Source organism: Stenotrophomonas sp. STK17_22, assembly GCF_051983905.1.
Lineage (GTDB): Bacteria > Pseudomonadota > Gammaproteobacteria > Xanthomonadales > Xanthomonadaceae > Stenotrophomonas > Stenotrophomonas maltophilia_A.
The window spans coordinates 1-115,343 of record NZ_CP197010.1 but is presented as its reverse complement, the minus strand read 5'-3'; the positions used below and the strand labels follow the sequence as shown (position 1 = coordinate 115,343).

Genomic DNA, 115,343 nt, shown 5'->3' with positions numbered 1-115,343 from the left:
CCGGACATGCAGTTCCCCGCCGCCGACATCGTGGCCGGCGTGCGCGTGGCGCTGGGCGGCCAGGAGCCGTTGCTGCTGGATGCCACCCAGCTGGCCACCGCGCTGCTGGGCGATGCGATCGCCGCCAACCTGTTCATCCTCGGCTATGCGTGGCAGCAGGGGCTGGTGCCGCTGTCGTTCGAGTCGCTGATGCGCGCCATCGAGCTCAACGGTGCGGCCGTGGCGATGAACCAGCAGGCCTTCGCCTGGGGCCGCCTGGCCGTGGTCGACCCGCAGGCCGTGCAGCAGGCCGCCGGCCTGGTACGCAACCGCCACACCGATACCGAATCCACCCCGGGCCCGCTGCATCCGCTGCCGCCGGGCGAGTGGGAGGGCAACGAATGGGGTGCCACCGCCGCACCGCGCAACACCGGCGACGAACGCGAACTGCGTAGCCTGCCCTCGCACGGTGGCGACGTGGCATTCCTGCCGCTGGACGACGCACGCCTGTCGCGTTCGCTGGACGAAATGATCGAGCGTCGCGCCGCCTTCCTGGTCGATTACCAGGACGCTGCCTATGCCAACCGCTACCGTGATCTGGTGGCACGCGTGCGCGCCACCGAGGCCGAGCGCATCGGCGGTTCCACCGCGTTGACCGAGACGGTAGCCCGCTACCTGTTCAAGCTGATGGCCTACAAGGACGAGTACGAAGTGGCCCGCCTGTATACCAGCGGCGACTTCCAGCGCCGCCTGCAGCAGCAGTTCGAGGGCGATTACCAGCTGCGCTTCCACCTGGCACCGCCGCTGTTCGCCAAGAAGGACGAGCAGGGCCGGTTGCTGAAGAAGGAATACGGCCCGTGGATGTTCAAGGCCTTCGGCCTGCTGGCCAAGCTGAAGTTCCTTCGCGGCGGCCGGCTTGATGTGTTCGGTCGCACCGAGGAACGCCGCATGGAGCGCAAGCTGATCGGCGATTACGAGGCCACCGTGCAGCTGCTGCTGGACGGCCTGGATGACGACCGCCTGGCGCTGGCGGTGGAGATCGCCAGCGTGCCCGAGCACATCCGCGGCTTCGGCCACGTCAAGGAAGCGCATTTCGAGCAGGCCAAGGCGCGCGAAGCCGCCCTGCTGGCGCAGTGGTGGAACCCGAAGGCGCTGCATATCGTGCAGGTGGCTTGAGCACCGCTGACGGCACGAAAGCAACCTATTGATTGCATATTGAAATAGCAATCGATAGGTTGCCTCCAGCGAAGGAAAGAGATAGGTTGCTTGTGGTAATGCAACCTATCCTTTGCGTACACGTTCGCGTACGGTCACTTTCTAGGGGACTGCCGATATGGACAGGCCGCTGCACACGGTGAGGACACCTCAACAACTGGCACCGCTGATGCGTGCGTTCAGGCGCCAGGCGGGCCTGAGCCAGGCGCAGTTGGCGGCACAGCTCGGCATAAGCCGCCAGGCAGTAGGCGCATTGGAGCGCGACCCGGCATCGGCAAGCTTCGAACGGCTGATGCGGGTCTGGGCAGTGCTGGGTCTGGAAGTCAGATTGCAGCAGCGAAGCCCCCCGGAGACAACGTCAACGTTGGAGTGGTGAGCCATGGGTACGCTGCGGGTCTGGATGAATGGTGTCGAGGTCGCGCTCTGGGATGATGTCCGGAGCGGCTCTTCCCGGCTTTCGTACGTCGACTCGTGGATCAGCTCCGCCCAGTCCCGGCCGTTGTCACTCTCACTGCCCCTGCTCCCGGAGGGTGAGAGCCATCGGGGCGATGTCGTCAACAACTACTTCGACAACCTTCTTCCCGACAACGCCGTCATCCGCAACCGGATCCGCGACAGGTTCTCCACGCGCAGCAGCGACACATTCGATCTTCTCGAAGCCATTGGCCGGGATTGCGTCGGCGCAGTGCAACTGCTGCCGCTTTCGCATACACCGGGGGACATCCAGCAGATTACGTGCGAAGCGTTGGACGAATCAGGCGTCGCTGCGATCCTGCGTCAGGTGACGGCAGGGAATCTACCTGGCGCACCCACCAGTGATGATGCGTTCCGCATATCCATCGCCGGTGCGCAGGAGAAGACGGGACTTCTGCTGCATGCTGGCCAGTGGTGCATTCCTACCGGCAGTACCCCATCCACCCATATCTTCAAGCTGCCGCTTGGCATTGTGGGCAACATGCGGGCGGACATGCACCAATCCGTCGAGAACGAATGGCTGTGCATGCAACTGCTTTCCGCCTTTGGAATCCCCGTTGCGAATACGCAGATGGGACGCTTCAAGGACGAACGCGCGCTTATTGTGGAGCGATTCGACCGCCGCCTTTCTGCGGATCGCCGGTGGTGGCTGCGGCTGCCGCAGGAAGACATGTGCCAGGTCTTCGGTCTGCCCGCTGCCAGGAAGTATGAATCCGATGGCGGCCCAGGCATCGTGACCATCATGGATCTGCTTCGACAATCCGAGCATTTCGAGGATCGGGCGACCTTCTTCAAGACGCAGATTCTTTTCTGGATGTTGGCTGCAACCGATGGACATGCCAAGAACTTCAGTGTTTACCTCGAAGCCGGTGGACGCTTCCGCCTGACACCCGTCTACGACGTATTGTCGGTGCATCCCATCCTGGGTAGGGGGCCAAACCAGCTCGACCCGCGGAATGCACAGCTCGCCATGTCCGTCCAGGGCAAGAATCGCCACCGGAAGCTGCACCTTGTGCGACGACGCCATTGGAACGAAACCGCACGCGCCTGTGGTGTCGCTGATGGTGCGGAGCCGTGGATCGAAGCGCTGATCGCAGCCGTCGAACCCGCCATCGAGCAGGTCACGCGTCAGCTCCCAAGTGATTTCCCCGTAAACGTGTCCGAACCCATTTTCAACGGGCTGCGCGCTGCGGCGGCACGCCTTTCCAGCATGTCGCCGGACGCCTGATCACCCCAGCCGCCACAGCAGCAGGCGGTTGTTGGCCGGCATCGCCACATCACCCAGGCGGGTGAAGCCGTTGTCCGCCGCCAGCGCCTGCACCGCTTCCCCATCGCGGATGCCGCTGCGTGGATCACGCGCCTTCAGCCAGGCATCGAACTGCGCGTTGCTGTCGCTGGTGTAGCGGCCGCCGTAGTTGAACGGGCCGTATACCGCCAGCAGCGCACCATGCCGCAGCACCGACGGCAACGCGGCGAACAGCGCCTGCACATGCTCCCAACCCATGATGTGCAACGTGTTGGCGCTGAATGCGGCATCGAACGTGCTGCCCTCGGGCAACGACAGGCCCGGCGCCGGGGGGAGTTCCACCTGCAGTGCCACCGGCGGCAGCAGATTCAGCAACGCCGCCTCCGCACGCCAGGCCTCGATGCCGGGCAGATGGTCCGGATGATCGCTGGGCTGCCAGCGCAGCCAGGGCCAGCGCTCGGCGAAGAACGCCGCGTGCTGGCCGGTGCCACTGCCGATCTCCAGCAGCCGATGGCGGTCGCCCATCCACGGGTCGAGTGCGGTGGCGATGGGTTCGCGGTTGCGCTCGCAGGCTTCTGAATACGGCTTGCTCGACATCAGGGACGGTGTCCAGGCGGGGTCGGCCCCATTGTGCACGAGGGGGTGTTGCTCGGCAGGGCTTGCAGCCCTGCACCTGCTTCAGGCCAGGACAACGTCAACGTCAGAAGCGGGCATTCCGTGGGATGGCGGGGCGGTGTGGGTGGTCAGGACACGCCGTAAACCCATCCATGAAGTGACCCCCGGGAGTTGGACGCTAGATCCAACCCCGAGGGATACATGAACAAATACGACGCGCGTTTCAAACTGCAGGTCGCCAAAGAGGCCTGCAAGACCTCCACATCGGTCAAAGCCATTGCCCGTCGCCACGGCCTGGAGTTCTCCACGGTCAGGCGCTGGGTGGCGACCTATCGGCTGCATGGTTGGCGGGGATTTCATCGCCAGGCCCGGTCCTATGACCTCCCGTTCAAGCTGGCTGTCCTGGAGAAGATGAGCCAGGACGGCCTGTCCGGGCGCGAGGCCACCACCTACTTTCAAATTGGCGATGCCGGCGCGGTGGGGCGATGGCGGCGCCTGTATGCTCAAGGCGGTGCCCAAGCGTTGGCACCCCCTCCGCCGCCGCCCCGAAAGCCGATGAAGAAGACCCGTTCGTCCAAGCCGCCTGAAGATATGAGCCGCGATGAGCTGCTCAAGGAAGTCGCCTATCTGCGTGCGGAGACCGACTACCTAAAAAAACTCGATGCCTTGATCCGGGAAGAGCAGGCGGCGCAGGACGCAAAGCGCAAGCCGTCCAAGGATTGAGGCAGGTTCATACGCTGTCGCTTCTGCTCGAAGCAGCTGAGCTGTCACGCAGTACGTTCTATTACCAGAACCATGTCCTGGCCCATCCGGATCAGGATGAGGCAGCCCTGTGCGAGCGCATCCGTGCAATCTACGATCAAAGCCAAGGGCGCTATGGCTATCGCACGGTGACGCTGGAATTAGCCAATCAGGGCCATCGGACCAATCACAAGCGGGTTCAGCGCCTGATGGGGGAGATGGGGCTGAAATCGCGGGTGCGTGTGAAGCGCTACCAGGCCTTCAAGGGGGCGGCCAATGTTGTGGTTGGCAATGACCTCAATCGCCAGTTCCATGCAGAGCGGCCCAACCAGAAGTGGGTGACTGACGTGACCGAGTTCAAGGTGCAGGGTATGAAGCTGTACCTGTCGCCGATCATGGACCTCTACAACGGCGAAATCGTGGCTTATCAGATCAAGCGTCGGCCCGTATTTGATCTGGTGGGTCAAATGCTGGAGGAGGCCATCAAGAAGCTTTCCCCGGATGAGCGCCCCATGATCCACTCCGACCAGGGCTGGCAGTACCAGCATGAAAACTACCGGCACATGCTGGAAAAGCACTCGTTGAAGCAAAGCATGTCCCGGCGCGGCAACTGCCTGGACAATGCGGCGATGGAGAGCTTCTTTGGAACGCTGAAGTCGGAGTTCTTCTACCTGAACAGCTTTGACAGCCTCGAGAGTCTGGAGGCTGGGCTGGTGGAATACATCCAGTACTACAACGAAGAACGCATCAAACTGAAACTGAAAGGTCTGAGCCCGGTAAAGTACCGGGAGCAGGCCCAATCGGCCGCCTGACCCCGTCCAAGTCTCGGGGGTCACTTCACCATGGGGGCTCGATGGCGCCATCCATGGCGCCAACGGTCCTGCCCACCCACACCGCCCCGCCTCTGACAGATTTCGTGTGCTGTTGGTAGGTGTCGACCGTTGGTCGACACAACTGTCAGATATCAATTTTTAAGACGTGATCCGACCGCGTGCCGACCAACGGTCGGCACCCACCAACAGCAGCAGGTTCCAACAGCTCGCAGGAAACCGTCGAAGGCGGGGTGGGTCCGGTTGCGGGGGCGTGAGCGCCATGGATGGCGCGACCGAGCCTCCATGGACGGATTTACGGCGTCCCCCGCAACCGGACCCACCCCGCCAACCCACGGATGGCCAGCTTTCGACGTTGACCTTGACGTTGCCTTGGCTTGTAGCCTCTGCGGGTGCAGGGCTGCAAGCCCTGCCGAAACCCACCCAACCATGACTGCAGTCACTTGCCCGGACGCGCCGCGCTGGCGAAAGTCGAGGAGTTGACGTGATCGGTCCGGCCCGTTGCCAACCGCACGCAAGCGAGAGAGAAACGCTGTGCAACGACGTGAGTTCCTGGCTTTTTCCGGTCTGGGCCTGGCGGGCCTGCTGCTGCCGCATTCCCGTGCCATCGCCGCCGAGCAGCTGCTCGCCCCGGTCGATACCGCCCAGCGCAGACGCCTGGCGGACGTTGCGCTCGCCGCCGCACGCACAGCCAAGGCCAGCTACTGCGACGTGCGCATCGGCCGCTATCTCAACCAGTCGGTCATCACGCGCGAGCACCAGGTCGGCAATGTGACCAACCGCGAATCGTCCGGTATCGGCGTGCGGGTGATCGTCAACGGCGCCTGGGGCTTTGCCGCTACCCACCAGCAGACCGAGGCTGCCGTGCGCGCGGCGGTCGAGCAGGCCGCAGCGATCGCCCGCGCCAACGCCGGCATCCAGACCCGGCCGGTGCAGCTGGCACCGACGCCGTCGGTGGGCGAGGTGCGCTGGCAGACCCCGGTGCGCAGGAACGCGATGGCGGTGCCGATCCAGGACAAGGTCGAGCTGTTGCTGGCGCTCAACGCCGCCGCGCTGAATGCGGGCGCCGACTACATCAATTCCACCCTGTTCCTGGTCAATGAACAGAAGTACTTCGCCTCCAGCGACGGCTCGTTCATCGACCAGGACATCCATCGCATCTGGCTGCCGTTCACTGCCACCGCCATCGACAAGGCCAGCGGCAGGTTCCGCACTCGTGCCGGCCTGTCCTCGCCGATGGGCATGGGCTACGAGTTCCTCGATGGCGATGCGCGCGGCAAGGTGCAGCTGCCCGGTGGCATCACCGCCTACCGCGATTCCTACGACCCGGTCGAGGACGCCATCGCCGCCGCCCGCCACGCGCGCGAGAAACTGAAGGCGCCGTCGGTGAAGCCGGGCAAGTACGACCTGGTGCTGGACCCGTCCAACCTGTTCCTGACCATCCACGAGAACGTTGGCCACCCGTTGGAGCTGGACCGCGTGCTCGGCTACGAAGCCAACTACGCCGGCACCAGCTTCGCCACGCTGGACAAGCGCGATGCCGGTTTCCGCTGGGGCAGCGACATCGTCACCTTCTTCGCCGACAAGACCCAACCGGGCAGCCTCGGTGCGGTCGGCTACGACGACGAAGGCGTCAAGACCCAGCGCTGGGACCTGGTGCGCGACGGCATCCTGGTCGATTACCAGGCCACCCGCGATGAGGCCCACATCCTCGGCCGCGATGCATCGCATGGCTGCAGCTATGCCGATTCCTGGTCCAGTGTGCAGTTCCAGCGCATGGCCAATGTCTCGCTGGCGCCGGGCAAAAAGCCGCTCAGCGTCGAAGACATGATCAAGGACGTGGAGAACGGCATCTACATCCACGGCCGCGGGTCGTATTCGATCGATCAGCAGCGCTACAACGCGCAGTTCGGTGGTCAGCTGTATTACCAGATCAAGGACGGAAAGATCGCCGGCATGGTCGAGGATGCGGCCTACCAGATCCGTACGCCGGAGTTCTGGAACGCGTGCACCGCGATCTGCGATGAGCGTGACTTCCGCCTGGGTGGTTCGTTCTTCGACGGCAAGGGCCAGCCCGGCCAGGTCTCGGCGGTCTCGCACGGTTCGTCCACCACCCGCTTCAACGGCATCAACATCATCAACACCGCGCGCAGTCTCGGCGCTTGAGCCACCCATCCTTCGACATGGAGAGCAGCCTTGCAAAGACGTGACTTCCTGGCCCTGACCGGGCTTACCGCGGGCGGGCTGATCGTGCCCTCCTTCTTCGGCAAGGCGATTGCCGCTGAACAACTGCAGAGCACGCTGGACCTGGGGCTGAAGAAGCGCCTGGCCGATGCGGCGCTGGCCGCTGCCCGCCAGGCTGGTGCCACCTACTGCGACGTGCGCATCGGCCGCTACCTGCGGCAGTTCGTGATCACCCGCGAGGACAAGGTGCAGAACGTGGTGAACACCGAGTCCACCGGCGTGGGCATCCGCGTGATCGTCAACGGTGCGTGGGGCTTCGCCGCCACCAATGCGCTGGGTACGGCCGATGTAGCCAAGGCCGCGCAGCAGGCCGCAGCAATCGCCAAGGCCAATGCCGGCGTGCAGACCGCACCGGTACAGCTGGCCAAGGCGCCGGGCGTGGGTGAGGTGAGCTGGCGCACGCCTATCCGCAAGAATGCGATGGAAGTGCCGATCAAGGACAAGGTCGGCCTGCTGCTGGACGTCAACGCTGCGGCGATGGGCGCCGGTGCCAGCTTCGTCAACTCGATGCTGTTCCTGGTGAACGAGCAGAAGTACTTCGCCTCCACCGATGGCTCTTACATCGACCAGGACGTGCACCGCATCTGGGCCCCGATGACGATCACCGCCATCGACAAGGCCAGTGGCAAGTTCCGTACCCGCGAAGGCCTGTCCTCGCCGATGGGCCTGGGCTACGAGTATCTGGACGGTGCGGCTGCCGGCAAGGTGATCAGCCCGAATGGCGTGGTCAACTACAGCTCTTCCTACAACATGAAGGAAGACGCGATCGCCGCCGCCAAGCAGGCGCAGGAGAAGCTGAAGGCTCCGTCGGTGAAGCCAGGCAAGTACGACCTGGTGCTCGATCCGTCGCACACCTGGCTGACCATCCACGAGTCGATCGGCCACCCGCTGGAGCTGGACCGCGTGCTCGGCTACGAAGCCAACTACGCCGGCACCAGCTTCGCCACCCTGGACAAGCGCGAACAGCATTTCCAGTACGGCAGCGAGCTGGTCAACATCTTCGCCGACAAGACCCAGCCGGGCAGCCTCGGGGCGGTGGCGTACGACGATGAAGGCGTGAAGTGCAAGCGCTGGGACCTGATCAGCAACGGCAAGCTGGTGGACTACCAGACCATCCGCGACCAGGCCCACATCCTCGGCAAGACCGAGTCCGACGGCTGCTGCTACGCCGATTCGTGGTCCAGCGTGCAGTTCCAGCGCATGGCCAACGTATCGATGGCACCGGGCAAGAAGCCGCTGAGCGTGCCGGACCTGATCAAGGACGTGGAGAACGGCATCTACATCATCGGTGACGGTTCGTTCTCGATCGACCAGCAGCGCTACAACGCGCAGTTCGGCGGCCAGCTGTTCTACGAGATCAAGAACGGCCAGATCACCCGCATGCTGGAAGACGTGGCCTACCAGATCCGCACACCGGAGTTCTGGAACGCCTGCACCGCCGTCGCCGACGAGAGTGACTACCGCCTGGGCGGTTCGTTCTTCGACGGCAAGGGCCAGCCGGGCCAGGTCTCGGCGGTCTCGCACGGTTCGTCGACCGCGCGCTTCAACGGCATCAACGTCATCAACACCGCACGCAGCCTCGGCTGATCGGTCAGGAGCCCTTACACCATGAGTATCTTCACCGAAGCCCAGGCCAAGGCCATCCTCGACAAGGTCATCGCCCTGTCCAAGGCCGACGAATGCACCGCCGTGCTGGCCGGCGCGATCAGCGGCAACATCCGTTTCGCGCTGAACAATGTCTCCACCAGCGGCATCGTCGACAACACCGAACTGGCGGTCACCGTCGCCTTCGGCAAGCGCGTCGGCACGGCCTCGATCAATGAGTTCGACGATGCCGCGCTGGAACGCGTGGTACGCCGCGCCGAAGACCTGGCGCGCCTGGCGCCGGAGAACCCGGAGTTCATGCCGGCCATCGGCAAGCAGAGCTACCGCGCCAGCCCGACCTTCAGCGAATCCACTGCAGCGATCGATCCGGCCTTCCGCGCCAAGGTCGCCGCCGATTCGATCGCCCCGTGCCGTGGCCACGGCCTGATCGCCGCCGGCTTCCTCGAAGACGGCCAGGGCTTCCAGGCCACCGCCAACAGCAACGGCAACTTCGCCTACCAGCGCACCACCAACTTCGACTACACCTGCACCGTGCGTACCGAAGACGGCCGCGGTTCAGGCTGGGTCGGCCGCAACCTGAAGGATGCCGCCGACTTCAAGGCCGACCAGGACATCCGCATCGCCATGCGCAAGGCCACCGAATCGGCCGAAGCCAAGGCGCTGGAGCCGGGCAAGTACACGGTGATCCTGGAACCGGCCGCGGCCGCGGGCCTGATCAGCTTCATGATGAACTTCTTCAGCGCACGCTCGGCCGATGAAGGCCGCAGCTTCCTGTCGAAGAAGGGCGGTGGCAACAAACTGGGCGAGCAGGTCTACGACCCGCGCGTGACCATGATTGCCGATCCGTGGCATCCGGACGCACCGGTGCTGCCGTGGGACGGCGAAGGCATGCCACGCGAGCGCATGGCCATCATCGAGAACGGCAAGATCGCCAACCTGGACTACTCGCGCTTCTGGGCGCAGAAGCAGGGCAAGACCGCCAAGGCAACGCCGGGCAACCTGCTGATGAGTGGTGGCGACAAGAGCACCGCCGAGCTGGTGCGCGGCACCCAGAAGGGCATCCTGGTCACCCGTACCTGGTACATCCGCATGGTCGATCCGCAGACCGTGCTGCTGACCGGCCTCACCCGCGACGGCACCTTCTACATCGAGAACGGCCAGATCAAGCACCCGGTGAAGAACTTCCGCTTCAACGAATCGCCGGTGATCATGCTCAACAACATCGAAGAGCTGGGCAAGCCGGTGCGCGTGGCCGGTGATGAATCCAGCTACGTGATGATGATCCCGCCGATGAAGCTGCGCGATTTCACCTTCACCTCGCTGTCCGACGCGGTCTGATGGATCGCCGGGCCTGCCTGCGCTGGTTGGCCGCTGCCGCTTCGGCGGCGGCGCTGCCAGCCTGGGCGCAGTCAGGCCCGCGCAGTTCGCGCTACGACTTCTGGTTCACCCGCCTGCAGTACGACTCCGGCGATTGGGACGTGGACGCGCGCATGCCGTCCAACCTGATCACATCGCTGATCGACTACACCTCATTGCGGGTGGATCCGCAGGAGCATGTTGTCGCACTGGCCGACCCACGCATGCTGGGAGCGCCGTTCTGCTACCTGGCCGGACACACCTTGGTGGAGTTCAACGCCGCCGAGCGGCAGAACTTTGTGCGCTACGTGCGCAATGGCGGCTTCGTCTTCGTCGACGACTGCAACCACGATATCGACGGCCTGTTCGCCACCTCGTTCGAGGCGCAGATGGGTCGCCTGTTCGGTCCAAAGGCACTGCAGAAGCTGCCCAACAGCCATCCGCTGTACCGCAGTTTCTTCCGCTTCCCCGATGGCCCGCCCGCCACCAGCTTCGAACTCAACGGCTGGGGCGACGACCTGGTGCACGACTACCTGAAGGGCATCGAGGTCGATGGCCGCCTGGGCCTGCTCTACAGCAACAAGGACTACGGCTGCGAGTGGGACTACGACTGGCGCAACAAGCGTTTCCTGGCCGAAGACAACACCCGCTTCGGCGTCAACATCGTGATGTACGCGTTGAACAATTGATAGGACCTGCACGCCCATGACCTCCCCCGACCTCGATTCCCTGCTGCCGCGCCTGCACGATCTGCGCGCCGCGCTTGCACGCGCAGTGGTGGGCCAGCACACCGTGGTCGAGCAGCTGCTGATCGGCCTGCTGGCCGGCGGCCACTGCCTGCTGGAAGGCGCGCCCGGGCTCGGCAAGACCCTGCTGGTGCGCTCGTTGGGCCAGGCACTGGAGCTGCAGTTCCGGCGCGTGCAGTTCACCCCGGACCTGATGCCCAGCGACATCCTCGGCACCGAGCTGCTGGAGGAAGACCACGGCACCGGCCATCGCCACTTCCGCTTCCAGCAGGGCCCGATCTTCACCCACCTGCTGCTGGCCGACGAACTCAACCGCACCCCACCCAAGACCCAGGCCGCGCTGCTGGAAGCGATGCAGGAGCGCACGGTCAGTTACGCCGGCACCACCTACGCATTGCCCGCGCCGTTCTTCGTGCTGGCGACGCAGAACCCGATCGAGCAGGCCGGTACCTACCCGCTGCCGGAGGCACAGCTCGACCGCTTCCTGCTGCACGTGCTGGTGGATTACCCCAGCGAAGACGAGGAACGGCAGATCCTGGAACAGACCACCGGCGGTGCCACCGACGCGGTGCCGAAGGTGATGGATGCCGAAGCGGTGATCGCGCTGCAGGCCGCAGTACGCCAGGTGCATGTCAGCCCTGATGTGCTGGCCTGGATCACCCGCCTGGTGCGCGCCAGCCGTCCCGGCGAAGGCGCACCGGCGGCGATCAACCAGTGGGTGAAATGGGGTGCCGGCCCGCGCGCCGGGCAGTCGCTGGTGCTGGCGGCGAAGGCACGCGCATTGCTGCAGGGCCGCTTCGCCGCCACCCGCGAGGATGTTCAGGCACTGGCCGCACCGGTGATGCGCCATCGCCTGCTGCTGTCGTTCGCCGCCGAGGCCGAGCAGAAGCGTGCCGACGACGTAGTCGCCGCCCTGCTGCAGGCCGTGCCGTTCCCGGGTTGAGCCACGCGTGAACGCAGGTGCCCCGCTGACGTTGCCACCGGAACTGCGTGCGCGCCTGCGCACGTTGCGGTTGCGGCCGCGCCTGGCCAGCGGCGCAAGCGGCATCGGCCAGCACGCCAGCCGCAGCCGCGGTGCCGGTCTCGAATTCGCCCAGTACCGTGCCTACGAGCCGGGCGACGAACTGCGCCAGATCGACTGGAAGCTGTACGCCCGCTCGGATCGTTTCTTCGTGCGCGAATCCGAACGCGAAAGCCCGATCACGGTCTGGCTGCTGCTCGATGCCACCGCCTCGGCCGGCCAGGCCGATCGCGCGGCACCACAGCGCACGCGCCTGGACCACATGTGCGGCGTGGCCGCGTGCGTGGTGGAGCTGGCCCTGCAGCAGGGCGACCGTTTCGGCCTGCTGGCGATCAATGGCGATGGCCTGCAGCTGGTGCCCGCAGCGAACGGCGCACGCCAGCGTGACCGCGTGCATCTGCAACTGCATGCCCTGCAGGCACGCGGCGGCTGGCCGTCGGCGGATCGACTACGCCCGCTGTGGGAACGCGTACGCCCCGGCGACATGCTGCTGGCCATTGGCGATGGCTTTGATGAAGCCGGCATCGCGCTGCTGGAACAACTGGCCAGCGCGCGCCGCGAAGTGGCCCTGCTGCAGATCCTGACTGCCGACGAACGCGACTTCCCGTTCGACGCCGGCCATCGCTTCCGCGATCCGGAGACCGGCGAGGAACTGCTGGGCGATGGCGCGGCGATCCGCACCGACTACCTGCAGCGCTTTGCTGACGCACGCAGCGCATTGCAGTCGCGCCTGCAGGCCAGCGGCATCGCCAGTGCCACCGGCTGGCTCGACCAGCCGCTGGACCAGGCACTGCAGGCGCTGTTTGGCCGTGGGGGCGGTGCATGACCCTGCTGTTCCCATTGGGTCTGGCCGCGCTCGCCGCATGGCTGCTGCCGCTGCTGATCCACCTCGCCCGCCGCCATCCGTACACACCGCTGGATTTCGCCGCGCTGCGCTGGCTGCGCGCACAGATCCGGCCACGCCAGCGCATCCGCTTCGATGACTGGCCATTGCTGCTGGTGCGCCTGCTGTTGCTGGCCGCGCTGGCTTTGCTGCTGGCACGGCCTGCGTTGACCGGGCCTGCACCAGCCCCCACTGCGTGGACGGTCGTTGCTCCAGGGCTGGACGCGACCGCTCTGCGCGGCACCGCCGAAGCAGGCAACTGGCATTGGCTGGCGCCGGGCTTCCCGGCCATTGATCAAGTGCCACCTGCGTCCACGGCCTCCCTGCCCAGCCTGCTGCGCGAACTGGACGCGCAGCTGCCCGTTGGCACCGCATTGACCGTGCACGTTCCCGATCCCCTGCCCGGCCTTGATGGCGCCCGCCTGCAGCTGTCGCGCGAGGTGCAGTGGCGCCCGCAGCCGATGCCGGTCACTGCGCAACCGCGTGCCGCAACGTCGCCGCGCCTGCGCGTGCACAGCGATGCTGCGGCCGCTGCCCAGCACTGGTTGAATGCACTGCAGCGCGCGTGGGGCGTGCAGGCGCCGCTCGCTCCTCTGGTGGCGGATGCCCTGCCCGAACGCGGCGAGATCGGCGTATGGAGCCGCAACGACGCACTGCCGGCGAACTGGCAGGCCTGGCTGCGCGACGGCGGCAGTGTGCTGATCGCCACCAAGCCCGCCACGGAAGCCCAGGTCCTGCTGCGCAGCGCCGAAGGCGTGCCGCTGTTGTGGCAGCAACGTGTCGGCCTTGGCCGCCTGCTGTCACTACCGGGTGATTGGGATGCCGCCAGCAACACCGCGCTGCGCGATCCACAGCTGCCGCGTTCCCTGCTGCTGGCCCTGCAGCCGCCGCCGTCGCCACGCGTGGGCGATGCACAGGACCAGGCGCCGCGCCAGATTGCACTGCCCGCCGCAGCATCGCCGGTGCGTGAGCCCACGGCGTGGCTTCTGCTGGCAATCGTGCTGCTGTTCGCACTGGAACGCTGGATGGCCAGCAGCGCGCGGCGCAGGGCGATCGCATGAAGACGCTGCAGCATGCCTGGCAACGTGCGCGTCGTCGCCGCGCCGCCATCACCCTGCTGCTGGGCCTGCCGTGGGCGCTGGCTGCGACGGCGCTCGCACTGCGGCTGTCCGGTTTCGATATCGCCTGCGTGGTCGCCACGGTCAGCCTGCTCGCCTGCGCGGCCTTCGCCACTGCACGTGCCCGCCAGCTGGACCGCCAGTGGCTGCAGCGCCAACTCGATAGCAGTGGTGCCAGCGAGGACAGTGCCGATCTGCTGTTCTCCGATACGCTCACCCTCAATCCGCTGCAGCAGCGCCAGCGCGCACATGTGCTGGCCACGCTGGAACGCGCGATGCCGGAACTGCGTCCGCGCTGGCCGCGTGGGGCATTGGCACTGTGCTGGATCGCAGGCCTGGCCATCGTTGCGCTGGCACTCGGCTGGCCGCGTTCGAATCCCGGTTCCGCGCCTGCTCGCACGTCGGCGCCAGGCAGTACGGCTGCCGCGGGCCCACTGCACCTGCAGTCCACCCGCCTGCGCATCGACGCACCGGCTTATACCGGCCAGTCCACGCTCACCCAGAACGCACTGGATGCCAAGGTCGCCGCCGACAGCCGGCTGTCGTGGTCCCTGCGCTTCGACCGCGCACCGGACAAGGCATGGCTGCAGTTCCACGATGGTCGCCGGTTGCCACTGAGCGAGCACGATGGACAGTGGCAGGCGCAGGATGTGGCACGCACGCCGGTGCTGTACCGCGTGGTGAGCGAACCGGCACTGGCAGAGACCCGCCTGTATCGGCTGGATGTAGTGGCCGACCGCGCGCCCAGCGTGCGCGTGCTGGAGCCCGCCGCCAGCCTGGTGCTGGGCACGCCCGGGCAACGGCAATGGGCGCTGCGCTTCGAGGCCAGCGACGATTACGGTGTCGCGGCGCAGGCAACACTGTCGATCACCACCACCCAGGGCAGCGGTGAGAACATCACCTTCGCGAAGCGCAGCGTCACGCTTGCCGGCAGCGGCGAAGCCACCGCGCGGCGTTTCGCCCATACCCTTGATCTTGCTGCGCTGGGCGCACAGCCCGGCAACGATGTCATCGCCCAGCTGGAAGTGCGCGACAACCATGCGCCCACGCCGCAGACCGGACGCAGCAGCAGCGTGATCCTGCGCCTGCCCAGCGCCGAAGTCGCACTCGGTGCAGAGCTGGAAGGCCGCATCAAGAAGACCCTGCCGGCCTACTTCCGCAGCCAGCGACAGATCATCATTGATGCCGAAGCGCTGATCCGGCAGCGCCGCACTCTCGCCGCCGAGGACTTCGTGAAGCGCAGCGATGCGATCGGCGTCGACCAGCGCATCCTGCGCCTGCGCTACGGCCAGTTCCTGGGTGAGGAAAGCGAAGGTGCGCCGAAGCCACCGCCGACCAGCGACCTGCCCACCAGCGATACGCCCGCCGCAGACGACCACGATCACGACGACGATCACGATCACGACCATGGCGCCGAGGCCGGAGCGCACGATGAGCATGGCCACGATCACGGCGGCAACGCGTCCAATGCCGATACGCCACCGGTGTTCGGCAGCGCCACCGACGTGCTCTCGGAATACGGACACACCCATGACCACGCCGAGGCGGCCACCCTGCTCGATCCGCAGACCCGCGCCACGTTGAAGGCCGCGCTGGACCAGATGTGGTCGGCCGAAGGCGAGCTGCGTCAGGGCCGTCCGGAGCAGGCATTGCCCTTCGCCTACAAGGCATTGGGCTTCATCAAGCAGGTGCAGCAGGCCGAGCGCATCTATCTGGCCCGTGTCGGACCGGAGCTGCCACCGATCGATGAAGGCCGCCGCCTCGGCGGTGACCGTGCCGGGCTGGCCAGTCGTGAACTGCCGCTGGCCGCCCGCACCCCGCCCGATCCGGCCATCGTCGAAGCCTGGCAGCGTCTCGGCGACGACACCGGCGCGCCGGATCTGGACGCGCTCGCGACCTGGCAGCAGCGCAACGCGGCCTACCTGCCCGATGCACTCGATCTGGCTGCGGCCATCGAGCAGCTGCGCATCGAGCCCGGTTGCCAAGACTGTCGCCAGCGCCTGCGCGCACAGTTGTGGCGGGCGCTGCAGCGTCCGCTGCCGCAGGCGATGCGGCGCAGTGCCGCCGATGCGATGGGCCAGCGCTACCTCGACGCGCTGGAGGCGCAGCCATGAACGCCTCCGCTGTGAACCTGTGGATTGCGCTGGCACTCGCCCTGATCGTGGTCATCGCCAGCGTGCGCCAGCTGCGTGGAAACACCGCGCACCCTGGCCGCCGGTGGATCGTGATCGCACTGCAGATCATCGTCGCCGCGCTGCTGTATTTCTGCCTGGTGCCGCCCACCCGCCAGCAACCCGCAGGCGGGCTGGTGGTGCTCGGAACCGATGCCGGCAAGGCCGGCGCGCTCCCGGCCAGCGAAGGCCCGCTGTTGCTTTTGCCCGAAGCTGCCGACATTCCCGGCGCACAGCGCGTTCCTGACCTGGCCACCGCGCTGCGCCAGCATCCGGCGTCCACACTGACACTGGTCGGTGCGGGCCTCGCCGCACGCGATCGCGACGCGGTGTTGCCGCCGGATGTACGTTGGCAGGCCGCACCGGAGCCGCGCGGCTGGATCGCGCTGCAGCCACCGGCCGATGTCGCTCCCGGTGCTCGTTTTGACGTCCAGGCACAGGCGCGTGGCGCGGCCAAAGCGAAAGCAGAGCTGCTTGACCCCGCCGACAGCGTGGTTGATCGCATGGACGTTGCCGAGGACGGGCGCGTGAAGCTCAGCGGCATCGCCCGCGCCGAAGGCCGCAGCGTGTTCCAGCTGCGCCTGCTCGATGCCGACGGCCATGTGGTGGACAGCGTACCGGTGCCGCAGCAGACCCTGCCGGCCGCACCGCTGCGCCTGCTGGTGCGCGCCAGTGCGCCGGGTCCAGAGCTGAAGTACCTGCGGCGTTGGGCGGCCGATGCCGGCATCCGCGTGCAGGTGCAGGCCGATACCGGGGCGGGTGTCAGCGTGGGAGATGGCGCGGTCGCGCTGGATGCGGCGTCACTCGCGCGCAGCGATCTGCTGTTGCTGGACGAGCGCAGCCTGGCCGCATTGAGTGCCGGCCAGCTGGCTGCCGTGCGGCAGGCGTTGCGCGAGGGACTGGGCGTGCTGGTACGCAGTGCGGGCGCACCTTCGGCCAGCGCGCGCCAGCGCCTCCGCGATCTGGGCCTGCCGGTGCAGGGCGATGGCAGCAGCCACGCCCTCGAACTTCCCGGCGACGGCGACAGCGCGGTCCTCGCCGCACGGCGTGGCCCGCTCGCCGCGGGTACGCTGCCGACCGGCTACGGCGAAGAGGCTGACCGCAGCTCGCACAATGCTCCCCTGCCTGCGCTGGAAGCACTCGCGCTGCAGGCACCGGGCAGCACCGCCCTGCTGCAGGATGGCACGGGCAAGGCTGTCGGTGGCTGGCGCGCTGCCGGCAAGGGCCGCATCGGCCTGCTGCCGCTGACCGACAGCTGGCGCTGGGTACTGGCCGGGCGCGACGACCGCCACGGCGAACTGTGGAGCGGCGTGGTGGCCACGCTGGCACGCGCGCAGGGCAGCGCTGATGCGCTGTGGTCACCGCAACCGATCAGCTGGGCAGGCGAACGACAAGCGCTGTGCGGTGTGCAGGCGCCGCTGCAGGTCTTCAACAAGCGTGGCGACGATGTACCCCTGATCGTCGATGGCGCGACGTCGGCGCTGCGCTGCGTCGGCTGGTGGCCCCGTGAGGCAGGCTGGCAGCGCCTGCAGCATGGCGGCAGCGTTGTCTGGCGCTATGTGTTCGATCCGAACGATGCGCCGACGCTGCATCGGCAGGCGATGATCGATGCGACCACGCGTGCACTGGCTGCCAGCACCCCGGCGGGCGCGTCAGTGATGCAATCCGTGGCAGGCCCACGCTGGCCGTGGTGGCTGGCGTTCGTGTTGTGCGCATCGCTGCTGTGGTGGCTGGAACGGCGACGCTGAGCCCATCGATTGGATCACGGACAGCATCCACGCATGGCGTGGATCTACTGGCCGGTTGCCCTGGTAGATGCCAACCTTGGTTGGCGCCTTTCCGCGGGGTCAACGCGAACCGGCGCGCCGGTACACGCCGTTGAAGCGCACGTTCATGCCACCGCATTCGCTGTTGTCGGCCACGATCAGCACCTCCCCCAGCGAATGCACGCGCACCTTGCAGGTGTCCTCTACAAACTCGACATCGGCACCACGCGGCGCCGCGCGCGCTTCCACCTGGCCCATGTTCGGCCCGTAGGGACGCTGCTCCGGCGTGGGGTTGGCGGAGGGCCAGTAGGCGTCACCCTCCACATGCAGCTGCCCGCCCTGCACGGTGATGCGCAGGCCGTTGTCGCCGTCCTTCCAGTGGCCCGCCCAATCCTGCAGCGACGGCACGCCCACCGGCAACGCCTGCAGCTTGCTGCGGTCCACCCAGCCAGCACTGCCACCCACCTTGTTCGGGAAGAACGCGCAGCGGTAGCGGCCAAGATCACGCCCGGTCACCACGGTATCGCCATTGACCACATAGCTGCGCTGTCGGCAGGCCGGTTCGCCCTTCGCCGGGCAGCCGTCCATGTCGCCAAGCAGGTACAGACGGGGCGCATCGACCACCCGCGCCAGAGCGAACCGGCTCTGTTCAGAGGGAAACGCGCCATTGCGGCAGGCGCCATCATCGGCGATGCCATCGGCGAAGGCGGACGCCGGCAGCAATGCGGCCAGCAGGCAGATCGAACGCAGGAACATGGCAGCACTAGCGGTGGGGAGCCGGCAGGATATACCGGCCTACTTCACCGGCGGTGCATCGCCGGCATCCTGCTCCTGGGAGAACCGCAGCGCACGCTGCTGCTGTTCGGCACTGAGCTCCGGCGGTGGCCGCGCCACGGCGGCCTGGATCTGCGCCGGTCCGCCGGTGAGTTTGTTGATCCCCTTGGCCGCCGCCATCACACCCTTGACCACGCCCATCATGATGTAGCCACCGCCCATGCTGACCTGCTCCGGCGACGGCGGTTCGCTCCAGTCGCGACTGAAGCGGTTGTCGCCGAACTTCACCGGGTTCTTGAAACGGTACAGATCCAGCGGCTCGTCTTCGGGCTTGAGCGCACGCACTTCGCCAAGGGTGGTGACGTTGTCCTGCGGCAGGGTGGTGGAGATCGGCGCGGTGGTTGCCGCCGGCGCATCTGCAGGAGGTTCGGGCGCTGGGTCGGGCACCGCTACCGGCGTGGCCTGCTGCGCCTGCGCGATACCGGCCAGCAGCATGCTGGCCAGGACGGCTCCCTGCGTTCCACGTCGTGCCACAGCCATCCACCCTGTTGGTTGCGTCCAGCACCCAAGGATACGGATGCCGGCTTCAGATTTCGTTGCTGCACTGGCAGCTGTTCAGCCAGGGGAGATGCGGCGACGCCACGGGACGCGAGCACTGAACGGTTCATGCCCTTGGTGTGCGGTGTCTCACATCCTGAGACGTGAGTGTGGTGCCATGTGACCCCTCGCAATCCGTCCCGGCTCCACTTTCCATGGCTTACGAACTCGCCAAGCGCACCGCCGATGCCGAGCAGAAGCTCGCCACCCGCGATGGCCTGCCCGCCCGCGACGGCGCGCTGCTCAGCGCGCGCCTGCAGCGCCGCTACCAGGACCGCATCACCGGCAGCTTTGCCATTCCCGGCCGCGAAGGCCGCTATGCGCCCATTCCCGATTCGGTTCCGCCGGCCCTGGCTGCCGCCCTGAAGGCGCGTGGCATCGAACAGCTCTACAGCCACCAGGCCGAGGCCTGGAACGCCAGCCAGCGCGGCGAGCACGTGGCCATCGTCACCCCCACCGCCAGCGGCAAGTCGCTGTGCTACACCCTGCCGGTGGTCAGCGCGGCGATGCAGGACAAGGCCAAGGCGCTGTACCTGTTCCCGACCAAGGCACTGGCCCAGGACCAGGTGGCCGAGCTGCTGGAACTCAACCGCGCCGGCGACCTCGGGGTGAAGGCCTTCACCTTCGATGGCGACACTCCCGGCGATGCGCGCCAGGCCATCCGCCTGCACGGCGACATCGTGGTGTCCAACCCGGACATGCTGCACCAGGCGATCCTGCCGCATCACACCAAGTGGGCGCAGTTCTTCGAGAACCTGCGCTACATCGTCATCGACGAGGTGCACACCTATCGCGGCGTATTCGGCAGTCACGTCACCAACGTGCTGCGCCGGCTCAAGCGCATCTGCGCGTTCTACGGCGTGCAACCGCAGTTCATCCTGTGCTCGGCCACCATCGGCAACCCGCAGGCCCATGCCGAGGCGCTGATCGAGGCACCGGTCACCGCCATCACCGAATCCGGCGCGCCCAGCGGGCCCAAGCAGGTGCTGCTGTGGAACCCGCCGGTGATCAATCCGGACCTGGGCCTGCGCGCCTCGGCACGCTCGCAGAGCAACCGCATCGCACGCATTGCGATCAAGTCCGGGCTGAAGACCCTGGTGTTCGCGCAGACCCGCTTGATGGTCGAGGTGCTGACCAAGTACCTGAAGGACATCTTCGACCACGACCCGCGCAAGCCGCCGCGCATCCGCGCCTACCGTGGCGGCTACCTGCCCACCGAGCGCCGCGAGACCGAGCGTGCGATGCGTGCCGGCAACATCGACGGCATCGTCAGCACCTCGGCACTGGAGCTGGGCGTGGATATCGGCAGCCTGGACGTGGTCATCCTCAATGGCTACCCTGGCAGCGTGGCCGCCACCTGGCAGCGCTTCGGCCGTGCCGGCCGCCGTCAGCAGCCGGCGCTTGGGGTGATGGTGGCCAGTTCGCAGCCGCTGGACCAGTACGTGGTGCGGCATCCGGACTTCTTCGCCGAGGCCTCGCCCGAGCACGCGCGCATCGCGCCGGACCAGCCGCTGATCCTGTTCGACCACATCCGCTGCGCAGCTTTCGAGCTGCCGTTCCGGGTCGGCGATGGCTTCGGCCCGATCGACCCGGAAGTGTTCCTGGAAGCGCTGGCTGAAACCGAGGTGATCCACCGCGAGGGCGAACGCTGGGAATGGATCGCCGACAGTTACCCGGCCAACGCGGTCAGCCTGCGTGCGGTGGCCGATGGCAACTTCGTGGTGGTCGATCGCAGCGATGGCCGCCAGCAGATCATCGCCGAGGTCGACTATTCCGCTGCCGCACTCACCCTGTATGAAGGTGCCATCCACATGGTGCAGTCCACGCCCTACCAGGTGGAGACGCTCGACTGGGACGGCCGCAAGGCCTATGTCACCCGCACGCATGTGGATTACTACACCGACAGCATCGACTTCACCAAGCTCAAGGTGCTGGACCGCTTCGACGGCGGCGTGGCCGGCCGGGGTGATTCGCATCATGGCGAGGTGCACGTGGTGCGCCGCGTGGCCGGCTACAAGAAGATCCGCTACTACACCCACGAGAACATCGGCTACGGCCCGGTGAACCTGCCCGACCAGGAACTGCACACCACTGCGGTGTGGTGGCAGCTACCGCAGGCACTGCTGCTGCGCGCGTTCGCCAGCAAGCAGGATGCGCTGGATGGCTTCCTCGGCGCCGCGTATGCGCTGCACATCGTCGCCACCGTAGCGGTGATGGCCGATGCGCGTGACCTGCAGAAGTCGGTGGGCAACGGCGATGGTTCCTGGTTCGCGATTGCCGACCAGAGCGGCCGTGGCCAGCTGCGCGGCAGCGAGGGCGATCCCGGTGTGGTGGAACTGCTGCAGGAGTTCGTGCCCACCGTGTATCTGTACGACAACTTCCCCGGCGGCGTCGGCCTCAGCGAACCGCTGTGGCAGCGCCAGGCCGAGCTGGTGCAGCGCGCGCGCGAACTGGTGCAGCGCTGCGACTGCAAGGCCGGCTGCCCGGCCTGTGTCGGCCCGGTGCTGGCCGCGCAGGAAGAGGATGACACCTCGCCGCGCGCGCTGGCGCTGCGTGTGCTGGACCTGTTCGATGCCGAGGCCTGCCAGCACGTGCCCGACGTGGTGGTGACCACCCGCGACCCGATGGAGCTGCTGGCCCCGTGAGCCTGAGCCTGGACAAGCTGCGCCTGCTGCGGAAGCAGGCCGGTGACCCGAAGGCAGTCACGCCGGCTGCGCCCGAGCCGCCGCCCGCAGCACCTGCGGCACCGGTTGCCGCCAACGATGCGCGGCAACCACCGGCCGAGCGTTCGGTGTTCGCCTGGGTCGAACAGGAAATCCGCCACAAGCCGACCGGTGCAGCGGCCTCCACACCGGCACCCGCACCGCTGCGTCGGCCGGAAGTGGGCAGCCTGCATCGCCTGCTCGGCCTGCGTTCGCGGGGTGGAGCCGCGCCGGCACGCGCCAGCGCGCAGGATCGCCAGCTGCCCGGTGAGGAGATCGCACCGGGCCTGTTCCTGATCGAATCGCTGCAGCCGCAGCCCATTCCGGCGCAGCCGCTGTCACTGGATTTCGCCCGCCGCGAAGGCGAACACGTATCCCCGCTCGACCTGCTGTTCTTCGATACCGAGACCACCGGCCTGGCCGGCGGCACCGGCACCCGCGCCTTCATGATCGGGGCCGCCGACTGGCATGTGTGCCCGCAACGCGGCGAAGGCCTGCGCATCCGCCAATTGTTGATGGCGACGATGGCCGCCGAGGATGCGATGCTGGCCACCTTCGCCCGCTGGCTGCAGCCGTCCACCGTGTTCTGCAGCTACAACGGCCGCAGCTACGATGCGCCGCTGCTGAAGGCGCGCTACCGGTTGGCCCGCCAGCGTTGCCCGATCAGCGCGCTGGATCACGTCGACCTGCTCTATCCGACCCGTCGCCGCTATCGCGGCACGTGGGAGAACTGCAAGCTGTCCACCATCGAGCGCCAGCTGCTGCGCGTGGTGCGCGAGGACGACCTGCCCGGTTCTGAAGCGCCGGGCGCATGGCTGCGCTTCCTGCGCGGCGGCGACGCGGTGAACCTGCGCCGGGTGGCCGACCACAACCACCAGGACGTGGTGACCTTGGCCCTGCTGCTGCAGCGGCTGGTACGGGAAGAACAACGTGAGCGCGAAACCCTGGCGCTGGTCGGGCAGTAGGCGTTGACGCAGCCTGACGGTGGCAGCGGTGACACTGCCGCCACCATCCACGCCTGGAGACCGACGATGCGCCTCAGCCCCCTGGTCCTGCTCGCCATCCTGCCCTTGGCCGCCTGCAGTCACGCCGGCAGCAGCACCACCCACGATCCCGCGCCGGCGCCCGTGGCCGATACCGCGCACGAATGCAGGCCGGAGGCGCTGGAAGCCTTCACCGGCAAGACCGCCGACGAAGCCACGATCAAGAAACTGGTGGCTGACAGCGGCGCGCGCGGTGCACGGGTGGTCAAGCCGGGCATGGCGGTGACCATGGACTTCCGCCAGGACCGCGTGACCGTGCAGGTGGATGCGCAGAACCGCATCGAGCGCGCCAGCTGCGGTTGATGTTCCCAGGGAAGTGCCGACCGCTGGCCGGCACCCCACATTGCCGGCCAGCGGCCGGCACTACCGCTCAGAGTCGCTCGGCCTTGCCGCTGGCCAGTGCGCGCGCGATCACCTGCTGTGCCTGCTGCGATGCCTGCGCATGCACGCGTGCCTGACGCTCGCCCAACGCGGCCTGTTGGCTGCCCAGTGCCGCCTGTCGGCTGGCCAGTTCAGACTGCTGGCTGGCCAGGCGCTGCATGTCACGGGTGCGGCCGGATTGCGCGGCCTCGCTGCGGGCTTCCTGCATTGCACGACGTGCCTCAGCGGCGGCCTCACGTGCAGCCTCACGTGCAACGGCCATATCGCTGGTCGCACCACGCGCCGCCTTCGCGGCTTCTGCGGCGGCCTCACGGTTGATGTCGTGGGCGGCCATCGCGCTGCGCGCTACTTCAGCGGCGGCCAGCGCAAGGCGGCGTGACTCCTCGCCCTGCAGGCGGCCCATCTCACCCATCTGCCTGCCGAGTTCGCCCTGCTCGCGACCCAGCACACTCTGCTGGCGGCCCAGTTCGCTCTGCTGGCGACCGAGGTCTGCGGCGCCGCTGTAGGCGCGCTGCAGGGTCTGGATCAGCATCGGGTCGCGTACCACATAGCGCTTGTCGCCCTGGCGGAACCACAGCGCCGGCCCCTTGCCGAGCTGCCTGCGGGCCACCGTTACATCGTCGATGCCGCCATTGGCGAAGGTCGAATCACCATCGACCAGCACGTAGGCCTGCAACGGCGACTTGCCGAGATCCAGGCGCCCGTAGGTGGTGATGGAGGTGGTGTGGGAAGTCGAATGTTCACTGTGCATGTCGGTATCCACATCGACATCCACGTCGACCGCCACATCGGCATCGTCCGGGCCTGACAGCGCCTCGACATCGGCCGGCTCGGCAGGCGGCGCGGGCGCCACCGGCACGGCCGGAACGCGCGCGGCCGAAGGCGGTGCGGGCGGCGCGTTCGGAGCCTTCGGCGGTGGCGGCACCACGGCCTTCGGTGCGGCCGGCGGCGCGGGCGGTGCCGGTGGCACTGGCGCAGCGACCAGCCGCATCGGTGCCACGCCCACCAGCACCACGACGGCGGTCAGTGCCATCGCCAGAATGCGCGGGCAGGCCCGGCGCGGCTGCAGCGAGAGCAGGCGACGCTTGAGGCTGGTGGTGTTCGGCGCGGCGCTGGCCACGCCCAGGTGTGGCTGCGGTGCCACGCCCAGCTGCAATAGCAGGCGGCCATAGGCCTGACGGCTCGCGCCATGCTGGCCAACCACGGCCGCATCCACCGCTTCTTCGCGGGCCTGTGCGTATTCGCGCACCGACAGGCGCAGCAGCGGGTGGAAGAAGAACAGGTGCTGGGCCAGTGCGGGCAGCAGGCCCCACTGCAGGTCACGCCGCTGCAGGTGTTGCAGTTCGTGAGTCAGTGCCAGGTCCAGCGCATCACCCTGCAGGGCGTTGTCGCCGGCCGGCAGCAGCAGCACCGGGCGGAACGGCCCGACCAGCTGCGGTGCGTCCACCTGCGTGCTCATCCACAACCGCGGCGCAGGACGCACGCCGTGCGCATCGGAGGCCAGTTGCAGGGCCTGCACCAGCGCTTCGTCCTCGCAGGGATAGGCGGCGGCCAGCAGCGCGCGGCAGCGGCGCCATTCACCAAAGGTGCGCAGGGCCATCAGCAGCACACCGGATGCCCACAGCGCAGCCAGTGCAACGGCCCACCACGCCACTGCCGGCACGTCCGCTGCAGGCACCGGCATCGTCGCCAGCAGCTGCGCCGAGGCTTCCGGCGCCAGCGGGTAGACCAGATCTGCGGCAACGTCGGTGGCGGTCATCGCCACCGCCTGCGGTGCCGGCAACCAGGCCAGCTGCAGCGGTTGGCTCCAGAACAGGCCGAGCACGGCCTGCAGCGACACCAGCCACCACAGGCGGCAGCGGGTGGCCGCCGACAGCGACGGCAGTGCGCGGCACACGCCGTACACCAGGGCCACCAGCAGCACGGTCTGCAGGCTGGTCCAGCCCAGCCGTTCCAACAACGGGATCAGCATCGTGGTGTCCATGGCTCAGCCCTCGTGGCGGCGCGATTGGAGTTCGGCGACCAGCGCTTCCAGCTCGGCCAGCTCGTTGTCGCTGACCTGCTGGCGCTGCGACAGGTAGGCCACGAACGGCGACACCGAGCCCTGCAGGGTGTTGTCGACGAACTGGGCCACTGCACCCTGCAGCACACTTTCCGGGCCACGCGTGGCCTGGTAGCGGTAGACGCCGTCCTGCTGCTGGCGACGAAGATACCCCTTCGCCCGCAGCCGCTCCATCATCGTCAGCACGGTGGACCGGGCCAGGCCACGGGCCTCGCCGTAGCCACTGGCGACCTCGCCGACGCTGGCCGGCGCATGTTCATCGATGTACTGCAGCAGGGCCAGTTCCTGGTCCCCGATCGTCTTGCCACGCATGACACCACTCCCTTGACTACACGTGTCGCCACTTTCAGTGTGACGACAACTGTAGTCAACCCCCCGGAAGTCATGGGCCGACGAACGGTAGGGGGGCGTGCCCCTCAGTACTCCACCCGATACCCGATCGAGAAGGTCCGCCCTGCCGCCGGCAGACTGGACATCTTCCCGTAGGTCGCCTCGGCCTGCTGGCCATAGACCGTGCGGTAGTCACGATCAGCCAGGTTGTAGATGCCGACACTGAAGCGGCCGCCTGCCAGCGGCAGCTCGCCGATCAGGTCGAACACCGCATAGCCGTGGATCTTCGCCGCCGGGGTAGCGCGGATGCTGGGACTGATCGCTGCGAGTGGTGCATCGCGCCAGGCACGATCGGTCCCGCCCACCACTTGTCCCTGCAGGCGCAGCAGGCTGTCATTGGCGAAGCGCCACTGCCCATGCACACCCGCCTTCAAGGGTGAAACGCGGAACGCATTGAGCTCACGCCAACGTCCGGCAGCATCGCGGTACTGGCCCCGGGTGCTGGCAAGGCTTGCGCCCAGCTCCAGCTGCGCCGTCGGCGTGTAGCGCAGGTTGGCCTCCACACCCCACACGCGCTCATCGGTGTCGGCCACCGACACGCTGTAGTCGCGGTTGAACTGCACGGTCTTGTCCGAGCGGTTGTAGAACGCGGTCACCGCGCTCTGCAGTGATGCATCGCTGCGGCGCCAGCCCAGCTCATAGCTGTCGACCTTGATCGGGCCGACGTTGCGGCTGTCGATGACGAAGCTTGCCGGTACATCGCGCAGCATGCGCTGGGTGTCGGGCAGGCTGAAGCCCTGCGAGACGTTGGCGAACAGCTGTTGCGATGCATCCATCCGGTACACCACGCCGGCATTGAACAGGGTCTGCGAGTGGCGCACGCGGCCGCCCCGCAGCAGGTGCGGCTGATACCCGGCAACGGCATCGGCGGTGATCGCTTCGGTGTAGGGAAGCGAGTCTTCTACGCGGTTGCGCAGGATCTGGTGGCGCACGCCGGCCTGCACGCTGAAGCGCTCACTCAGCGAATGGTCGGCCTGCAGGAACAGGCCGGTGGTATCCACGCGCACGTCCGGCCCCATCGCGTACTGCGCGGTGGGCTGGTAATCGAGACCGTTGCTGGCGATGAAGCGGTTGATGTCATACATCTGCCCGCGCTGGCTGTCCTGCTCGCGCTCGTGGTCCACGCCGTACGACAGCTGCAGGCTGCGGCCCGCCACGTCGAAACCCTTGTGCAGCGCTGTGCGCAGGCCCCACACATCGATATCGGTATTGGACTGCATCGCCACATAGGCGAAGCCACCGCGCAGTGCCGGGTGCACCAGCGTCGACACCGACGGGAACCAGCGCCCCTGCTCGTTGCGGTAATAGGCTTCCACGCTCAGTTCCTGCCCGCCCAGTACATCGCGGTTGCGGTACTGCGCATTCACTCCCTGGTGCCGGGTACGTGGCTGCGCCTCCAGCTGCAGGCCGGGCAGCGCCTGGTGGCTGGGCGTGAATGCTGGGTTGAACAGCGCAGCCAGGCGCGGGCCATAGTCGGGGCCATGATCACTGTCCTGCTGATCGTCGAACCAGCGCACGCCCACGCTCAACTGCTGGCTGTCCGTCGGGGTCCAGTCGAAGCGCGCATTGAGTTCGCGGGTCTCGGTGTCCTGCCGATCAGTCTGCGCGATCTCCGGGCCGATACGGCGGCCATGCGCATCCAGCGATGCGCCCTGCCGGCCATAGGCGATGCCGAACGCGCCACTGAACTGATCGCCGCGCACGGTCATGGTCTGCGCGGCGTTCCAGGCCAGCGTGTCATTGGACAGATGCGAGGGACTGCGCAGGCCGAACTGGCTGGCCAGCTGCACCGGCTGCTCACCGGGCTGCAGGGTGATGATGTTGATGATGCCGCCACTGGCACCGGCGCCATACAGCGCGGTGGCGCCGGAGATCACCTCGATGCGCTCGATCATGGTCGGCGAGATGCTGTTGAGCTGGCGCGACCCATCGCGTGCGCCGGTCAATGGCACGCCATCGATCATCACCTGCACGCTGCGGCCACGCATGGTCATGCCGTAGTTGCTGGTGGTCCCGCTGGCCGGCGCCAGCGACGGCACCAACTGGCCGAGGATGTCGGCGGTGCTGCGCCCGGCGGTGATCTGCTGGGCAATCTGCTCGCGCTCGATGGCATACACGGTGCCGGCGATCTCGGCCACGCTGCGTGCGCCTCGCACGGCGGTGACACTCACCGCATCCAGTTGCCGGGTGCCAGCCGTAGCGGACGTATTCTGCGCCGCCAGCTGGCCACTGATGGCCAACGCCAGCATCGCCAGCGGAAGGGTTGCTGCGGTATGCCGCATGGTGTCCTCGTTGCGTATCAGGGGGAGTTCGTGGGTGCTGCGAAGCGGCGCATCAGCGGCCGGCACAGCAGCAACCCGAGCGCCGAAACTGCCGCCAGCGCGATGTAGTAGATGGGGTAGCCCAGGCCCTTGGCGAGGAAGCCAGACAACGCGCCGCCGATGAAATTGACCAGCAGCTCGAAGCACACCAGCAGGGTGAAGTCAGTGCCGGCCTGGGCACGCGAACTGACCCGCATGAACAGGGCATACAGGCTGGTCATCGCCACATAGCGCAGCGCCAGCAGCGCGATCACCAGCGCGCCCAGACCCCACCGTGACGACGCCATCGCACCGCTGTAAAGCATCAACGCCAGCAGTACATACAACACGGTGCGCCACCAGCCAGCGTGCATCAGCAACTGCTCGGCCCGGCGCTGCTTGAGCAGCCAGGCGGCGGCCACCGCAGCCAGCATGCCGGTACCGGCACCGCCCACCGAGATCAGCAACCCGATCTCGGTCAGGCTGAACTGCTGGTCGACCAGCAGCGGGTTGATCATCGCCATGGCCGGCGCTTCCACCAGCCGGTACAGCACGATCAGCAGCAGCGCCCAGCGCAGTTCGCGGCGCCGCAGCGCACGCAGGATGCTCGGCCGCGGCGCGTCGGGCCTGGCCGGCGTTTCATTGATCTGCTGAACTGCCAGCAGGGTCAGTGCGCTCATTGCCGCCAGGCTCAGCAGGGCCACGCTCCAGCCGCGGGTTTCATACAGCCACAGCACACCGGCACCACCGATCATGCTGCCCAGGGCCACGCCCACGCTCTGCGCCATGCTGCCCAGCCGGTGCTCGGCCGGCGCCAGCGCCTCCACGGTATAGCCGTCGATGGCGATGTCCTGGGTGGCGGCAATGGTCGAGATCCACATGCCGACCAGCACGAACACGACCAGGCCATGATCCAGGCCGGTGAACGCCAGCACCAGGATCCCGGCCAGCAGCAACAGCTGGGTCAGCCACAGCCAGCTGCGGCGGCGGCCGAGGGCGGGCAGGTGCCAGCGGTCGACCAGCGGCGCCCACAGGAACTTCAGCGCCCACGGCAGGTACAGCAGCGACAACATGCCGATCCAGCGCAGATCCACGCCCTGGCTGCGCAGGATGGCCGGTACCGCCACGTTGTAGAAATACAGGGGCAAGGCATGCGCCATGTACAGCGCGACGATCACCCCCAGGCCGAACGGCGATGCGGCGGCGCGCTCAGTGCGCATCGGCCTGCTCCAGGTGCTCACCAATCCAGCGCATGCCCGCGCCGGCATCGGTGGTGACGAAGTAAGGCACGGCCCAGGCCGCGTGCAGCGCCGGGGTGTCCAGCCGCTGCCGCTCGGCGGCATCGCTGGCGATGCGTACCAGGCCCCGGCAGTACTGCCGGAAGGCGGCCTTGTACTGCTTGTACCAGACCGCCTGCAGGGCACGGTAATCGTCGCAGAAGGTGGCACCGGGCGCGGTGCTGGCAATGAAGTAGAAGGGACGGTGGGCCTCGATCAGCGCCTGCACGCGTTCCAGCCAGTACCGGATCTGGTCCGCATCCACCGCGCCATGGAAGACGGCACGCAGCACCACCGCCTCGTTGATCACCAGACCCATTGCCATCGACCTTCTTGCTGAACAGGGGAAAGGGGCAGTGGCCCAGCCCCGCAAATGAGAATAATTTGCAATACGATTGCAAGTTTAGGCGCGACGAAAGAAAATTTAGGCACGACAGCATTCGTGGGTGCCTTGCATGCAGGTCTATTCCTGCGCCGAACTGATGAGCGCCGCCCACGCGCTGGGCGGCCGGGTCGACTTTGAATCGGGCCTTCCCGATGCGCTGCCGGTGCTGGCCGGCTGGCAGCAGGTGCAGTCGATGGACAGCGGCCTGGTGCTCTACCTCAGCCGCAGCCAGGACATGGTCGGCGGCCGCAGCCAGAACTGCCTGCCTGCGGGTATCACCGCCAGTTTCCTGCTGCAGGGGCAGGCCGAAGTGGTCATCGCCAACCAGCGCTTGCAGATGGACAGCCGCCGGGACGGGAGCCCGGCGATGCTGGTCCACCTTCGTGAGGAGGAAGCGTTCCAGCGCCATTGGCAGGCGGGTCGTGAGGAAACCAAGGTCAGCCTGCACCTCGGCCGGGACTGGTTGTCGCGCCAGCTCGATGGCATTGCATCGGCCGGACTCACCCGCCTGCGACTGAGCCACGCACGCAACCAGGCGTGGCAACCGCCTGCGCCACTGCTGCGGCGGGCCGCAGCGTTGTTCGGGGCGGAAACGGCGGAGCCGCCTCTGCTGGCCAGCCTGCAACGCGAGAGCTTTGCGCTGGAAGTCGCGGCCAGCGTGGTTCGATCCGTGATCGCCGAACGCGAGGCGCCTGCCCCCAGCGCGCATCTGCGGCGTTGCGTGGACCAGTTGCAACAGTGGCTGCAGAGCGGCGAGGCCGATGGCCTGACCATCAACCAGATGGCGCGCAGGCTGGGTACGAACGCCGTCGACCTGCAAAGCACCTTCCAGCAGCTGCACGGCAGCAGCATCGCCGCCTGGCTGCGTGCTCTGCGCTTGCAACGGGCACACGATGCCCTGCTGCAACGACGGGTGTCAGTGGACGTGGCGGCCAGCCTGGCCGGGTACGCCCATACCAGCAGCTTCAGTGCCGCGTTCAAGCGACAGTTCGGAACGTCCCCCTCCCGGATCCGCTAGCAGCGTGCCCGCCTGCCGAACCGGAACCTGCGCTCGCCGCGCGTACAGCACTTAAACCTTCTCCACGTTCCCTGCATCCGATCCTCGACGCCCCGCCGGAATCCCGCATGTTCCGCCCAACGCTTCGAGTCATGCTCATGCTCATCACTGCCCTGCCCTTCGCCGCCATCTCCGCCAGCCAGGACCAGGCCAACGACCAGACCCGCCGCCTGATCCGCCAGATCATGCTGGAGCAGCGCATTCCCGGGCTGCAGGTCGCGGTGATCAAAGACGGGCAGATCGTGTTGTCCGAAGCCTACGGCCTGGCCAATGTCGAGAACGGTGTGCTCGCCTCGCGCGACACCCGCTTTCCGCTCAATTCGGCCACCAAGGCGTTCACCGGCGTGGCTGCCGCGCAGCTGGCCCAGCAGGGGCAGCTGGATCTGGACGCGCCGGCCTCGCGTTACCTGGATGATCTTCCGGCAGCGTGGAGAGACGTACGCGTACGCCAGTTGCTTGCGCATACCTCAGGCCTTCCGGACATCCTTGATGCGAATGGGCTGTTGGGCGGTGGCTCCGAAGCGCAGGCGTGGACAGCCGTCACTGCGCGGCCGGTCGAAGCCGTACCCGGGCAGCGCTTCGCCTACAACCAGACTAACTACGTACTGCTGGCACGGATCATCGCGCAGCAATCCGGCATGTCCTACGAACGCTTCCTCGCCACCCGCCAGTTCAGCAGCGCGCGCATGGCGCGCACCACCTTCGGCGACAGCTACGACCTGATCCCGGATGTGGCGACGATGTACAGCCTGGCCCCGCGTGCCACCGACGCAGCCGATGCACCGCCGCGCCTGTCGCACTGGTTCTACGACATACCGCCTTCACTGTGGGCCGGTGGTGGCATCCTCACCACCGCCGATGACACCGCGCGCTGGCTGGTCGCGTTGACCGACGGGCGCCTGCTTCAGGATGCAGCTCGGAAGAGGATGTGGACCGCAGAGCGCCTCACCGATGGCCGTGCCGGCCCATGGGCGGGCGGCTGGCCGGTGCTGCGCGCATCGCCCGACCTGCAGGTGGCCGGCATCGGTGGCGCGCGATCGGCCTTCATCGTCTACCCCGACCGCGGCGTGGCGGTGGTGGTGCTGACCAATCTGGTCGGTGCCAATCCACAGCAGTTCATTCCGCGCATTGCCGATCTCCATGCGCCTGCGGTGACCGTGCCCTGAGGCTGCCGGCCAGCGGCCGGCACTACCGAAGCATCGGCCGCGCCGACGGCCATTTCCGGCAGAATCGGTGCGTCAGCCGTGCGGCCCGCCCATCACCGGCAGGATCACCCCACTGATGTAGCTGGCACAGACCGGCGAGGCCAGGAATACATAGGCCGGCGACAGTTCTTCAGGCTGTGCGGGCCGCCCCATGTCGCTGTCCTTGCCGAACTCCGCCACGTCCTCCGCCGGCTTGTCGGCCGGGTTCAGCGGCGTCCACACCGGTCCCGGCGCCACACAGTTGACCCGGATGCCGCGCGGCAGCAGCTGGCTGGCCAGCGATTTGGTGAACGCGTGGATCGCGCCCTTGGTCGCCGAGTAATCGATCAGCGCCTTGCTGCCGAAGATTCCCGTTTCCGATCCTGTGTTGATGATGCTGGCACCCTCGCCCAGATGCGGCAGTACCGCGCGCGCCATCTGTATGTAACCGCCGATGTTGGTCTGCAGGGTTTCCTGCAGATGCGCGTCTTCCAGGTCTTCCAGCCGCTCGCAATGCAGCTGGAACGCGGCATTGTTGACCAGGATGTCGATGCCGCCGAACGCCTTGGCCACCTGCTTGACCGCCTTGTTGCAGAAGCGCGGATCGCGCACGTCGCCGGCGATCACCACGCAGCGGCCGCCTTCGCGCTCCACGTGCTGGCGGGTGATGTCCGCGTCCTCGGCCTCGTCCAGGTGCAGTACCGCCACATCGGCGCCTTCGCGTGCGAACAGCACCGCCACTGCACGGCCAATGCCGGAATCACCACCGGTGACGATCGCACGCATGCCCTGCAGCTTGCCGCTGCCGGTGTAGTCCGGTGCAAGGAAACGCGGCGCCAGCTCCAGTTCGTGTTCGTGCCCTGGCTTGGCCAGCTGCTGCGCCGGCATCGCCTCCGGCTGACGGCGTGCGCCTGCCTGGGTCGCGGTCTTCTTTGTCGCCTTCTTTGCCGCGCGCACATCCTTGGACTTTTCCTGGTCCTGCAGGCGCCGCTGCCGGGCCGCAACGCGCGCTGCCCGCGGATCGCTGGCAGCCGCCTTGCGGGTTGCGGTCTTCACCACGCGCGGGCGATCGGGGTCGGCGACGGTCTTGGTTGCGGTGCTGCCTTTGCGCACCTTCGGCGATGCCTTGCGGCGGGCGGGGGTCTTCTTGGCGGTGGCCATGCAGGTCTCCTCGGGGGGAATGGGGTTGCCGGCCAGCGGCCGGCACTACCCGGGGCGGCATCCGCCGCGCCTGCAGTGTCTCCACCTATGCTGTTGGCGGCAGTGAGCGCACCGTGTCCACGATGTGCACGGTATTCATTCCGCCACCACGTGCGACGTCGCACGCTGCACGCAACCACACAAGGAACGCCACCATGAAACATGCCATCGCCACCACCGCCGTCTGCTTCGCCCTCGCCGCCTGCAGCAGCACGCCGATGGCCCAGGTACAGCCGATCGACGGCGTCATTTCCGGGCAGTGCCACAGCGACATGGTGCGCGGCGCACTGGGCCTGGCCGCTTCGGACGCCACCGTGGCCCGCGCCCGCGTGGACAGCGACAGCCTGCACGTGCGGGTGCTGCGCCACGACGGTCCGCGGGTGCCGCCGGCCAGCGAGGGCGGCGATCGCCTGACCATCGAGAAGGGCCGCACCAACAACATCACCGCGATCTACTGCGGCTGAGCCTGCGCGCCCTGCGCAGCACGCGCAGGGTGGCCTGTTCCCACTGGCGCGGCCCACGCAGACCGGCCAGCTTGGCCAGTTCACCGCGCTCCCAGCCGGCGAACACGCACGGGTCGATGTAGGCCTTGCGGCACACCGCCGGAGTGTTGCCCAGCAGCGATGCCACTTCGCACACCACCGCGCGCTGCGCCTGCGCCAGCGCGCGCTGACTGGCCGGTTCCGGCAGTTCGGTGGCGGCAAACGCCTGCACCGCCGCCACCGTGCCGCCCCAGGTGCGGAAATCCTTGGCAGTGAAGTCCTCGCCCATCACCTCGCGCAGGTAGTCGTTCACTGCACTGGAATCCACCGGCTGCAGCACACCTTCATCATCGCGATACTGGAACAGCGCCTGCCCCGGCAGCTGCTGCAGGCGCCGCACCAGCAGCCCCAGCTTGCGGTCGCCCACGGTCACCTCCTGCAGCTGCCCGGACTTGCCGCGGAAGCGCATGCGCACCCGGCCGCCGCGCAGCAGCTCCAGATGGCGGTTGCGCAGTGTGGTCAGTCCGAACGAACGGTTCTGTTGTGCATAGGTTTCATTGCCAACCCGAACCAGGGTGTCCGCCAACAGCGCCACCACCATGGCCAGCACTTTTTCCTTCGGGAACCCCGGCCGTTTCAGATCCCGCGACAACCGCCGCCGCAGCGTGGGCAAGGCCTCGCCAAAGGCGATGATGCGGTCGAACTTGCCGGCATCGCGCTCCTTCGCCCAGTCGGCGTGGTAGCGGTACTGCTTGCGCCCGCGTGCATCGCGGCCGGTGGCCTGCAGGTGGCCGTTGGCGTGGGCGCAGATCCATACGGCGGTATACGCCGGCGGAATCGCCAGCGCCCGGATGCGTTGCAGGGTGGTGGCGTCGCGTATCGCGTGGCCATCGGCATCGCGGTAGCTGAAACCCTTGCCGGCGCGGCGCCGGCTGATGCCCGGCTGGGTGTCATCGACATAGCGCAGGCCGGCCGCGCGCGCGGCCTGTCGTTCGGGGGTGGAGGGGGTTGGCATGTCGGTAGTGTCGCCGTCGCCATGCCGCGATCCTGTCGATAACACAAGACAAACACGTGAGGGCCGGTTCGCCGCTATGCTCGGGTCTTCACAACCCCTTCCGGAGTCATGATGTCGTTCCCGATTCGCGCCCGTTCGCTCTCCGCCCTGTTGCTGCCGGCCGTGCTGGCCCTGACCGCCTGCCAGGCACCGGCGCTGGATGAACAGGATTCGGCCACGGCCCATGCCCAGCAGGCTGCCGAAGCCGCCAAGGCACCGGCCGACGAAGCCGGCAAGGCCACCGAGGCTCCGCCGGTCGGCACCTGCGATGCCAGCCAGGTGCAGAGCCTGGTCGGCCAGACCTACACCGACGCGCTGGGCAAGCAGGCGCAGGAAGATGCCGGCGCCAACCAGGTGCGCGTGCTCAAGCCCAACGACGTGGCCACGATGGAGTTCCTCGGCGACCGCCTGAACATCGAAGTGGACGCCAAGGGCGCCGTCAGCGGCGCGCGCTGCGGCTGAGTCCGGCCCCGCGCCGGCACTGGGTTGCCGGCGCGTTCTGTTGCACCTGCAACCGTGTATTGCGGCGTTGCAGCAACCTGTGATCTAGTCGAGGCATCCGGTGGCCTCACGATGCGCTCCAGGGATTGAGCGGGCTTGAGTGTCCCCGTTCAATTCATTCCGCATCGAGGTAGAGATGGCCCCCCGCAACCGCCAAGGGCTTTACGACCCGCGCTCCGAGCGCGATGCCTGTGGATTTGGCATGGTCGCCCAGCTCGACGATCAACCATCGCGCCTGTTGGTTGATACCGCCATCGCCGCGCTTTCGCGCATGACCCACCGTGGCGGTGTCGCCGCCGATGGCCTGACCGGCGATGGCTGCGGCCTGCTGCTGCGCCGCCCCGATGCGTTCCTGAAACTGCTGGCCAGCGAAGCCGGCATCGCGGTCTCCGCACGCTTCGCCGCCGGCCTGGTGTTCCTGCCGCACGACGCCGACGCGGCGCAGGCCTGCCGCGCGCAGCTGCAGGCGCAGGTGGAAGCGGTGGGCTGCAAGGTCGCCGGCTGGCGCGAGGTGCCCACCGATGACAGCGTCTGCGGCCAGCTGGCGCGCGACACGTTGCCGCGCATCGAGCAGGTGTTCGTCGACGCCGGCATCGGCCAGGACGATGCCGGCTTCGCGCTGGCGCTGTTCCTGGCCCGTCGCCGCAGCGAACAGCAGCTGCGCGAACACGCCGACTTCTACGTCACCACCCTCACCCCGGATGCGATCAGCTACAAGGGCATGGTGCTGCCGGACAAGCTCAGCCGCTTCTTCCCGGACCTGCAGCGCCGCGAGCTGGCCTCCAGCGCGATCGTGTTCCACCAGCGCTTCTCCACCAACACGCTGCCGCGCTGGCCGCTGGCGCACCCGTTCCGCATGCTCGCCCACAACGGCGAGATCAACACCATTGAAGGCAACCGGCGTTGGGCGCAGGCGCGCAGCAAGGTGTGGAAGACACCGCGCTTCGACATCGGTGAATTCGACCCGGTCATCTCCATGCACGGCTCCGATTCGCAGAGCCTGGACAACATGCTGGAGCTGATGGTCGCCGGTGGCATGGAGCTGATCCAGGCGCTGCGCATCCTGGTGCCGCCGGCTACGCAGTCGCTGGAATTCAAGGACCCGGACCTGGCGGCCTTCTACGAGTTCCACGGCCTGAACAGCGAGCCGTGGGATGGCCCGGCCGGCATCGTCGCCTGCGACAGCCGCTATGCGGTGTGCACCTTGGACCGTAACGGCCTGCGCCCGGCGCGCTGGATGCTGACCGCCGACCGCCACTTCCTGGTTGCCTCCGAAGCGGGTGTGTGGGAGGTGCCGACCGAGCGCGTGGTGCGCAAGGGCAAGCTCGGCCCCGGCGAAATGGTGGCCATCGATCTCAAGCGCGGTGACCTGCTCGACTCCGATGCGGTGGATCGCATCAACCGCGGTCGCGCGCCGTACAAGCAATGGCTGCAGCAGGGCGTGACCTACCTGCAGACCGAACTGATCGATCCCTCGCTGGTGGAGGAACCCTTCGACGAAGGCACGCTGCGCAGCTACCACAAGCTCTACCAGCTCAGCAGCGAGGAAGTGGAGCAGGTGCTGCGACCGCTGGCCGAGACCGAGCAGGAAGCCACTGGCTCGATGGGCGACGACACGCCGATGGCGGTGCTGAGCCAGCGCAGCCGCCCGCTGTACGACTACTTCCGCCAGGCGTTCGCGCAGGTCACCAACCCGCCGATCGATCCGCTGCGCGAAGACTGCGCGATGTCACTGTCCACCCAGCTCGGCAAGGAGACCAACATCTTCCACGCCGGCCCGGAGACGGTGAACCACGTCATCCTCAACTCGCCGGTACTGAGCCAGCGCAAGCTGCGCCAGCTGCTGAAGATGGACCAGTACGTGCAGGCCAACCGCCTGCTGGACCTGTCCTACAGCGAAGACGAGGGCCTGCGCGCCGGCATCGAGCGCATCTGCGCCGAGGCCGAACAGGCCGCGCGCGAGGGTATGGTGATGCTGCTGCTGTCCGACCGCTACCCGGTGGCCGGGCGGCCGATGGTGCATGCCCTGCTCGCCACCAGCGCCATCCACCACCACCTCTCGCGGCTGGGCCTGCGCTGCGACGTGAATCTCATCGTCGAGACCGGCACCGCGCGCGACCCGCACCACATGGCCTGCCTGCTCGGCTTCGGCGCTACCGCGGTGTACCCGTACCTGGCCTACCAGACCCTGTTCGACCTGGGCCGACGCGGCATCCTCAAGCTCAGCAAGGGCGGTGAGCAGTCGCAGATCGGCCGCCGCTACCGCAAGGGCGTCTACAAGGGCCTGTCGAAGATCATCTCGAAGATGGGCATCTGTACCGTGGCCAGCTACCGCGGCGCGCAGCTGTTCGAGATCATCGGCCTGGAACCGGAAGTCGTGGACCTGTGCTTCCCGGATACCGCTTCGCGCATCGGTGGTGCCGGTTTCGCGCGCCTGGATGCCGACGCACGCGAGCTGTGCGCGCAGGCCTGGGATGCGCAGCAGGACGTGGATGTCGGCGGCCTGCTGAAGTACGTGCACGGCGGCGAGTACCACATGTACAACCCGGACGTGGTGACCACCCTGCAGCGCGCGGCGCGCAGCGGCGATCCGCGTGCCTGGCAGCAGTACTGCGATGCCGTGCACGCGCGTCCGCCGTCGGCACTGCGCGACCTGCTGCAGCTGGTGCCGGCCGCTGCGCCGACACCACTCGATGACGTGGCGCCGGCCAGCGAACTGTTCCCGCGCTTCGATACCGCGGCGATCAGCCTGGGTGCACTGTCACCTGAGGCACACGAGGCGCTGGCGATTGCGATGAACCGCCTCGGTGGTCGCAGCAATTCCGGCGAAGGCGGCGAAGATCCCGCACGCTATGGCACCGCCAAGCGCAGCAAGATCAAGCAGGTGGCCTCGGGCCGCTTCGGCGTCACCGCCGAATACCTGGTCAATGCCGAAGTGCTGCAGATCAAGGTCGCGCAGGGCGCCAAGCCCGGCGAAGGCGGCCAGCTGCCTGGGCACAAGGTCAACGAGCTGATCGCGCGGCTGCGCTACGCGCGTCCAGGCATCGGCCTGATCTCGCCGCCGCCGCACCATGACATCTATTCGATCGAAGACCTGGCGCAGCTGATCTACGACCTCAAGCAGGTCAACCCGACCGCGCTGGTGTCGGTGAAGCTGGTCAGCCATGCCGGCGTCGGCACGATTGCCGCCGGCGTGGTCAAGGCCGGTGCGGACCTGATCACCATTTCCGGCCATGACGGCGGCACCGGCGCCTCGCCGGTCAGCTCGATCCGCTATGCCGGCGTACCGTGGGAACTGGGCGTGGCCGAAGCGCACCAGGCGCTGCTGGCCAACGACCTGCGCGGGCGCACCCTGCTGCAGACCGACGGCGGCCTGAAGACCGGTCTGGACGTGGTCAAGGCCGCGCTGCTGGGTGCGGACAGTTTCGGCTTCGGCACCGCGCCGATGATCGTGCTGGGCTGCAAGTACCTGCGCATCTGCCACCTCAACAACTGCGCCACCGGCGTGGCCACCCAGGACGAGCGCCTGCGCGAGAACCACTTCACCGGCCAGCCCGAGCGCGTAGAGAATTTCTTCCGCCTGCTGGCCGAGGAAGTGCGTGGCTGGCTGTCGTACCTGGGTGTGCGTTCGCTGGAAGAAATCGTAGGCCGCACCGACCTGCTGCGGCAGATCGAGGCGGCGCCGCGCGACGGCGTGCGCGTGGACCTGTCACGCCTGCTGGCCGACAGCCGCTATGAGGGCAGCCACTGTGCCGCGCAGCGCCTGTACGAATCGCCGGACAGCCTGGCCACGCAGATGGACGGCCTGCTGGCCCCGGCCATCGAACACAAGCGCGGTGGCGAACACCGCTTCCTGATCCACAACACCGACCGCAGCATCGGCACCCGCCTGGCCGGTGCGGTGGCGCGCGCACACGGCAACCAGGGCATGGCCGAGGCGCCGCTGGAACTGCGTTTCCGCGGCAGTGCCGGGCAGAGCTTCGGCGCGTTCAACGTCGGTGGCCTGCACCTGGAAGTGGAAGGCGAAGCCAACGACTACGTCGGCAAGGGCATGGCTGGCGGCCGCCTGGTGGTGCGTCCGCCGCGCGGCGCCCGCTTCGAGGCACGCAGCACCGCGATCATCGGCAACACCTGCCTGTACGGTGCCACCGGCGGTGAACTGTTCGCTGCCGGTCGTGCCGGCGAACGTTTCGCCGTGCGCAATTCCGGCGCGCTGGCGGTGGTGGAAGGCGCCGGTGACCACTGCTGCGAGTACATGACTGATGGCGTGGTGCTGGTACTGGGCAAGGTCGGCCTGAACTTCGGTGCGGGTTTCACCGGCGGGCTGGCCTACGTGCTGGACGTCGACCGCGATTTCGTCGACCGCTACAACCACGAACTGATCGACATCCATCGCGTCTCCGCCGAAGGCTTCGAGAACTACCGCCAGCACCTGCACCGCCTGATCGGCCGCCATCGCGAGCTGACCGGCAGCATCTGGGCGCAGCAGATCCTGGACGAGTTCCGCGACTACATCGGCAAGTTCTGGCTGGTCAAACCGAAGGCCGCCAGCATCGAGTCACTGACCGAAACCCTGCGACGCGCCGCGTAACGGTAGTGCCGGCCGCTGGCCGGCATCCCAGGATCACGTAGTGCCGGCCGCTGGCCGGCAACGTTCCCCCCGCATTCCAGAGCCCGCCATGAGCCGCAAGCACGCCTTCCAGTTCCTCGACCTGCCTCGCACCATGCCGCAGCGCATTCCAGTGGAACTGCGTACGTCCGGCGACTGGGGCGAGCTGTATGGCAAGTTCGGCAAGGAGGACGCCCAGTACCAGGCCGGCCGTTGCCTGGACTGCGGCAACCCCTACTGCAGCTGGAAGTGCCCGGTGCACAACGCCATTCCGCAGTGGCTGCAGCTGGTGCAGGAGAACCGCATCCACGAAGCCGCCACGCTGTGCCACAGCACCAACCCGTTGCCGGAGGTGTGCGGCCGGGTCTGCCCGCAGGATCGCCTGTGCGAGGGCAGCTGCACGCTGGAGGAATTCGGTGCGGTCACCATCGGTGCGGTGGAGAAGTACATCGTCGATACCGCGCTGGCCAGCGGCTGGCGCCCTGACCTGGGCGCGGTGCAGCCCAGCGGCCACAGCGTGGCGGTGATCGGCGCCGGTCCGGCCGGCCTGGCCTGCGCTGATCGCCTCGCCCGCGCTGGCATTGCCGCCGTGGTCTACGACCGCTATGAGCAGATCGGCGGCCTGCTGCAGTTCGGCATTCCCAGCTTCAAGCTGGACAAGGACGTGATCCACCGCCGCCGCGAAGTGCTGGAGGGCATGGGCGTGCAGTTCCGCCTCGGCGTGGAGATCGGCCGTGACCTGAGCGTGCAGCAGCTGCTGGACAGCCACGACGCGGTGTTCGTCGGCACCGGCGCCTACCGCTACACCGATGGTGGCCTCGACGGCCAGGACCTGAAGGGCGTGCTGCCGGCCCTGCCGTTCCTGGTGCAGAACAGCCGCATCGTTGGCGGCGATGATCCGAAGGGCCGGCCGATTGCCGGCTGGGAAGACACCATTGCCCTGCCCGACCTCAACGGCAAGCGCGTGGTGGTGCTCGGTGGCGGCGATACCGGCATGGACTGCGTGCGCAGCGCGGTGCGGCTGGGCGCGGCCAAGGTCACCTGTGCCTATCGCCGCGACGAAGCCAACATGCCCGGCAGCGCGCGCGAAGTGGCCAATGCCCGCGAAGAAGGCGTGCGCTTCCTGTTCAACCGGCAGCCGCTGTCGATCGAAGCCGGCGCCGACGATGAAGTGATCGGCGTGACCGTGGTGGAAACCCGGCTGGGCGAGCCCGATGCCAACGGCCGCCAGAACGCCGTGCCGATCGAAGGCAGTGAATCGCTGCTGGAAGCGGACGTGGTGATCATCGCCTTCGGCTTCTCGCCGAGCGTGCCGGCGTGGCTGGCCGAGCTGGGCGTGGAAGGCCAGTCCAACGGCCGCATCGTGGCCGGCGGCAAGGACCGCCTGCCGTTCCAGACCGCGCATCCACGCCTGTTCGCCGGTGGCGACGCGGTACGCGGTGCAGACCTGGTGGTGACCGCCGTGGCCGAAGGCCGCGATGCCGCCGCCAGCATCGTGCGGCTACTGGCCCACTGAGTCCGGTACCAGCAGTGCCGCCAGCAGTGCCCGCAGTGCGTGCGGCTCTACGGGCTTGGCCAGGAAGTGGTCGATGCCAGCCGCACGACAGGCTTCGCGGGTGCTTTCCATCACGCTGGCGGTGAGCGCGATGATCGGCACCTGCGCACGCGCCGGGCAGGCATCGGCACGGATCGCCCGTGCCAGCGCGAAGCCATCCATGCCCGGCATGTGGCAGTCGGTGATGACCAGGTCGAACGGCTGCGCCTGCCATGCTTCAAGCGCCGACCGTCCATCGGTACAGGCGTGGACCTGCAGCCCGAGCGCACACAGGTGCTGCTCCAGCAGATGCAGGTTGGTGGGATGGTCTTCAGCCATCAGCACGCGCGCCGCCGGCAATGGACGCTCGTCCGCAACCGCCGGCGCGGGCGCGGCCACGGGTGCCTCACAGGCATCCAGGTCCAGATCCAGCCACACCGTGGTGCCCTTCCCGGGTGAGCTGCGCAGCTGCAGCTCCGCCCCCATCGAGATCGCCAGCTCACGGCAGATCGCCAGGCCCAGCCCACTGCCGCCGAAGCGCCGCGTGGTCGAGCGCTCCGCCTGGGTATAGGCAGCGAACACCGCCTGCTGGCGCTCCTCGCTGATGCCCACGCCGCTGTCGCTTACCTGCAGGCGCAGTCGCTGGCCCCAGTCGCGTTGCTGCAGTACCTGCACCTGCAGTTCCACGTGGCCGTGCCGGGTGAACTTCAACGCGTTGCCGGCCAGGTTGAACAGGATCTGGCGCAGGCGCAGGCCATCGGCCAGCGATCCCGGCTGCATCTCCGGATCAAGCACCACCTGCAGGTGCAGGCCTCGGCTGGCGGCCACCGGCATCAGCAGCTGCTGCACCGCGCGCACCAGTGCCGCCAGGTCGGTGGGCCGCAGCTGCAGTGGTGCGCCCTCCAGGCGTTGGCTGTGCAGTACATCGTCGAGGATCTGCCGCAGCATCCACGCGGCATCATCGACGGTGGCCAGCACCTGCTGCTGGCGTGGCTCCAGCCTGCTGCCCGCCAGCCGTTCGAGCATGCCCAGCAGCGTGCTCATCGGGGTGCGGATCTCGTGGCTCATCGTTGCCAGGAAGTGCGCCTTGGCCTGTGCCGCCTGCTCGGCCTCGCGGCGCGCTTCGGCCAGCGCGCGGGTACGTGACTGCACCTCACTGACGTCGATCCAGTAGCCGCTCCACTCGACGTCGCTGTCGTCGCAGGACAACGGCCGCCCATGCGAGCGCACCCATCGCCAGCCCTGTGGCGAGCGGGTGCGGAAGGTGACGTCGATCGGGCCACGCGCCAATGCAGCCATCTCGACGCAGGCCATCACCTGGTTGCGGTCATCCGGGTGGACCGCGGCCAACAATCGCTGGTGATCGATCCGCGCGGTCTCCACGCTGATTCCGAACAGAGCCTGCACGTCCCCGGCGATCTGCGGAAAGCTGTAGTTGCCGCCCGCCGAACGACGCGCCTGGTAGACCACCGCCGGCAGGTTCGCGGTCACCTCCTGCAGGCGCTGCTCCACCCCTCGGCGGCGCACGCTCTCGCGATGGACCCGCCAGTAGCCGAAGGCATGGACCAGCGCCAGGGCGAGCAGGATCAGCGAGGCCGGCACCAGCCAGCGCAGGGGCGACGATGACGGAGCGTTGCGCGGCCGGTCCGGCAGCCAGGCCGCGCGGATCTGATCGCGCTCGGTATCGGTCAGCTGCGACAGCGCCTGTTCGAAGCCGGCGATGACATCGGCGCAGGCGGGCGTGGTCGCCAGCACCAGGGCATCATCGAAACCGGCCGGCGCGGCGATCAGCAGTGCATCGCCCTGGTAGCGGCGCAACGCCGCCTCGACGTCGCCGAGGTTGGCGACCACCGCATCGATCAATCCGGTACCCAGCAGCGGGAGTGCATCGTCCAGCGCTGCCGGTGGCAGCAGCTGCGCACCCGCTGCCTGCTCGGCCAGCAGCCCCTGCAGCGGCACCCGGCTGGGGCTGGCCACAATGCGTCCACGTAGATCTTCCAGGCCCAGCACCGGCGGCGCATCCTCCCGGCGCACGATCACCTGTGGCAGCTGCAGGTAGGGCGTGCTGACCACCCATCCGGCAGGCAGTTGCGAGCGTGGCCATCCCAGCAGCGCCTGGGTGCCGGCCGGCAGCTCGTCCCGGTCCACGCTGGTGGCCGGCACGGGCAACAGCTGCAGTGGCCGTTGCCCGCCCAGCAGCTTCAGGTACGCCGCGCCGAGCCCCCGGGCTTCGCCCTGTTCGCTGGACGACAAAGGAGCACGGTCGGACGGCCAGGCGATGCGCAGCGGTGTGCTGCAGCCCGTGGCGGAGGCCGCGGCAGGCAGCAGCAGGCTGGCCATGACAGCAATGGCTGCCGGGAAGCCGGCGACATTCACGGTAGGCATCCTCATCTCGCGGGCGGAAGGAACGGCCGCGCTGCGGTACCGCTGCCTGCCACGCTATCGACGCGCGGGCCGACGGCAATGAAGAAAGTTGTAAAAGCATCCAGATGGGGGAATGCCGACATACACTGCCGCCTTCACCCGTACCTGCAGAGCGTTCGATGCGCATCGGCCTGGCTGCCAACCGTCTTCATCACCACGACGCGCGCGCTGCGCTGTTCCGTTGGCTGCGCAGCAGCGAGGCCGGCCTGCGCGAGCTGGGCGTGTCGCTGCATGCGGTCGGCCGCACCCATGACGCGATCGAACGGCAGGGCTTCCTGACCGGGTACGCGGGCCTGCACCGTTATCCCTACGGACGCGAGGGTGGCCTGATGAAGCTGGTCGCCGAAGTCGTTGGCATGGGTCCGGATCGGACACTGGATGGCGCGATCTACCTGATCGACCCGGTCGATCCATCCTCGGTGTTTCCGGAAGCAACCGCGCTCAAGCGGCAGTGCGTGATCCACGGCAAGCCGTTCATTTCGACCGTGGCCACCGCACGCGACTGGGTGGAGGTGGAGCGCGTCCACGCCGGGCTGGCAGCCGATGCCGGCGCCGACGACCTGCATGCGTTCGAAGGCCAGACGCTGGCGCTGATCGCGCACGATGCGATGAAGCCGGCGATGCTGGCCTTCGCCGATGAGCACTTCGATGTGCTGGCCCGGTTCGGTGAGCGGGTGGCCACCGGGACCACCGGCCAGCGTTTGAACGAGCTGGCCTGGAGCCGGGGCTGGCCGCGTGATACGCCGTGGGTGACGCGCTACCAGAGCGGTCCGATGGGCGGTGATGCGCAGATTGCCGACCGGGTGCTGGAGGGGCGTTGCCAGCGCGCGATCTTCTTCGAGGATCCGCATGTGGCGCGCCAGCATGAGGCGGATATCCAGCTGCTGGAGCGCGCGGTGACGACGGTGACCGATCAGGCGGTGTGCATTACGGCGCCGCGGGTGGCGGCGCGGTGGGCGGCGGCGGCGGCGTTGCGGGCGGGGTGAGGGTTTCGGCCAACGGCTGAGCCCCTCGTGGCTGGCGGTATCTGAAGGTAAAGCCGTGCTTGGCCGGGCGGGTGAGCCATGCAGGGGACGCTGCAAGTCCCCCTCCGGGGCCCGGCCCAGCCGCTGGCGGCTGTGCGTTCAGGCGCTTGCGAAGCAGTGCTTCGCAAGCAAAGCGCCTTCACCCCTGTAAGCTCGATGGCGCCATCCATGGCGCCAACGCCCCTGCATGGCTCACCCGCCCGGCCACGGACAGATTCCGTGCGTGTCCAGCCACGGAAGAGAGAAAGCAGAGCAAGAGCGGAAGCGGGTCGCGCGCTGTGTGCGCTTCTGTAGAGTCGAGCTTGCTCGACTGCTCAGCACGCGGTCTTGAGTGAAGCCCCTTCTGTTGAAGGGGCGCGCCGAAGGCGGGGGTAGAGGAAGAATGCGTGGGCAACTGCTGTAGCGCGGGCGCTACAGCAGTTGCCGGAGCATGGCCTTCAGGCGTCGCCCTTCCAGCTGGAAGTAGTCGCGCTGTTCGCGCCAGGCGGGGAAGCGTTGTTCCACTTCATGCCAGAACGCGGGTGAGTGATTCGGCTGGATCAGGTGGCAGAGTTCGTGCACCAGCACGTACTCGAACGCGGCCGAGCGGCCGAGCACGAGTGCCAGGTCCAGTGCCATGCTGCCATCCGGGGCCAGCGATCCCCATTGCGAGGACATCACCTTCAGGCGCAGGCGGCTGGGTGCGCGCGGCAGGGTGGGCAGGTACTTCGGCAGCCAGCGGCCGACGTCGGCGCGGGTCTGGGCTTCGTAGAACTCGCGCAGCAGGCGGCGCAGGGTGGCATCACCGCCGCGGGTCGGCCACTGCACGCAGGCGCCGTGCGCGTCGATCTCCAGGCGCGCGTAGCGGCCTTCCTGCCAGCGCAGCGGCAGCAGTTCGCCACGCAGGGGCAGCACGCCGTCTTCGCCGGGCTGCAGCGGTGCCGGCAGGCCCTGGCCTTGGTACTGGCGCAGCTGCAGCGCCAGCCAGTCGCGATGCTGTTCCAGGAAGCGTTCGCCCATCACCAGGCTTGCGCGCGGCGGCAGGGTCAAGCGTGCGCCGCGCTCGTCCACGCTCAGCTTGATGCGGCGCGCACGTGGATCGCGCACGCGCAGCACCTCGATCTCGGCATCCTCCAGGCGCAGGCGAACGGTGTCGCGCTGTACGGTGGCGGGCGGGGTCGGGCTGATCAGGCGGCGCAGCAGACGGCTCATGCGCCCAGCATAGCGCCGCTTCGGGCCGCCGGATGACCGGCGGCCGTCGGGCTGCCTGTTCAGTCAGCCTTGCTGAGCTTGAAGGCTTCTTCCAGCAACAGGAACAGGCGGCGGATCTCGGCGCTCTGCAGGGCGAAGCGGGCGTCGAACTCGGCGCGGCGGCCGTCTTCGTCGGCATGCTCCAGCTGGTCCAGGGCGCCATCGAGGAACTTCAGCTTGCGCACGATCAGGTCGTCGCCGATCACGAAGGACAGGTTGTCTTCGAAGATCAGCGCCAGCTTGGTCACCTGTTTGCCGGCGTCCAGGTGCTTGTCGATCTCGTCGCAGCGCAGTTCCTGGTGCTGGCACTTGACCACCGCGCCACCTTCCACCGGGTCCTTCATCTCGCACTCTTCGCCCAGGCTCAGCCCGGTCGGCAGCGGCTCGCCGGCGATCCAGCCGGTCAGGATCGAGCGCGGCGCGACTTCGGCATTCAGCGGCATCGCCGGGAAGCTGCCGAGCAGGCCGCGGATGTCGGACATGAAGTACTCACCGGTCTTGCGGCTGGAGGTATCCACCGCCACGTAGCCGTGCTGCAGGTCGATGAAGGCGTCGTTGCGCGAGGACTTCACGAAGGCGCGCGGCAGCAGTTCATGCAGCAGGTCGTCCTTCATGCGCTTGCGCTCGCGGCCACCCGGGCGGCGGCCTTCCTTCTCCTCGATCTCCTCCAGCTTGCGCTCGAGCAGGTCGTTGACCACCGCCGCCGGCAGGATCTTGTCCTCGCCGCCCACGGTCAGCCACAGATGTTCGGCGATGCGGTGGGAGAGCAGTTCCTTCTCCTCGCGGCCGAACGGCGAGATGAAGCCGCGCGAATTCATTTCCAGCGCGCCGACCGGCTTCAGCAGCGCGTGCGGCAGCAGGGTATCGACTTCGGAAAAATCGGTGGTGGTCGGGAAACGGAAGAACGTCAGGTTGCGAAAGAACATGGAATTCCGGATGGCAAAGAGGAAGGGCGACCGACCTTAAACGGTGGGCGTCTCGGGATCTGCGTCGGCGTCGGCCGGGGAGCCGGCCAGCCAGGCATGGGCGTCGGGCAGCGTCGCTTCGTCGCGACGGCCCAGCGCCATGAAGTCGAACAGGGTGGTGTCGGCCAGCTGCGAGGGCCGGACTTCACCCATGGCACGCGCGATCTGCTCGATGCGGCCCGGGTGGTCCTTTTCCCACTGCTTCAGCATCAGGCCGACCTGGCGGCGCTGCAGGTTCTCCTGGCTGCCGCACAGGTTGCAGGGAATGATCGGGAACTGGCGTGCCTGTGCGTACTCGACGATGTCGCTTTCGCGCACATAGGCCAGCGGCCGGATCACCACGTGCCTGCCGTCATCGCTGCGCAGCTTCGGCGGCATGCCCGACAGCTTGGCGTGGTGGAACAGGTTCATGAAGAACGTGGCCACCATGTCGTCGCGGTGGTGGCCCAGCGCGATCTTGGTGAAGCCATGGAGTTCGGCGTAGTTGTACAGCGCGCCACGACGCAGCCGCGAGCACAGCGAACACATGGTCTTGCCTTCCGGGATGACCCGGCTGACCACCGAATAGGTGTCCTGCTCGATGATGTGGTACGGCACGCCCAGCCCGGCCAGGTACTCCGGCAGCACGTGCTCGGGGAAGTCCGGCTGCTTCTGGTCCAGGTTCACCGCCACCAGCTCGAACGGCACCGGCGCCTTCTTCTGCAGCTGCAGCAGCACGTCCAGCAGGGTGTAGCTGTCCTTGCCGCCGGACAGGCAGACCATGACCTTGTCGCCGGCCTCGATCATGCCGAAGTCGGCAATCGCCTCGCCGACCTGGCGGCGCAGGCGCTTGGCCAGCTTGTGCTGCTCGCGCTCGGCCACGCGCGGATCACGGGCGATGCGCGGCTGGGGATCGGGAAGGGAAATCACGGCACTCATGGGTTCCATTCTAACGGCTCGGAGCGGCCACGGCCGGGGGTCGGGATTCCCCTCTCCCGGCAGTCATCATCGCTGTGTATGCTCGGAGGCTGTGGACACCTACAGCCCCGCCGAGATCGTCGAGCACCTCGCCGCCCTGCGCGCCGAGCACCGCCTGCTGGATGAACAGATCACCCGCATGGCCGCCAACGGCGAGGACGAGCTGGAAGCCAAGCGCCTGAAGCGGCGCAAGCTGCAGCTGAAGGACTGCATCGCCAAGCTGGAAAGCCTGCAGATTCCCGACGAACCGGCCTGAGCGGTGGCACATCCACGCATGGCGTGGATCTACTGCTTCGCCCCGGTAGATGCCAACCTTGGTTGGCATGCCGTTCGCCGGGCATCGCCCGGCGCTGCCTTCAATCCTGCGGCGCAGGCTCGTCCGGGCGGGCCGCTTCCGGGCTGACCCGCTCGATGGTGTGGCGCAATTCGCGGCCGAGGATGAACTTGGCATCCTTGGCCCAGGCGTCCAGGCGTTCGTCGAACAGCAGCTTGCTGTTCTCGTCCGGCCACACCAGGCGCAGCTCGCGCAGCTTCTGGATGAAGCCGCGGAACAGGGACTTGTCGAAGAACTCCGGTGCCGCCGGTGCGTAGAGCAGGCTCAGCCGCTGCGCGGCCTGCTGGCACAGGCTTTCCAGCTCGGCCGCGCCGAGCACGCCGGGGCCGTTCTTCACCAGTACCGAGATGGCGATGTAATAGCGCTCGAACGCCTGCTGCAGCGAATGGCCGATCGCACGCAGGCGGAACACCTCGTCGGTCTGCCCGGTGTTGCGCGCCAGGATGCCGCCATCGTCATCGTTGACGTTCTGCAGCAGGCCTTCGCGCACGAACACATCGATGGTCCGGTCGATGCGCTGGGCGAACTCGTCCTCGCTCCACGGCAGGAACAGCTCGGCCTGCAGGAACGGATACACCGTACGGCCCAGCTGGACCAGGCCGGTGCGGCTCATGCGGCGGTTGTTCTGGAAGCAGCAGGCCACCCACGACGAGGCGGTGAACAGGTGCACCACGTTGTTGCGGAAGTAGCTCAGCAGCACTGCGGTATCGCCGCTGACGCTGAGCACGTCGCCCAGCGGGTGCTTGATGCGGGTGAGGACGTTGATTTCCTCGGCATGGGCGATGATCCGCTCCGGCGAGTGCGGGGTCACCGTCACCCGGTCCGAGTACGGCATCTCGACCAGCAGGGTCTTGCACAGCTCGATCTGCGCGATCAGGTCGGCCTCGCCCATCGCGTGCTTCGGCGTGGACAGCAGGGCCAGCGCCAGCAGGTTGATCGGGTTGACGTCGGCGGCGCCGTTGATGCGCACCTGGATGCGTTCGGCCAGCGTGTCCACCGTGGTCGACAGCCAGGCCGGCTTCTCGTCCTCGGACACCGCCTCGCCCTTCCACTCCGGCGCCTTCTCGGCGAGCACGTCGTTCAGTGCGATCGGCTCGCCGAAGTTCACCACCACCTGGCCGTAGTTCTGCTTGAGCACCTTGGGGATGCCCCACAGCAGCGACCAGATCGATTCCTTTTCCTTCGGCCGGCCGGACAGTTCGTCCAGGTAGCTGCCGCCCTCCATCAGCTTCTCGTAGCCGATGTAGATGGGCTGGAACAGCACCGGCTTGCGCGGCTGGCGCAGGAACGCGCGCAGCGTCATCGAGATCATGCCGCCCTTGGGCTGCAGCAGTCGGCCGGTACGCGAGCGGCCGCCTTCGACGAAGTACTCCAGCGAGTAGCCACCGGCCACCAGCTGCGCGACGTATTCGCTGAGCACCGCCGAGTACAGCGCGTTGCCACGGATCGAGCGGCGGATGAAGAACGCACCGCCCTTGCGCAGCAGGGTGCCGACCACCGGCAGGTTCAGGTTGATGCCGGCCACGATGTGCGGCGGCACGATGCCACGGTCGTACAGCAGGTAGGACAGCAGCAGGTAGTCCATGTGGCTGCGGTGGCTGGGCACGTAGACCACTTCGTGGCCCGGCGCGGCGGCCTTGAACTTGTCCAGGTGGTGCACCAGCACGCCCGCATAGATGCGGTTCCACACGTGGCTGAGCATGAAGCTGGCCGAGCGCACCACCGGGCTGGAATAGTCCGCGGCGATTTCCCAGGCGTAGGCGTGCGCCTTCTTCCAGGCATCGGCCGGCTTCGAATTGTCGCGCTTGGCCTGTGCGGCGATCGCTTCGCGCACCGGTTCCGCCGCCAGCACCTGATCGACCAGCAGGCGCCGCGTCGACAGGTCGGGGCCGATCACCGATTCACGGATGCGGCGGAAATGGGTACGCAGCACGCGCTGCAGCTTGCGCACCGTGCGCTCCGGCTCCAGGCCTTCGTCCACGGTGCTGCGCAGCGAGATCGGCGGGGCAAAGCGGACGATGGTGCTGCGGCCGTTGAGCAGCACCGCCAGCAGGCGGCGGAAGCGGCCGACCAGCGCCCAGTTTTCCGAGAACAGCACGGCGAACCAACCGCTCTGCTTGTCCGGCGCGCGGCCGACGAAGATCGACACCGGCACCAGGTGCACGTCCAGGTCATCGCGCACGCGATGAGCCTGCAGCACCTTGGCCAGCGAGTCCGAATGGGTCTTGGCGCCGCGCTGCTCGGGAATCAGCGAGTTGCTGGAGCTGCGCCGCGACAGCGCCAGGTAGGCGCGCTTGCGGCCGGTCGGGTCACCGGCCAGCGGCACCAGCGGCGACGGCAGGCCGGCCTGGCGGCAGGCCTTGTCCAGGATCAGCGCGTTGGACAGGCCGTAGTCCTCCAGCACGTACATGACCGGGCGGCCATCGTTGTACTGGCCCGGGTCTTCCGGTTCGATCTTCAGCGACAGCCACGGCTCGACCAGGCGGCCGAGCAGCCGAGCCCACAGCGGGCGGCGGCCAGCCGGACGCGCGTGCGCGGGCGGCGGTACCGGGTTCGGGCCGGTACCGGTCGAGGGGGACGCCGGCACCGTATCGGCGGGCGTCGACTGGGATTCTTCGCCGGGGAACGGCAGCGGGTTCTGTTTCGACATCGGCGCCATTATGGCTTAGGCGGCAGTGTTGCCGCTTCCCCACCCTCGGGCGGGGTCTCGGCCGGTGCCGGCGCCGCTGCGGCACGGGCCGCGTCGGCCTTGCGCAGCAGGGCATCGGTGTCGGCCAGGGTGCGGGTCAGGTACCAATGGCCCTCGCGGCGGCTCAGCGGCAGCTGCAGGGTCATCTCACGCCCCGCCAGGTCGTAGTGCAGGCGCACCAGCGCGTTGTCGCCTTCCACCGAGAGCAGTTCACCGCGCACGCTGCGCAGTGCGTCATCCACGCCCAACCCGTAGCTGCCCAGCACCGCCTTGAGGGTATGGATGAACGGCGCCAGCTGCTGCAGGCTACCTTCCATGCCCGCGGCCTGCAGGCCGGCCTCATCGTCGAAGCCAACCTTGCCGGCGGCACCCACCAGCGCGGCGATCGTGCTGCGTGCACGCGCACGGTCACTGATCGGCGCGCCCTGCGCCCAGCTGGCAAGGGTTTCCACCAGGGCGATGTAATGGGCCTGCTGGCCGGGCGTATAGCCCTTCTGGTGGCGCAGGTACTGCACACCGAAGTTGCCCATCGACTGCGCGGCCTGGCGCACGGCACCGGCCTGGCCGGCCAGCTGGCGGTCGAAGCTGCGTTGCAGTTCGGCACCGGCATTGGGCGTGCGCAGTGCGGCCAGCATCGGCAGCAGCTGGTCACCCAGCGGCAGCTCGGTCAGCGGCCACTGGCTGTGGCCCTCGGCCCAGGCCTGCTGCAGGCGCTGGTACTGGCTGGGTGGAACCGACAGCTTTGCATAGCCGACCAGATCGTCCTCGGCCAGGCGCAGGGCCATCGCCTGCACCGCCGCAACCGGTTCGGCTGCCGGCCTGGCCGGATCGTTGGCCGGTTCACGGCACGCGGTCACGGCCAGCAGCAGCATGACTGCCAGCCCCCATCCACGCGCAGACCTTCCTCGCACTGCCACGCTCATGCACTCGGACTCCCCGGACCGGTCCGCATCTTGCGGCCTGCGAGGTGACAGCGGCAAGCCGGGACGTCACGGTTTCCGCGGTTGCTTGTGCAAGTCACTGATCGGAATAAAAAAAGAGCCGGGATCACGAGGATCACAGGCTCTTCAAGCCGGCGCAGGGCCGGTGGACAGTGTTGTGGCACATGTCCGGTCCGAGGACCGGATGGCGGCGATCCTACGCTGCCGCTCAAGTTAAGGCAACACTTCACGTAGTGTCATATAAATCATTGATTTTATTGAGCAGCCTGATGCCTGGTGCCGGGGCCATGAAATCTACGGCAGATTTTGCGGCGATTCGGGCACAACCGGTCCTTCGGCGGATGCAAAAACGCCATCCCGCGCGGGTCGGGATGGCGTTCGGGCCTGCAGACTGCACAGCGGAATCTCAGCGTGCAGCCAACGCCGACGCGATTTCCTGCTGGATGGCCCGCGCCGCGGCCTGCGGATCGGCGGCCAGGCGGATCGGGCGACCGACCACGATGGCATCGGCGCCATCGGCAAAGGCCTGGGCCACGCCAACGGTACGCTTCTGGTCATCGCCGACCGGGCCACCGGGGCGGATGCCCGGGCAGACGATCGAGAACCCGGCGCCGGTAGCGGCGCGGATCGGGCCGGCTTCCTGGCCCGAGGCGATCACGCCATCGATACCGGCCGCCTGCGCGGCCAGCGCGCGCTCGACCACCACGTCCACCGGCTCACGGTCGATGCCCATCTGCGCCAGGTCCGGGCGGCCCATCGAGGTCAGCACGGTCACCGCCAGCAGGCGCATGTCGCTGCTGTTGGCGGCGGCGCAGGCTTCCATCATCGCCGGGTGCCAGCCGTGGATGGTGGCGTAGCTGACCGGCCACTGCGACAGGCGCTTGATCACCGCCGCAGCGGTGGCCGGGATGTCGAAGAACTTCAGGTCGACGAACACGCGCTTGTCGCGGCGGGCCAGCTCGTCCAACACCTGGAAGTACTCGCCGGAGGCGAGCAGTTCCATGCCGATCTTGTAGAACGCCACGCTGTCGCCGAGGCGGTCGACCCACTCCAGCGCCTGCACGCGGTCAGGCACGTCCAGCGCGAAGATCAGGCGCTCGTCATCGCGCAGCGGCAGCGGCGCGCGGCTCACGGTGCGTAGTCCAGGGCGGCGCGCTTGGCGTCGTGGCGGGCCTGGCGCGACTGGCTGTAGTCGTTGTTGAACTGCGCCGGCTCGAAGCCGCCGTAGGTCGGGTTCGGCAGCATCCACCAGCGCTCGCCGAACCAGTCGTGGTACTGCTGCAGCAGGGCGTCACGGCCTTCATTGGTGTTGGCGGTCACTTCCACGAAGTCGCCCAGCTGGTCACCGAACTGCATCAGCACGCGGTACTTCTGCCCGGCCAGGCGGCGGCGGCAGTTCTTCTCGCTGCCGGCCTGCTCACAGCCTTCGACCACGGTACCCAGGCCCAGGAACACGCTGTCATCGGCCACCGGCAGGCCCTGCTCGCGCAGGTTGGCCAGGGTCGCGTCCTTCAGGTGCACGGCACGGTTGGAGATGTACAGCAGGGTCACGCCCTTGGCGTTGGCGGCCTTGGCGAAATCAACCACGCCCGGAATGGCCTTGGCCTTCTTTTCGGCCACCCACTGGTCCCAGGTCAGCTCGTCGTATTCCTTGCCGTCGCGCACCAGGCGCGCCTGGTAGGGCGAGTTGTCCAGCACGGTCTCATCCACGTCCAGCACCACGGCCGGCTTCAGGCCCTTGGCCTCGTTGCCGCGTTCTTCCGGCACCAGCGCATCCCAGTGGGCTTCCTTCAGCGCGGCATCCAGGTGGTCGGCGGCGGCACGGTAGGTCTGCTCGGTGATCGCCTTGTACTCCTGCGCGCGCTGCATCCACAGCACCGCATTGAGGTTGTCGTTGGCAGTGGCATCGAGCGCGCCATCGGCCTTGGCAGCGGCGGCCGGGGCCTCCGGGGCAGCGGCTTCGGCGGCAGGCGCATCCACGCGCTTGCAGGCGGACAAGCCCAGCGCCGCAGTGGCGAGCAGGGTCAGGGACAGGGAAACGGGACGACGCATGGATTCACCGGCAATCAGATATACCGGCGCATTTTACCGGCAAAGGCGGTCCCGGGACGGCTATGCTTGGCGGTTGACCCGTTGCCCTTCCGGAGGCCGCCATGACCGATTCCACCCAGACCCCCGACGTCCCCCTGCTCGACGCCGTGCAGGCCCGCCTGCTGGGCTGCCTGGTGGAAAAGGAGGCAACCACCCCGGACACCTATCCGCTGACGGTCAACGCCGCCCAATCGGCCGCCAACCAGAAGACCGCCCGCGAGCCGGTGATGAACGTCGATGCCGGCAGCGTGCAGCACGCGCTGCGCCAGCTGGAAACACTGGGCCTGGCCCGCCAGCACTTCTCCTCGCGCGCAGACCGTTACGAGCACCGCCTGCAGGCCGCGCTGGACCTGACCCGGCAGCAGACCGTGCTGCTGGCGATGCTGCTGCTGCGTGGGCCGCAGACCCTGGGCGAACTGGTCACGCGCAGCGAGCGACTGCACCGCTTCGCCGACGCCGACGAAGCCCGCCACGCCATCGAGCGCCTGCAGCAGCGCGCGCTGCTGGTAGTACTGCCGCGCGCCAGCGGCCAGCGCGAAGACCGCTACATGCACCTGCTGTGCGGTGAAGTGGACGGCGCGGCGCTTGCGGCCAAATACGCCAGCAGCGGCGGTGGCAGCGACGCGGCCGATCCCGGCCTGGCCGAGCGCGTGGCCCAGCTGGAAGCGGCCGTGGCCGAGCTGCAGGCGCAGCTGGCCGAACTGCGCGGTTGATGGTGGGTGCCGACCGTTGGTCGGCACTGCATCTGAATCGTGCCGACCAACGGTCGGCACCCACCGTCAGCTACTACTGTGCCGGCCAGCGGCCGGCACTACCCGACGTCAGCCGCACCCAAGGTGGCGTACAGCCGGCTGGGCGTTTCGATGCCCGGCAACTGGATCACCCCGCGCTCCTGCATGCCCAGGCCCAGCAGGATCTTCCCGGACACCACGTTGTCCAGATCGGTGATGCCGTACAGATCCTGCAGGCCCAGCTCAGCGCGCGCATGCGCGAACACCGCCCGCGCCGCCTCACCGGCATAACCCTGCCCGGCGAATTCAGACAGCACCGCGTAGCCGATGTCCGGCCCCGGCAGGCCATCGCGGCGCACCAGCCCGGCATTGCCCAGCCACGCCCCATCGGACAACCGCTCGATGGCATACATGCCGAACCCATTCAACGCATAGCTGTGCAGCACCCGCAGCGCGATGTACTCACGCGCCTGTTCTTCACTGCGCACATTGCGGTCACCAATGAAGCGCACGAAGCCCGGATCATTCAACAGCGCCAGCATCGGCGCCGCATCGCGGTCGGGCTCGATCGCACGCAGGCGCAGGCGTTCGCTTTCAATGGGATGCATGGGTGGGCTCCGGAAGGAATACCTCGATTTTGCAACGCCAGCGCCCACCGTGCAGCACGCTCAGGCCAAGTGGGCCACTACGATGCTCAGCCTAGCCACATGCCCCGTCACGCGGGCCGAACAGGATCGGCCAGTAGCGCACGCACAGGCGATGGACGCATGCGGCGATCAGGCAGAACCCCATGCCCATCAGCGCCAACAGCAGCGGTGCGCCCCAGCGCAATCCCGGGTGCTGGATACGAGCCTTGGAAGGCATGCCGCCGGGATATAGCACCTGTACCTGTTCGCCGACCACGTACAGTGGTGCCCCGGTAGCAAAGGACGCGGTGAACTGAATCATTTGCCCTGTGCGGTCTGGAACCTCACCACCGGGCGATGCAGGGTGATGTCACGTGCGGGCATCCCCTCCATTTCCGACCGGGCATCCTCTGCCTGGACGGCCACCACCGTTCCGGTTACGGAAACGGCCTTGCGCGCGAAACGCTGGACGTCCACGAACAGCCAGGCGGCGGCCAGAAGGATCAGCAGGCCCACGGCAAAGAAAACAGCAAAAAACATCTGAGGAGGGTGGGCATGGTGCTGGCCGGGTTGATCGATCAGCGTGCAGGTGCCGGCGCTGATCGAATGAAGGAGATATCGACATGGTAATAGCGCGGATTGCCCGGCATGACATGGACATCCAGTTCACGCCCACTCACCTGTGCACGGGGATCGGCCCAGAGATACGCGCTGTGGAAGACATGCCATCGAGTGGTTTCAGGATCGCGCCAGGCGCAGACGATGACGAACGGATGCCTTCCCCCCGAAAATACTCCGCGATCGCGCTTGATCGCCCGGACCTTGGCTTGCACCCGTGTCCCGTGGCGAAGGAGCTGCCTGCGCCGCCATGCCCTCGCCGCCTGCGGCAGGTGCAGAAGTCCCACCCCCAGCAAGAATGGGCCGCCGGTCACTCCCAGTATGACGCTCAGGCCCCAGGGTGATGAGAGCGAACGCACCAGGGCCTTGTCCGGGCGGTCCGGCAGGTACAGCACATCTACATGATCGCCCGTCATGTAGGCACGATGGCGGGTACGACCTGCGAAGAACCGCATCACTTGCCCGCTGCTGGTAGTGAAGTCCACCCAGTACAGGAACTTCACCCCTGAAGTGCGCGAACCACCGCGATCTACGCTGACGGCATCCACATGGGTGATCCTGCCATCGGCAATGACCGCCGCATCGAGGAAGCGCCTGGCCCCAACGTAGGCCAGAAGCGCTGAAACAAGCAGGACCAGGCCCAGCCCGAGGAAGGTACGGGTGAGAACAGCAGGGATATCGTTGGACACGATGAAAGACACGGCGCGCACTTCGGGTGCGCTCACACTAGGCCTTAACCCGATGCAGGCTCAAGGCCAGAAGCGTCAATCGGACGGATTGGAATACCACTTTAGTGGCTTTTCGATCCTCAATCGAACAACGCCTCGATCGCCGCCAACCCGGCACTCGCCCGCTCCTTCTTGCGCGCCGCATCGGCCACCGGGTCAGCACCATCGCGCTGGATCTCCTCCGCCGGAATCTCCTCGAAGAACCGGCTCGGCTTCAACCGCACGTGCTCACCGAACTTGCGGGTCAGCTTGCTGTAACTCATCCACAACTGGATCTTGGCGCGGGTGATGCCCACGTACAGCAGGCGCCGCTCTTCCTGCAGGTTGCCCTCGTCCAGGCTGACCTGGTGCGGCAGCACGCCATCCTCGCAGCCGACGATGAACACGTACGGGAATTCCAGGCCCTTGGAGGCGTGCATGGTCATCATGCGCACCTGGTTGCCGCCCTCGTCCTTGTCGCTGCGCGACAGCAGCGCCAGCTGGCCGGCCAGGTCGGCGGCAGTGGCACCGCGCGGGCCCCCCTCGAACCACTGCGCCAGTTCCTCGATGTTGTTGGCACGGCGCTGGTAACTCGCCTCTTCCTTGGCCTGCTGGCGCAGTTCGCTGAGCAGGCCGGATTCCTTGGCGACCTTGCGGATCATGTCGCCGGAAGTGACCTGTTGGGTCTGTGCACGCAGGTCACGCAGGATGTCGGTGAAGCGCGCCAGGCTGTTGGCCGCGCGCGGGGGCAGTTGCTGCAGGGCACCGATCGCCTCGGCAGCCTGCGCCATCGGCATGTCCTTCTCCTGCGCCAGCTCGGCCAGCTTGGCCAGCGTGCCGGCACCGACGTCGCGCTTGGGTGACTGCACCGCACGCATGAACGCGGTGTCGTCGTCCGGGTTCACCAGCAGGCGCAGCCAGGCCAGCGTGTCCTTCACTTCCTGGCGTTCCAGGAACATGGTGCCGCCGGTCAGGTGGTAGGGAATGCGCAGCAGCTGCATCGCCTTTTCCAGCGGACGCGACTGGAAGTTGCCGCGGAACAGGATGCAGAAATCACTCCACGGCACATTGCGCGACTGCGCCACGAAGGCGATCTCGGCGGCAACCTTTTCCGCCTCATGTTCGCTGTTGCGGCACTCCCACACGCGGATGCGTTCGCCGTCGGCCTGGTCACTCCACAGCTTCTTCAGGTGCTCGTGCGGGTTGTTGGCGATCAGCGCATTGGCCGCGCGCAGCACGCGGTTGGAGCAGCGGTAGTTCTGCTCCAGCTTGATGATCTCCAGCTTGGGATAGTCGCGCCCCATCTGCTGCAGGTTTTCCGGATTGGCGCCGCGCCAGGCATAGATCGACTGGTCATCGTCACCCACGCAGGTGAAGTTGCCCTTGTCACCGGCCAGCTGCTTGAGCAGCCGGTACTGCGCGTCGTTGGTGTCCTGGCATTCGTCCACCAGCAGGTAGCCGATGCGCTCGCGCCAGGCCAGCGCGATCTCCGGATTTTCTTCCAGGATCTGCACCGGCAGACGGATCAGATCATCGAAGTCGACCGCATTGAACGCGGTCAGGCGCAGCTGGTAGCGCTCGTAGACGCTGGCCGCTTCCTTCTCGCGATTGCTGCGCGCGGCGGCCATCGCCTGCTCGGGCGACAGGCCGGCGTTCTTCGCGCGCGACACCAGGTTCTTCATGTCCTCGATGTCATCAGGCTTGGCCCCGTACATCAGGTCCTTGATCTGCGCAGCGGCATCGTCGGCATCGAAGATCGAGAAGCCGCGCTTCAGGCCAACGGCCGCGTGCTCGATCTGCAGGAACTTCAGGCCCAGCGCATGGAAGGTGCAGATGGTCACCTCGTCGGCGTCCTGCTCGCGCAGGCGCTTGGCCACGCGCTCGCGCATTTCCTTGGCCGACTTGTTGGTGAAGGTGATCGCCGCGATGCGGCGCGCCGGATAGCGGCCGCAGCCGATCAGGTGGGCGATCTTTTCCACGATCACACGCGTCTTGCCGCTGCCCGCGCCGGCGAGCACCAGCAATGGACCTTCGATGTGCAGGACGGCGGCGGCTTGGGGGGGATTGAGACCGTGCATGGGATGGGGATTGTAGCGGGGCCGGGTGACGACCACAGCGGGCCGCCGGTGGGGTTGCTGAACGGCTTCGGCGAAGCGGGGCTGCGGCGTACAATCCGTCGATGGCCAAGCTCTACTTCTACTATTCGGCGATGAACGCCGGCAAGACCACCACCCTGCTGCAGAGCGCCCACAACTACCGCGAGCGCGGCATGCGGGTGGCGATCCTGACCCCGCGCCTGGACGATCGTGCCGGCGCCGGCGTGGTCGCCTCGCGGATCGGCCTGCGTGCGGACGGCATGGCCTTCGACCGCGATACCGACCTGCAGCGCTGGGTCGAGCAGGATCTGGCAGCCAACGGCCCGATGGGCTGCGTGCTGGTGGACGAGGCGCAGTTCCTGACCCGCGCCCAGGTCTGGCAGCTCAGCGAAGTGGTCGACCAGCTGCGCATTCCGGTGCTGTGCTACGGCCTGCGCACCGACTTCCGCGGCGAGCTGTTCGAAGGCAGCCAGTACCTGCTGGCCTGGGCCGATGAGATGCAGGAGATCAAGACCATCTGCCACAGCGGCAAGAAGGCGACGATGACGGTGCGTGTGGACGAGCATGGCCACGCGGTGCAGGACGGCCCGCAGGTGGAGATCGGCGGCAACGACCGCTACGTGTCGGTCAGTCGCGCCGAGTTCAAGAAGATCACCCGCGGCGAAGGGCGGATCGATCCGGCGCAGGCGCCGCTGCCGCTGTAGCAGGCGCGCCGGTGCGCCATGACCTCCAGCGGTTTACAAGCACGCGCTGTCGCGCCTAGGCTGCGGCTCCCCTGCTGCCGAACTGGACGTCCGACATGCGCTCTGCCCTCCTGCTGCTGCCGCTGCTGTTGCTGCCCCTGCTGGCCACCGCGGCCGAGCGCCCGTCAGGTGAAGACGATGCGGCGGTGATCGGCGCCGGTTTCATGGACAGCCACCCGGATATGATGTACCGGCAATGGGGCGTCAACGCGCTGCGTCGCAACGATGTCAACGGCGCGATGGACAACTTCCGGCTGGCCGCGCGGTATGCGGACAAGCCTGCCCAGGGCTACCTCGGCGAGATGTACTGGTACGGGGTAGAGCAGCCGCGCAATCCGGTCATGGCCTATGCCTGGATGGAGGTGGCGGCCGAACGTGGCTATCCGTTGTTCGTCGAGCTGCGCAACGAGTACTGGGCCACGCTGCCGCTGGAGCAGCATGATGCGGCGCGCGCGCAGGCAAGCGCGCTGCGCGCCGAGTATGGTGACGAAGTCGCGCGCCCACGCATGGCCGAAGTGCTCAGAAAGGGGCGCCGCGAGATGACCGGCAGCCGCGTCGGCTCGATGTCCAACAACGTCGACATCGTGTACATGGACGGCGGAATCTCCCGCACCATCAAGGCCGATCGCCTCTACGACCCGAAGTACTGGGACCCGAAGCAGTACGAACGCTGGCAGGACGAAACCTGGATGAAGATCCGCCGGGGCACGGTGGAAGTGGGTGTGCCGACCCAGTCGCACGCCACCGACAGCAAGCCTTGAAACAACGGTGCCGGCATGTAGCCGGCACCGGGCCGCATCCATTCAGTACAGCGTGCGCTCCGGCGCACCTGCCGGCGGCGGGGTGTACTGGTACAGCCAGGTCTCGGTGAGGGTCTTGCCGCCACTGCGCAGGAACAGGCGGATGTCGATCTGCTCGGAGCTGCCTTCCGGCGGCACCAGGTCGAACATCGCGCGGTAGCCGTTGATCTCGCGCAGCGGGCGCGCCGACACGATCTCGACCCGGCCGCGGCTGGCTTCCACCACGGCCTCGACCTCCCCCTTGTCGATCAGCCTGGCCAGTTCGCCGCCTTCGAAGTCCACCGCGAAGCGCCAGCTGAAATACTCGCGCTTCTTGCCGACCACGCCGCCCAGGCCGGTGCGGCTGGCCACGCAGTGCGCCAGCGGCGGCCGTGCCGGCGGCTCGGCGCCCCAGTACAGGCGGTAGCCGACCAGCAGCTCCTGGCCCGGCTGCGGCTTTTCCTTCGGGTTCCAGAACGCCACGATGTTGTCGAAGGTCTCGTCCACGGTGGGAATCTCCACCAGCTGCACCGAGCCCTCGCCCCATTCGCCCTTCGGCTCCACCCACAGGCAGGGGCGCTTCTCGTAGAACACGCCGTCGTCCTGGTAGTGGTCGAAGTTGCGGTCGCGCTGCAGCAGGCCGAAACCACGCGGGTTGCGGTCGACGAACATGTTGAAGCGCAGGTTGCGCGGATTCAGCAGCGGTCGCCAGATCCATTCGCCGGCACCGGTCCACAGCGACAGGCCGTCGGTGTCGTGGATCTCCGGGCGCCAGTCCCATGCCATGCGGCGGTCGTTCTCGCCCACCTGGTACATGCTGGTGCACGGGGCGATGCCCAGCCGCTCGATCGCCTTGCGCGGGTACAGCGCGCTGTCGATGTCCATCAGCAGCACGTCGCCATTGGTGATCGCGAAGCGGTAGGCACCGGCCACGCTGGGCGAATCCAGCAGGCCGTAGACCACGATCGTCTCCGAATCGGCCGACGGCTGCTCCAGGTAGTAGGCGATGAAGTCCGGGAATTCCTCCGGCTTGCCCATGCCGGTGTCGATCGCCAGGCCGCGCGCGGACTGGCCGTACTGGCCTTCCTTGCCGACCGCGCGGAAGTAGCTGGCGCCGAGGAAGGCCGCGAAGTCGCGGTCGGTGTCCTTGCGGGTGTTCAGGCGGAAGCCGGCGAAGCCCAGATCGGCCGGCAGCTCGCCGTCCTTGATGCCGCTCTTGCCGTAGTTGAATGCCGCGCCGTCATAGGCCAGCTCCTGCGCCTTGCCGTCGACCACGTCGAACATGCGCACCGGCGAGTGGAAGTACAGGCCCAGGTGGAAGAACTTGGCCTGGAACTTGCCCGGCTGGTCAGCCCACAGCGCGTGGTCCTGGCGGTAGCCGATCGACTGGTACTGGTCCCAGTCCAGGCCTTCCAGACGGCCCGGCAGCACCCGCTTGTGGCTCTTGTAGGGTGCCTGTGCCAGCGCGCGCGCCTGGCCCTTCAGGGTGGCGAAGTCGAACGGCTGCGGCTGGCCGAGGCGGCGCAGGCCCATCTGGCCGCTCTTGCTGGCCGCGCACGCGGGCAGGGACGGCAGGCCGAATGCAGCCAGGGCGAGGGAGGCATTGCGGATGAAGTCGCGTCGTTGCATGCAGGCGCGTCAGGCACAGAGGGAAGGTCGGCCATCATAGGCAGACAAACGTTAACGGGCAGCGGAGACGTACTCTGCCCGTTCAGCTGCCGCTGGCCGCCCGGCTCAGCGCTGGCAATGGCTGCACCAGACGCTGGCGCGCTGGCCGATGGTGGCGTGCTTCAGCGCGCGACCACAGTTCGGGCAGGGCAGCCCGTCGCGGCCGTACACCAGCAGTTCCTGTTCGAAATAGCCCGGTGCGCCGTCAGGGCTGATGAAATCGCGCAGCGTGGTGCCGCCACGGGTGATGGCGTAGCCGAGGATTTCCTTCACCGCGTCGGCCAGCCGCTGATAGCGCCCGCGCGAGATCTTGCCGGCCTCGCGCAGCGGGCTGATGCCGGCCTTGAACAGGCTCTCGGCGGCGTAGATGTTGCCCACGCCCACCACCACCGCCTGGTCCATCAGGAAGGTCTTCACCGGCGCGCTGCGGCCACGGCTGCGGGCGAACAGGTAGTCGCCGTCGAACGCGTCGTCCAGCGGCTCCGGGCCCAGCCCCTGCAGCAGCGGATGGATCTCACCGGCGGGCTGCCAGAGCAGGCTGCCGAAGCGGCGCGGGTCGTTGAAGCGCAGCAGGCGGCCGTTGTCCAGGCTGATGTCGACGTGGTCGTGGGCGCGCACCGGCGTATCACCGGGCAGCACACGCAGGCTGCCGGACATGCCCAGGTGCAGCACCGCGCTGCCGATGGCGGTATCCAGCAGCAGGTACTTGGCGCGACGGCGGATCTCCTCGATGCGCTGCCCCGGCAGCAGCTCGGCCACTTCCGGCGGAATCGGCCAGCGCAGGTCGGCGCGGCGCAGGATCACGCCATGCACGCGGCGGCCCTGCAGGTGCGGCGCCAGGCCGCGGCGGGTGGTTTCGACTTCGGGCAGTTCAGGCATGAACCGATTCTACGCCCGCTCAGCGTGGCGGTGCCGCCAGTTCACGGGCATCCAGGACGCCATCACCGTTGGCATCCTGCTTGTGGAAACGCTGCACGATCACCTGCCGCTGCTGCTCGCGGCTGATCGCCCTGCCCTTGCCACCGGGCAGCTCATCGGCGCTCAGCACGCCATCGCCATTGCGGTCCATGCGGTCGAAGGCATACAGCATCCACTGCACGTACTCGGATTCACTCACCCGGCCGTCGCCATCGCTGTCCATCCGCTGCAGGTAGCTGGTGGTGTCGGTGACCTGGGCCAGCGCCACGCCCGGCAGCAGCACCGCCAGCAGAAGCCCGTACCCTGCCCTCACGCGCCCACCAGGCTGTAGCCCTTCAACCGTGCGGCATAGGCCTGCAGCGCGGCGATCCCGCTTTCCTCGGCCTCGCGGCACCACGCCTGCAACTGATGCAGGCGCTCGGCGGCATCGTGGCCGCGGGCCTCGAGCAGCGCCGCCAGCCGCGCGCGGTACTCGACCAGGGTGCGGATGCGCGGGCGCTGTGCCACCCATTCGCTGAGCTGGGCACGACTGTCCGGCTTCAGCCAGCGGCCATCGTTGACCAGGCCACGGCGCAGCCGGCGTGGCAGCAGGCGGCGCAGCTTGGCCCCGGCCTGCACAGCTTCCTCGCGCAGGGCCGGCATGAACACATTGCGCTGGTAATCGGTCATCGCCTGGAAGCGGTGCGACAGCAGCGCCTTCAGGGTTTCGGCATCGGGCACGGCGATGTTCGGGCGCACATCCATGGCCGGCGCCACCCGCAGCACCCTGGCCAGGCGCAGCGCCTGCAGCAGGCGGATCGCACTCCAGCCGATGTCGAATTCCCAGCGCCGCATCGCGAAGCGCGCCGAACTGGGGAAGGCATGATGGTTGTTGTGCAGCTCCTCGCCACCGATCCAGAACCCCCACGGCGTGAGATTGGTGGAGGTGTCGGCGGACTCGTAGTTGCGGTAGCCCCACCAGTGCCCCAGGCCATTGACCACGCCCGCGGCCCAGAACGGGATCCATGCCATCTGGATCGCCCACAGGGCCACGCCCGGCAGGCCAAACAACACGGTATTGATCGCGAACAGCAGCACCGGCCCCAACGTGGCGTGCGGGGTATACAGATGGCGCTCGACCGCATCGTCCGGGGTACCGCGCCCGTACTGCTCGATGTCCGCGCGCATGCCACGCGCTTCGCGGTACAGCTCCACGCCGTGCCAGAACACCTTGCCGATGCCACGGGTGACCGGGCTGTGCGGGTCGTCCTCGGTCTCAACCTTGGCGTGGTGCTTGCGGTGGATGGCCACCCACTCGCGGGTGATCATCGAGGTGGTCAGCCACAGCCAGAAGCGGAACACATGGGCCAGCGCCGGGTGGAAATCGACCCCACGATGGGCCTGGCTGCGGTGCAGGTACAGGGTCACCGAGAAGATGGTGATCTGAGTGAAGACCAGCAGCACCGCCAGCATGGCCCACCAGCCCAGGCCGAGCACACCACCGGTCAACAGGGACATCAGGGCATCTGGCATGACGGCTCTCCGGGTCGACGCGGGGATGGCAGACATCATGGGCGCTTGCGTTGCAAACTGCATCCCTGCGGCGATGCTCTGTATCGCCATCCGAGGCACCGTTCACAGTTGGGGACCTGAGTTGTCGAGCCTTGATCCACGCGCCAGCGCCATGACCGCCGCCCCGCCCCTGGCGGAGCAGCCCCCCTTGATCGAACTGGACCGCGCCACCGTGGTACGCGGCCAGGTGAAGGTGCTGCACGCGCTCAGCCTGCGCATCGCGCAGGGCCAGCACACCGCCCTGCTCGGCCCCAACGGCTGCGGCAAGTCCACCTTCATCAAGCTGATCACCCGCGAGCTGTACCCGCTGGCGCAGGGCGACGGTACGGTGGCGGTGAAGGTGCTGGGCCAGAACCGCTGGCAGGTAGATCGGCTGCGCTCGCAGCTGGGCATCGTCACCGGCGACCTCAGCAGCAATCTGGCCGACATGCCGGGGCTGACCGTGGAACAGGCGGTGCTGTCCGGCTTCTTCGCCAGCTACGTGGTGCCGGCCTTCCGCGAAGTGACCGCCGACATGCGCGCGCGCGTTGGCGAGACGCTGGCAATGACCGGCGCGCTGTCGCTGCGTGAACGCGCCTACGCCGAGCTGTCGGCCGGCGAGACCCGCCGCGTGCTGATCGCCCGCGCGCTGGTCAACCGGCCACAGGCCCTGCTGCTGGACGAACCCTCCACCGGCCTGGATCTGGTCGCCCGCGAACAACTGGTGGCGACCATGCGGGTACTGGCGCAGCAGGGCATCACCCTGGTGCTGGTGACCCATCACATCGAAGAGATCATTCCCGAGATCGAGCGGGTGGTGCTGCTGCGCGACGGCCGCGTACTGGCCGATGGCACCCGCGCCGAGCTGCTGCGCAACGAACCGCTGTCGGCGGTGTTCGGCGGCGCGATCAGGGTGGTCGAGCAGGAGGGCCGACTGGCCGCGTACGCGGGATAGACAGATGCATCGCTCTCCGTAACCGTCTGTAGAGTCGAGCCATGCTCGACTGCCGTTCGCCGCGAGCAGAAGCAGCCGAGCATGGCTCGGCTCTACAGAAGGCGGGGCAGCGGGCCGGATTCTCCGGCCCGCCACCGCTTTGCTCAGAACCGCAACGCCAGTGCGCGCGACTCGATCGGTGCCATCCGGCTCTGGTCCTGCAGCTGCAGGTCGCGCAGCTCGTACGGTGCGCCGAAGCCGGCCGGCAATGCGGCCTGGTCGAACGGCAGCACCAGCTGGCCTGCGCCCGGGCCATCGAACCACGCGGCCGCATGTGCCTGTGCGACCGGCTTCAACTGGCCATCGCGGGCCGTGGCATACAGCGTGCCCCGCGCCTCATAGCGTCCGGCCGCGGCCACCTGCAGCGGCAGTGCCACCTGGCGGCTGGACGGATCCGGTGCCGCCTGGCCGCTGAAGCGCGCGGTCGGCCGCGCCACCGCGAAGGCGACCTTGCCATCGCGCAGCACACCGTCGGCCTGGGCGAACACCTGCAATTCCCACAGCCCCTGTGCAGTACCGACATCGGCCGGGATGCGCACCTGCGCGCGCAGGCTGCCATCGGTAGTGCGCAGCAGGCGCTGCGGCCAGCTGCGGCCATCCGGCGCGACCAGCAGGGCTTCACCGCCCAGGCCGCCACGGCGCGATGCCAGCTGCGCGGTGGTGGCACCGTCTTCCAGCAGGCGTGCCTTCAGCTGCACGTTGCCACCGGCCAGCACCTGCGCCTGGTTGGCCTGCACTTCCAGCCGCAGCGGGCTGTTCGGCTCCAGCACCTGTACCACGTAGCGGCCCTGGGCCTGCGCGCTCTGCAGCGTGTAGGCACCGACGGCACTGGTCGCGCCGGTACGCAGCATGCTGCTGCCATCGCTGACCGGCATGCCGGCGTCCTGCAGCGCGCGCGCATCAACACTGCGCGCCACGCTGCTGCGGCCGGCCGGGTCGCGCACCTGTAGCGTGTTGGCCGGCAGCGCGCGGGCACCTGCGGTCGGGCTCAGCTGGATCACCGCATCCGGCGCCGTCAGTGGCAGGTCCAGGCCTCGCTGCAGCTGCGTGCCATCAACCTGCTGCCAGTAGCTGCGGCTGACCGAGGCATACGGCGTGGCCGCCTGCAGCGGCTGTGCCGGGTCCAGCGCCCAGGCAAAGGACAGCGGCGCGTGTTCGCTCTCATCGGCGGGAAGCGGCGCGGCTACCAGGGCGGCAGGCACTTGATCGCCCGCACGGGCGGCCTGCAGCGGCTGCGCGGCCTGCGCTGCGGAAAGGGACAGCACTGCCAGGGTGGCGCCCGCCAGCAGGGTGGATTGAATCGTCATGGTCGTCTCCCTCACTGGGTCAGGTCGTTGCGCAGCAGGGTGCCGAGGCCGAAGCACTCGCGGCGGCTCTGGTTGTGGCTGAGCGGTTCTGCACCCTGGGTACGCGCCTTGTCGGTGAACCAGGTGGTGCCGGCGGCCTTCTGGCTGCTGCACTCCAGGAAGCCATCGGAGCAGGACGACAGCCAGTTCTGGGTGAACTCCAGGCCAACGTTGGCGGCATAGCCACCGCAGTAGCTGTTGCTGTCCCACACCGCCGATTCCACATCGCTGCCCACCACCGCGCGGAACGGTTTGGGCAGCGCCGGGCGGCCAGCGGTGCCATAGAGGTTCTGCGCGTTGTAGGTGGCCATGCTCGCCACCTGCTGCTGGCGCACGGCGTCGTTCTTGTAGCCCAGCAGCCAGCCCAGCGAGGTTTCAAAGGTGTTGCCGTTGAGCACCGCATCGGCCAACGGCGTGCCGGCCGAAGACGGTGCCAGCGCGTTGACCTTGCGCACCGTGCGGATGATCTTCGGATAGCGGCTGTCATAGGTCGGGTTGGACAGGATCCAGCGCATCACGTTGCCGCCGTTGGAGTGGGTGATCACCACCAGCTGGGTGATGCCACGGCTGTCGATGAAGCCGGTCAGCTGATTGGCCAGGCAGCCGGCCGCTTCCGGCTTCCACATGTACTGGGTGAAGTCGCAGTTGATGACCACGTAGTTGCTGCTGTTGGGCAGGCCCTGGCGCACGGTGTCGATGATCGCCGGCTGCCAGTAGTCCTGGGTGGCGTTGGTCTGTGCGCCGGTGCCATGCACGAAGGCCACACCGACCACGTCGGCCGCCTGTGCCGGCGCGGTTGCCAGCCCGAGGAGCAGGGCCAGGACGGTACTTCCTGTTGCGGTGCTGCGCATCGCTTCTCTCCCTCTGTCAACGGATCCCCCCGACCCGGCTGGAACTGGACGGCCCCTGGTGCTTGCCGTTGTGCCGATGCTCGCGGCGCGGCCGCGTGAAAGTCCGTGCGCTGCGCCCGGATTCAGGAGACTGACGTCACTCGATGACGCTTTTCATATCGCCGGGATGACCATGCCGGGTCTGGCCGTATGACCGATGGCCACTGCGGTGTCGTATACGGGCTGCGATCATGGCGCGATGTTTTTCCTCCGGAGCCTGTCCATGTCGCTGATTTCCCACCCTGCCCGCCCGCTGCTCGGCCTTGCCGTCATCGCGGCCCTGGCCGGTTGTGCCGCCACCGCCGCCAAGCCGACCGCCGTCGAAGCCAACATCACCACCAAGGCGGTGGGCTATCTGGACAAGAGCGCGGTACCGGCCAGCCTCGACCTGGTGCCAGCACCGCCGGTGGCCGGTTCGGCCGCCCTCGCCCTCGACGAACAGGTCAGCCGTGAAGCCCGCGCGCTGCGTGGCAGCCCGCGCTTCGCCCAGGCCGGTGTCGATGCGGAACTCGGCTTCCCCGAAGGCGCCAACCACTTCTCCTGCGCCGCCGACATCGACGTCGATGCGGTGAAGACCCCGGCGCTGTACCGCCTGCTGGAGCGCAGCCGGATCGACGCCAGCGCCGCCACCAAGGCCGCCAAGAACCACTACCAGCGCCCGCGCCCGTTCATGGTCAATGGTGAACCGACCTGCTCGCCGAAGGACGAAGAAGGCCTGCGCAAGAACGGCTCGTACCCGTCCGGCCACACCTCGATCGGCTGGGCCTGGGCCCTGATCCTGTCGGAGATCGCACCGGATCGCGCCGATGCCATCCAGACGCGCGGCCGCAACTACGGCGAGAGCCGCCTGGTGTGCAATGTGCACTGGCAGAGCGACATCCTCGAAGGCCGCTTCATGGGCGCCGCCGCCGTGGCCCGCCTGCATGACAACGCCGCGTTCAACAAGGACCTGCTGGCCGCACGCAAGGAGATCGCTGCCGCGCGCAAGGCCGGCCTGCACTCCAGCCGCGACTGCGCGGCCGAGGAAGCGGTGCTGAAGGTGCGCCCGCAGAGCGCGCTGTAAGCGCCTGGCGGTTCAATTGTTGCCGGCCAGCGACCGGCACTACCGATGGGTGTAAAGCAGAAGGGCCGGCATTGCGCCGGCCCTTCTTCATTGCATCTACGCGGTCACCGCATCAGAACTTCGCGGTGAACTCCACGCCCCAGGTACGCGGCTCGTTGAGGAAGCCGGTCAGGTTGTTGAAGTCGATCGCGCCGACCACGCGGGTCTGGTTGGTCAGGTTGCGGCCGAACACGGCCACGTCGTACTGGCCGTAATCCCAGTTGTAGCCCAGGCGCAGGCCGCCTTCCAGCGAACTACGGCCGCGGAATTCCGGCGACTCGTAGATGAAGAAGTTCACCGCACTGCGGTAGGCCCAGTCGGTGTAGGCATACAGCTCGCTGCCATCGCTGAGCGGGAAACCGACACGCAGGGTCGCGTTGTGGATCCACTTCGGCGCCTGCGGCAGCGGGTTGCCGTTCACCAGCGCATAGGTGCCACCGTTGATGACGGTGGTCGGGTCGTTGATGGTGCAGCCACCGCCGCAGATCGCTACCGCCAGATCCTTGTCCTTGATCTCGGTGTCGTTGTAGCTGCTGCCGAAGGTCAGCAGCACGTTGTCGGCCAGATAGGCTTCCAGGTCCAGCTCCACGCCCTGGCCGATGGTCTTGTCAGCGTTGAGCAGGGTGGCGGTGTTGTTGGTGCCGCCCACCGCGATCAACTGCTGGCCGTCAACGTTGTAGCGGAACACGCTCAGGCCCAGGCGCGCGCGGCGCTCGAACAGGTCGGCCTTGATGCCGGCTTCGTACGAGATCACCTTCTCCGAATCGGCCTGCGACAGGCCCGGCGCGAAGGCCAGGCGGCCCTGGATCGACGGCGCACGGAAGCCCTTGGCCACGCGGGCGTAGGCATTCACGTTGTCGGTCAGCTTGTACACGCCGCTGACATCCCAGCTGACGTCGTTGACGTCGGTGTTGGCCAGGTACGGGCCACTGACCGGGGTGCCGAACGGAAGGACGGCCTGCAGCACGCTGGCGTTGAAGTCCTTCTTGTCCTGGGTGTAGCGCACGCCGGCGCGCAGCTTGAAGCGGTCGGTGACATCGAAGTCACCCGAGGCGAACACCGCCCAGGCCTTGTTGCGCTGGTTCTGCACCACATGGCCGGTCTGCGGGTTGCCCGGCTTCAACGAGTTGTAGTTGAAGTTGTTGATGGTCACGTCTTCGTCGAAATAGAAGACGCCGGCCTGCCAGTCGAAGCGGCCCCATTCGTTGGATTCGACGCGGAACTCCTGCGTCCACTGGCGATGGTGCGGCAGGCCGTCGGCCGACTCCGACGAGAACGGGATGAAGCCCGGCCCATAGTTGCCAGCGCCCAGCGATGCGTCGCCGTAGCCACCGTCGATGTCACCACGATTGAGCGATTCGGCGGTTTCATAACCGGTGATCGAGTGCAGGGTCACCGAACCGAGGTTCCACTGCAGGCGCGCACTGCCGCCCCAGGTCTCCAGGTCGGAGAAGTTGACGCCATCGTTGGCCACCTTGTCGCGATCGAAGTTCTCGACCAGGCCGTTGCCACCCTTCTGGATGATGTTGGCGCGGAACAGGCGCGCGGTACCGTTGAGCTTGCGCTTATGCAGGTTGAACAGCGCTTCGAAGTCGTCGCCTTCGTACAGGAACTGCACGCGGCCTGCGGCTTCGTCATAACCTTCGAAACCGCTGTTGGGCGCACCGGCGCGGGTGTTGTCGACCCAGTCGTCACGGCGCTGGTAGATGGCCGAGACGCGTGCCGACCAGCGGTCGGTCAGCGGGCCGCCATAGGCGCCCTGCACGTTCCAGCTGTTGTAGCTGCCATAGCCCACGCGCACGTAGCCGTCAGCATCCTGCGACGGGCGCGCCGAATCGAACTTGACCACGCCGGCCGGGGTGTTGCGGCCGAACAGCGTGCCCTGCGGGCCACGCAGCACTTCCACATTGGCCAGGTCGAACAGCGGGAAGCCCTTCAGCAGCGGGCTTTCCTGCACCACGTCGTCGTACACCAGCGACACCGGCTGCGACGCATTGAGGTCGAAATCGGTGTTGCCCAGGCCACGGATGTAGAAGCGCGGGAAGGCACGGCCGTAGGACGACTCGATGTTGAGGCTGGGCACGCGCGCGGCCAGGAAGCGGATGTCGTCGCCCGCCGAACCCAGCACATCGAGCTTCTCGCCCTGGATCGCGCTGATCGCGACCGGCACGTCCTTGGCGTTCTCGACGCGGCGCTGCGCGGTCACCTGCAGGGCATCAAGGGCAACCGGATCCTTGGCAGCGGGAGTTTCCTGGGCGGCTGCTACCAGCGGCAACAGGGCGGAAAGAGCGGCAACGAGGGGGCGCGCGACCGGAAGGCGGCCACGGGAAGTGCGGGTCGGAGACATGGCGGTAGGCTGTGTTTGGAGGGGTGGTAAAACGGCGCTACCAGATAATTGTTGCAATACAGCACCTGCCCCGCAAATGCCTGCCGTTCATGGCCGCGTCGCTCCGGCCCCCGCGCCCTCGCTAGACTCGGGGTTTTCCAGCCCTGCAGAGCCACCGCGATGACCCAGTGGTACTTCCATGCCTCCGCCCAGGCCGAGCGTATCGGCCCGCTTGATGACGAGGCCGCGCGCCGTTATGCGCAGGCCAACCCGCGCGCCCTGGCCTGGTGCCAGGGCATGAACGGGTGGACCTCGATTGCCGAGGTGCCCGAACTGCAGTCCGCGGCCCCGGGCATGCCGAACACCCCGCCGCCGGTCCCCGCCGCGGCCAGCGGCCGCGCCGACGACATCGAATTCCGCATCGTCGGCCATGAAATGCAGTTCGTGGAAATCGAGCTCGACCCCGGTGAGAGCGCCATTGCCGAGGCCGGCGCATTGATGTTCAAGGATGCCACCGTGCAGATGGACACGGTGTTCGGCGCCGCCAACGGCGACCAGGGCGGCGGCTTCATGGGCAAGGTGATGGCCACCGGCAAGCGCGTGCTGACCGGCGAGAGCCTGTTCGCCACCGTCTACACCCAGAGCGGCCACGGCAAGGGCAAGGTCGCCTTCGCCGCGCCCTACCCCGGCACCGTGCTGGCAATGAAGCTGGACCAGCATGGCGGCCGCCTGATCTGCCAGAAGGACAGCTTCCTGGCCGGCGCGCGCGGCGTGCAGATCGGCGTGCAGTTCCAGCGCAAGATCATGACCGGCCTGTTCGGCGGCGAAGGTTTCATCATGCAGAAGCTGGAAGGCGACGGCTGGGTGTTCATCCATGCCGGCGGTTGCGTGGTGGAGCGCGAGCTGGCCGCCGGCGAGCGGCTGGACGTGGATACCGGCTGCGTGGTGGCCTACCACCCGACCGTAGACATGGACGTGCGCCGGGTGGCCGGCATCAAGAGCATGCTGTTCGGTGGCGAAGGCGTGTTCCTGGCCACGCTGACCGGTCCGGGCAAGGTCTGGCTGCAGTCGCTGCCGTTCTCGCGCCTGGCCGGCCGCATGTGGATGGCCGCGCCGCAGGGCGGTGGCCAGAACCGCGGCGAAGGCTCGGTGCTGGGCGGCCTGGGCCGGATGCTGGACGGCGACAACCGGTTCTGACCGCCCCCGGTCGTGCCGGCCGCTGGCCGGCAGCCTCATGAACCGCTGCCAGGTTCCCAATGGTTGCCGGCCAGCGGCCGGCACTACCTTTATGAATGGGCGATGTTTCCTACCCTGCCCGCCCCGCCACGGCTTCGGTATGCTGGCGCCCTTTCCTGAATCCGGCGCCGCGAGCGCACTGCCGATGAGCCTGTTCCGCCCCCGCATGCTGCTGTCCGTCGCCCTGATCGGCCTGCTGGCCGGCTGCGGTGGCGACCCGGTCCGCCCCACACCGCCGCCGGCGCCGACCGTGGTGCCGCAGGCCAAGCCGGTGAAGATCGGCATCGCCCTCGGTGGTGGCGCAGCCAAGGGCTTCGCGCACATCGGCGTGATCAAGATGCTGGAGGCCAACGGCTTCGAACCGGCCGTGGTGTCCGGCACCAGCGCCGGCAGCGTGGTCGGTGCGCTGTACGCCAGCGGCATGGACGCGTTCCAGATGCAGAGCAAGGCAGTCGCCCTGGACGAAGCCAGCATCCGCGACGTGCGCCTGTTCTCCGGCGGCCTGGTGCAGGGCCAGAAGCTGCAGGACTACGTCAACGAGCAGGTTGCCAACCGTCCTGCCGAGCGCCTGAAGAAGCCGTTCGCCGCCGTCGCCACCCAGCTCGAGACCGGCGAGCGCTCGATCTTCGTGCGCGGCAACGTCGGCCAGGCGGTGCGCGCGTCCAGCAGCATTCCCGGCGTGTTCGAACCGGTGAAGATCGGTGGCCGCAACTACATCGATGGCGGCGTGGTCAGCCCGGTACCGGTGGATGCCGCGCGCCAGCTCGGCGCCGACTTCGTGATCGCCGTGGACATCTCCAGCAAGGCCAGCGGCAAGGCGCCGACCGACATGCTGGGCATCGTCAACCAGTCCATCTCGATCATGGGCCAACGCCTGGGCGAGCAGGAACTGGCACGCGCCGACATCGTCATCCGCCCGAAGGTGCTGGACATCGGCGCCGCCGATTTCAGCCAGCGTGGCACCGCCATCCTGGAAGGCGAAAAGGCCGCGATGGCAGCCATGCCGCAGATCCGCGCGAAGATCCAGCAGCTGCAGCGCGCACGTGCCGCGGCGGCCGCACCGGCACCGGTGGCCGCGCCGAAGTGCGAGGAAGCCTCGCGCCTAGGCAAGCTGATGGGCCGCAAGGACAAGTGCTGACCTGAGCCAGCGTGTCGCTGCCAGACAGCGACGCGCGTGCTAGCGCGCGGGCCGGTAACCGCTGGCCTGCTGCCGCTCGCGCCTGCGCTTCTGGCGCGCCTGCTCCTGCAGTGTCGCCGTATGCTGCAGCTGTTCCATGCCATCGCCCGGTACGTGCAGCTGGCGTCGCGCACGGGTCAGCGCCAGATAGACCGCGCGCACCGGATTGTGCCAGATGCGCCCGCCCTGCCCCGCACTGAAGCAACCGGGCGACAGCGAGACCACGTCGAACTGCAGGTTCTTCGCGTGTTCGGCCAGGCACAGCGCCACCCGCCCTTCAGCGGGCGTGTCCTGGTCATCGAGCGCTTGCAGCAGTGACTGCACCCGATCGGCAGACGCAAACAGTTCGACCAGCGCGCCCTGCCCTTCGTCGGCCTGCGTGGCCAGGAAGCGCTCCCATTCCTGGTCCGATGCGCTGTCGCGGCGCCGGCGCCACCCATCCAGTGGCCGCTGCAGCACGCTGCGCAGCGCGCGCAGCGATGCCGGATGCAGGTAGGGCCGCAGCCCGAGTGCGTGCAGCTGTGCCGCGTCCAGGGCCAGATCGGCGACGCTGCCATGGATGCGCAGGCCCTCGCTCGGCACCTGCGCCCAGTCGCGGTAATGCAGCACACCGGTGGCGCGGTCGGTGGCACCGACGAACGGCCCACTTTCCTGGCCCAGTCCATCCAGTGCCAGGGTCTGGTTGACCAGGCCCTCGACCTGGTTGCCCTGGCGCACCGACTGGTGCATTTCCAGCACCTTCGACGCGGCCCATCGCGGCACCGTACCGGTCAGGCACTGGTGCGGATCACCCAGGCTGACCGCGCCAGGCGCATGCGTGGCCAGCACCTGCTTCCACGACGGGCTCAGGTCGTGCGCCTCGTCCACCAGCAGCATGCCCATGTCCTGCGGCGGGGTGACGCCGCGCAGCGCCAGCCACTTGCCGATGTGCGCCGGGCTGAGGCTCAGCAGCGTGCCCCGCTGCAGCTCGGCGTCGAACATGCAGCGCCAGACGTGCTCGGCGGCCGCCATGTACAGCGACACATCGAGCATCGCAGCGGGCACCGAACGGTCGAAATGCTGGAACGCCAAGCCCGGGGCCGACGACGCGCACCAACGGTTGATGGCCTCGAACGCGGTCAGCAGCACCTGCTCCGGGCTGCGCCCACCGATGCCCTGCAGGCCGATGCGGCCGGCAATCTCGCGCGGCGTACGGGTGCTGCGCCGGTAGCTGGCAACGAAGCCACCGGTCTGGCCGCTGCGCGCGGCGTGCTGGGCCACGCGGTTGGCGAACTCGATCTGGGTCAGCAGGCGCACCGCAGTGCTGGTCGGCACGCGGGCGCGGAAGGCTTCCACCTGCCCACGCGAGGGCGCCACGTAGGTGTAGCGGCCCGGCCGCGCCTCCATCAGCGCCAGCACCAGGTGGCCCTTGCCGGTGCCGGCATAGCCATCGAGGTCGATCAGCTCATCGGGGTTGGCGGCGATGGCGCGCAGCACGCGGGCCTGCTCGGAGGTGTACAGGCCATGGTGCTCGGCTGACCGCGCATCCGCGGCGGCGACGTCATCCAGCGTGGCCTCGTCGTCGTCACTGGAAAAGGTGGCGGGAAAGCGGATCTCATGTTCGACCAGGGTTTCCTGGCAGGCCTGCTGCAGGGCCAGACCCGGGTACTCCCGTGGCGACTGCGCGATGACGTCCTGCAGGATCTCCGCCGGTGCCAGCAGCACGCCGTGGCCGGCCAATGCGCTCAGCCAGGCATCCAGTTCCGGTTGGCCACCGCCACCGGGCCCGGCCAGCTGTGCAGCCGCGCCTTCGTTGCCGGCAAACAACGCGCAGGCATCGTGCAGCAGGCGCTCGATCTCGGCCGCCGGATGCAGGCGCGTCCGGCATAGCTGCGCGGCCATCAGCCCGGCCTGCTCCACTGCGGTCTGCGGTGGCGTGCCATGGGCAACGTAGCGCGCCAGCGACTTGCGCTGCAGCGGCAGGAACGTGGCGGTAAGCACCGGGTGCTGGAGTTCGGGCATGCGTGGAACCGGAAAGGAACGCTGCGACGCGCGCAGGGCGGAGATGCTCGGCTACCCGCCCGGCGCCGTCAAATCGCAGCGGCGCGTTTATTCCAGCTGCGAAAGCGGCAATGCCTGGAAGCCCTTCACCGTGCGCAGCACGAAGCTGGAATTGGCATCGGCCACGCCGCCGGCATTGAGCAGCCGGTCCAGCAGGAAGTGCGAGAAGTGCTCCAGGTCGCGCACGTACACGTGCAGCAGGTAGTCCATGTCGCCGGTCAGTGCATGGCAGGCCACCACTTCATCCCAGCCCTGCACGCTGTCGACGAAGTGGCCGATGGCGGCCTGGTCGTGCTTTTCCAGCTGCACGCGCACGAAGGCCTGAAGGCCCAGGCGCAGCTGGCGCGGTTCCAGCCGCGCGCCATAGCCGACGATCACGCCCTCGCTTTCCAACCGCTGCAGGCGACGCAGGCAGGCCGAGGGCGAGAGGTTCACCCGTGTCGCCAGCTCGGCGTTGGTGGCGCGCCCATCCCGCTGGATTTCAGCCAGCAGACGTATATCCGTGCGATCGAACTGGACTTCTCCGGCCATTGTTGCCCCGCAACATGGTGAGTACGCAAGGATATTGCGCCAACAAGGCCAATCGACGCAACTTTTGCAACCCTGTTGCGCGCGCCCTGCCCTAGCATCGTGGGTATCTCATCCCGGAGTGCCCCATGGACCTCGCCCAGCCCCGCCGCGTCGAACACCAGCAGACCGACAAGGGCTACGTGCCGGTGTATACCACCGCGCTCGTCGAGCAGCCATGGGACACCTACAGCGCCGACGACCACGCCACCTGGAGCACGCTGTACCAGCGCCAGCGCGAGCTGCTGGTCGGCCGTGCCTGCCAGGAATTCCTGGATGCGCAGGACGAGATGGGCATGAGCGCGCACATGATTCCGCGCTTCGATCAACTCAATGAAGTGCTCGGCGCCGCCACCGGCTGGACGCTGGTGGGTGTGGAAGGCCTGCTGCCGGAACTGGATTTCTTCGACCACCTGGCCAACCGTCGTTTCCCGGTGACCTGGTGGATCCGTCGCCCGGACCAGATCGATTACATCGCCGAACCGGACCTGTTCCACGATCTGTTCGGCCATGTGCCGCTGCTGATGAACCCGGTGTTCGCCGACTACATGGAGGCGTACGGCCGTGGCGGCGTCAAAGCCCACGCGATCGGCCCGGATGCACTGCAGAACCTGACCCGCCTGTACTGGTACACGGTGGAGTTCGGCCTGATCGATACGCCCGACGGCCTGCGCATCTACGGCGCCGGCATCGTGTCGTCGAAGGGCGAATCGCTGTACTCGCTGGAATCGGCCGCGCCCAACCGCATCGGTTTCGACCTGCAGCGGATCATGCGTACCAAGTACCGCATCGATACCTTCCAGAAGACCTACTTCGTCATCGACAGTTTCGAACAGCTGATGCAGGCGACCTCGCCGGACTTCACCCCGATCTACGCGGCGCTGTCTGATCAGGCGCATCTGCCGGCGGGCGATGTGCAGCGCGATGACCGCGTGTTCCAGAAGGGCACCGGCGAAGGCTGGGCCGACGGCGGCGACGTGTAGGCGAACGGCACACACCGCTTCGTACTGAAAACGGCGCACCTGGATGCGCCGTTTTCGTTGCTGCCTGCCTGCACCGTCACGGCAGTGCAGGCGAGGGCAGGGCGATCAGGCGTCCACGGCCCGGCAGGAACCGCGCACCATCAGCTGCGGGTGCACGCTGGTTGCGGTCGGCGCATCCGGCACGTCGGCCTGCACCAGCATCGCCGCCGCCATGCGCCCGATGTCGGACACATGGCGGCGCACCGAGGTCAGCGGCGGCCACAGCCGCGACGCCAGTGGGCTGTCGTCGTAGCTGACGATCGACAACTGCTGCGGCACCGCGATGCCCGCACGCAACGCCACCTGATACACGCCGGCAGCCATTTCGTCGTTGCCGGCAAAGATCGCACTGGGCCGTTGTCCGCCCATCAGCAGCCGTTCGGCGGCATGCACGCCCGACTCGAACGTATCGCCCGCTTCCAGCACGCGTTCACCCGGCAGGGTCAGGCCCACCTGCGCCAGCCGGTCGAGGAAGCCATGGGTGCGCTCGCGTGCGGTACGGCGGTCACCCGGACCGGCAATCACCGCGATATCGCGGTGGCCGAGCGAGAGCAGGTAGCCCGCTGCCGCGGCTGCACCGTCGCGATCATGGGTGACCACGGCCTGTGCCTCGTCATCCGACACATGCGCGTTGATGCGGACGTAGCGGCATTCAATGCCGTCGAGCATCTCCGTCAACGCAGCTGACTCGGAGGCACGCGGGCCCAGGATCACGCCATGCAGCTTCTGCTGCTGCACGAAGCGCCGCACGCCGTACGCACAGTCCGGAGCCAGGCTGTCGCAGGGATGCACGACCAGTTCATAGCCGGTGCCGCGCAGCGCTTCCAGCGCGCCGTGCTGCAGGTCGACGATGCATTGGGCGCCCGGGTCGTCATACACCAGGCCGATCAGGAAGGAGCGGCGGAACGCGAGGCCGCGCGCCAGGGGGTCGGGCACGTAACCGACCTCGCGCATCAACGCCTCGACTTTGTCGCGGGTGTCTTTGCGCACCAGCGGCGAGTTGTTGATGATTCTTGAAACCGTTTTCTTGGAAACTCCCGACAGTCGTGCGATGTCGTTGATCGTGGCAGCCTTGCCCTTCGATGCCGGCAACGCGGCATCGCTAATAATTCGCACTGACATGTATAGAACCAGGTAAGTCGGAGAATTCTAGCCTTGCGCCCGTGGGGCGCGAAGTTGCGGAATGTCGCAGCGAAGATGGATCGCGTCGTGTTCGACCGCTTCTGCTGCGCGAGGTTCCATTGTGATCGCTCTACTTGATGTCCATCTGAACCGTTCTTCCGCGCGTGTTCACCTTGAATGCGGGCGCGACGCGCGCGAACGCCAACATTCCCTTAACCACGCTCCGCTACAGTCGGGGCATGGACCTGCAGACTTCTCCGTTTCCGGTGTTCCGTGGCCGCGACAGGTTGATCGCTGCGGTCGACGCAGCGATGACCTCCGGTGATGCCGAGCGCATCACCGCCGACCTGCAGCTGGCGCTGCAGGAAGCCATCGCGGACAGCCGCATCGAATTGCCCGAGTGCGTACACCGTCCGGTCAGTGATCATTACGCGCGACGCCCGCTGTACCACAGCCGCGAACACGGCTACAGCGTGATTGCCATGAGCTGGGGCCCAGGGCAGGGCACGCCGCTGCACGACCACGATGCCATGTGGTGTGTGGAGGGAGTGTGGTCAGGCGAGCTGGAGATCACCCGCTATGAACTGCTGGAGCGCAACGGTGAGCGCTGCCGCTTCCGCCGCCACGCCGTGCTGCGCGGGGGCTGCGGCAGTGCCGGCAGCCTGATTCCGCCGCACGAGTACCACACCCTGCGCAACGCCAGCAACGAAGCGCTGGCGATCTCGGTTCACGTGTACGAGGCGCAGATGGAGCGCTCGGCGGTGTTCGATCCACTCGGTGGTGACTGGTACCAACGCCGCATCCAGGCATTGCAGGCCGACCCGGCCTGAGCCGGGGGCAGGGCGGGGCACCACCAGCACCGTCGTGAGCCACGTGGCATCATGCGCCGCTGCGCTGCCGGACCCGGCGGCGATCCGCGATGCCCGGTCGGGCAAGGAGCAAGACGATGTCCAGCGCTGATCCGCGCCTGCGCGCGCTGTTGAAGCTGGCACCGGTGATTCCGGTGTACACCCCCGAAGATGTGAATGAAGCGGTCGAAGTGGCCCAGGCGCTGTTCCGCGGCGGCCTGCCGGTGATCGAAGTGACGCTGCGCACGCCGCAGGCGCTGGATGCGATCAAGGCGATGGTCGAGGCCGTGCCCGATGCGGTAATCGGTGCCGGCACCGTGCTCAACGCCGCGCAGATGCAGGCAGCGAAGGAGGCCGGTGCGCGTTTCGCGGTGTCCCCCGGTGCCACGCCGACGCTGTATGCCGCCGCGCGTGATGCCGACCTGCCGTACCTGCCTGGTGCCGCCACTGCCTCCGACCTGATCCTGGGCCTGGAGCACGGCCACGACACCTTCAAGTTCTTCCCGGCGGTGCAGGCCGGTGGCGCTGCGTTGCTGGCGGCCTGGCACGGCCCGTTCGCCGATGTGCGCTTCTGCCCGACCGGCGGCATCAGCGCGCAGACCGCGCCGCAGTTCCTGCACCTGCCCAACGTGCTGTGCGTGGGCGGCTCGTGGCTGACCACGCCGGCGCTGCTGCAGACCCGCGACTGGGATGCGATCGAGCGTCTGGCCCGCGAGGCCTCGGTACTGGCCGGCTGAACCGCTGCACGAATCGTCAAAGGTTTGATCGTGATCAAAGCGCCGGCCTCGAGCCGGCGTCATTCTGTGGGCAAGCGCACTACGGAGATCCGAACATGAATTCGACCATGAAGGCCGCCGTGGTGCGTGAGTTCGGCAAGCCACTGGTGATCGAGGAAGTCCAGGTACCGCGCCCGGGGGCGGGCGAAGTACTGGTCAAGATCGAGGCCTGTGGCGTCTGCCACACCGACCTGCACGCCGCCGAGGGCGACTGGCCGGTGAAACCGAACCCGCCGTTCATCCCCGGTCACGAGGGCGTGGGGCACATCGTGGCCGTGGGAGGCGGGGTAGGGCACGTCAAGGAAGGCGACAGGGTCGGCATCCCCTGGTTGTACTCGGCCTGTGGCCATTGCGAACACTGCCTGGGTGGCTGGGAAACGCTGTGCGAGACACAGCGCAACACCGGCTACTCGGTCAACGGCGGCTTTGCCGAGTACGCACTGGCCGATGCCAACTATGTCGGCCTGCTTCCGAAGGACGTGGGCTTCGTCGAGATCGCGCCGGTGCTGTGCGCCGGCGTGACCGTCTACAAGGGCCTGAAGGTGACCGACACCAATCCCGGGGACTGGGTCGCCATCTCCGGCATCGGCGGTCTGGGCCACATGGCGGTGCAGTACGCCCGCGCGATGGGCCTGAACGTGGCTGCGGTGGATGTGGACGACAACAAGCTGGCATTGGCCCGGCAGCTCGGCGCGCAGATCACCGTCAACGCGCTCACCACCGGCCCCGCCGCCTTCCTGAAGAAGGAAATCGGTGGCGCGCACGGTGCCCTGGTCACCGCGGTTTCGCCGAAGGCGTTCGAGCAGGCACTGGGCATGGTCCGCCGTGGCGGCACCGTCTCGCTCAATGGCCTGCCACCCGGCAATTTCCCGCTGGACATCTTCGGCATGGTGCTCAACGGCATCACCGTGCGTGGCTCGATCGTCGGCACCCGGCTGGACCTGCAGGAGTCGCTGCAGTTCGCCGCCGAAGGCAAGGTCGCGGCCACGGTCAGCACCGACCGCCTGGAAAACATCAACGACGTGTTCGCGCGCATGCATGCGGGCACGATCGAAGGCCGCGTGGTGCTCGACTTCGCCGCCTGACCGCCTGTGCATGGCCGCCGTCGCTCCGTCCCCCTCTCCCACGGACGCGGCGGCCATGCCTATCCCCCGGTGGTGCCGGCCGTTGGCCAGCAAACCCCAGTCGGTTCGGTAGTGCCGGCCGCTGGCCGGCAACCCGGGCACTCTGTGGCAGCCGTACAATGCGCGCATGCCCGACCTGCTCAAGACCCTGTTCCTGTCCCTCGTCGCCCTGATCGGCGGCGTGCTGTCGCTTGCGCTGGTCAGCAGCGTCGCCAGCTGGCTGCCCCCGCTGGTGGGCATGTCGCCGGACAACAACAGCGTGCAGCTGGGGTGGGACCTGGCCTTCAGCGTGCTCGGCGGCGTCGCTGGCATTTCCTTCGCCACCTACTACGCACCGTGCTGGCCGCGTTCGCATGGGTTCTCGATCTGGTCGTTGATCGCACTCGGATGCGGTTACGCGATGTGGAGCGCCGGCGCGGATTTCCCACTCTGGTTCGTCATTTCGCTGCTGGCATCGCTGCCGTTGCAGCTGCTGGCCGGCTGGTGGTTCGGTCGCCGCGCGTCGCGCGATCCGCGCTGAGCGCATCCAGGTAGTGCCGGCCGCTGGCCGGCAACCTCGCCCATGCTACAGGTGCCGGCCAGCGGCCGGCACTACCGCTTCAGCGACGGCAGCGTCTGCTTCAATCGCGCGATGCCCTGCCATGGGTCACCCTTCAGCCGCTTGGCACGCGCCAGCGCCTTGGCCATCGGAAACGCGTCGGCCGCGCTCACCCGCGCCAGTTCTTCCCAGCGCAGCGGCACCGCCACGCCGCCAGAATCGCGTGCACGCAGCGACCACGAGCACACGCTGGTGGCGCCTCGGGTGTTGCGCAGCCAGTCGATGAAGATGACGCCATTGCGCTTGGCCTTGCTCATCGTCGCCACGTAGCGGTCCGGCGCCTGCTCCGCCATCGCCTGTGCGAACGCCTCGCAGAATGCCTTGGCTTCGTCCCAGCCAGCCTTGGGCTGCAGTGGCACCACCACGTGCACGCCCTTGCCGCCAGACAGGCGTACGAAGCTCTCCAGACCCACCTGCTGCAGGCGGTCACGCACGTCGCGCGCACCGGCTTTCACCTGTGCCCAGCTGGCGCCGTCACCAGGGTCGAGATCGAACACCAGTCGGTCCGGATGCTCCGGGTCGGCCACGGTCGCACCCCAGGGATGCAGCTCCAGCGTGTTCATCTGCACCAGTTGCAGCAGGCCCCGCGCATCGTCGATGTAGACGTAATCCTCGCGGCCGCTCTTCTGCAGGAGGGGCACCGCATGTACCGCATCGCCCAGGCCGGGGCCATGATGCTTCTGGAAGAAGCAGGCCTTGCCGACGCCATCCGGACAGCGCAGCAATGACAGCGGACGTCCGGCGATTTCGGGCAGGATCCAGCGCGCCATGCGCTGGTAGTAGTCGGCCACGTCGCCCTTGCTCAGTTTCTGCTTTGGAAACACCGCCCGCTCAGGATGGGTGATCTGGACCTCACCTCCGGCTTCGGCATCTGCGCTGCTCATTCCCAGGTCCTCCTTCTGCTTGTCGCTGCGCAACCGCTTGAAACTGGCCTGGCGCAGCAGGCCTTCCTTGCCCCAGCCGCGGAACGCCACCTCCGCCACCGTCACCGGTTTCACCCAGCGTACGCTGGCGGCGCGGAACGGCACATGCGCCGGCAGCTGCAGCACCGGCGTCTTCACTGCCAAAGGCTGCAGTGCCTTGAGCAGCGCGCGCAGGCGCTCGTCGTCGAAGCCGGTGCCCACGCGGCCCACATAGCGCAGCCCGGCCTTGTCCGGCGTGGCCAGAAGCAGCGAGCCGAATCCCACCCGGGAACCCTTGGGTGCCGTATAGCCGACGATCACGAACTCGTCGGTGTCTTCGTGCTTCACCTTCACCCAGCTGCGCGCGCGGGTGTTTACGTACGGCGCATCCACCTGCTTGCTGACGATGCCTTCGAAGCCGGCCTCGCCGCTGGCATCGAACACCTGCGGCCCATGGTCGACCACGTGTTCGCTGAAGGCCAGTGTGCCGGGCGCCGGCCCGATGAGATCCTTCAGCAGCGCCTTGCGTTCCAGCAACGGCGCACGACTGATGTCCACGCCGGCCACACCCGGAAGATCGAACACGATGTAACGCAACGGTTGCTTCGAGCTTCCATCGATCACGCGCTGCAGTGCTGCGAAATCGCTGCGTCCTTCCTTGTCCAGCACCACCAGCTCGCCATCCAGGCGCGCATCGCGCACCGGTAGCGCCTGCACAGCCTGTACCACCTCGGGAAAATCGACCGTCCAGTCCAGGCCGTTGCGCGAGCGGAGTTTCACCTCGCCATCGTGCAGATCGGCCAGCAGACGATAGCCGTCCCACTTGATCTCATGCAGCCAGCCCTCGCCGTCGGGGGCACTGTCGCGATGATCGGTCAACTGCGGTTTGAACCCAAGGGGATAGGGCGTATCACGTGCGCCGTGCAGTTGCAGCGCGCGTGCATGCCAACGCGCATCGGCCTTGCGCGTGGTCGTGCGTGCGACGGGTGCAGCACGCGCCGCCTTCGCTGTGGAACGCTTCTTCGCCGCAGATGCTCGTTTCGGCGTGGGTGCCGTCAGCAGGTCATCCGCCTCCGCGTCGCGCGCTTCGCCGTCGTCGCGCTTGATCAGCAGCCACTGCACCTGACGCCCTTTCATTGCCGTACGCACCAGCTTCCAGCCACCGGCCAGGCGTTGCCCGTGCAGCACGAAGTCGATCTTTCCAGCCGCCAGCGCCTGCAGTGGATCGCCTTCACAGGCCCAGGTGCCGTGATCGAAGACATCCACGTGGCCAGCGCCATAGTGGCCTTCAGGAATGTCTCCTTCGAAACCGGCGTAGGACAACGGGTGATCTTCCACCTCCACGGCCAGCCGCTTCTCACCGACGCGCAGCGAAGGCCCCTTGGGCACGGCCCAGCTCTTCAGTACGCCGTCCATTTCCAGGCGGAAGTCATAGTGACGCGAGCTTGCGTGATGCAGCTGGATGACGAAGGTCGGCCGCCGCTTCGGATCGCCGCGTGCGGGCGTGTCGTCAGGCTCCGGCGTCTGCCCGGCGCCACCACCCAGTCTGCGCTTGCGCCGGTACTGGTGCAGCGACATGGTTCAACCTGCCTTGCGCCGCGTGGTCTTCTTTACGGCCTTTTTGGCGGCCTTCTTCACTGGCGACTTGGCGGCTGCTTTGCGCGTTGCGGCCTTCTTCGCTGGCGTTCGCTTGTTCGCATCCAGGCTCTTCTGCAGCAGCGCCATGAAGTCGACCACATTGGTACTGGCGTCCTCGCGTGGTGCGGGTTCATCTTCCACCCGGGTGGTGCCGCCCTTGGACTTGATGCGCTTGTTCAGTACCTGCTGCAGGCGCTCGCGGAATTCATCGTGGTAGTGCGATGGATCCCAGTCACCGGCCATCGACTCGATCAGCTGCTCGGCCATTGCCGTTTCCTTGCTGGTGATGCGGTAGTCGGAGAGTTTTCCGGTGGGCAGCTTGTAGTCCTCGGGATCCACCAGTTCCTGCGGATAGCGCAGGATCATCAGCACCAGCGCGTCCTCATGCGGCATCACCGCGCACAGGTATTCGCGCGTGCGCACCACCACCCGTGCGATGCCCACCTTGCCGGTGCTGCGCAAGGTCTCGCGCAGCAGCACGTAGCCCTTTTCGGCCTTCTTGCCGGGCACCAGCAGATACGGTTTCTCGTAGTAGCGTGGGTCGATCTGCGCCGCATCCACGAACGATTCCACCTCCACCGCTTCGTGGCTTTCCGGCGCCGCCGAACGGATATCACCTTCCTCCAGCACGACATAACTGCCCTTGTCGTACTCATAGGCTTTGACGATGTCCTTCCAGGGCACTTCCTCACCGGTGTCGGCGTTGACCCGTTCGAAACGGATCGGCTTGCGATCGCGGGAGTCGAGCATGCGGAACTGCAGATCGACCTTGCGTTCGCCGGACATCAGTGACACCGGCACGTTGAGCAGGCCAAACGACAACGTGCCGGTCCAGATCGGGCGGGCCATGGGCGCACCTTTGGCGGGGCAGGGTGCCCAGCGTGGGCCGGAGGGCGTAAACCAGCCGTGTCCGTGCCGTGCACGTGGGTTCTACGGAAAGCGGTAGTGCCGGCCGCTGGCCGGCTGAGGCTCGCGGACTGAAGTTTCCTGGGGTTGCCGGCCAGCGGCCGGCACTACTGCAGCAACGGCCTCACTGCCGCCGCCGGAATATGGTCCAGCGCACGCCAGGCGTCTTCCACCACCGGCCGCGCCTGTGACCAGCCCAGCCGCGACTGCCCGCGCATCTGTTCCCAGTGCTCGGCCAGTTCCTCGCAGGTATCGGCGGCGTCACCGCGCGGCCAGTCGGCAGCGTGGGTGGTCAGCGCGAAGGCATAGACCGGGCACAGATCTCGCCAGTTGCGATGGCTTTGCCCGCGACGTTCCTCGTAGTCAGTGAGCATGTATTGCAGGTAGTCCTGGGCCACCGCCTGCGGATCCTCATGGCGACGCGTGCGGCGCTGCGCGGTGCGCTGGCCGAGCGGATCGAGCAGGGCGTTGAACACGGACGGTGCGGGTCGTTCAAGACGGGGCATGGCCGGCTCCTGCAGCGGGGGCGGGTGGGCAGGAATACGCGCGGTGCCGTTACCGGGGGGTGAGCGAGATGTTCATGACGCCAGGTTCGCGGTGGCTTTACCTGTGGCGCGGTGTAGTGGGAACCCCCGAGCGCAGGTAGCCAGACCATGAGCCGAGAGACCTCCCGCGATCCGCTGCGCGCGAACCATCCGCCCATTCCCGGCGAGCAGCGCGGCAAACATGATGCCGACAATGCCGACTACCGCGGCACCGGCGCGCCGTTCTTCGATGCCGGGCACGCCGGAGAGCATCTGCCGGTGAAGCACGAGGCTGAACAGGCAGCCCAGGACCGCAAGGACGGCGGTGACCGCCATCGCGGCGGCCAGGAAAGCCCGCTCAAGCGGCGCGAACGCAAGCAGCGCGCCAGCGACAACCAGGACGAGGCGCTGGAGGAGACGTTCCCGGCCAGCGACCCGACCTCGCCGTTCGTGCCGGCCAAGGCCCCCGACTGACGGTAGCGCCGGCCGCTGGCAGGCAACCTCCTGACGTCCTGCACCGCGCGATGCCGGCCAGGGCCCCCGACTGACCGGTAGTGCCGGCCGCTGGCCGGCAACCTCCTGACGTCCTGCACAGCGCGATTCTGGCCAGGGCCCCCCGACTGACCAGTAGTGCCGGCCGCTGGCCGGCAACCTCCTGACGTCCTGCACGGCGCGATGCCGGCCAGCGGCCGGCACTACCCCTTCAACGCCACGACCATTGCAGGCCGATGTTGGCCCGCCGTCCCGGTCCCGGCTCGTAGAAGCGCCCGTTGCCATCGTTGACGATCACCGAGCCGATGTAGGCCTGGTCCAGCACGTTCTCCAGCCGGGCGAAGGCGCGCAGCTCGCCACCCGGCAGGGTCCAGCGACGGCCGGCTTCCAGATGCAGCAGGGCAAAGCCGGGCGCACGCTCGGTGGCCACGTCGTTGACCAAGGTATCGCTGCTGGCGGAGGCCTCCAGCGCCCACTGCCAGTCGGCGGGGGTCCACTGCAGCCTGGCGAAGGCCTGCTGGCGCGGCACACCGGGCAGGCGGCTGCCCGCGGCGACCACGCTGTTCGAGGTCAGGTACGGCGAGCGCACCTGCGCCTGCAGCCATGTCCATGCCAGCTGCAGTTCCAGCTGCTCGGCCAGCGGCTGTCGGTACTGCAGTTCCACACCCTGGCGGCGGGTGCGGCCGATGTTGCGATAGGTGCTGCGCCCACCAGAGTTGCTCGCAACTGCCAACTCATCGTCGGTATCTGCGCGGAACAGGCTGATATCAAGCTGGGTTCCGTCCTGTGCGTGCCATTTGCTGCCTATCTCCAGATTGCGGCTGCGCGCGGCCGCCAGATCCAGTGCCAATCCCGCCTGGCCGTCGGCGCGATACCCCAGCTCATTGAAGGTAGGCGTCTCGAAGCCCCGGCCCACGGCGGCGTGCAGCCGCCACTGCGGGCTGGCCTCGAAGCTGACACCTGCCACCGGCGTGGTTGCCTGATAGCGACGGTGGCCGCTGTCGTCCGGATTGCGCCCGGTGATGTAGCGGTCATTCGATTCGAATCGCACGGCGCTGTGGCGCAGCCCGGCCAGCAGCGACCAGCGCGGGCTCCACTGCCACCAGGCCTGGGCGAACTGGTCCACGTTCTGCACGACGTCGATCTGGTCACGACGCAGGCGCCCGCGCACGCCCACGGTGCTGCCGATGAAGTTCTCGTAGCCGGTGCGGTGCTGGCGCTGGCGGTCCGCACTGAGCCCGGCCACCAGGTCCAACGGTCGGCCGGCGAGGTCGCCATACCAGCCCCAGCGCGCGTCCAGTCCGCCATAGCCCGCGTCCAGATCGATCACGCCGCCCGCATGCAACGGGTTGGCCTGTGCGGTCGGCGGAATCGGCAGGTATTGGGTGACCTCACGCTGCCCGGCATAGCCCATCAGCTGCCAGCGCTGGGTGTCGGTTTCCCGGGTCCAACGCAACCCAGCCTGCTGCTGGCGCACCGATTTGCGGGTGTTGTACTGGTGCGCCACTGCCGTGGCCTGGCGCGGATCGGCCGCCACCTGGGAACGGCTCAGGCCCAGCGGATCCTGCGCATCGGGGGCATCGAGCGCGTTGAGCAGCAGCTCGAGCCGTCCACCGCCCAGATCACCACCAATACGTGCGTTGAGCGATTCACGGCGCGCGCGGCTATGGTCCCGCCAGCCATCGGTGCGGAAGTGATTGGCGGCGATGTTGTAGTCCAGCGCTTGGCCGGCACCCTTCAGTTGCGCGCCGACACTGAGCGTGTTGTCGGCGCCGGCGTTCACGCGCAGCCGCCACGGGTCGCCGGCCTGGCCCTGCGCGCTCCAGACCTGCAGCACGCCGCCGGAGGAATTGCCGTACAGCGCCGAGAACGGCCCGCGCAGCACCTCGATGCGTTCGGCGCCCAACAGGCTGGCATGCGACAGCTGGCCCTGGCCATCGGGCATGGTCGCCGGCACCCCGTCGATCAACGCCCGCACCCCGCGCACACCGAAGGTCGAGCGCGCACCGAAGCCACGGATCGACAGCTGCGTATCCTGAGCGAAGTTCTGCCGGTCGCGTGCCAGTAGTCCCGGTACGCCGGCCAACGCCTCGGACAGCTGCGCTCCGGTGCCCGCGCGGCTGGCGTCGATCCAGACGGTGTCCAGGCTGGCCGGCAGCGCGAACGGGTCGATACCCGGCACCCGCGCCGCCTGCACCTGCACGGCAGGCAGGGCGGTGGGCGCAGGCTCGGCCATGGCCGCCAGTGGCGACAGCAGCAGGGCGGACAACGGCAGGCAGTGGCGTCGTGCGGCGGGATTCATGATTCAGGTTGATGGATCGGGCGGCAACGCACGCCATGGTACGGGGCTGCGGATGACGATGGCGGCGGCCAGCCCCGGCAGGCTTTGTTACGATGGGCTGTTTCCGGCCGAAAAGCCGCAGACCGCGTGGCGCAATTCCTCCCCCTTTCCGTCTACCGAACGAGTACCGCCGTGTCCTTCTTTGCAAACGTGGAACTGGTCCCAGGCGACCCGATCCTGGGCCTGACCGAGGCGTACAACGCCGACAGCCGCCCGACCAAGGTCAACCTGGGTGTGGGCATCTACTACGACGAGAGCGGCCGCATTCCGCTGCTGCGCGCCGTCAAGCAGATCGAGCAGCAGCTCGCCAACGAGGCCAAACCGCGCGGCTACCTGCCGATCGATGGCCTGCCGGCGTACACGCAGGCCACGCGCGAGCTGGTGTTCGGCAAGGACTCGCCGCTGCTGGCCGCCGGCCGCGTCACCACCGCACAGACCGTCGGTGGCAGCGGTGCGCTGCGTGTCGGCGCCGATGTGCTGAAGAAGCTGCTGCCGCACGCCACCGTTGCGCTGAGCAACCCGAGCTGGGAAAACCACCGTGCGGTGTTCAGCGCCGCCGGTTTCGACGTGCTGGATTACACCTACTTCGACCCGGCCACCCATGGCGTCGATTTCGACGGCATGCTGGCCGACCTGGGCAAGCTGGACGCCGGCACCGTGGTGCTGCTGCACGCCTGCTGCCACAACCCCACCGGTGCCGACCTCACGGTCACCCAGTGGAAGCAGGTCGCCCAGCTGCTGAAGGACAAGCAACTGTTCCCCTTCATCGACATGGCCTACCAGGGCTTCGACAAGGGCATCGAGCAGGACGGCGCCGCCGTGCGCATCATCGCCGAAGCTGGCATCGACAGCTTCATCGTCGCCAACTCGTACTCCAAGTCATTCTCGCTGTACGGCGAACGCGTGGGTGCGCTGTCGATGGTGGCGCCGACCGCCGCTGACGCCAAGGCCGTGCAGTCGCAGGTCAAGCGCGTGATCCGCACCATCTACTCCAGCCCGTCCACCCACGGTGCCGCGCTGGTGGCCGGCGTGCTGACCAACCCGGAACTGCGCGCGATGTGGGAGCAGGAGCTGACCGAGATGCGCGAGCGCATCCACGCCCTGCGCCAGGGCCTGGTGGAGAAGCTGGCCGCTGCCGGTGCCCCGCAGTTCGGCTTCATCAACGAACAGGCCGGCATGTTCTCCTACTCCGGCCTGAGCCGCGAGCAGGTCGAGCGTCTGCGCGACGAGTTCGGCATCTACGCCGTCGGCACCGGCCGCATCTGCGTGGCCGCGCTGAACCAGAACAACCTGGAATACGTCGCCAAGGCCGTGGCCACCGTTGCCAAGGGCTGAAGCAACACTGCACTGGTTTGAGAACAAAGGCGCCGAAGGGCGCCTTTGTTTTTGCTCCTGCTTTGCCTTTGCCACACTCTCCGCACTCGCGGCGAACCCTGAAGCGCAGGGCGAGGAACACCGTGGCCAGGACCGTGAGGCGCATGGATGCGCCGATCGAGCCCCCATGGGTGAGGGCGCTTTGCCTGCGAAGCACTGCTTCGCAAGCGCCCGAACGGCCTGCCGCCAGCGGCTGGGCCGGACCCCGGAGGGGGGTTTACGGCGTGTCCTGGTCACGGTGTGCCTCGCCCTGCGCCTCCATGAAGGAGTGCGCCGACAGCGCAACGCATCTGGAAACGATTACGCCTTCCCGCGCTCACGCACGGCCCCGCCATACGGGCGACAATAGGCGTTTTCCCGCTGCCGAGACCTGCCCGACCATGTCCCGTACTTCGTTGACCCGCTTCCTGATCCAGGAACAGCACGCCGGCCGCATCAATGCCGACCTGCGCCAGCTGATCGCGGTCGTCGCCCGCGCCTGCACCAGCATCTCCATCGCCGTCAGCAAGGGCGCCCTCGGTGGCGTGCTCGGCGACGCCGGTACCGGCAACGTGCAGGGGGAAGCGCAGAAGAAGCTGGATGTGATCAGCAACGAGATCCTGCTCGAAGCCAACGCCTGGGGCGGCCACCTCGCCGCCTGCGCCTCGGAGGAAATGGACCACAGCCAGCCGGTGCCGGACATCTACCCGCGCGGTGATTTCCTGCTGCTGTTCGATCCCCTCGACGGCAGCTCCAACATCGACGTCAACGTCTCCGTCGGCACCATCTTCTCGGTGCTGCGCTGCCCGACCAATGTCGAACTGCCGGGCGACGACGCCTTCCTGCAGCCGGGCAGCAAGCAGATCGCCGCCGGCTACTGCATCTACGGGCCCAGCACCCAGCTGGTGCTGACCGTCGGCCATGGCACCCACGCCTTCACCCTGGACCGTGAGAAGGGCGAGTTCGTGCTGACCACCGAGAACATGCAGATTCCGGCGGCGACCCAGGAGTTCGCGATCAACATGTCCAACCAGCGCCACTGGGAAGCACCGATGCAGGCCTATGTCGGTGATCTGCTGGCGGGCAAGGAAGGCACGCGCGGCAAGAACTTCAACATGCGCTGGATCGCCAGCATGGTCGCCGACGTGCACCGCATCCTGACCCGCGGCGGCATCTTCATCTACCCGTGGGACAAGAAGGATCCGTCCAAGGCCGGCAAGCTGCGCCTGATGTACGAGGCCAACCCGATGGGCCTGCTGGTCGAACAGGCCGGCGGCGCCGCCTGGACCGGCCGCGAGCGCATCCTCGACATCCAGCCCGACCAGCTGCACCAGCGCGTGCCGGTGTTCCTGGGTTCGCGCGAGGAAGTGGCCGAAGCCGTGCGCTACCACCACGCGCACGACGACGCGCAGGGCTGATTGGCGGTTGCCTGACGACGGTCATGGCAGATCGATGACATGACCGTGGGGTGACACCGAGGGCGGCAAACGGCACCATCAAGCCGTTGCCGCCTAAGGAATGCACGCATGCACGAGCAGGGCCCGGTCGATTTCATCGAGGTCATCCACAACGCGGTCCCCAGCGAGGTCTGCGCGGCGATCGTCGAGCGCATGCGGGCGGCGCGTGGCCTGCAGCCCGGTGCCGTGGGCAGTGGCGTGTTCCCGGAACTCAAGCACAGCAAGGATCTGCGCATCAGCGGCCTTGATGGCTGGCAGGATGTGGACCATCAGCTGCAGCACGCGGTGTTCAACGGCCTGCTGACTTATCTACGCCGTTATCCACAGGCGTTGATCGCGCCGCTGATGTTGCAGATCCAGGACAGCAAGGGCCAACCGCGACGCCTGTCTGCCGAGGACTTCCCTGACATGCCGCAGCAGCAGCTGGCCGACCTGGCCCGCACCTGCCTGCGCCCGGGCGCCATCAACCTGCAGTGGTATGCGGCGGGCGAGGGCGGTTATCCGTACTGGCACTGCGAGCTGTACCCCAAGGATGCGCAGGCCGAGACCCTGCACCGGCATGTGTTGTGGACGCTGTACCTCAACGACGAATTCGAAGAGGGCGAAACCGAGTTCCTGTTCCAGGGGCGGAAGATCGCACCACGCACCGGCAGCCTGCTGATTGCGCCGACGGCGTTTACGCATACCCATCGTGGCAATCGGCCACAGGGTGGGGACAAGTTCATCGCGACGAGTTGGATCCTGTTCCAGAGTGCGCAGAAGTTATTTGGGGGGTAATGCGGTGCAGCAGCACATGTAACAACAGACCGCTACTTCCCTCTCACTGGGTGGGCCTGATCAAACGGTGAGGCGTCCGGGTCAGCTTTTCCCGTCCAGGCATCCAGTTGCCCAATGTCCAGTTCCGTTGTTCTAAATCTCTCAGAAACACGAGCAGGAATGTCACACTCTCCCCGCCATTCCAACGGGCTCTTCTGATCGAAGAGAGCGTCGACCTGAATATCAACGCGGCCCGGACTAGACGATACAATCGTAATCGTTCCTGACGATGCAGCGCCATAGCATCCATTCTTGCCCGCGAACGCACTGGGCCCGGTGCTACGGAATGCCTTGGCTATGCCATCCGCTATTTTGTAGGAATCGCCAGACTTTAGCCCGTCTGGCAACTCGACAGTGAGCTTCATGAAACTCGATCTATCGCTCCTCCACGAGGAATAGAATGTTCTGATTCCGAACACCTTGCGGTCGCCAGGGACGATCTGATGGCAATCGAAAAGAAGACGCCGACTATCGACCCGCAAACAGTCCTGAGCATTCATCGCCGCCTTATCGACGAAGAATCGAACACTCTTTGCTGCAGCTGCGTCGCCGCTGGGAATGGAAAACAGAAATGCACAGGCTGTCAACGTTAGAAAATTATTCACAGCTTTCTGTAGCAAGCTTGATCTTGGTAGCATTTCGGCTCGTTCTCCGCGCGGCCTCATCGTAGATTTCCTTGTGGCGCCCAGTGTACTTATCTCCATTTCCCGAGAGCACGCCTCTATTGCGATGGAGAACTTCATGGACGATGGTGTCATATAGCTCTCTCTTCTGAGCATCAGAAAGGACCTCAAGATACTGCTTGTCTAAGTAGAGCCTTCTGGTTACGTGATTGTACTGCCCGGCCACATTTCCCATATCCCTTACAAATGGGTCACGTGCAGGGAAATCAAGATCCGTTTCCGTTGCCTTCGCGAGTGCGTATAGGCGATCAATGTCCTCCTGAGTCAAACCTAGTGGATCAATGAAGTTTATTGGATTCCCTGAGACGTACGCGTAGGTATTCAATCCCCCCGCCAAGCCAATCGGATCACTCTGCACATACCGGCCAATGCTCGCGTCATAGTCGCGGAAGCCGTTGTACCAGAGTCCGCTTTCCGCGTCGTAGTACTGGCCCGGGAAGCCAATGTTCAACCCGCCAATCTCATCCTTCTGGACGCTACGTCCGTAGGCGTAGTTGTACGCCTTCCAGACGGTCTGCTGGCTTGGGCTGGTGACGAACTCCGGGCGTCCCAAATGATCGGTATGCACGTAATTGTGCTGCCCGCTGCGAGCAAGCCCAACCAGTTCACCTTCAAACCAGAAGTAGTTGGTCCACACCCCGTTGTTCAGCTCAGTCATGAGCTGGTTCTGGCCGGCGTAGAAGTAGCGGCTGTTGGTGGTCTGGTTGATCTTTGCAACGCGCTGCCCCTGCGCATTGAGCACGTAGTCAGTCGCAATGCCACCGATGTTGCTGCGGCTCATGCGATTGAAGGCGTCATACTCGTAAGTGCTGATCCGGCTGCCTGCGGTCTCGCTGATGCGGTTTCCCAATGCGTCGTACTGGTACTGACGGCTGCCGTCCTGGTTGGTGTAGTTCAGCACCCGGTTGCTCCCCGGGTCGATGCTGTATTGGGTCAGCTGATTTCCTGCCTGGTAGCGGTCGTGATTGCCGCCGGCATCGTAGGAAAGATTGTTGATGACACCGAAGCGGGTCAGCTTGGTCATACGACTCAACGCGTCGTAGCCGATCAACTGGGTCATGTTCGGGTCGACAGCGTCGACAATGGCGGTGATTTCGCCATCGCCGCTGTACTGATAGTCCCAATAGCTGACCTTGCTGCCATTGGGTCCCCAGACCGACATTGCGGTCAGCCGCCCCTCCTGATCGTGGTTGTAGCCCCGGGCAAGCCCGTTGCCGTAGGCCAGCCACTCATGCGCTCCCGTGACCTTCCAGTTTGCCTGGGAAATGATTGAGCACTGAGTCCCGTCGACCGTCGCCATCAACGCACTTGGTTTTCCTTGGGAGCCATATGTGTAGGTCGCCTTGTCACCGTTGGGATAGGTGATCTGGCTCAGGCGATTGATGCCGTCGTATCCATAGGTGGTGCTGTAGTCCGTCTTCTGACCAGACAGATCGGTGAAGTCGCGGCGTATCTGCAGCTGACCGTTCGGTGTATAGGCAAAATGGGTGGCGGTTCCGGGCCCTGAAGTGCCGCACAGTTGGCCTTTACCATTGCCGCACCAATCGTAGCTGTAACCCATTGTTCGGCCTTCTGCGCTCGCAGAAGTCATTCGTCCCAGACCGTCGTAGCCGAAGGAGACGACGCTGCCATCGGCCCGCGCCGTCGATGTCCGCAGACCTGCAGCATCGTACTGGTGCTGTGTCGTTCCCGTGTCCGGACTCACCTGTTTCCAAAGCTGGCCGAAACCATCGAATTCGTAGGTGGTAACGAGATTGCGGGGATCGCTCACACGGATCGGGCGATCTGCCAGATCGTAGGCAATCTGGGTCGTGCCCCCGGCGGCGTCGATTGATTTGATCAGGCGTCCACGCGGATCGTAACTCATACGGGTGACGCGATTCTGCGAATCGGTCACCTGGGTGACTCTCCCCTCTGCGTCGTAGACGTACCTTATGCTTCTTCCCTGCTCAGTGCTCTCGGATATCACACGCCCCAACTCGTCGTACTGATAGTTCACGGAAGAGACGATGGTATTTAGCCCCATCATGGCCAAGGCAATTGCGGACATGTCTTTTGGGCCTTCCTTAGCGTGGCTCTTCGCAGAATTTCGGGTTGCAGCTACCCTTGTCGTTTTCCGCCCTTACCGTCACCTGTGCCTGCGGCCCCCAAGAGGTGGGCCCAGATGCCAACTGGCCCATATACCCGAATTGCGCAACACCACTGCCGGTGTTCACGGGCGAGACGATCACGGTGAATGTGGCTACAGCGCCTGGTGCGACCGGAGACGAAAGCCCGATGGCCTCGCTGGTCCGCAACGTCCTCAGGACCATATAGGTATCGCTTGGATTCCAGATGACATTGCCAGTGTTCCGGAACTGGAATGTCACGCTGGATGACTGGCCATTGAAGATATGAGGCGCCGAGGTTGATGCGGAAACCAGCTCGGCGCTACGCACCACAGCAGGTACGGTAAAAGCACCTGAGCGATTGATGGTCAGGTTCGGACCGCCAACAGGCGAGATACCGTGCACGTATAGTGCTTTGCCTCCGTGATTCGATCGTACGTTGCCGTCAAGAGGAATCTTGAACCAATAGGCACTTCCGCGTGCCTGACACGCGTTGGCAACGTTTCCGTCGGTGGCCAAGTTGGCGCGGCTCGAAGCGACGAATGTACCGCCACCAGCTGCGCCACCGGCATAGACGTGTACGTCGATCGAGGCGTCCACGCCAGCTGAGCAGGCCCAGCCTTCAATGAAGAAGTTCCAGTTGCCGTCCTGGGTCACGCCGCCGATGTCACCAACGATGTTTGCAGTTGGAATCGCAAACACCCCTGAGTTCGCGAGCGGTCGATCCTGGCCGCGGCCCTGCGGAGATTGGCCGTAGACGGAGAATTTGCGACCGCCCAACTGTTGCCTCTGGGCTAGCGATATCGGCAACTGATACCTATAGGCACTACCTGATGCTTTGCAAGCCGCAGCAACACCTGGCTCGCTGGCAAGGTTTGCCTGAGTGCTACCCAGATAGACGTTGCCATCGGCGTAACCGTCCACCTGGATTGACCCAGCCGAGCCGGTGGAGCAGGCCCAGCCACGTACGAACCAGTTCCACTGCGCATCATGGGTGATTTCGTCAATCACGCCGCTCACCACCGAATCCAGCGGATAGTCGGTTTGTGAAACCTCGGTGCGCGTGCGATTGGAGGCGTTGTTGTAGCTATGACGGGTCCACGCCCACTTGCCGTCCCCCATCGAACGGACTTCCTGTGTCAGGCGGCGCCCTGCATCGTAGCCGTAGCGGACTGTTACGCCATCAGGCTGGGTAAGCGAGGCGATGTCACCTGCAGCGGTGTAGCCAAAGGCGGTCGTCGCCCAGCCGGTTCCCGAACTGGTTCTGTCGAATAGAACGCGGCCGCGGCCGTCGTACGTCAGCTCTCGCACACCACCGTTCGCGTTGACGATGCGCCCCGGCAGCCCAAGTCCGTTGTAGTTGGAATAGCTGATCGTGTGACCAAGCGCGTTGGTGACACTGGTCAGATCGCCCTGACTGTTGAATACGGAGGTGACGTCGTCCTGCGCAAGCGGTCCATCGACTTTGATGGAGGCCTTCAATCCGTTGGGGTGATAGGTATACGTGCTTCGGGTCACTCGCGTCTGGCTGGGCACTCCACGTGCCGTCAGATTGCGCTCGGTTGCGCTGGCCACGTTTCCGCGATCGTCATAGGAGTAGGCAACTTCAAGATCACCCACCACCGTTGTCTTGAGGAGTCGGTTGCGGGTGGTATCCCACTCCTGCAACGTTGTACGTTCGGCCGAGCTCCCGACCGCTTCCACCCGCTTCAGCAGGTAGCCCTGTGCGCTGTAGTCGAAGTTGGTCAGATTGTCCTGGAAATCATGGACCAGATCCGGATATCCGTTGGCGTCATAACTCTGCTCCTTGTAGCTGGCAGGGCAGTTCGGCGACGGATCACCCTTGGTCGATACCATCTTTCCGTCCTTGAACGTGTAAGTGGTGCTACGACCAAGAGGGTTGATCACAGTGACATCAATATCGACGGGCCGCGTAAGGCTCGGCGCAGCGGCGGCCGTCATACCGAGAGCGCTCTCCATCGGCAGCGAGTCAACAGGCAGCGAGCGCGGTTGATAGCAGATCCGTGAGCCTCCGGTGCGCTGTTCGCACCATCCACGCTCTTCATCGGCACGGATACCGCCGGGTCGAGTCGGAGCGGGGGGCGGAAGCACCGGTTCGGTGCTGCGTACGGCGTAGCTGAAGCGGAACCGCTCAATGCCACCGTTGTGCTCTGTGCTGATGGCGCGGCGCTCCGCGTCGTACGCAAACGTGGAATAGCGCACGTCATTAAAAGACTTGCCAGTCAGGGCACCCGGGAAGCGGGCATCTTCGTAGTGGTAACTGATCTTCGTTGCAGGTGTGCCAGGCAGCGTCGTGCTGGCGAGCCGCCCACGTCCGTTCCCGAACACATTGGGGGTATAGGTGTAGCGATAGATGTTGCCGGCCGGGTCGGTCACCTGGGAGACCTGTCCATTGGTCCAGCCAAAGCTGATACTGCGTCCCGAGGAGTGGGTGACCTTCTGCAGGTAGCGATCGGTATAGGAGAACGTCCAGCTCACACCTTGCTCATTGCTGAGCCGGGTGATGTAGCCCTCGGCGTTGTAGATTTCCGTCCCGTTGTTTTCGTTTCGAAGCGTGAACGTGCCGTCTCCGTTCGCGGCGAGATACGCGATGGGCTGGGCCTTGTCCTCGTACCAGCGGCCGCTGGCTGGATCCTTGAGATACTTGATGCGGCGACCGTCGGGCCGTTGTACCCACGCCAGCTGGTTTGCATCGGTGAACGCGAGCGAATAGTCGAAGTTGCTCAGCCAGTGATTGCCGAACAGACCGGTCGCGCTCCAGTAATGATTGTAGTTGCGCTGCAGGAACAGGCCCATTTCGCCCTGGCTGGCGAAATCGAGTTCCGGCTCGACCTTGTTGCCGCTGTAGAGCACGACAGGATTGCCCTTGCGGCCATTACAGTCCTTCTCCTTGTCATCGGTCGGCTGTTCCTTCGCCGTTTCGGTCGGAATTGCACCGCCGCCACCGCCATTGTCCATCTGTGACTCGGACAGGTGGACACCACTGCCGCCGCCAAATCCAAAACCGCCTGCACCGCCACCTCCAACAGGGAGCGTGGCGGTGACTTGAACGGTTTCGAGGGTGTTCGCCGCGGTTGCCAATGTCATCGGCAGGGAAAGCAGCGGCAGAAGAAGAAGACGGGACTGCAGGGTGTTCCGTGTTGCAACGTGCGTCATGCGTTTGCCTAGCTCCTCATCCGAGACCGACTCATTCAGTCATCGGGAATTCATGTTTGTGACGAGTGTATGACGGCGCGAAGGGATGGTGCAATGACATGGGTGTTCTTTTTCATGCATTGCCCATCGATATGGCAAGCACAGCCCAGCGCGACAAGTCATTGATGCGTTCGACAGTAGTTGTACGCGTCTTAGAAGAGCGACCCCTGCGGCGAATCCTTCCTCGGCGGCAACGGCTTCAGGAACCGGCTGCAATCCAGCTTCGGCCAGTGGCTGTTCTGCGCATTGAAGCCCAGACGTTTGCGCGCCAGCTTGAAGCGGTTGTTCAACAGATCGGCATACACGCCCTGGCCCCGCATGCGCGTGCCGAACTGGCTGTCGTAGTCCTTGCCGCCGCGCAACTGCTGGATGGTACTCATCACATGTGCGGCGCGATCTGGATGATGGGTGTCCAGCCACTCGCGGAACAGCGGCGCCACTTCCAGTGGCAGGCGCAGCAGCACGTAGCCTGCGGTGCTGGCACCGGCATCGTGTGCGGCCTCCAGCACGGCTTCCAGTTCGCTGTCGTTGATCCACGGGATCACCGGCGCCACCATCACACCCACCGGAATGCCCGCTTCATGCAGGCGCTTCATCGCACGCAGCCGTGCATGCGGCGCCGACGCGCGTGGCTCCAGCTTTGCGGAGAGATGCGGGTCCAGCGAGGTTACCGAGAAATGCACGCTGACCAGGTTCTCCGCCGCCAACGGTGCAAGCAGATCGATATCGCGCTCGACCAGCGCGTTCTTGGTGATCAACGAAAACGGATGCTTGGTTTCCAGCATCACTTCGATCAACTGGCGGGTGAGTTTGAACTTGCGCTCGATCGGCTGGTACGCGTCGGTGTTGATGCCCAGCGCGATCGGCTGCGGCACGTAGCCCGGCTTCGACAGCTCCTTGCGCAGCAGCTGCGGCGCATTGGTCTTGGCGAACAGCTTGGTCTCGAAGTCCAGGCCTGGCGACAGGTTCAGATAGGCGTGCGAGGGTCGCGCGAAGCAGTACGAGCAGCCGTGCTCGCAACCGCGATAGGGATTCACGGATTGACTGAAGCCGACGTCCGGCGAGTTGTTGCGGGTGATGATGCTGCGCGCGGTTTCGGCGCGCACTTCGGTGCGCAGGCGAGGGGCGAGGAACTCTTCGCTCTCGTCGACCGCCCAGCCGTCGTCCACCGCCTCGCTGACGGTGCTTTCAAAGCGCCCGGCAAGGTGGGACGTGGAACCTCGGCCCTTGATCGCAATACCCATTGCGGCAGGGTACGTCGTGGTTGTCTCAATGGCTGCGACGGCCGCCTGAAGGGTTCAGCGCCACCCGTAGAGTCGAGCCTTGCTCGACTGCACCCAGGGTGGCCCCAGACCGAAGTCGAGCAGGGCTCGACTCTACAGGGGAGGGGTCAGAGCAGCGCCAGGTACCCGCGCACCGTGGCGTCCAGCCCGTCGTACAGCGCCTCACCGATCAGCGCGTGGCCGATCGACACCTCCAGCACGTCCGGCACGTTGGCCAGGAAATCGCGCAGGTTGTCCTGCGACAGATCGTGGCCGGCGTTCACGCCCAGGCCAACGGCCTGTGCACGGCGTGCGGCAGTGGCGAACAGCGCCAGCATCGCGTCAGCATCACCAGCCGCATGCGCCTCCGCATAGGGCCCGGTGTACAGCTCGATGCGGTCCGCACCCACTTCGGCCGCCTGCTCCAGCAGCGGGTTGCCCGCGTCGACGAACAGGCTGACCCGGCAACCCATCGCTTTCAACTCGGCCACCAGCGGACGCAGTCGTTCGGCATCCCGCTCAAAGTCGAAACCATGATCGGAGGTGATCTGGCCGTCGCTGTCAGGCACCAGGGTGGCCTGTGCCGGACGGGTCTGTGCACACAGCGGCAGCAGCCCCGGATAACCCTCGCGCGGTGGTGCGAACGGATTGCCTTCGATGTTGAACTCCACCCCACGCGCACGGGTCAGCGTGGACAGGGCCAGCACGTCCTCGGCGGTAATATGACGGCGGTCCGGTCGAGGATGCACGGTGATGCCATGCGCGCCGGCATCCAGGCAGGCCTGGGCGGCGCGTACCACGTCCGGTTCGGCACCGCCGCGCGAATTGCGCAGGACGGCGATCTTGTTGACGTTGACGCTGAGCTGGGTCATGGAACGAAACTACTTGGAAAGAGGGGATGGATCGTGATCGTTGGGGTCGTCACCGCGGCGGGCCTGGGCCTGTTCGCGCAGGCGGCGCAGTTCTTCGGCATCGACCAGTGTGGACGGATCGCGCTGTGGATCACCGAAACGGGCCACATAGCGGCCGCGTACCCAGGCCAGCAGGAAGGCGAGGGCGGCCAGCAGGCACAGGGTCATCAGCCCGGGGCTGGGGGTCTTCAGCGCGAAGGCGAAACAGCCCAGCGCCAGCAGCAGGTACAACCAGTACATAGTCGGGCTCCCCGGATGATCGGCGCAGTGTAGCGCTGCGTCAGAGCAGCGGCGAGGCCAGCCGGGCGAAGGCCTCGGGCAGGCGGTGCAGCCACAGCGAACGACCGGCCTGGTCGTGCACCCGCGTGGAACGGTCGAATTCGCCCTGCAGCAGTTCGGCCAGCGCAGCCACCCGGTCACGGTCGCTGATCATCATCGACAGCTCGAAGTTCAGCCGGAAGCTGCGGTGATCGAAGTTGGCACTGCCGACAATGCAGACGTCGTCATCGGCGATGAAGGCCTTGGTATGCAGCATGCGCGGGCCGTACTCGTAGATCTTCACTCCGGCATGCAGCAGCTCGTCGAAGTAGGAGCGGGCGGCCTGGGTGACGAACCAGGAATCGCTCATCTTCGGCACAAGCAGGCGCACGTCCAGCCCGCCCAGCGCGGCCGAGGTCAGGGCCATCCGTGCCGCTTCGCCGGGCACGAAGTAGGGCGTGACCAGCCACACGCGCTCGTGTGCTTCCTGGATGGCTGCCACGTGCAGGCGGTGGATGGTTTCCCAGCCCGAGTCCGGGCCGGAGACCAGCACCTGGGCGTTGATCGCACCATCGCCGCGCAGCGGCATGTCGGCTGGCCACAGACGCGCGATGTCCATGCGCGAGGGATCCTGTCCACTGGCGTAGAGCCAGTCCTCGGCGAACACCAGCTGCAGGCTGCGCACGACGTGGCCGCGGATGCGCATGTGCAGGTCGCGGTAGGCATCCGCCCTGCGGCTTTCATCCTCGTCGTCGGTGATGTTGATGCCACCGGTGAAGGCGAGGCGGCCATCGATGATCACCAGCTTGCGATGCGTGCGCAGGTTCAACCACGGGCGCTTGAACGGCTTCAGCAGCTGCCGTGGGTGGAACCAGATCGCTTCGCCACCGGCGTCGAGCAGCGGCTGCAGGAAGCGCCGGGGCAGGGCCGACGAACCCACCGCGTCGAGCAGCAGGCGCACCTGCACGCCGGCCCGCGCACGTTCCACCAACGCGTCGCGCAGGGCGGTGCCGGCGTGGTCCGGGTTGAAGATGTAGTACTCCAGGTGGACGTGATCGCGGCTCTGCGCGATGGCGTCCAGCAGGGCCGCGTAGGTTGCCGCGCCGTCTACCAGCCAGGTGACTTCGGTGGCGCTGCTCGGCGCCAGTCCTGTCGTGGCCTGGGCGATCTTGGCCAGTTCGGTGCAGTCGGCATCGGGCGGACAGACATCGCTGTAGTGCTCCATACCCGAACGCGCGCGGCCACGGCGCAGGCGCTGCCGCTTCACCTTCTGCGGGCCCAGCAGGTAGTAGATGAACAGGCCCAGATAGGGCAGCAGCGCCAGTGACAGGATCCAGCTCAGCGTGGCCACTGGCTCGCGCTTCTGCAGCATGATCCAGCCCGCCAGCGCGAACAGGTACAGCAGATAGGCGACCGCCAGGATCGTGCCAAGGTGGGCGATGCCGTCGAGCCAATGGCGCAGGGAGTCGAAGAGGGCGAGCATCCGCCGATCATAGCGGGCACGTGCTCCCTGATGGGGTCAGATCCCTTTCCTGCGGGAAAGGGATCTGACCCCGACGGGCCCCGCAGGCACAAAAAAAGACGCCCCTGTTTCCAGGGGCGTCTGCAGTCGCGTCATGACTGTTGTGTTGCGGTGTAGCGTTTACTGCTGCACAAAACCGATCTTCTTCATCTGAGCATTCTTCGCGGCGGCCAGAACCTTGGCCATCACGTCGTACTCGGAATCCGGGCTGGCGTCGATGCGCAGTTCCGGCTGGTTGGTCGGGTCACGCTGGACCTCCTGCTCCATCCGCTGCTGCAGCTCGCTCGTATTGATCGGGCTGTTGTTCCACGAGACCTGGTTGCTGGCGTCGATCTTGAGTTCGATCGGCGGCGGCGGTTCGACCAGCTGCGGCGGTGGGTTGAGCACGCGCTGCGGCAGGTCCACGGCGATCGGGTACGTCATGATCGGCGCGGTCACGATGAAGATGATCAGCAGAACCAGCATCACGTCCACGAGGGGCGTGACGTTGATGTCTGCCATGGGGCCCTTGCCACCACCACTACTGAATGCCATGGCTTATTGCCCCTTTTCTTTGGTCGCGACGAAGCCGACGTCCAGCATGCCCTGCTCCTGCGCGACCTTGGTCAGGTCGTTGATGACGCGCATCTTGGTGGTGCGGTCACCACGCAGGTTCAGCGGCGGCTGCGGGGTCTGCTGGGCGGCGGTCGCCAAGCGCGACTCGAGAGTCTGCTTGTTGATTTCTTCGTCGTTCCAGTAGATCGAGCCGTCTTCCTTGACTGCCAGGGTGATCGGTCCGGAACGCTTTTCAGCATCTTCCGGCTTCTGGATCAGGTTGGCTTCCGGCAGATCCACCTTGACCTTGTGGGACATCAGGGGCGCCGTGATGATGAAGATGATCAGCAGCACCAGCATCACGTCCACGAGGGGCGTAACGTTGATGTCGGCCATGGGGCCGCCGCTGTTACCACTACTGAAAGCCATAACGGGCTCCGTCTAGATCTTGGTGACTACTTACGTTCGTCGCTGGGTGACGCGCGCCGCAATTAGCGGACGCGCGAGCCGGTGGCGAAGAAGTCGTGCAGGTCGTGCGCGAAGGTATCGAACTTGCTGATGGTCGCGCTGTTGATCTTGCTGAAGAAGTTGAAGGCGAACACGGCCGGGATCGCGACGAACAGACCGATCGCGGTCATGATCAGCGCTTCACCCACCGGGCCGGCAACGGCGTCGATCGAAGCGGAGCCGGTGGCACCGATCTTGATCAGCGCGCCGTAGATGCCCCACACGGTACCCAGCAGACCGACGAACGGAGCAGTTGCACCGACGGTGGCCAGCAGGGTCATGCCCGACTGCAGCTTGTTGCTTTCGCGGGTGACCGCCTGACGCAGAGCGCGGTCGACGAACTCCGAACGGCTCAGGTTCTCACCGACGCCGCCGGTAGCACCGCCTTCAGCGCGCTGGTGGTGGGCAGCTGCCTGGGCAGCGTCCAGGGCGATCTTCGAGAACGGCTCGGAAGCCGGCTGTTCTTCCATCGCACGGATGGCGTCCTGCGCGTTCGGGGTGTCCCAGAACAGGCTGACGACGCGATCAGCGGCGCTCTTCAGGCGGGTGGCGCGGAAGATGTTGATGACGGTCCAGTACCAGGACATGGCCGACATGATGACCAGGGTCAGCAGCACGACCCAGGAAACCGCGAAATCACCCGGCTTGGTGGTCATTTCGTGGATCAGGTGCTCGAAGCCCATCTGCGACAGGGCGTTGGACGGATTGCCCCCGGCAGCAGCGGCGATGAAAATTTCCTGCAGCATGACGCTTACCTTTGTTGTGTGTGGTGATAAAGGGTGTAGCTAAGCTAAACAATCGAACTGGGAGCGGGGGTGGCCAGGTGGCCACCCGGACGCATCAGTTCAGCGCAAAGTTGACCGGGACGCGAACGCGACCTGCCGCCTTCTTACCGCCAGATTCAGCGGCGTTGAAGCGCCACTTGCGAGCTGCTTCCATCGCAGCACGGTCCAGGTCGCGGTTACGGCTGGACTTTTCCACCGTGACATTGGTGACGTTGCCGTTGGCATCGACATCAATGATCAGGATCACTTCGCCCTGGATACCCGCGCGGAAGGCTGCCGGCGGGTAACGCGGCGGATTCATGGCCTTCGAGGAGATATCCACGCTGGCCTCGATCGAGGTCGGCGGAGCCGGCGGCGCGGGCGGCGACGGCGGGGTGACGATATCGTTCGGACGCGGTTCCGGCACGTCCACGACCGGCGCCTGCGGCGGCGGCGGGACCGGCGACGGCTTCGGCGGCGACAGATTCTTCACCGGCGGTGGCGGAGTATCCTGCGGCGGCGGCGGCGGCGGTGGGGGCGGCGGCGGCGGCGGCGCGTCGACGATGGTCACCATGACGTTGCGCTCCTTCTCAGCCACGGCCTTGGGAGCCACGGCGGGGATCAGGAGCATCATGAACGCGGCCAGATGCAGGGCAATTACAAACGCGATGCCGACGATGCGAGGCCAGCTCAGCCCCTTCTCATCGGGTTGTTCGTACCGGTGAACGACTAGTTGTTCCGTCATGCGCCAAGAGCTCAATAGTGGGGCCGGGGATGCCGGGGGCGGAATCCCTGATCAGCGGTGCATGACACCGCAGGAACCTCCAAGCTTATACCAATCCTGAGCGCCTGCGCATCAACTGTGCAGGCATTCAGGCGTTATTCCTACTTACTTCAGGTTGATGATTTTTTTTGCATCAGCCTGGTTCTTCACACCCTTCGCCAGCGCCTGCTGGGCGGCCTGCTTGGCCTCCGGGATGCGACCTTCGGCATGCAGGACGCGTGCCAGGTTCAGGTAGGTCTCACCGTCCTTGGACAGCGGGGCAGCCTTCTGCCACGCATCGATCGCCTGCGGCACCTGGTCGGAGTAGTAGTAGGACTGGGCCAGCGCCAGGTAGACCTGGTAATCCGGCTTCAGGATGCCCTTCTGCAACCCTTCGTTGATGACCGCGATGACGTCCTTTTCCTTGTGTTCGGTGTTGGCATAGATCGAGTACAGCTGCTTGTACTCGCGCTCTTCGGTGAGCTGGCCGCTGCTGCGCAGCTTGTCCATCACCGCAGCCGCCTTGTCCATCTGGTCGGCCTGCATGTACATGCTGGCCAGGTTCAGCTGGGCCTTCTTGTCATTCGGGTTCTTGGCGGCCAGTGCCTCGGCTTCCTTCACCGCTTCACCGGACTGGCCGGCTTCGGAGAGGGCCGCCATCAGCAGCTGGTTCCAGTTGTCCTTCGGTTCGGTGGCGCCGGCGATGGCCTGCTTCAGCACCGGGATCGCTTCCTGGTAGCGCTCCAGCTGGTACAGCGCCTGGCCCTTGGCGATCAGCTCTTCAGGCTTGGTCGACTTGCTCTCGGCGAAGTACTTGTCCAGGGTCGCCAGGCCTTCGGCGGTCTTGTCTTCCTGCAGCTCCAGCTGGCCCAGCATCAACATCGACTGGAAGTGGCCGTTGTTGTCCAGGCCGTTGAACTGCAGGACCTGCTTCAGGTAGGCGATCGCCGCTGCGGTGTCGTCGGTCTGGTAGGCGGCCTGCGAGGCCAGCTGCGCAGCCAGCGACTTGTCGTACTCGTTCGCGGCGCTGTCAGCCAAGATGGCGTCGGCCTGCGTGCGCGTCTCCGGGAACTTTTCCTTGTTGTAGCTGTCGATCATCTTCTGCAGCTTGCTGCCCAGCTTGGCCGATGCCTTGACGGTCGGCTCCTCGCGGGTCGCGTTCGGGTACAGCGCTTCGGCCTTGGCCTGCTTGCCGCCGCGGTTGCCACGCTCGGAGGAACGCGAGGACTGCGCGAAGGCATCGGTGACCACGGCGCCGGTCAGGGCGGTCGCGACGAGGACGGAAAGCACAGCTTTGTGGTTACGGAAAATCATCGTTCACCTCGATCGAACCGCCGGATAGCGGCAAAGTCGGACTGTCAGAAAAATCTGAGCCGCCAAACGTATCAGAAACAGATGGCGTGAGAAATCGTTTTATGTGCTGCAATACAGCATAGAACTGCGCACTCATCCGCACTTTGGCCGCAGCCCGGCCGCCTGCGCCTGCTGATAGACCGGCGTCAGTCCCGGTGCATCGCGTCGCAGTTCCTGGATACGGTTGGCTGGATCGGGGTGGGTGGACAGCCATTGCGGGCTGCGGCCGCCACTGGCGGCCATCATGTTCTGCCACAGGTCGACCGCCTGCGCCGGGTTGAAACCGGCCTGGGCCATCAGTCGCTGGCCGATCACGTCGGCCTCGCTTTCCTGGGTCCGTGAACCGGGCAGCAGGAAGGCGGTCTGCGCGCCCATGCCCCCGAGCTGGTTGACGGTGCTGGCAGCGCCTTCTCCGTAGGCCGCGCCGGCCAGCGCACCCAGCACGGCCAGCCCGGTCTGCGCACCCATCTGCCGGGTGATGCGCTCTTCGTGGTGGCGGGCGATGACGTGGCCGATTTCATGGCCGATTACGGCAGCCAGCTGATCCTGGTTCTTGGCGACGGTGAAGATGCCGGTGTTCACGCCGACCTTGCCACCGGGCAGGGCGAAGGCGTTGGGCTCCTTGTCGACGAACACGGCCGTCTCCCACCGTACGCCACGGTATTGAGGCGGCAGCTGCGCGACCAGGGCGTTGACCACGCACTGCACGTAACCGTTCTGGCGGCCGTCGGTGCTGATCTTTTCCTTCTGCTTGGTTTCGGCGAACGCCTGTGCGCCGAACTGGTCCAGCTGCGCCTGCGACACCCCGCCCACCATCTGCCGACGGCCGGTAGGAGAGGTCGTGGTCGCGCAGGCGCTGACTAGGGTGGTGATGACAAGGGCCAGCAGCAGTTGTTTCATGGATCCACCCCCGTGTTCATATGCGCAGTGTGTAGCGTAGCGGCTTAATCTTTCGTCAAGCGGACACGGCGCTACGTTGCCCCGAAGAACACAAGCGCGGCAAGCGCCACGCCGTTGTTCAGCGCGTGCGCGGTGATCGCGGCCCAGAGCGTGCCGGTGCGCTGGTACAACCAGCAGAACGCGGCACCCATGCCGCCATAGACCAGCCACAGCTGCGCGATCTCGGCCGGGCCGTTGGCACTGGTGCCAGGGATTTCATGGATCAGGGCGAAAGCAAGGCTGCTCAGTACCACGCCCAGCCACGGGCGCCCGGCCTTCCACAGGCGGCCAAACAGCACGCGGCGGAACAGCAGCTCCTCGTAGGCCGGTGCCAGTACCACCGCGAACAGCACCAGGAACAACGGGAAGCGCGCGATCGCACTCTGCATCAGCGCCAGATTGGTGGGAACCGGCTCGATGCCGAACTGCTTGGCCAGGAAGGCGATGCCATTGCTGCCGAGCACGATCAGGGTCGCCACCAGCAGGGTCCAGCCCCAGGTGGAGGGACGGCGCAGCGCCTGGCGCGACGCGTGGCGCTCGGCGGCATTGGCCGGCCGTCGCCAGAAGTACAGCAGCAGCGCGGCGCCGCCGGTGGCAAACAGCGCCATGAGAATCTGCGCAAGCGCGCCCGGCTGGCCCAGTGACGCCGCTACCGAACTGGCGTCGGGGGCACCAGCGCCGGCCTGCGCGTTCGCGTAACCGACCACCACGCCACGGTACAGGCCCCATAGCAGGCCGCTGATCAGGCTCAGGCCGAACAGGGTGACAGCGGCGATACCCAGGTCGATGAAAAACCCCGCCAACGGCGAAACGGCACGCGGCGCGGCAGAAGCCGGCGGAACCGGGGGCGGAGCGGAAACCGGGGCGGATGCGGACATCAGGTACCTGCGTTCAAGAGTCGAAGGCCGGCGCGCCTCCCCGCGCACCGGCCGTGTCCCGATTGTGTCAGATATCCAGGTTTGCGACCTTTAGCGCGTTGTCTTCGATGAAGTCGCGACGCGGTTCGACGACATCGCCCATCAGCGTGCTGAAAATCTGGTCGGCAGCGACAGCATCTTCGATGCGCACCTGCAGCAGTCGACGGGTTTCCGGATTCACCGTGGTGTCCCACAACTGCTCCGGATTCATTTCACCCAGACCCTTGAATCGCTGGATCTGGCGGCCGCGCTTGGCCTCCTCGAGCAGCCAGTTCTGTGCCTTGGCAAAGCTGTCGACTTCGATCGACTTGGCACCGCGGGAAATGGTCGCGCCTTCGCGGACCAGACCGTGCAGCAGCTTCGATGCCTGGTGGATCGCGCGCAGTTCGCCGCTTTCGAAGGCCGACATCGGCAGCACCTGGATGTGCTGTTCGCCCATGTGGCGACGGGTCACCAGCACAGCGGCCGGGCGCTCGTCGTTGGCGTCCTGCAGTTCCAGCGTGAAACGCGGGCTGCCCAGGCTGCCCTGGTTGAGACGCTTGGCCAGTGCATCCAGGCCGTCGCCTTCGCCGGCAGCGCGCAGGCTTTCCAGGTCCATCGGGACGAAGTCGACCAGCGCTTCAAGCAGGTTGCGGTCGTAGCGGTGTGCGTTGCGCTCGATCGAATCCAGCGCCGCCGCGTAGGCCAGCAGCAGCTTCTCCAGCGCCAGGCCTTCGATGCCGGGCTCGCCGGTGGCCGGCACCAGTGCAGCGTTTTCCACTGCGCTGCTGGCCAGGTAGCTGTCCAGCGCCGGGTCGTCCTTCAGGTACAGCTCCTGCTTGCCCTGCTTGATCTTGTACAGCGGCGGCAGGCCGATGTAGACGTAACCGCGCTCGATCAGCTCCGGCATCTGACGGTAGAAGAACGTCAGCAGCAGGGTGCGGATGTGGGCGCCGTCGACGTCGGCGTCGGTCATGATGATGATCTTGTGGTAACGCAGCTTGTCCGGGTTGTACTCGTCACGGCCGATGCCGGTGCCCAGCGCGGTGATCAGCGTACCCACCTGGTCGGAGGACAGCATGCGATCGAAACGCGCGCGTTCCACGTTGAGGATCTTGCCGCGCAGCGGCAGCACCGCCTGGTTCTTGCGGTTGCGGCCCTGCTTGGCCGAACCACCTGCCGAGTCACCCTCGACGATGAACAGTTCGGACAGCGCCGGATCCTTTTCCTGGCAGTCGGCCAGCTTGCCCGGCAGGCCAGCGATGTCCAGCGCGCCCTTGCGGCGGGTCAGGTCGCGGGCCTTGCGCGCCGCTTCACGTGCACGTGCGGCATCGACGATCTTGCCGGCGATCGCCTTGGCTTCGTTCGGGTTTTCCTGCAGGAACTCTTCCAGGCGCGCACCGAAGGCGTTTTCCACCGCCGGACGCACGTCGGAGCTGACCAGCTTTTCCTTGGTCTGGCTGGAGAAGCTCGGGTCCGGCACCTTCACCGACAGCACTGCGATCATGCCTTCGCGCATGTCATCGCCGGTCAGGTTGATCTTGGCCTGCTTGGCGATGCCGTTCTGCTCGATGTAGTTGTTGAGCACACGGGTCAGCGCACCGCGGAAACCGGCCAGGTGGGTACCGCCGTCCTTCTGCGGAATGTTGTTGGTGAAGCAGTACATCGTCTCCTGGTAGGAGTCGGTCCACTGCAGCGCCACGTCGACGACGATGCCGTTGTGCTCGCCGGTGACTGAAATGACGTTCGGGTGCAGCGGGGTCTTCAGCTGGGCCAGATGCTCCACGAAGCTGCGGATGCCGCCTTCGTAGTGGAAGTCATCGCGACGGCCATCGCCACGCTCGTCGGCAAGGACGATCTTGACGCCGGAGTTCAGGAACGACAGCTCGCGCAGGCGGCGGGCCAGGATGTCGTAGTGGAATTCCACGTTGTCGTGGAAGGCGACGGTCGACGGCCAGAAGCGCACGGTGGTACCGCGCTTGGTGGTGGCTTCCAGCTTGGCCAGCGCAGTCACGGCTGCGCCGTTGCTGAATTCCTGCTGGTAGTGGGAGCCATTCTGGAACACGTCCACCAGCAGCTTCTGCGACAGCGCGTTGACCACGCTGACGCCGACGCCGTGCAGGCCGCCCGAAACCTTGTAGCTGTTGTCGTCGAACTTGCCGCCTGCGTGCAGGACGGTCATGACCACTTCGGCCGCAGACACTTCGCGACCGAGCTTGGCGCTCATCTGCTCGTGCTTGCCGGTCGGAATACCACGGCCGTTGTCGGACACCGAGACCGAGCCGTCGGCGTGGATCGTCACTGCAACGTGGTCGGCGTGGCCGGCCAACGCTTCGTCGATCGAGTTGTCGACGACCTCGAACACCATGTGGTGCAGACCGGTGCCGTCATGCACGTCGCCGATGTACATGCCGGGACGCTTGCGGACAGCCTCCAGGCCTTCCAGGGCGGTAATGCTGTTGGCGTCGTAATTGCCGTTGTTTGCCGGGGTGTTCTGTTCGTCGCTCATTGCGCTTGCCATAGGCTCCGCAGGTCGGGCACCGCTTGGGGCGATGCGCCGAGAATGAAAGGATTCCAACCCGAATTATACCAGCCGGGGTCGAGCGGCCCTGGTGTGCCCACTATGGCACAGCCACGATCTGTGCATGTTCCACGTGGAACCGGGCAATGTGGGTCAGTTCCTGCAGCGCCGCTGGGGTTTCGGTGGCGGTAATGAATATCTGTGCGGGCCCATTGAGCAGACGCTCCAATACCCGCGCCTGATGGGTACGATCCAGCTCCGAGGCCAGATCGTCCAATGCGATCACCGGCCATTCGCCTCGCTGTTCCGCATAGTCCTCCGCCTGTGCCAACAGGCACGCCAACGCCGTCAGCTTGGCCTGGCCGCGGGACAGCGCATCACGACCTGGAATGCTGTGAAAATCCACACTCCAGTCCGCGCGGTGCGGGCCCACCGAGGTATACCCGGCCTGCCGGTCACGTTCCCGGGCCAGAAGCAGGGCATCGGCCAAGGGAAGCTCATGCCGCCGCCAACCGGGGCTCAGCTCCAATCCCTGGATACCGAGCTGTGGAGCGAGGCTGGCGGCCAAGGCGACCGTGCGCTGCTGCAGACGCTCCAGGTAGTGCTGGCGGCGGCTGGTCAGTGGTTCTCCTGCCTCGGCCAGCTCGTGATCCCAGGTATCGAGCATCCGCGACGGCCCGCCCTGCTTGAGCAGGGCATTGCGCTGCTTCAGCGCCCGGGAGTAGCGACGCCACAGGGACAGAAAATCCGGTTCCACGTGGAACAAGCCCCAATCGAGGAAGCGGCGGCGGGGTTCACCACCACCACTGACCAGTGCATGGCTCCCGGGCTCGAACGTCACCACGGCCAGCGCTGCGCAGAGATTACCCAACTGTGCGACATCCTCGCCGTCCAGTCGCCCCTTCCAGTCCTGACCACTGTGGCGCAGGCCGGCTTTTCGGCGGTGGGGCGGGCGATGGGCACGCTGTTCGTCCCATTCCACGAAGATTTCCAGCGCTTCCTGGCCTTGGCGTACCAGACCGTCGCGCACCCGGCCACGGAAGCTGCGGCCATAGGCCATCAAGTGCAGGGCTTCGAGCACGCTGGTCTTGCCGGCACCGTTGTCGCCGGTCAGCAGGTTCAATCCCGGCTGGGGCGACAGGTCCACCGCACTGAAACGACGCAGTTGATGCAAGGCGAGGCGGCGGATCTGCATGGGGCGCGAAAGACCATCCGCACAAGGCGGTAGAGGGGCAGGGAATCCATCAGCTTACTGCATCGGTCAAGCCAGCCGTGCCGCGCCAGACATCGCCACTGTGCTGAAGCCTCTGTCTGGCAACCCTACGCGTGTTCCACGTGGTGGCGCTCCCTCACCTGGGCTCGCCTGAGTCTGGATACGCCCGGGAATCCTTGAATTCTGAGCGGCGGCGCAGGGTACCGGACCTCAGATTTCAGCGATTTCAGCCTCATTCCGCGAGCATCGCCAGGTGCCCCGACGGTGGTTTGCGCGAACACCGCGCAGATTTCTTGAAATCTGGGATGCGATGCCCTGTAGGGTTCCACAGATTTCAAGGAATTCGAGCCCGCCGTTTCACGCTGTCCACAGCAGGTCTGTATGACTTATACACAATGTATGGGCAAGCTGTGGATAAAAAAGCCCTTTTGCCCGGCCTGCGAAACTATCCACAGGTTCCCCCCCAGCCTGAGGGGCCTCTATACAGGGGGTTTCAGGTGCATAAATCTCTTCAGAATCAACTAGATAATGAATTTCTCCACGAAATCTGGGCCTACCATCACCACCATGCTTTAGATTTATACCCAGATTTAGAAGCTAGGCCGGCCCCGATCCGACCCCAACGAGACCTGTGGACAGTGGCGTCTGCAGATGAAGCAACCGCAGCGTTGCGACCCACGATCTGCTTCACCCCTCCCGCAAGTTCGGGGAACGTGCATCAGGCCGAAGACCCGGAACTGCCGTACTCGACCGAAGTTGGCTGGGCAGCGCCCAAGTCAGCAACCTGGATTCCTACCGCGCAGGGCCGATTGCATCGGAGGGGCAACCAAGAACAATCGGCAAGCAGCAATCTCGAGCAAGGCATTCACCCAGACGTAGAGATTCGGCGATCTCCGATGCTCCACGTGGAACCTGCAAAAAAAACGCCCGGGAATATCCCGGGCGTCTTTGGTTCCACGTGGAACAGGCTGCTGTCAGAGACGCAGCGGCATCACCACGTGGCGCGACTTCTCGCTGCTGGATTCACGCACCAGCGCTGAGGAGTTGGAATCACGCAGCTGGATGATGACTTCCTCATCGCGCAGCGCGGAGAGGGCGTCCAGCAGATAGTTCACGTTGAAGCCGATGGCCAGATCGCTGACCGTGGTGTCGGCTTCGATCTCTTCCTGGGCTTCTTCCTGTTCCGGGTTGTGCGCGCTGATCTTCAGGTTGCCCGGCGAAACTTCCACGCGGATGCCGCGGTACTTCTCGTTGGACAGGATCGCGGCACGCTGCAGCGAGGCACGCAGCGCTTCGCGATCAACCTTCACTTCGCGGTCGGCGCCGATCGGAATCACCGCTTCGTAGTCCGGGAAGCGGCCGTCGATCAGCTTGGAGGTGAAGGTGACATCGTCGCGCTTGACGCGAACGTGGCTGCGGCCGACTTCCAGCTCGATCTCGCGATCGCCGCTCTCCAGCAGGCGCTGCAGTTCGGTCACGCCCTTGCGCGGCACGATGATCTGGCGCTTGGAACCGCTGGGCTTGGCCAGATCGGTTTCACACAGTGCCAGGCGGTGGCCGTCGGTGGCGACGGTACGCAGGGCATCGCCGCGCAGATCGAACAGCAGGCCGTTGAGGTAGTAGCGCACGTCCTGCTGGGCCATCGCGAACGCGGTGCGCTCGATCAGTTCCTTCAGGGTCGCTTCGCCGATGGCCACGCGCTCGGTGGCTTCCACTTCGTCAACCGACGGGAAGTCATTGGAGGGCAGGGTGGCCAGGGTGAAGCGGCTGCGGCCTGCCTGCACGGTGATCTTGTCACCGGTCTGCGAGACGGTGATCCGGCTGCCGTCGGGCAGGGCGCGGATGATCTCGAACAGCTTGCGGGCGGGGATGGTGGTTTCGCCGTCCTGGGCATCTTCAACCGCGATCCGCGACACCATCTCCACTTCCAGGTCGGTACCGGTCAGCGACAGCTGGCCGTTCTGCACCTGGACCAGGAAATTGGCCAGAACCGGAAGGGTCTGGCGGCGTTCGACCACGTTGACGACCTGTGCCAACGGCTTGAGAAAGGCTTCGCGCTGCAGTGTGAAACGCATGTGGTTCCGTGCCCCTATGCTTTAAAAAATGTGGAATAAATCAAAAGCTTGGTGGTGCTGGTAGAGACAGAATCGCTGGAAAACAACGCTAAGTCTTTGTAAGTAAAAGGATTTCATACCTCGAAACCCTCTGTATTACCGACCCCCAGGGGGTGGGGAAAGCTGTGGATAAATTCGACGCGATTTCAGAAGCCATTTTTATCCACAACGTGTCCCGCGCTTGCTACCGGATTCTGCACCGTTTTGTGCGATGACGCCTCATCGGCATCCGTGCATCATTCGCTCAGCTTCCGGATCAGCTTGTCCCAGTCCTCGCGGAGCTTGCCGTCGGTTTCCATCAGGGTCCGGATCTGGCGGCAGGCATGCAGCACCGTGGTGTGATCGCGACCGGCAAAGGCGTCGCCGATCTCGGGCAGGCTGTGCTCGGTCAGTTCCTTGGTCAGGGCCATGGCGACCTGGCGGGGGCGGGCCAGCGAGCGGGTCCGACGCTTCGACAGCAGATCCTTGATCTGCAGGCCGTAGTAGTCGGCAACGGTTTTCTGGATGTTGGGAATGCTGATCGCCTGCTGCTGGGCGCGCAGCAGGTCGCGCAGGGTTTCCTGGGCGAATTCGGTGGTGATCGCGCGGCCGGTGAAATTGGCGCGGGCGGTCAGGGTATTGAGCGCACCTTCGAGGTCGCGCACGTTGGAGCGCATCTTCTTGGCGATCAGGAACGCAACATCATCGGGAATCTCGGCACCGCGTTCGCGTGCCTTGGCCAGCACGATCGCGGCGCGGGTCTCGAAGTCCGGCGGTTCGATCGCGACCGACAGGCCCCAGGCAAGCCGCGACTTCAGGCGCGCTTCCAGGCCCTCGACTTCGCGCGGATAGCGGTCGCAGGTCAGGATGATCTGCTGCTTGCCATCGAACAACGCGTTGAAGGTGTGGAAGAACTCTTCCTGGGTGCGGTCCTTGCCGGCGAAGAACTGGATGTCATCGATCAGCAGCGCGTCCACCTGCTGGAACTGGCGCTTGAACTGATCCATGGTCTTTTCCTGCAGGGCCCGGATCATCGCGCTGAAGAACTGTTCCGAACGCAGGTACAGCACCTTCGCGCCCGGATTGGCCTGGCGCATGGCGTTGCCGGCGGCGAACATCAGGTGGGTCTTGCCCAGGCCCGTGCCTCCGTACAGCAGCAGCGGGTTGTGCGCGCGGTCGCCCGGCTTCTGCGCTGCCTGGAAGGCGGCGGCCAGGCCCAGCTGGTTGCTGCGGCCTTCAACGAAGTTGGCGAACGTGTAGTGATTGTCCAGGTTGCCGGCGAACGGCACCTGCGGTTCGCTGGACACGTGCGCAGACGGCGCGGAAACCGGCGCGTTCTGCGCCTCCACGGGACGCGGGCGCGAGCCGATTTCAAGAAAAACGTCGCTGAAACCGGCGAAATGGGCCAGCAGTTCGCGGATCCGGGCCAGGTACAGCTCGCGGACCTGGTCGACGATGAAGGCATTCGGTGCATACAGCACCAGGCTGTCCACGCGCAGATCGGCCTGCAGCGGCTTCAACCAGGTATGAACGTCTTCCGGCGGGAACTCCGCTTCGAGGCGCTCGAGACTACGGGACCAGGCATCCAT

General features: G+C 66.5%; 94 protein-coding genes (1 of these 94 running past the window's edge). 40 read left to right on the top strand and 54 right to left on the bottom strand.

What is annotated here, in order from left to right; translation table 11 throughout:
• From ACSYS9_RS00470 to ACSYS9_RS00460, 3 genes are all read left to right on the top strand, one after another.
• On the top strand, positions 1–1,155 hold the end of the coding sequence (locus tag ACSYS9_RS00470; RefSeq protein ID WP_071228823.1) for an indolepyruvate ferredoxin oxidoreductase family protein. Its footprint begins 2,532 nt before the window's first position; 1,155 of the gene's 3,687 nt are visible here — the last part of the coding sequence; the start codon falls outside the window, past its left edge; the stop codon is at positions 1,153–1,155.
• Positions 1,156–1,312: 157 nt separating this feature from the next.
• Positions 1,313–1,570, top strand: coding sequence for a helix-turn-helix domain-containing protein (locus tag ACSYS9_RS00465; protein WP_004134030.1), 258 nt, complete (start codon positions 1,313–1,315; stop codon positions 1,568–1,570).
• A gap of 3 nt (positions 1,571–1,573) precedes the next feature.
• A complete protein-coding gene (locus ACSYS9_RS00460; RefSeq protein ID WP_071228824.1) occupies positions 1,574–2,896 on the top strand; it encodes a type II toxin-antitoxin system HipA family toxin in 1,323 nt (440 codons plus the stop codon).
• Here the strand turns inward: ACSYS9_RS00460 and ACSYS9_RS00455 are convergent, their stop codons facing one another.
• Complete coding sequence (locus ACSYS9_RS00455; RefSeq protein WP_071228825.1) at positions 2,897–3,511, bottom strand: DUF938 domain-containing protein; 615 nt, start codon at positions 3,509–3,511, stop codon at positions 2,897–2,899.
• Between the two features lie 219 nt (positions 3,512–3,730).
• On the opposite strand from ACSYS9_RS00455, the gene ACSYS9_RS00450 reads away from it, so the two are divergent.
• The 10 genes from ACSYS9_RS00450 (at position 3,731) to ACSYS9_RS00405 (ending at position 17,992) form a co-directional block, all read left to right on the top strand.
• Positions 3,731–5,082, top strand: a protein-coding gene (locus ACSYS9_RS00450) for an IS3-like element ISStma2 family transposase (RefSeq protein WP_132809301.1) whose coding sequence is annotated in 2 segments (ribosomal slippage) — positions 3,731–4,178 and positions 4,178–5,082 — 1,353 coding nt in all. Because the reading frame shifts where the segments join, the coding sequence is not laid out codon by codon here.
• Between the two features lie 552 nt (positions 5,083–5,634).
• A complete protein-coding gene (locus ACSYS9_RS00445) occupies positions 5,635–7,266 on the top strand; it encodes a TldD/PmbA family protein (protein ID WP_071228619.1) in 1,632 nt (543 codons plus the stop codon).
• Positions 7,267–7,296: 30 nt separating this feature from the next.
• Positions 7,297–8,931 (top strand): TldD/PmbA family protein, encoded by a 1,635-nt coding sequence (locus ACSYS9_RS00440; protein WP_071228620.1) that lies wholly within the window; start codon positions 7,297–7,299, stop codon positions 8,929–8,931.
• Positions 8,932–8,952: 21 nt separating this feature from the next.
• Positions 8,953–10,287: a TldD/PmbA family protein gene (locus tag ACSYS9_RS00435; protein ID WP_019336350.1), complete on the top strand. Its 1,335-nt coding sequence runs from the start codon at positions 8,953–8,955 to the stop codon at positions 10,285–10,287.
• A complete protein-coding gene (locus ACSYS9_RS00430) occupies positions 10,287–10,994 on the top strand; it encodes a DUF4159 domain-containing protein (RefSeq protein WP_071228621.1) in 708 nt (235 codons plus the stop codon). Before ACSYS9_RS00435 ends, ACSYS9_RS00430 begins: the two co-directional genes overlap by 1 nt.
• 16 nt (positions 10,995–11,010) lie before the next feature.
• Positions 11,011–11,994, top strand: coding sequence for an AAA family ATPase (locus ACSYS9_RS00425; protein WP_071228622.1), 984 nt, complete (start codon positions 11,011–11,013; stop codon positions 11,992–11,994).
• A 7-nt stretch (positions 11,995–12,001) separates the two neighbouring features.
• Positions 12,002–12,898 carry a DUF58 domain-containing protein gene (locus tag ACSYS9_RS00420; protein ID WP_071228623.1) on the top strand — a complete coding sequence of 299 codons (897 nt, stop codon included), beginning with the start codon at positions 12,002–12,004 and terminating at the stop codon, positions 12,896–12,898.
• Positions 12,895–14,016 carry a BatA domain-containing protein gene (locus ACSYS9_RS00415; RefSeq protein ID WP_071228624.1) on the top strand — a complete coding sequence of 374 codons (1,122 nt, stop codon included), beginning with the start codon at positions 12,895–12,897 and terminating at the stop codon, positions 14,014–14,016. The genes ACSYS9_RS00420 and ACSYS9_RS00415 overlap by 4 nt, the downstream gene beginning before the upstream one ends.
• Positions 14,013–16,187: a hypothetical protein gene (locus ACSYS9_RS00410; RefSeq protein WP_071228625.1), complete on the top strand. Its 2,175-nt coding sequence runs from the start codon at positions 14,013–14,015 to the stop codon at positions 16,185–16,187. Before ACSYS9_RS00415 ends, ACSYS9_RS00410 begins: the two co-directional genes overlap by 4 nt.
• Entirely contained in the window at positions 16,184–17,992 is a 1,809-nt protein-coding gene (locus ACSYS9_RS00405; protein WP_071228626.1) for a hypothetical protein, read from the top strand. Before ACSYS9_RS00410 ends, ACSYS9_RS00405 begins: the two co-directional genes overlap by 4 nt.
• A gap of 99 nt (positions 17,993–18,091) precedes the next feature.
• On the opposite strand, the gene ACSYS9_RS00400 is transcribed toward ACSYS9_RS00405, so the two are convergent.
• Positions 18,092–18,766, bottom strand: coding sequence for a hypothetical protein (locus ACSYS9_RS00400; RefSeq protein WP_071228627.1), 675 nt, complete (start codon positions 18,764–18,766; stop codon positions 18,092–18,094).
• A 39-nt stretch (positions 18,767–18,805) separates the two neighbouring features.
• Positions 18,806–19,324 carry a hypothetical protein gene (locus tag ACSYS9_RS00395; protein WP_012509660.1) on the bottom strand — a complete coding sequence of 173 codons (519 nt, stop codon included), beginning with the start codon at positions 19,322–19,324 and terminating at the stop codon, positions 18,806–18,808.
• A gap of 212 nt (positions 19,325–19,536) precedes the next feature.
• On the opposite strand from ACSYS9_RS00395, the gene ACSYS9_RS00390 reads away from it, so the two are divergent.
• The 3 genes from ACSYS9_RS00390 to ACSYS9_RS00380 all read left to right on the top strand — a co-directional run bounded on the left by ACSYS9_RS00390 (position 19,537) and on the right by ACSYS9_RS00380 (position 23,429).
• On the top strand, positions 19,537–22,026 hold the full coding sequence (locus tag ACSYS9_RS00390) for a DEAD/DEAH box helicase (protein WP_049461564.1): 2,490 nt from the start codon (positions 19,537–19,539) through the stop codon (positions 22,024–22,026).
• Positions 22,023–23,048 (top strand): ribonuclease H-like domain-containing protein, encoded by a 1,026-nt coding sequence (locus tag ACSYS9_RS00385; RefSeq protein WP_049422397.1) that lies wholly within the window; start codon positions 22,023–22,025, stop codon positions 23,046–23,048. The genes ACSYS9_RS00390 and ACSYS9_RS00385 overlap by 4 nt, the downstream gene beginning before the upstream one ends.
• A gap of 66 nt (positions 23,049–23,114) precedes the next feature.
• Positions 23,115–23,429, top strand: coding sequence for an I78 family peptidase inhibitor (locus ACSYS9_RS00380; protein WP_071228629.1), 315 nt, complete (start codon positions 23,115–23,117; stop codon positions 23,427–23,429).
• A gap of 67 nt (positions 23,430–23,496) precedes the next feature.
• Here the strand turns inward: ACSYS9_RS00380 and ACSYS9_RS00375 are convergent, their stop codons facing one another.
• The 5 genes from ACSYS9_RS00375 to ACSYS9_RS00355 form a co-directional block, all read right to left on the bottom strand.
• Complete coding sequence (locus ACSYS9_RS00375; protein ID WP_071228630.1) at positions 23,497–25,491, bottom strand: M56 family metallopeptidase; 1,995 nt, start codon at positions 25,489–25,491, stop codon at positions 23,497–23,499.
• 3 nt (positions 25,492–25,494) lie between these two features.
• Entirely contained in the window at positions 25,495–25,881 is a 387-nt protein-coding gene (locus tag ACSYS9_RS00370; protein ID WP_004133922.1) for a BlaI/MecI/CopY family transcriptional regulator, read from the bottom strand.
• A 104-nt stretch (positions 25,882–25,985) separates the two neighbouring features.
• Positions 25,986–28,241 carry a TonB-dependent receptor gene (locus ACSYS9_RS00365; RefSeq protein ID WP_071228688.1) on the bottom strand — a complete coding sequence of 752 codons (2,256 nt, stop codon included), beginning with the start codon at positions 28,239–28,241 and terminating at the stop codon, positions 25,986–25,988.
• Positions 28,242–28,258: 17 nt separating this feature from the next.
• Positions 28,259–29,479: an MFS transporter gene (locus ACSYS9_RS00360; RefSeq protein ID WP_071228631.1), complete on the bottom strand. Its 1,221-nt coding sequence runs from the start codon at positions 29,477–29,479 to the stop codon at positions 28,259–28,261.
• Positions 29,469–29,861 carry a hypothetical protein gene (locus ACSYS9_RS00355; protein ID WP_256201245.1) on the bottom strand — a complete coding sequence of 131 codons (393 nt, stop codon included), beginning with the start codon at positions 29,859–29,861 and terminating at the stop codon, positions 29,469–29,471. Before ACSYS9_RS00355 ends, ACSYS9_RS00360 begins: the two co-directional genes overlap by 11 nt.
• Before the next feature lie 130 nt (positions 29,862–29,991).
• Between ACSYS9_RS00355 and ACSYS9_RS00350 the strand changes: the two genes are divergently transcribed.
• Both ACSYS9_RS00350 and ACSYS9_RS00345 read left to right on the top strand, forming a co-directional pair.
• The gene (locus tag ACSYS9_RS00350) at positions 29,992–30,939 is read left to right on the top strand and encodes a helix-turn-helix transcriptional regulator (protein WP_071228632.1); all 948 of its coding nucleotides are present in this window, start codon (positions 29,992–29,994) and stop codon (positions 30,937–30,939) included.
• 137 nt (positions 30,940–31,076) lie between these two features.
• Positions 31,077–32,144, top strand: coding sequence for a serine hydrolase domain-containing protein (locus ACSYS9_RS00345; RefSeq protein ID WP_071228690.1), 1,068 nt, complete (start codon positions 31,077–31,079; stop codon positions 32,142–32,144).
• A 72-nt stretch (positions 32,145–32,216) separates the two neighbouring features.
• On the opposite strand, the gene ACSYS9_RS00340 is transcribed toward ACSYS9_RS00345, so the two are convergent.
• Complete coding sequence (locus ACSYS9_RS00340; RefSeq protein WP_071228633.1) at positions 32,217–33,323, bottom strand: SDR family oxidoreductase; 1,107 nt, start codon at positions 33,321–33,323, stop codon at positions 32,217–32,219.
• A 194-nt stretch (positions 33,324–33,517) separates the two neighbouring features.
• Here ACSYS9_RS00340 and ACSYS9_RS00335 point away from each other — a divergent pair, with 194 nt between their 5' ends.
• Positions 33,518–33,826 (top strand): hypothetical protein, encoded by a 309-nt coding sequence (locus ACSYS9_RS00335; RefSeq protein ID WP_004153470.1) that lies wholly within the window; start codon positions 33,518–33,520, stop codon positions 33,824–33,826.
• Here ACSYS9_RS00335 and ACSYS9_RS00330 read toward each other — a convergent pair.
• Complete coding sequence (locus ACSYS9_RS00330; protein WP_071228634.1) at positions 33,804–34,859, bottom strand: DNA topoisomerase IB; 1,056 nt, start codon at positions 34,857–34,859, stop codon at positions 33,804–33,806. The genes ACSYS9_RS00335 and ACSYS9_RS00330 overlap by 23 nt on opposite strands.
• Positions 34,860–34,970: 111 nt before the next feature.
• On the opposite strand from ACSYS9_RS00330, the gene ACSYS9_RS00325 reads away from it, so the two are divergent.
• From ACSYS9_RS00325 to ACSYS9_RS00315, 3 genes are all read left to right on the top strand, one after another.
• Positions 34,971–35,360: an I78 family peptidase inhibitor gene (locus ACSYS9_RS00325; RefSeq protein ID WP_004133799.1), complete on the top strand. Its 390-nt coding sequence runs from the start codon at positions 34,971–34,973 to the stop codon at positions 35,358–35,360.
• 175 nt (positions 35,361–35,535) lie between these two features.
• Positions 35,536–39,990: a glutamate synthase large subunit gene (gene gltB, locus ACSYS9_RS00320; RefSeq protein WP_071228691.1), complete on the top strand. Its 4,455-nt coding sequence runs from the start codon at positions 35,536–35,538 to the stop codon at positions 39,988–39,990.
• 88 nt (positions 39,991–40,078) lie between these two features.
• Positions 40,079–41,524 (top strand): FAD-dependent oxidoreductase, encoded by a 1,446-nt coding sequence (locus ACSYS9_RS00315; protein ID WP_014035469.1) that lies wholly within the window; start codon positions 40,079–40,081, stop codon positions 41,522–41,524.
• On the opposite strand, the gene ACSYS9_RS00310 is transcribed toward ACSYS9_RS00315, so the two are convergent.
• A complete protein-coding gene (locus ACSYS9_RS00310) occupies positions 41,510–43,918 on the bottom strand; it encodes an ATP-binding protein (RefSeq protein ID WP_071228635.1) in 2,409 nt (802 codons plus the stop codon). The genes ACSYS9_RS00315 and ACSYS9_RS00310 overlap by 15 nt on opposite strands.
• Before the next feature lie 167 nt (positions 43,919–44,085).
• Between ACSYS9_RS00310 and ACSYS9_RS00305 the strand changes: the two genes are divergently transcribed.
• Positions 44,086–44,952 (top strand): methylglyoxal synthase, encoded by an 867-nt coding sequence (locus ACSYS9_RS00305; protein WP_049422383.1) that lies wholly within the window; start codon positions 44,086–44,088, stop codon positions 44,950–44,952.
• 450 nt (positions 44,953–45,402) lie between these two features.
• Here ACSYS9_RS00305 and ACSYS9_RS00300 read toward each other — a convergent pair whose 3' ends face one another.
• The 3 genes from ACSYS9_RS00300 to ttcA are packed head-to-tail and all read right to left on the bottom strand — an operon-like array spanning position 45,403 to position 48,104.
• Positions 45,403–46,182: a M48 family metallopeptidase gene (locus tag ACSYS9_RS00300; protein ID WP_071228636.1), complete on the bottom strand. Its 780-nt coding sequence runs from the start codon at positions 46,180–46,182 to the stop codon at positions 45,403–45,405.
• 59 nt (positions 46,183–46,241) lie between these two features.
• Positions 46,242–47,147: a recombination-associated protein RdgC gene (locus ACSYS9_RS00295; protein ID WP_005411825.1), complete on the bottom strand. Its 906-nt coding sequence runs from the start codon at positions 47,145–47,147 to the stop codon at positions 46,242–46,244.
• 36 nt (positions 47,148–47,183) lie between these two features.
• Positions 47,184–48,104, bottom strand: coding sequence for a tRNA 2-thiocytidine(32) synthetase TtcA (ttcA, locus tag ACSYS9_RS00290; protein WP_177179514.1), 921 nt, complete (start codon positions 48,102–48,104; stop codon positions 47,184–47,186).
• Between the two features lie 91 nt (positions 48,105–48,195).
• Between ttcA and ACSYS9_RS00285 the strand changes: the two genes are divergently transcribed.
• On the top strand, positions 48,196–48,399 hold the full coding sequence (locus ACSYS9_RS00285) for a YdcH family protein (protein ID WP_049461553.1): 204 nt from the start codon (positions 48,196–48,198) through the stop codon (positions 48,397–48,399).
• 100 nt (positions 48,400–48,499) lie between these two features.
• Here ACSYS9_RS00285 and plsB read toward each other — a convergent pair whose 3' ends face one another.
• The 4 genes from plsB to ACSYS9_RS00265 form a co-directional block, all read right to left on the bottom strand.
• Positions 48,500–51,136, bottom strand: a complete 2,637-nt coding sequence (gene plsB / locus ACSYS9_RS00280) for a glycerol-3-phosphate 1-O-acyltransferase PlsB (RefSeq protein ID WP_032128690.1) — start codon at positions 51,134–51,136, stop codon at positions 48,500–48,502.
• Positions 51,136–52,089, bottom strand: a complete 954-nt coding sequence (locus ACSYS9_RS00275) for a hypothetical protein (RefSeq protein WP_071228638.1) — start codon at positions 52,087–52,089, stop codon at positions 51,136–51,138. The genes plsB and ACSYS9_RS00275 overlap by 1 nt, the downstream gene beginning before the upstream one ends.
• A 424-nt stretch (positions 52,090–52,513) precedes the next feature.
• Positions 52,514–53,239 (bottom strand): orotidine-5'-phosphate decarboxylase, encoded by a 726-nt coding sequence (gene pyrF / locus ACSYS9_RS00270; protein ID WP_071228639.1) that lies wholly within the window; start codon positions 53,237–53,239, stop codon positions 52,514–52,516.
• Complete coding sequence (locus ACSYS9_RS00265) at positions 53,236–54,159, bottom strand: 5'-nucleotidase, lipoprotein e(P4) family (protein WP_071228640.1); 924 nt, start codon at positions 54,157–54,159, stop codon at positions 53,236–53,238. The genes pyrF and ACSYS9_RS00265 overlap by 4 nt, the downstream gene beginning before the upstream one ends.
• Before the next feature lie 101 nt (positions 54,160–54,260).
• On the opposite strand from ACSYS9_RS00265, the gene ACSYS9_RS00260 reads away from it, so the two are divergent.
• Positions 54,261–54,911 (top strand): YceH family protein, encoded by a 651-nt coding sequence (locus tag ACSYS9_RS00260; RefSeq protein WP_032128686.1) that lies wholly within the window; start codon positions 54,261–54,263, stop codon positions 54,909–54,911.
• Between the two features lie 98 nt (positions 54,912–55,009).
• Here ACSYS9_RS00260 and ACSYS9_RS00255 read toward each other — a convergent pair whose 3' ends face one another.
• From ACSYS9_RS00255 to ACSYS9_RS00235, 5 genes are all read right to left on the bottom strand, one after another.
• Positions 55,010–55,537 (bottom strand): GNAT family N-acetyltransferase, encoded by a 528-nt coding sequence (locus tag ACSYS9_RS00255; RefSeq protein WP_049422378.1) that lies wholly within the window; start codon positions 55,535–55,537, stop codon positions 55,010–55,012.
• Between the two features lie 91 nt (positions 55,538–55,628).
• Positions 55,629–55,877, bottom strand: a complete 249-nt coding sequence (locus tag ACSYS9_RS00250; protein ID WP_071228641.1) for a DUF3592 domain-containing protein — start codon at positions 55,875–55,877, stop codon at positions 55,629–55,631.
• Entirely contained in the window at positions 55,874–56,095 is a 222-nt protein-coding gene (locus tag ACSYS9_RS00245) for a DUF3592 domain-containing protein (protein ID WP_071228642.1), read from the bottom strand. The genes ACSYS9_RS00250 and ACSYS9_RS00245 overlap by 4 nt, the downstream gene beginning before the upstream one ends.
• 38 nt (positions 56,096–56,133) lie before the next feature.
• Positions 56,134–56,874 (bottom strand): DUF3592 domain-containing protein, encoded by a 741-nt coding sequence (locus ACSYS9_RS00240; RefSeq protein ID WP_177179515.1) that lies wholly within the window; start codon positions 56,872–56,874, stop codon positions 56,134–56,136.
• Between the two features lie 107 nt (positions 56,875–56,981).
• Positions 56,982–58,958 (bottom strand): UvrD-helicase domain-containing protein, encoded by a 1,977-nt coding sequence (locus ACSYS9_RS00235; RefSeq protein ID WP_071228644.1) that lies wholly within the window; start codon positions 58,956–58,958, stop codon positions 56,982–56,984.
• A 101-nt stretch (positions 58,959–59,059) separates the two neighbouring features.
• Here ACSYS9_RS00235 and ACSYS9_RS00230 point away from each other — a divergent pair, with 101 nt between their 5' ends.
• The gene (locus ACSYS9_RS00230; RefSeq protein WP_008264720.1) at positions 59,060–59,680 is read left to right on the top strand and encodes a thymidine kinase; all 621 of its coding nucleotides are present in this window, start codon (positions 59,060–59,062) and stop codon (positions 59,678–59,680) included.
• A 95-nt stretch (positions 59,681–59,775) separates the two neighbouring features.
• Complete coding sequence (locus tag ACSYS9_RS00225; protein WP_032128680.1) at positions 59,776–60,480, top strand: sel1 repeat family protein; 705 nt, start codon at positions 59,776–59,778, stop codon at positions 60,478–60,480.
• Positions 60,481–60,522: 42 nt separating this feature from the next.
• Here ACSYS9_RS00225 and ACSYS9_RS00220 read toward each other — a convergent pair whose 3' ends face one another.
• The 4 genes from ACSYS9_RS00220 to ACSYS9_RS00205 form a co-directional block, all read right to left on the bottom strand.
• On the bottom strand, positions 60,523–62,127 hold the full coding sequence (locus ACSYS9_RS00220) for a glucan biosynthesis protein (protein WP_071228645.1): 1,605 nt from the start codon (positions 62,125–62,127) through the stop codon (positions 60,523–60,525).
• Positions 62,128–62,232: 105 nt separating this feature from the next.
• Positions 62,233–63,045 carry a bifunctional DNA-formamidopyrimidine glycosylase/DNA-(apurinic or apyrimidinic site) lyase gene (gene mutM / locus ACSYS9_RS00215; protein ID WP_049422377.1) on the bottom strand — a complete coding sequence of 271 codons (813 nt, stop codon included), beginning with the start codon at positions 63,043–63,045 and terminating at the stop codon, positions 62,233–62,235.
• 19 nt (positions 63,046–63,064) lie between these two features.
• Positions 63,065–63,397, bottom strand: coding sequence for an EF-hand domain-containing protein (locus ACSYS9_RS00210; RefSeq protein ID WP_049398994.1), 333 nt, complete (start codon positions 63,395–63,397; stop codon positions 63,065–63,067).
• A complete protein-coding gene (locus ACSYS9_RS00205; protein WP_071228646.1) occupies positions 63,394–64,596 on the bottom strand; it encodes a DesA family fatty acid desaturase in 1,203 nt (400 codons plus the stop codon). The genes ACSYS9_RS00210 and ACSYS9_RS00205 overlap by 4 nt, the downstream gene beginning before the upstream one ends.
• Positions 64,597–64,747: 151 nt before the next feature.
• Here ACSYS9_RS00205 and ACSYS9_RS00200 point away from each other — a divergent pair, with 151 nt between their 5' ends.
• Positions 64,748–65,569, top strand: a complete 822-nt coding sequence (locus ACSYS9_RS00200; protein ID WP_071228647.1) for an ABC transporter ATP-binding protein — start codon at positions 64,748–64,750, stop codon at positions 65,567–65,569.
• Positions 65,570–65,712: 143 nt separating this feature from the next.
• Here the strand turns inward: ACSYS9_RS00200 and ACSYS9_RS00195 are convergent, their stop codons facing one another.
• Together ACSYS9_RS00195 and ACSYS9_RS00190 are read right to left on the bottom strand one after the other, a co-directional pair.
• Entirely contained in the window at positions 65,713–66,915 is a 1,203-nt protein-coding gene (locus tag ACSYS9_RS00195) for a DUF4785 domain-containing protein (protein WP_071228648.1), read from the bottom strand.
• 11 nt (positions 66,916–66,926) lie between these two features.
• Positions 66,927–67,805, bottom strand: a complete 879-nt coding sequence (locus ACSYS9_RS00190; RefSeq protein WP_032128674.1) for a hypothetical protein — start codon at positions 67,803–67,805, stop codon at positions 66,927–66,929.
• Positions 67,806–68,067: 262 nt separating this feature from the next.
• On the opposite strand from ACSYS9_RS00190, the gene ACSYS9_RS00185 reads away from it, so the two are divergent.
• The gene (locus ACSYS9_RS00185; RefSeq protein WP_071228649.1) at positions 68,068–68,907 is read left to right on the top strand and encodes an acid phosphatase; all 840 of its coding nucleotides are present in this window, start codon (positions 68,068–68,070) and stop codon (positions 68,905–68,907) included.
• Between the two features lie 112 nt (positions 68,908–69,019).
• Here ACSYS9_RS00185 and ACSYS9_RS00180 read toward each other — a convergent pair whose 3' ends face one another.
• Complete coding sequence (locus ACSYS9_RS00180) at positions 69,020–71,293, bottom strand: TonB-dependent receptor (RefSeq protein ID WP_071228650.1); 2,274 nt, start codon at positions 71,291–71,293, stop codon at positions 69,020–69,022.
• A gap of 159 nt (positions 71,294–71,452) precedes the next feature.
• On the opposite strand from ACSYS9_RS00180, the gene ACSYS9_RS00175 reads away from it, so the two are divergent.
• Both ACSYS9_RS00175 and ACSYS9_RS00170 read left to right on the top strand, forming a co-directional pair.
• The gene (locus tag ACSYS9_RS00175) at positions 71,453–72,469 is read left to right on the top strand and encodes a TIGR00266 family protein (RefSeq protein WP_440568717.1); all 1,017 of its coding nucleotides are present in this window, start codon (positions 71,453–71,455) and stop codon (positions 72,467–72,469) included.
• Between the two features lie 184 nt (positions 72,470–72,653).
• Positions 72,654–73,646, top strand: coding sequence for a patatin-like phospholipase family protein (locus ACSYS9_RS00170; RefSeq protein WP_049399033.1), 993 nt, complete (start codon positions 72,654–72,656; stop codon positions 73,644–73,646).
• Between the two features lie 39 nt (positions 73,647–73,685).
• Here ACSYS9_RS00170 and ACSYS9_RS00165 read toward each other — a convergent pair whose 3' ends face one another.
• Positions 73,686–75,686: a hypothetical protein gene (locus ACSYS9_RS00165; protein WP_071228652.1), complete on the bottom strand. Its 2,001-nt coding sequence runs from the start codon at positions 75,684–75,686 to the stop codon at positions 73,686–73,688.
• A gap of 87 nt (positions 75,687–75,773) precedes the next feature.
• Positions 75,774–76,256 carry an Lrp/AsnC family transcriptional regulator gene (locus ACSYS9_RS00160; RefSeq protein ID WP_004153377.1) on the bottom strand — a complete coding sequence of 161 codons (483 nt, stop codon included), beginning with the start codon at positions 76,254–76,256 and terminating at the stop codon, positions 75,774–75,776.
• A 125-nt stretch (positions 76,257–76,381) separates the two neighbouring features.
• On the opposite strand from ACSYS9_RS00160, the gene phhA reads away from it, so the two are divergent.
• A complete protein-coding gene (gene phhA / locus ACSYS9_RS00155; RefSeq protein WP_071228653.1) occupies positions 76,382–77,275 on the top strand; it encodes a phenylalanine 4-monooxygenase in 894 nt (297 codons plus the stop codon).
• A 105-nt stretch (positions 77,276–77,380) separates the two neighbouring features.
• Here phhA and ACSYS9_RS00150 read toward each other — a convergent pair whose 3' ends face one another.
• A complete protein-coding gene (locus tag ACSYS9_RS00150) occupies positions 77,381–78,436 on the bottom strand; it encodes a LacI family DNA-binding transcriptional regulator (RefSeq protein WP_032129266.1) in 1,056 nt (351 codons plus the stop codon).
• A 239-nt stretch (positions 78,437–78,675) separates the two neighbouring features.
• Between ACSYS9_RS00150 and ACSYS9_RS00145 the strand changes: the two genes are divergently transcribed.
• The 4 genes from ACSYS9_RS00145 to ACSYS9_RS00130 all read left to right on the top strand — a co-directional run bounded on the left by ACSYS9_RS00145 (position 78,676) and on the right by ACSYS9_RS00130 (position 81,704).
• Positions 78,676–79,266, top strand: coding sequence for a cysteine dioxygenase family protein (locus ACSYS9_RS00145; RefSeq protein ID WP_049399007.1), 591 nt, complete (start codon positions 78,676–78,678; stop codon positions 79,264–79,266).
• A gap of 116 nt (positions 79,267–79,382) precedes the next feature.
• Positions 79,383–80,021 (top strand): bifunctional 4-hydroxy-2-oxoglutarate aldolase/2-dehydro-3-deoxy-phosphogluconate aldolase, encoded by a 639-nt coding sequence (gene eda, locus ACSYS9_RS00140; RefSeq protein WP_071228654.1) that lies wholly within the window; start codon positions 79,383–79,385, stop codon positions 80,019–80,021.
• Positions 80,022–80,116: 95 nt separating this feature from the next.
• Positions 80,117–81,145 carry an alcohol dehydrogenase AdhP gene (gene adhP / locus ACSYS9_RS00135; RefSeq protein ID WP_440568714.1) on the top strand — a complete coding sequence of 343 codons (1,029 nt, stop codon included), beginning with the start codon at positions 80,117–80,119 and terminating at the stop codon, positions 81,143–81,145.
• A gap of 166 nt (positions 81,146–81,311) precedes the next feature.
• The gene (locus tag ACSYS9_RS00130) at positions 81,312–81,704 is read left to right on the top strand and encodes a hypothetical protein (protein ID WP_071228656.1); all 393 of its coding nucleotides are present in this window, start codon (positions 81,312–81,314) and stop codon (positions 81,702–81,704) included.
• Positions 81,705–81,775: 71 nt separating this feature from the next.
• Here ACSYS9_RS00130 and ligD read toward each other — a convergent pair whose 3' ends face one another.
• The 3 genes from ligD to ACSYS9_RS00115 form a co-directional block, all read right to left on the bottom strand.
• Entirely contained in the window at positions 81,776–84,262 is a 2,487-nt protein-coding gene (gene ligD / locus ACSYS9_RS00125; RefSeq protein WP_071228657.1) for a DNA ligase D, read from the bottom strand.
• Positions 84,263–84,265: 3 nt separating this feature from the next.
• Positions 84,266–85,171 carry a non-homologous end joining protein Ku gene (gene ku, locus ACSYS9_RS00120; protein WP_071228658.1) on the bottom strand — a complete coding sequence of 302 codons (906 nt, stop codon included), beginning with the start codon at positions 85,169–85,171 and terminating at the stop codon, positions 84,266–84,268.
• 164 nt (positions 85,172–85,335) lie between these two features.
• Positions 85,336–85,734: a hypothetical protein gene (locus tag ACSYS9_RS00115; RefSeq protein WP_071228659.1), complete on the bottom strand. Its 399-nt coding sequence runs from the start codon at positions 85,732–85,734 to the stop codon at positions 85,336–85,338.
• A 147-nt stretch (positions 85,735–85,881) separates the two neighbouring features.
• On the opposite strand from ACSYS9_RS00115, the gene ACSYS9_RS00110 reads away from it, so the two are divergent.
• Positions 85,882–86,226 (top strand): hypothetical protein, encoded by a 345-nt coding sequence (locus ACSYS9_RS00110; protein ID WP_071228660.1) that lies wholly within the window; start codon positions 85,882–85,884, stop codon positions 86,224–86,226.
• A 229-nt stretch (positions 86,227–86,455) separates the two neighbouring features.
• Here the strand turns inward: ACSYS9_RS00110 and ACSYS9_RS00105 are convergent, their stop codons facing one another.
• Positions 86,456–88,546 (bottom strand): TonB-dependent receptor family protein, encoded by a 2,091-nt coding sequence (locus ACSYS9_RS00105; RefSeq protein ID WP_071228661.1) that lies wholly within the window; start codon positions 88,544–88,546, stop codon positions 86,456–86,458.
• A 171-nt stretch (positions 88,547–88,717) separates the two neighbouring features.
• On the opposite strand from ACSYS9_RS00105, the gene ACSYS9_RS00100 reads away from it, so the two are divergent.
• From ACSYS9_RS00100 to ACSYS9_RS00090, 3 genes are all read left to right on the top strand, one after another.
• Positions 88,718–89,920 (top strand): amino acid aminotransferase, encoded by a 1,203-nt coding sequence (locus tag ACSYS9_RS00100; protein WP_071228662.1) that lies wholly within the window; start codon positions 88,718–88,720, stop codon positions 89,918–89,920.
• Between the two features lie 419 nt (positions 89,921–90,339).
• On the top strand, positions 90,340–91,356 hold the full coding sequence (locus ACSYS9_RS00095) for a class 1 fructose-bisphosphatase (RefSeq protein WP_049402951.1): 1,017 nt from the start codon (positions 90,340–90,342) through the stop codon (positions 91,354–91,356).
• A gap of 108 nt (positions 91,357–91,464) precedes the next feature.
• Complete coding sequence (locus ACSYS9_RS00090; RefSeq protein ID WP_033833520.1) at positions 91,465–92,172, top strand: 2OG-Fe(II) oxygenase; 708 nt, start codon at positions 91,465–91,467, stop codon at positions 92,170–92,172.
• 636 nt (positions 92,173–92,808) lie between these two features.
• Here the strand turns inward: ACSYS9_RS00090 and ACSYS9_RS00085 are convergent.
• From ACSYS9_RS00085 to dnaA, 17 genes are all read right to left on the bottom strand, one after another.
• The gene (locus ACSYS9_RS00085) at positions 92,809–94,944 is read right to left on the bottom strand and encodes an RHS repeat-associated core domain-containing protein (RefSeq protein WP_256201281.1); all 2,136 of its coding nucleotides are present in this window, start codon (positions 94,942–94,944) and stop codon (positions 92,809–92,811) included.
• A 16-nt stretch (positions 94,945–94,960) separates the two neighbouring features.
• Positions 94,961–98,179, bottom strand: coding sequence for a DUF6531 domain-containing protein (locus ACSYS9_RS00080; protein ID WP_256201283.1), 3,219 nt, complete (start codon positions 98,177–98,179; stop codon positions 94,961–94,963).
• A 191-nt stretch (positions 98,180–98,370) separates the two neighbouring features.
• On the bottom strand, positions 98,371–99,462 hold the full coding sequence (locus tag ACSYS9_RS00075; RefSeq protein WP_071228663.1) for a PA0069 family radical SAM protein: 1,092 nt from the start codon (positions 99,460–99,462) through the stop codon (positions 98,371–98,373).
• A gap of 146 nt (positions 99,463–99,608) precedes the next feature.
• On the bottom strand, positions 99,609–100,352 hold the full coding sequence (locus tag ACSYS9_RS00070; protein WP_049420913.1) for a pyridoxine 5'-phosphate synthase: 744 nt from the start codon (positions 100,350–100,352) through the stop codon (positions 99,609–99,611).
• Between the two features lie 9 nt (positions 100,353–100,361).
• Positions 100,362–100,631, bottom strand: a complete 270-nt coding sequence (locus ACSYS9_RS00065) for a hypothetical protein (protein ID WP_032129280.1) — start codon at positions 100,629–100,631, stop codon at positions 100,362–100,364.
• Positions 100,632–100,671: 40 nt separating this feature from the next.
• A complete protein-coding gene (gene cls / locus ACSYS9_RS00060; RefSeq protein ID WP_049420915.1) occupies positions 100,672–102,132 on the bottom strand; it encodes a cardiolipin synthase in 1,461 nt (486 codons plus the stop codon).
• A gap of 159 nt (positions 102,133–102,291) precedes the next feature.
• Positions 102,292–102,705 carry an ExbD/TolR family protein gene (locus ACSYS9_RS00055; RefSeq protein ID WP_005411740.1) on the bottom strand — a complete coding sequence of 138 codons (414 nt, stop codon included), beginning with the start codon at positions 102,703–102,705 and terminating at the stop codon, positions 102,292–102,294.
• Positions 102,706–102,708: 3 nt separating this feature from the next.
• Positions 102,709–103,134, bottom strand: coding sequence for an ExbD/TolR family protein (locus tag ACSYS9_RS00050; protein WP_005411739.1), 426 nt, complete (start codon positions 103,132–103,134; stop codon positions 102,709–102,711).
• A 62-nt stretch (positions 103,135–103,196) separates the two neighbouring features.
• Positions 103,197–103,958 carry a TonB-system energizer ExbB gene (gene exbB / locus ACSYS9_RS00045; RefSeq protein ID WP_049420916.1) on the bottom strand — a complete coding sequence of 254 codons (762 nt, stop codon included), beginning with the start codon at positions 103,956–103,958 and terminating at the stop codon, positions 103,197–103,199.
• Between the two features lie 94 nt (positions 103,959–104,052).
• Positions 104,053–104,721, bottom strand: a complete 669-nt coding sequence (locus ACSYS9_RS00040; protein WP_071228664.1) for an energy transducer TonB — start codon at positions 104,719–104,721, stop codon at positions 104,053–104,055.
• Positions 104,722–104,865: 144 nt separating this feature from the next.
• Positions 104,866–106,053, bottom strand: coding sequence for a tetratricopeptide repeat protein (locus ACSYS9_RS00035; protein ID WP_071228665.1), 1,188 nt, complete (start codon positions 106,051–106,053; stop codon positions 104,866–104,868).
• Between the two features lie 132 nt (positions 106,054–106,185).
• The gene (locus tag ACSYS9_RS00030) at positions 106,186–106,992 is read right to left on the bottom strand and encodes a M48 family metallopeptidase (RefSeq protein ID WP_071228666.1); all 807 of its coding nucleotides are present in this window, start codon (positions 106,990–106,992) and stop codon (positions 106,186–106,188) included.
• Between the two features lie 71 nt (positions 106,993–107,063).
• Complete coding sequence (locus tag ACSYS9_RS00025; RefSeq protein ID WP_049399023.1) at positions 107,064–107,909, bottom strand: CPBP family intramembrane glutamic endopeptidase; 846 nt, start codon at positions 107,907–107,909, stop codon at positions 107,064–107,066.
• A gap of 67 nt (positions 107,910–107,976) precedes the next feature.
• Complete coding sequence (gyrB, locus tag ACSYS9_RS00020) at positions 107,977–110,436, bottom strand: DNA topoisomerase (ATP-hydrolyzing) subunit B (RefSeq protein ID WP_071228667.1); 2,460 nt, start codon at positions 110,434–110,436, stop codon at positions 107,977–107,979.
• 112 nt (positions 110,437–110,548) lie between these two features.
• Positions 110,549–111,643, bottom strand: coding sequence for a DNA replication/repair protein RecF (gene recF, locus ACSYS9_RS00015; protein WP_071228668.1), 1,095 nt, complete (start codon positions 111,641–111,643; stop codon positions 110,549–110,551).
• 992 nt (positions 111,644–112,635) lie between these two features.
• A complete protein-coding gene (gene dnaN, locus ACSYS9_RS00010) occupies positions 112,636–113,736 on the bottom strand; it encodes a DNA polymerase III subunit beta (RefSeq protein ID WP_005411731.1) in 1,101 nt (366 codons plus the stop codon).
• A gap of 275 nt (positions 113,737–114,011) precedes the next feature.
• Complete coding sequence (gene dnaA / locus ACSYS9_RS00005) at positions 114,012–115,343, bottom strand: chromosomal replication initiator protein DnaA (protein WP_049420939.1); 1,332 nt, start codon at positions 115,341–115,343, stop codon at positions 114,012–114,014.

Coding starts and splice junctions, on each gene's coding strand:
- ACSYS9_RS00025 (WP_049399023.1), bottom strand. CDS start 107,909: ATGTCCGCATCCGCCCCGGTTTCCGCTCCGCCCCCGGTTCCGCCGGCT.
- ACSYS9_RS00430 (WP_071228621.1), top strand. CDS start 10,287: ATGGATCGCCGGGCCTGCCTGCGCTGGTTGGCCGCTGCCGCTTCGGCG.
- ACSYS9_RS00255 (WP_049422378.1), bottom strand. CDS start 55,537: ATGCATCCCATTGAAAGCGAACGCCTGCGCCTGCGTGCGATCGAGCCC.
- ACSYS9_RS00165 (WP_071228652.1), bottom strand. CDS start 75,686: ATGCCCGAACTCCAGCACCCGGTGCTTACCGCCACGTTCCTGCCGCTG.
- plsB (WP_032128690.1), bottom strand. CDS start 51,136: ATGGCGCCGATGTCGAAACAGAACCCGCTGCCGTTCCCCGGCGAAGAA.
- dnaA (WP_049420939.1), bottom strand. CDS start 115,343: ATGGATGCCTGGTCCCGTAGTCTCGAGCGCCTCGAAGCGGAGTTCCCG.
- ACSYS9_RS00040 (WP_071228664.1), bottom strand. CDS start 104,721: ATGACGGAACAACTAGTCGTTCACCGGTACGAACAACCCGATGAGAAG.
- ACSYS9_RS00180 (WP_071228650.1), bottom strand. CDS start 71,293: ATGTCTCCGACCCGCACTTCCCGTGGCCGCCTTCCGGTCGCGCGCCCC.
- ACSYS9_RS00035 (WP_071228665.1), bottom strand. CDS start 106,053: ATGATTTTCCGTAACCACAAAGCTGTGCTTTCCGTCCTCGTCGCGACC.
- gyrB (WP_071228667.1), bottom strand. CDS start 110,436: ATGAGCGACGAACAGAACACCCCGGCAAACAACGGCAATTACGACGCC.
- ACSYS9_RS00395 (WP_012509660.1), bottom strand. CDS start 19,324: ATGGCTGTGGCACGACGTGGAACGCAGGGAGCCGTCCTGGCCAGCATG.
- recF (WP_071228668.1), bottom strand. CDS start 111,643: ATGCAGATCCGCCGCCTCGCCTTGCATCAACTGCGTCGTTTCAGTGCG.
- ACSYS9_RS00080 (WP_256201283.1), bottom strand. CDS start 98,179: ATGACGCACGTTGCAACACGGAACACCCTGCAGTCCCGTCTTCTTCTT.
- mutM (WP_049422377.1), bottom strand. CDS start 63,045: ATGCCTGAACTGCCCGAAGTCGAAACCACCCGCCGCGGCCTGGCGCCG.
- ACSYS9_RS00030 (WP_071228666.1), bottom strand. CDS start 106,992: ATGAAACAACTGCTGCTGGCCCTTGTCATCACCACCCTAGTCAGCGCC.
- ACSYS9_RS00370 (WP_004133922.1), bottom strand. CDS start 25,881: ATGCGTGGCAAGACGATCGGGGACCAGGAACTGGCCCTGCTGCAGTAC.
- ACSYS9_RS00335 (WP_004153470.1), top strand. CDS start 33,518: ATGAAACATGCCATCGCCACCACCGCCGTCTGCTTCGCCCTCGCCGCC.
- ACSYS9_RS00305 (WP_049422383.1), top strand. CDS start 44,086: ATGCGCATCGGCCTGGCTGCCAACCGTCTTCATCACCACGACGCGCGC.
- ACSYS9_RS00105 (WP_071228661.1), bottom strand. CDS start 88,546: ATGAATCCCGCCGCACGACGCCACTGCCTGCCGTTGTCCGCCCTGCTG.
- ACSYS9_RS00340 (WP_071228633.1), bottom strand. CDS start 33,323: ATGGCCACCGCCAAGAAGACCCCCGCCCGCCGCAAGGCATCGCCGAAG.
- ACSYS9_RS00315 (WP_014035469.1), top strand. CDS start 40,079: ATGAGCCGCAAGCACGCCTTCCAGTTCCTCGACCTGCCTCGCACCATG.
- ACSYS9_RS00295 (WP_005411825.1), bottom strand. CDS start 47,147: ATGTTCTTTCGCAACCTGACGTTCTTCCGTTTCCCGACCACCACCGAT.
- ACSYS9_RS00160 (WP_004153377.1), bottom strand. CDS start 76,256: ATGGCCGGAGAAGTCCAGTTCGATCGCACGGATATACGTCTGCTGGCT.
- ACSYS9_RS00055 (WP_005411740.1), bottom strand. CDS start 102,705: ATGGCATTCAGTAGTGGTGGTGGCAAGGGCCCCATGGCAGACATCAAC.
- ACSYS9_RS00410 (WP_071228625.1), top strand. CDS start 14,013: ATGAAGACGCTGCAGCATGCCTGGCAACGTGCGCGTCGTCGCCGCGCC.
- ku (WP_071228658.1), bottom strand. CDS start 85,171: ATGGCCCGCCCGATCTGGACCGGCACGTTGTCGTTTGGCCTGCTCAAC.
- ACSYS9_RS00150 (WP_032129266.1), bottom strand. CDS start 78,436: ATGTCAGTGCGAATTATTAGCGATGCCGCGTTGCCGGCATCGAAGGGC.
- ACSYS9_RS00085 (WP_256201281.1), bottom strand. CDS start 94,944: ATGTCCGCAATTGCCTTGGCCATGATGGGGCTAAATACCATCGTCTCT.
- ACSYS9_RS00175 (WP_440568717.1), top strand. CDS start 71,453: ATGACCCAGTGGTACTTCCATGCCTCCGCCCAGGCCGAGCGTATCGGC.
- ACSYS9_RS00355 (WP_256201245.1), bottom strand. CDS start 29,861: ATGGCAATGGGTCTGGTGATCAACGAGGCGGTGGTGCTGCGTGCCGTC.
- eda (WP_071228654.1), top strand. CDS start 79,383: ATGTCCAGCGCTGATCCGCGCCTGCGCGCGCTGTTGAAGCTGGCACCG.
- phhA (WP_071228653.1), top strand. CDS start 76,382: ATGGACCTCGCCCAGCCCCGCCGCGTCGAACACCAGCAGACCGACAAG.
- ACSYS9_RS00145 (WP_049399007.1), top strand. CDS start 78,676: ATGGACCTGCAGACTTCTCCGTTTCCGGTGTTCCGTGGCCGCGACAGG.
- ACSYS9_RS00115 (WP_071228659.1), bottom strand. CDS start 85,734: ATGCCCCGTCTTGAACGACCCGCACCGTCCGTGTTCAACGCCCTGCTC.
- ACSYS9_RS00110 (WP_071228660.1), top strand. CDS start 85,882: ATGAGCCGAGAGACCTCCCGCGATCCGCTGCGCGCGAACCATCCGCCC.
- ACSYS9_RS00050 (WP_005411739.1), bottom strand. CDS start 103,134: ATGGCTTTCAGTAGTGGTAACAGCGGCGGCCCCATGGCCGACATCAAC.
- ACSYS9_RS00130 (WP_071228656.1), top strand. CDS start 81,312: ATGCCCGACCTGCTCAAGACCCTGTTCCTGTCCCTCGTCGCCCTGATC.
- ACSYS9_RS00230 (WP_008264720.1), top strand. CDS start 59,060: ATGGCCAAGCTCTACTTCTACTATTCGGCGATGAACGCCGGCAAGACC.
- ACSYS9_RS00065 (WP_032129280.1), bottom strand. CDS start 100,631: ATGTACTGGTTGTACCTGCTGCTGGCGCTGGGCTGTTTCGCCTTCGCG.
- ACSYS9_RS00345 (WP_071228690.1), top strand. CDS start 31,077: ATGCTCATCACTGCCCTGCCCTTCGCCGCCATCTCCGCCAGCCAGGAC.
- adhP (WP_440568714.1), top strand. CDS start 80,117: ATGAATTCGACCATGAAGGCCGCCGTGGTGCGTGAGTTCGGCAAGCCA.
- ACSYS9_RS00260 (WP_032128686.1), top strand. CDS start 54,261: ATGACCGATTCCACCCAGACCCCCGACGTCCCCCTGCTCGACGCCGTG.
- ACSYS9_RS00075 (WP_071228663.1), bottom strand. CDS start 99,462: ATGGGTATTGCGATCAAGGGCCGAGGTTCCACGTCCCACCTTGCCGGG.
- ACSYS9_RS00220 (WP_071228645.1), bottom strand. CDS start 62,127: ATGCAACGACGCGACTTCATCCGCAATGCCTCCCTCGCCCTGGCTGCA.
- ACSYS9_RS00300 (WP_071228636.1), bottom strand. CDS start 46,182: ATGAGCCGTCTGCTGCGCCGCCTGATCAGCCCGACCCCGCCCGCCACC.
- ACSYS9_RS00360 (WP_071228631.1), bottom strand. CDS start 29,479: ATGCGCACTGAGCGCGCCGCCGCATCGCCGTTCGGCCTGGGGGTGATC.
- ACSYS9_RS00435 (WP_019336350.1), top strand. CDS start 8,953: ATGAGTATCTTCACCGAAGCCCAGGCCAAGGCCATCCTCGACAAGGTC.
- cls (WP_049420915.1), bottom strand. CDS start 102,132: ATGCTCGCCCTCTTCGACTCCCTGCGCCATTGGCTCGACGGCATCGCC.
- ACSYS9_RS00405 (WP_071228626.1), top strand. CDS start 16,184: ATGAACGCCTCCGCTGTGAACCTGTGGATTGCGCTGGCACTCGCCCTG.
- ACSYS9_RS00170 (WP_049399033.1), top strand. CDS start 72,654: ATGAGCCTGTTCCGCCCCCGCATGCTGCTGTCCGTCGCCCTGATCGGC.
- ACSYS9_RS00425 (WP_071228622.1), top strand. CDS start 11,011: ATGACCTCCCCCGACCTCGATTCCCTGCTGCCGCGCCTGCACGATCTG.
- ACSYS9_RS00070 (WP_049420913.1), bottom strand. CDS start 100,352: ATGACCCAGCTCAGCGTCAACGTCAACAAGATCGCCGTCCTGCGCAAT.
- ACSYS9_RS00245 (WP_071228642.1), bottom strand. CDS start 56,095: ATGTTTTTTGCTGTTTTCTTTGCCGTGGGCCTGCTGATCCTTCTGGCC.
- exbB (WP_049420916.1), bottom strand. CDS start 103,958: ATGCTGCAGGAAATTTTCATCGCCGCTGCTGCCGGGGGCAATCCGTCC.
- ACSYS9_RS00460 (WP_071228824.1), top strand. CDS start 1,574: ATGGGTACGCTGCGGGTCTGGATGAATGGTGTCGAGGTCGCGCTCTGG.
- ACSYS9_RS00185 (WP_071228649.1), top strand. CDS start 68,068: ATGTCGCTGATTTCCCACCCTGCCCGCCCGCTGCTCGGCCTTGCCGTC.
- ACSYS9_RS00365 (WP_071228688.1), bottom strand. CDS start 28,241: ATGCGGCATACCGCAGCAACCCTTCCGCTGGCGATGCTGGCGTTGGCC.
- ACSYS9_RS00375 (WP_071228630.1), bottom strand. CDS start 25,491: ATGGACACCACGATGCTGATCCCGTTGTTGGAACGGCTGGGCTGGACC.
- ligD (WP_071228657.1), bottom strand. CDS start 84,262: ATGTCGCTGCACCAGTACCGGCGCAAGCGCAGACTGGGTGGTGGCGCC.
- ttcA (WP_177179514.1), bottom strand. CDS start 48,104: ATGAGTGCCGTGATTTCCCTTCCCGATCCCCAGCCGCGCATCGCCCGT.
- ACSYS9_RS00090 (WP_033833520.1), top strand. CDS start 91,465: ATGCACGAGCAGGGCCCGGTCGATTTCATCGAGGTCATCCACAACGCG.
- ACSYS9_RS00195 (WP_071228648.1), bottom strand. CDS start 66,915: ATGACGATTCAATCCACCCTGCTGGCGGGCGCCACCCTGGCAGTGCTG.
- ACSYS9_RS00330 (WP_071228634.1), bottom strand. CDS start 34,859: ATGCCAACCCCCTCCACCCCCGAACGACAGGCCGCGCGCGCGGCCGGC.
- ACSYS9_RS00380 (WP_071228629.1), top strand. CDS start 23,115: ATGCGCCTCAGCCCCCTGGTCCTGCTCGCCATCCTGCCCTTGGCCGCC.
- ACSYS9_RS00205 (WP_071228646.1), bottom strand. CDS start 64,596: ATGCCAGATGCCCTGATGTCCCTGTTGACCGGTGGTGTGCTCGGCCTG.
- ACSYS9_RS00250 (WP_071228641.1), bottom strand. CDS start 55,877: ATGATTCAGTTCACCGCGTCCTTTGCTACCGGGGCACCACTGTACGTG.
- ACSYS9_RS00225 (WP_032128680.1), top strand. CDS start 59,776: ATGCGCTCTGCCCTCCTGCTGCTGCCGCTGCTGTTGCTGCCCCTGCTG.
- ACSYS9_RS00415 (WP_071228624.1), top strand. CDS start 12,895: ATGACCCTGCTGTTCCCATTGGGTCTGGCCGCGCTCGCCGCATGGCTG.
- ACSYS9_RS00235 (WP_071228644.1), bottom strand. CDS start 58,958: ATGCACGGTCTCAATCCCCCCCAAGCCGCCGCCGTCCTGCACATCGAA.
- ACSYS9_RS00265 (WP_071228640.1), bottom strand. CDS start 54,159: ATGCGTCGTCCCGTTTCCCTGTCCCTGACCCTGCTCGCCACTGCGGCG.
- ACSYS9_RS00275 (WP_071228638.1), bottom strand. CDS start 52,089: ATGAGCGTGGCAGTGCGAGGAAGGTCTGCGCGTGGATGGGGGCTGGCA.
- dnaN (WP_005411731.1), bottom strand. CDS start 113,736: ATGCGTTTCACACTGCAGCGCGAAGCCTTTCTCAAGCCGTTGGCACAG.
- ACSYS9_RS00465 (WP_004134030.1), top strand. CDS start 1,313: ATGGACAGGCCGCTGCACACGGTGAGGACACCTCAACAACTGGCACCG.
- ACSYS9_RS00095 (WP_049402951.1), top strand. CDS start 90,340: ATGTCCCGTACTTCGTTGACCCGCTTCCTGATCCAGGAACAGCACGCC.
- ACSYS9_RS00190 (WP_032128674.1), bottom strand. CDS start 67,805: ATGCGCAGCACCGCAACAGGAAGTACCGTCCTGGCCCTGCTCCTCGGG.
- ACSYS9_RS00325 (WP_004133799.1), top strand. CDS start 34,971: ATGTCGTTCCCGATTCGCGCCCGTTCGCTCTCCGCCCTGTTGCTGCCG.
- gltB (WP_071228691.1), top strand. CDS start 35,536: ATGGCCCCCCGCAACCGCCAAGGGCTTTACGACCCGCGCTCCGAGCGC.
- ACSYS9_RS00200 (WP_071228647.1), top strand. CDS start 64,748: ATGACCGCCGCCCCGCCCCTGGCGGAGCAGCCCCCCTTGATCGAACTG.
- ACSYS9_RS00390 (WP_049461564.1), top strand. CDS start 19,537: ATGGCTTACGAACTCGCCAAGCGCACCGCCGATGCCGAGCAGAAGCTC.
- ACSYS9_RS00455 (WP_071228825.1), bottom strand. CDS start 3,511: ATGTCGAGCAAGCCGTATTCAGAAGCCTGCGAGCGCAACCGCGAACCC.
- ACSYS9_RS00400 (WP_071228627.1), bottom strand. CDS start 18,766: ATGTTCCTGCGTTCGATCTGCCTGCTGGCCGCATTGCTGCCGGCGTCC.
- ACSYS9_RS00350 (WP_071228632.1), top strand. CDS start 29,992: ATGCAGGTCTATTCCTGCGCCGAACTGATGAGCGCCGCCCACGCGCTG.